The sequence below is a fragment of the Sphingobacterium haloxyli genome (assembly GCF_002980525.1).
GTDB classification, from domain to species: Bacteria; Bacteroidota; Bacteroidia; order Sphingobacteriales; family Sphingobacteriaceae; genus Sphingobacterium; species Sphingobacterium haloxyli.
On sequence record NZ_PVBQ01000014.1, the window covers coordinates 1 to 113,675 of the forward strand.

A 113,675-nucleotide genomic window follows, 5' to 3' on the forward strand; every position below is an offset into this window, starting at 1 on the left:
ACCTCTTCCCATTCCGAACAGAGCAGTCAAGCCCGCCAGAGCCGATGGTACTGCCGTAAAAGGTGGGAGAGTAGGTCGGTGCCGATTTTTATACAAAGCCCCTTCAGATTACTGAAGGGGCTTTTTTGTTTGGAACATGCCGTTGCTCATCATGTAATACTCGTTACTAATTATTATTTTTGTATAATCACTTTATCATTTCACGGATAATCTATGATAAAAAAAGAAACCATTGAGAAAGTTTTAGATGCAGCTAGGATAGAAGAGGTAGTAGGCGACTTCGTGGATTTAAAGAAGCGTGGAACGTCCCTCATTGGTAATTGCCCTTTTCATAACGAAAAAACACCATCTTTTCATGTTTCGGTACCCAAAGGTATTTATAAATGCTTTGGTTGTGGTGCAGGGGGAGATGCGCTTAAATTTGTTATGGAATTGGAGAAGTATTCCTATCCCGAGGCCATACGTTATTTAGCAGACAAATATAGTATCCCGGTAGAGGAAGTCGAACGTTCTCCCGCGCAGCTTGCGGCTCAAGATAAGCGAGAAAGTTTGTATGTACTTAGTGCGTGGGCAGGAAAGTATTTTAAAGAGCAACTCTGGAACACCCCTTCAGGACAAAGCATAGCATTAACTTATTTTAAAGAACGGGGTTATCAGGAGAGTATCATAACTAAATTTGACTTAGGTTATTCTCCCGATCAATGGACGGCTCTTTCAGAAGCCGCTGTCGAAAGTGGTTTTCATAAAGATTACCTAAAAGAAATTGGACTTGCCATTGAACGAGATGATAACAGTCTTTACGACCGTTTCAGGGGACGGGTTATCTTCCCTATTCATAATTTAACAGGGCGTGTCATCGGTTTCGGGGGGCGTACATTGAAGACAGAGAAAGCTGTCCCCAAATACGTTAACTCTCCCGAAAGTGATATATATCACAAATCTGATGTTCTGTACGGTCTTCATTTTGCGAAGAAAGCGATTAAGGATAACGACGTATGTTATTTGGTGGAGGGTTATGCTGACGTCTTATCTATGCACCAAGCTGGGGTAGAAAACGTAGTGTCTTCTTCTGGCACTTCTTTAACCTCCGGTCAAATTCGCCTTATTTCTCGCTTCACGAATAACGTCGTTATTTTGTATGATGGAGACGCGGCTGGCATCAAAGCATCTTTACGCGGAACGGATATGCTGCTAGAAGAAGGGCTTAACGTGAAAGTGTTGTTGTTTCCAGATGGAAACGACCCTGATTCTTATATTCAGCGTTATGGCTCTACGGCATTTAAAGAACATATTGTTAAGCATCAGGAAGATTTTATTTTTTACAAAACAAATATCTTATTAAAAGATACGGACGGTGATCCTATTAAACGTGCGGAGGTCATTAGAGAAGTGGTAGAGAGTATTGCTTTGATACCTGATGAGATTAAGGTTTCGGTCTTTATCCAGCAATGTTCGCATTTGCTAGATATCGAAGAGCGTGTATTACTGACCGAGTTGAATAAAATACGCATTCAGAAGGCAAGAGCACAGGATAGAAAGGTGCAGCATGCATCTAAAACTTCCAATGAGGATGCTCCCATGGATATGCCGCCTGCCGATTTCTTTTTGACTGATGAAGAACGTACTCAAGGGGTGTCTTCAGCAGGAGAAGGGGCACAGGCTATTACATCCGACATCTTGCAAGAAAGAGAAATTGTACGTATTTTATTGAATTATGGTGCCGAGCTTGCTGTATGGGAGGGGGATGGGGACATTCCCATAGCTCCTTTGCTCTTAAATGCGTTGGATGATATTGTTTTTGACGATAGAGCAAGTGCATTTATTGTTAACACGTTTAAACAGCAAGCGGAGTCTTTTGAGATTCCAGATACGAAGTATTTCTTCTCGCACGAAGATAAGGACGTACAAGATTTAGCTATTACGTGCGTAACGACGCCCTATGAGCTTAGTCCGAATTGGAACGATGAGAAGCGAAAAATTTATGTCCGCGAGGAACGGGAGCATCTTCGAGAACTTACTATGCAGGCCATTTACCGCATAAAGAAGAGAAAAGTAGAGAAAGAAATGATCAGAATTAGAGAAGAATTGAAGACAACAGTTAGCGGAGAAGATATCGAGATTTTATTAGCCAAATATCAAAAGTTGAAAGAGGCAGCGAAGGTGTTGGGAGATTTTTTGGGAAATATTGTAGTGAAATAGCTGGTGGGCAGGGGTTGTCATTTTATTTCTGTAAATTGGCTGCGCAATACGGAAGAACAATGAAAGTAAATAATATTCTAGTTTTTATAGCGATCGTTATCGTGTTTATGACAGGATGTAAGTCGCAGAAAAAGTTTGAGTTTTTGTCACCTAAATCCGGTGAGACAATTATTCTTGGACAAAAAGTTGCTGTGCGTATGCATTTTCCGGACAGTGCCATAGACTCTGTTGTATATTCGGTAGATGGACAAGTTATTGAAAGAAAGCAGGATACGACACAGGTTCTTTTAGATACAGAATCTATTGGTCTTGGAGCACGTAATTTGGTGGCCAAGCTCTACCGAGAAGGAAAAGAGGATGTGGCATTTAGTAACGTAACCATCTTACCAGAATCGCCGCGTCAATATACGTTCGAAATTGTCAATGAATATTCCCATGATACAACGGCGTTTACACAGGGCCTGGAGTTTGAAAATGGTTTTTTGTATGAATCTACCGGTGCTGGAAATGATCTGATATCGTCACTGAGGAAGGTAGAGCTTACTACTGGAAAGGTTATACGGAAGAAAGAAATCGTAGGAACCGATGCGTCTGGCGAACCCTATTTCGGCGAGGGAATGACGATTGTGGGAGACAAGATTGTAATGCTAACGTGGCGCAATAAGCTTGGGTATGTGTTTAATAAGGATACGTTTGAGCAGGTTGCAACATTTAATTATCAACAGAGTACACAAGGGTGGGGATTGTGCTACGACGGAAAAAGACTTATAAAGACCGATAGTTCCAATAAATTATATTTTCTAGATCCTAATACCTATCAGGAAATGGGCTTTATCCCTGTTTATGACCATAATGGCGCTGTTGATTACATTAATGAATTAGAGTTTATTGACGGAAAAATCTATGCCAATATATATGGAAAAGATATAGTAGTTATCATCAATCCTGAGACAGGCGCGGTTGAAGGACAGATAAACTTTGTGGGCCTGTATAAGAATGCGCAGCGAGGCGCGGTAGATGAGGAAATGAACGGGATCGCTTATGACGAGGTAGGCAGGCGATTATTTGTTACGGGTAAACAGTGGGACAAACTCTACGAGGTCAAAATCATAGAACGCTAAAAGGAATACGACTTACTTACTATATTTTTTTAAGGAATAAAAGTCCCGTTTTGAATTGAAAATTCGATGTTTTCATTTAATATCAGAACATCTTCAGATAATTGTTCCTCCAATCTATCGGGGTAAAGTATGCCATGCAAATGATCTATTTCATGTTGAAAAATGACTGCAGTAAACCCCTCAATCAATTCTTCGACCGGACTGCCGGTTTTGCTATTTATATACTGAATTTTGATAGCGTAATGGCGAATAATGTCCTCTTTTCTGTCGGGAATAGAGAGGCAACCTTCTGTCCCTTTTCTTAAAAGCTGTGAATGCCATATAATTTTCGGATTAATATAGAACTCGAACGGTTGATCGATCTTGTCAAAACGTTGGACCCAAATAAGGTTTCTATTAATACCCACTTGGGGTGCAGCAATGCCGACACCCTGATGGCTAGTATGTTGTACGGTAGCAAGCATCCGATCGCGAAGTACATCTAATAAAGGAGCATTGTATTGGATTTCGGTTGACGGTTCGTGGAGCGTTATCTTTTCTTTTGCGACGGTTGTTTGCAACACATGCATTTTCTCGCCCATTTCACCAGATAGTATTAATTTATTTTCGTGTTTTGTGAAGTATCTGTCCATATCAGCTGTTGAGCATCTTGACTTTTTTGCTTACGTTGCTAAAACCAAACCTACACAAATTCGTTTTCATATGCAATATAATATAACGGCTTATGTTTTAGACGAGAATAGATACCCAGCAAAAAGCTCGTTAAGGATTTGTATTTTTGTGTTCAAATAAATAGATATGCGCATCATGGCTTTTGATTATGGGACGAAAAGAATAGGCATCGCAGTTACTGATCCGATGCAGCTTATTGCAACTTCTTTAACGACCATTCATCCACAAGAGATCTGGACGTTTTTAGCGGATTACCTCCAACAAGAACAGGTAGAAACGTTTGTCGTGGGCAAGCCGTTACAGATGGATGGGACGGCGTCACAGTCAGCACAGCATATTATTGGATTTATGCGGAAACTAAAAAAAGTGTATCCTAGCATTCCCGTCGTTGAGGTTGACGAACGCTTCACGTCTAAAATGGCGACCAGAGTAATTGCACAAAGCGGTGCGAAACGGAATAAGAGACAAGAGAAGGGCTTGGTCGATACTGTGTCGGCAACTATCATTTTACAAACTTACATGGATTCCAAAGCGTTTTTATAACAATGGCATTAAGAAATATTTCATTTTTCAACGAGGACGTTGATTATAAAATTAAAGATAAACAGAAAATACGGGAATGGATCGGCGTTACAGTTGCGACAGAAGGGTTCGATCGTATCGGCGAATTGAATTTTATTTTGTGCTCAGATGCCTTTCTGCTGGGGATTAATAAGCAATATTTAGGTCACGATACGTATACCGACATCGTGACATTTGATTCTTCGGAAGAGGAGAACGTAATTTCGGGTGATATTTTTATATCGGTAGAAAGGACTAGGGAGAATGCGTTGAAGTTTGGCGTATCGGAACGTGATGAGCTGCATCGCGTTATCATCCATGGGATATTGCACCTATGTGGATATCTGGACAAGAAAAAAAGCGATAAAGAAATGATGACAACCAAGGAAAACGACTATTTAGGCAAACGGATGTTTTAAGGAATGAAATATGTAAACAGGAGAAGGGAAATCGTCAGATTTCCCTTCTCCTAAAGCCGATGCGACTCGAACCTTTAAAATCTCTCGAACTGCGAGAAAAAGAAATTACCTTCGATTTCCGCATTTTCATTCGAATCTGACCCGTGAACGGCATTCGCGTCGATCGATTTTGCATATTTATTGCGGATAGTTCCTTCTGCTGCCTCTGCCGGATTTGTAGCGCCTATGAGTTTACGGAAATCCGCTACAGCGTTATCTTTTTCTAAAATAGCAGCGACGATCGGTCCTGATGTCATAAAGTTAACTAGCTCACCATAAAACGGTCTTTCTTTATGCACGGCATAGAAATCGCCGGCAGTTTTTTTTGTGAGCTGGATGTATTTCATAGCGACAATGCTAAAGCCGTCAGCGATAATATCATTTAAGATAGCACCGATGTGACCGTTTGCTACTGCATCTGGCTTAATCATCGTAAAAGTTCTATTTGTTGCCATATTGATAAATTTTGTGTAAAGATAGGGAATTAGAGGAAAGATGAAAAGCAGCAAAAATATAAACCTAAAAAAATTTGTTTTATCCGAGAGACTTATTATATTTGTTATGCTTGCATAGTAATATAAATCGGATTATGTCCCAAGACAACACCATAGATTATTTTTTAAAAACCTGTTGGCAAACAGTTGCTAACAAGTACAATGTTATTGCCTCACAATTTGGATTCACGCAAGCTGCGGGTTATATTTTAATCAATATACATAAAGAAGGTGCTTCAGTTACTGAAATTGCAAACGCCACAGGTGTAAAGACAACATCGCTATCGCGTGTACTAAACAATTTAGAAACGTTGGGGTTTATCTATAGAGAGGTAAATGCATCCGATAAACGATCGGTAAAGGTATATTTGACACCGTTAGGTGTGGAAAAACGAAAGTTGGCAAAAGATGTTGTTCGGAACTTTAATGAGTTTTTAGAATCTCAAATTCCGGAAGAAGAACGTGTACAATTGATTCAGTCGTTACAGAAAGTCAATACGTTGGCAGCAAATTACCAACTGAAGCGAAAAGAAAAAGGCTAAGATGTTAGACACCAGATGTTAATTAGCTATGCAGGAATCTCCATATTGACATCTAAATACTAAATACTAATAAAATGAATAAACGTATTAAGAAGGTAGCTGTTTTAGGTTCTGGAGTGATGGGTTCGCGGATTGCTTGTCACTTCGCGAACATTGGCATAGAGGTGCTTTTGCTGGATATTGTGCCACGGGAACTTTTACCACCGGAAGAAGCTAAGGGATTAACGTTGGAAAGCCCGATAGTTCGAAATCGAATAGTGAACAGTTCTTTGGATACGGCATTAAAAACCAATCCATCGCCCATTTATAGTAAACGCTACGTAAAACGTATACAAACGGGAAATTTTGACGATAATATGCCTGCTATCGGAACGTGCGATTGGATTATTGAAGTGGTGGTTGAACGATTGGATATTAAAAAAACTGTCTTTGAACAGGTGGAGCGATACCGGAAGACAGGAACGTTGATCACGACCAACACTTCCGGCATCCCAATTCATTTGATGACCGAGGGGAGATCGGATGACTTTAAAGCACATTTTTGCGGAACGCACTTCTTCAATCCACCACGATATTTAGAACTATTAGAGATTATCCCGACCGCTGAGACCAAGCCCGAAGTAGTCGACTTCTTGTTGCATTTTGGAGATAGAATTTTAGGTAAAACTGTCGTGCTATGTAAGGATACGCCGGCTTTCATAGGAAACCGCATCGGGGTTTACTCTATGCTGGCGTTGACACATCTCGTGGAGCAAATGAGTTTGTCTGTGGAAGAGGCTGATAAATATACTGGGCCTGCGATGGGCCATCCCAAATCGGCTACGTTTCGTACAGCGGATGTGGTAGGTTTGGATACATTGGTTAATGTCGCCAAGGGGCTGACGGAAAATGTCCCTAATGACGAAGCGAAAGGAGTTTTCCAATTACCCGCCTATATTAACAAAATGGTAGAGAATAAATGGCTGGGCGAGAAATCAAAACAGGGTTTTTATAAAAAAGTAAAAGACGATAAAGGCAATTCGGTCATTCTTGTGCTGGATTTAAAGACGCTGGAATACAGAGAACAAGAGAAAGTCAAATCGGCAACCCTAGAGGCAACTAAGCCTGTAGAAGACATCCGTGAGCGGATGAAAGTGTACGAGCAAGGTACAGATAAAGCGGGGGTCTTGTTTCGAGCGGTGCATTATCCCTTATTTGAATATGTCTCCCACCGTGTTCCGGAGATTACCGATGACTTTTATCGTATCGATGATGCTATGCGTGCTGGTTTTGGTTGGGAACTGGGGCCGTTTGAGGTCTGGGACGCATTGGGAGTACGGGAAACCATTGAAAAGATTCGTAAAGAGGAGAAAAGATTGCCGGGACAGCGAGGTGAAGTAGCACAATGGGTATATGATATGTTGGAGGCCGGACACGACTCTTTTTATAAAGTGCAAGATGGTGTAAGGCATTATTACCATATAGCCTCAAAATCCTACAAACCAATTCCAGGAACCGAAGATTTAATTGTTTTAGATCATATTAGGGACAGAAAAACCATTTGGAAAAATTCGGGAGTAACCGTTACGGATTTGGGCGACGGTATTATCAATTGTGAGTTTCATACAAAGATGAACACGATTGGTGGAGATGTGATCCAGGGAATTAATAAAGCAATTGATTTAGCAGAAAAAGAATATCGGGGTCTTGTTATTACCAATGATGGTAAAAACTTCTCGGCGGGAGCCAATATTGGAATGATCTTTATGATGGCGGTGGAGCAGGACTATGATGAATTGAATATGGCGGTGCGTATGTTCCAAAATACTGCCATGCGGATCCGCTATTCGTCTATTCCTGTTGTCGTGGCACCGTTCCAGCTTACACTTGGTGGCGGGTGTGAATTTTCGATGCATGCCGATTTTGTACAATTGCACGCCGAGACCTATATGGGATTGGTGGAATTTGGAGTCGGCGTTATTCCGGGTGGAGGTGGCTCCAAAGAGTTTGCGGTTCGAGCTTCAGATGAATATAAACCTGATCAAATTGTACAGAATACCTTAAAAGATCGCTTCTTAACGATAGGGCAAGCGAAAGTATCGACTTCTGCTGTAGAAGCTGCAGAGCTCGGTTACTTACAGGAGGGCAAATATGCCATTACCATGAATCGTAAACGGCTGTTGGCGGATGCCAAGGCAAAAGCTTTGGAGCTTGCGAATGCGGGATATATACAGCCAGCGCCACGAACGGATATTAAAGTACTCGGAAATCAAGGATTAGGAATAGTGTACGTTGGGGCATCTTCCATGCGGGAAGGGAATTATATCTCTGACCATGATAAGAAGATTTCCGAAAAGTTGGGATGGGTAATGTGTGGTGGAAACCTATCAGAACCTACTGAAGTGTCCGAGCAGTACTTACTCGATATGGAACGAAAAGCGTTTCTAGAGCTATGCGCGGAGCGTAAAACGTTAGAACGAATACAGCATATGTTGACGAAAGGGAAACCTCTTAGAAATTAGTAGAAACATGGAAGCATACATTATAGCAGGATACCGCACAGCAGTAGGGAAGGCTCCGAGAGGTGGCTTTCGTTTCATGCGTGCCGACGATTTAGCGGCAACAGTTATCAAACACTTGGTGACAACTATGCCGCAATTGGACGTAGCGAAAATTGATGACGTCATTGTGGGTAATGCCATGCCAGAGGCGGAACAGGGATTAAATGTGGGACGTCTGATTTCGTTGATGGGACTTGATACGGATAAAGTACCGGGTGTAACGGTAAATCGGTACTGTGCATCAGGGTTGGAAACGATTGCTACAGCTACAGCGAAGATTAAGGCCGGTATGGCTGATTGTATCATCGCCGGTGGGGTGGAAGTCATGTCGGGTATGCCCTTTGGCGGTTGGAAAATTGTGCCAAACGCAGTAATAGCGAAAAAGCATCCCGATTGGTATTGGGGGATGGGGCTAACAGCGGAAGCCGTTGCAAAAGAATTTAATGTTTCGCGTGAAGATCAAGATGCCTTTGCATTAAGATCACACCAAAAGGCGATTGCAGCGATTAAAAATGGGCATCTGAAAGACGGAGTTGTACCGATTACAGTGACCGAAAATTACGTAAAGGATAATAAAATCGCTATGCGCGAATATGTCGTAGATACAGATGAGGGGCCGAGAGCGGATTCTTCTGCGGAAGCGTTAGCAAAGTTGAAGCCGGTCTTCGCGACAGGCGGTTGTGTTACGGCGGGGAACTCATCACAAACATCTGACGGCGCAGCTTTTGTTATGGTGGTGTCAGAAAAAATGCTAAAGGAATTGAATGTTAAACCGATAGCACGTTTAGTGAGTTATGCTGTCGCAGGCGTACCGCCACGAATTATGGGAATAGGCCCAATATCCGCTATTCCAAAAGCGTTGGAAATGGCGGGATTGCAAAAAGAAGACATAGACCTGATCGAACTGAATGAAGCATTTGCTTCTCAATCCTTAGCCGTTATCCGAGAACTGGGGTTGGATGAAAGAAAAGTAAACGTCAATGGCGGAGCAATTGCTTTAGGGCATCCCCTGGGTTGTACAGGGGCTAAATTGACGGTACAGATCTTGAACGAGCTAAAACGCCGTGAGAAAAAATATGGTATGGTGACGATGTGTGTCGGAACGGGACAAGGAGCGGCAGGAATATTTGAGATGTTAGATTAAGGGATATATAAACAAATGGAAACAAAAGCTATTAAAGGCGGCGAATTCGTGATCCGCGAAACTTCCTATACGGATGTTTTTATTCCAGAAGAATTTGATGAAGAAGCGAAAATGATTCGTCAGACTTGTTTGGATTTTCTTGACACGGAAGTGTTGGATAAGCTGGACAGAATTGACGCACAAGAAGAAGGTTTGATGCAGGGCCTTTTGGATAAAGCAGGAGAGCTGGGGCTATTGGGTGTGTCTATCCCTGAGCAATATGGAGGATTTGGTAAAAACTTCAATACTTCTATGCTGGTCGGCGAGGCAGTGGGTGGCGGCTATTCTTTTGCCGTGGCACTGTCGGCACATACCGGTATCGGCACATTACCCATCTTATATTACGGAAACGATGCACAAAAAGAAAAGTATATTCCGAAGTTAACAACAGGAGAATGGAAAGCAGCCTATTGTTTGACGGAACCTAACGCGGGGTCTGATGCGAATTCGGGCCGCTCCTCAGCAAAATTAAATGCAGAGGGAACACATTATCTGCTCAACGGGCAAAAAATGTGGATTACAAACGGTGGATTCGCCGACGTATTCATTGTATTTGCAAAAATTGATGACGACAAGAACCTCAGTGCTTTTATTGTAGAAAGAGATTTTGGGGGCATTACGATGAATCCAGAAGAACATAAAATGGGCATCAAAGGATCGTCGACAAGACAAATATTCTTTAATGATTGTCCTGTTCCGGTAGAGAATCTGTTGTCTACAAGGGAAAATGGCTTTAAGATTGCAGTTAATATTCTAAATATTGGCCGCATTAAATTAGGCGCCGCTACCATTGGTTCTGCTCGTTCCGTCGTTACACAAGCTGTAAAATATGCCAATGAACGTGTACAGTTTAATTTGCCTATATCCAAGTTCGGGGCCATTCGTCACAAATTGGCGGAGATGGCTATTCGTTTATACGCTAATGAATCGGCGGCTTATCGGGCGGGACAAAATATTGATGATGCTTATGCTGCACTTGTCGCAGACGGCATGGACGAGGCTAAAGCCAAGTTGAAATCCACAGAACAGTTTGCCATAGAATGTGCGATTATCAAAGTATGGTGCTCGGAGATGCTGGATTATGTCGTTGACGAAGGTGTACAGATATACGGAGGTATGGGCTACTCAGCTGAGGCTCCGATGGAAAGAGCTTACCGCGATTCACGGATTAATCGGATTTTTGAGGGTACTAATGAGGTGAATCGCTTATTGGTAGTGGATATGTTGTTAAAACGTGCTATGAAAGGCGAGCTCAATTTGATGGGGGCTGCAACGGCTGTTGCAAACGAGCTGATGGCTATTCCTGACTTTGGGGAAGAAGATACAGCTGTTTTTGCTGCTGAAAAGAGAATCATCGCAAACTTGAAAAAAGCCGGTTTAATGGTAGCGGGTGCTGCAGTACAAAAACTGATGATGAGCCTATCGAAAGAGGAGGAGATATTGATAAATATTGCAGATATCATTGGTTATGTTTATGTGGCAGAATCAATATTATTGCGAGCGGAGAAAATTTATCACACCCAAGGTGAGCATGTTGCTACTTTCCCGTTAGATATGGCGAGGGTGTATTTATATACCACGTTGGACAAAGTAGCCACAGCCGGAAAAGAGGCGCTTTACGCTTTTGCAGAGGGAGATGAGCTGAATATGATGATGGTCGGTCTGCGACGATTTACGAAAGCAGCGCCGTTCAATACAAAAGAAGCGCGTCAGCGTATCGCAAGGAAAATGATTGAAGAGAATAAATATTGCTTTTAATACGTGTTTTGGTTGATGGGCCTGTCACGGATATGTGGCAGGCTTTTATTTTTATTAAAATAAAATCTATCGATTTAGTAGTCTTTATTGAAATGTTTTTATATTTGTCTTGTTCGTTCCAATTGGCGTTGGCAACGATAGTAAAAAAAGGCATAAATAAAACGCAGAAAAGGGAAACAGTAATGCTTCCCTCCTGTGTTCAATAAGTAAATTACAAGTTCAATTGGCGTTGGCACTTGTCAGTATTCACTATTAAACACCCGAAAATATGAAAAAATGCGGAGTATTGCGATACTCAACGGCTTTATTGTTTGTTTTTCTAGTCAAACAGTGGCTAGTTGCGCAAGTTCAACCTCAACCGATCATCAACGCTACTTTAGAAGGCGTTGTTGTTGATTCCATTACCAAAGAACCAATTGAAGGGGCAACGATTCAATTAGAGGCCGTTACCCATAGCGTGCGGACAGACCGAAATGGAAAGTTTGTGTTTGTTACCGGTCAGAAATTACCACTCACATTGATTGTCACTGTTGTAGGGTATGAGCAAAAGAGAATTGTTGCGCATACCTCACCGGCAAGCATAGCGTTATCGCCTAAACAGGAGACGTTAGATCAGGTTGTGGTTACATCGCGAAGAAGAAGAGAACAGCTTCAGGATGTGCCTATTCCGGTTTCTACAGTGAGGGCAAGTACCATAGAAGATGCGGGCGCGTTTAATGTTGCTAGAATTAAGGAAATCGTCCCAACCGTACAACTTTATTCCTCCAATCCACGTAATACGACTTTAAATATTAGAGGCTTAGGATCAACGTATGGTCTTACTAATGATGGTATCGATCCAGGCGTGGGATTTTATTTGGATGGCGTCTATATGGCACGTCCAGCTGCAACGGCCTTAGATTTTATCGATATTGAACAAATTGAAGTACTAAGAGGGCCACAAGGAACACTATTTGGTAAAAATACGACGTCTGGAGCTTTTAATATAACCTCCCGTCAGCCCGAATTCATACCTAGCGCAAATTTTGAATTAAGTTACGGAAATTATGGTTATATACAGGCTAAAGTCTCTTTAACGGGACCTTTGGTGAAAGATAAATTAGCCGCACGGGTTTCGTTCTCAGGAACCCAACGAGATGGTACCTTATACAACGTTGCTTCCGATAGAAATATTAATGACATCAATAATTTAGGTGTTCGGGGCCAATTATTGTTTACTCCAAATGATGATTTAAAAATCTCTTTAGCTGGCGATGTAACGAAACAGCGTCCAGATGGATACGGTTGGGGTATTGCTGGGGTCGTTGGGAACCAACGATCAGCCTATAGACAGTTCAACAAAATTATTGAAGACTTGGGGTATGAAATTCCCTATAAAACTGCTTTTGAAAGAAAGGTAGATTTGGATACACGTTCTAGAGCAGATAATGAATTGGGCGGTGTATCGCTGAATGTAGACTATAAAATTGGGACTGGCACGCTGACTTCTACATCGGCTTGGCGTTACTGGGACTGGGTGCCTTTGAATGATCGGGATTACTTGGGTATTCCGGTTTATACTGTTTCTTCCGGCAATTCGGTTCATGATCAATGGTCGCAAGAATTTCGATATTCAGGCAATATTAGTGAAAAGGTAAGTGCCGTTGTTGGCGTTTTCGGCTTATGGCAAGATTTGAGGACGGATCCGGTACACACGGAAGAGGCGGGCGATGCATTGTGGCGTTTTCAACAAAACAACGAATCGGCGACACAATGGGCACCGGGTTTGATTGACAGAGTGGGGATTCGCACGAAATATGGTATCAAAAGCACAAGTGTAGCGGTGTTTTCCCAATTTGACTGGGCTATTACTCCGAAGTTACATCTGTTACCCGGTATACGGTATAACTATGATAAAAAAGTAGCCGATTACGACCGAACAAAATATATTGATAATTCAATAGACTATACGCCGGAACAATTTGCAGCGGTAAGCAGTATTTACGCTGACCAAACGTTTGACGTGAATGCAGATGCCGGAAATGTATCGGGTCAATTGTCATTACAATACAGGTTTAATACCAATCACAATGCTTATGCGACCTATTCTAAAAGCTACAAACCGATAGGCATTAATGTCGGCGGCCTGCCGGTTATTGACGGAGAAGTGGCGACCGATTTAGCAGAAGTGAAACCTGAATCTGTTAATCACGTGGAATTTGGTATAAAGACCAGTCCGAGTCGGAATTCTTTCTTGAACCTAACCGTCTATCAGGCGAATATTAAAGATTATCAAACACAAGTGCAGACGCCTGATCCTGGCGTGAACAGGGGGTATCTGGCCAATGCAGAGAAGGTGAGAGTGCAAGGTGTTGAACTGGATGGAAGCGTAAGACCTTGGGAGTTCTTGAGACTAAACGGCGCATTAGCGTATACAGATGGCAGATATGTTTCGTTCACCAATGCCCCCGTTCCCTTGGAAGAGGTTGGAGGCCCAGAGGCCTTTAAAGATGTTTCTGGAGGCGAACTTCCGGGGATTTCGAAATGGTCCTGGTCATTGGCCGCCGAATCAACGGCGAAGGGACGCTTATTAGGGTTAGCGGGGAATTACTTTTTAGGAGCAGATCTTTTTTACCGGTCGAAATTCTCCTCCAGCCCGTCACCATCGCAGTATCTGAATATAGATGCCTATGCTCTACTCAATGCGCGTGTGGGATTTCGCGCAACAATGGGATTATCGGTTATCGTGTGGAGTAGAAATCTAACGAATAAAGATTACTATGAGCAATTGCTCGCTGCTCCAGGTAATTTCGGGCAATATGCTGGGGTAATTGGCGATCCGCAGACGTATGGTGTGACGTTGCGGTATAACCTAAGATAATTGTGCATTCTTCGGAAAGTGGACTTGTGTCATGCATTCCATTCATGCTGCTGATTTTGATGTTAGCTGAAAGTAAGTAACTTAGTAGCGTATTACGTGGATGAGAAAATACGACGCCATTATAATAGGATCCGGCCCGAATGGATTTGCTGCTGCAATTACGTTACAGCGACAGGGACTTTCTACGTTGATTGTGGAAGGCGCTGATACCATAGGAGGAGGTATGCGCACAAAAGAGCTGACCCTGCCAGGGTTTAAGCATGATGTTTGTTCTGCGATACATCCCATGGCACTGGCTTCCCCTTTTATGAGCTCATTACCTCTAAAAGAATATGGGCTGGAATTTATCCAAGCATCCTATGCCGCGGCACACCCTTTGGACAATGGTGATTCGGCCCTACTGTATAATAATGTGGAAGAAACCGCACAAGATTTAGGTGTCGATGGACAGACCTATAAAAAATTGGTTATACCTATAATGAACCAATGGGAAAGTTTGGCCCTTGATATAATGGGACCATTGCGTTTCCCCCGTCACCCGATGGACTTGGCAAGCTTTGGGTTAAAAGCTTTAAAGCCAGCTACGTGGATAGCGTCGTCGTTTAAGACACAAAAAGCAAAAGCATTGTGGGGAGGAGTGACTGCACATGGTATACAACCGTTGTCCAACTGGGCTACCTCTGCCATCGGACTGGTATTGATGGCAGTAGGACATCGTTATGGCTGGCCCATTCCCAAAGGTGGTTCACAGTCCATCGCTGATGCACTGGCAGCATACTATCTTTCACTAGGAGGTGAAATACAAACAGGTTTGTGGGTCAAGAATATAGCACAATTACCGGATCATAAGGCTTTGGTATTTAATATGGGGCCGCGTCAAATTTTGCAGTTGCAAGGTACCGGTTTTTCCGAGACATACAGGCGTTCGCTAGGACGGTTTAAACAGGGGATGGGTGTTTTCAAAATCGACTGGGCTTTATCTGAACCTACGCCTTTCCGGGATGTACGGTGTCAGCAAGCCGCTACGGTGCATATCGGTAATACGTTCGAGGAAATTGCAAATTATGAAAAGAATGCGCACATGGGTAGGACAGGACAAAAACCATTTGTATTATTTGCGCAACCGAGTCGATTTGATTATTTGCGTGCACCCGAGGGGATGCATACCGGATGGGCATATTGCCATGTTCCGAATGGATCTACAGCAAACTTTACTACGCACATTGAAAATCAGATGGAACGTTTTGCACCTGGATTTAAGGACACTATCCTTGCTAAATCGACGATGAATACCGTTGATATAGAGGCATACAACCCTAACTACGTTGGCGGAGACATTAATGGTGGTTTAATGGACATCTATCAGTTGTTTACCAGACCAACGTTGTCTCTTGCACCTTATCGTACGTCGAATAAAAACATATATATCGCCTCGTCTTCTACCCCTCCCGGGGGCGGAGTACATGGAATGGCGGGCTTTCATGCTGCCAAATTACTTTTAAAGGACCATTTTAATGTTGATGTGACGTTATAGCGGATAATTATAATGACCAGTTACGGAATAATACTTATCTTGTTCTCATCATTATTCAACTGTCATAAAAAATATTAACATGTCATCTTCTAAGTTAAGTATTGCGATCAGCGAAGACTGGGTTGTCGTGATACTCGGATTAGCCATCATTTTTTTAGCGCTGTGTGGCATTGTTGTGCCCAAACCAACTTTTTCGTGGAACACGACAGATGTCCTCGTTGGACAAGTTCTTTCGGCAGACAATATATTAGCCGTCGTCATGCAATTTTTGCTGGTGTTTGTTGCTGCGCTGTTGGGAGGTCTCTTGTTAAAAACACCATTAAAGCGTCTATTCGTCGTTTTTCCCTTCATTTTTGTGTTGACAATATTCGCTTTGATAGGGGCGGGTAATAGCACCGTACGGGAATATAACTTAGAAGCGGTTATATTTAGCCTGGGAATCGGTTTGCTAATCGGCAATTTTTTTAAATTACCGATGTGGTTTAAAGAAGCACTTTCCACAGAATTGTATGTAAAAATTGGATTGGTATTATTGGGAACAACTGTCATTTTTGGCGATATATTAAAAGCGGGAGCTTTAGGGCTTATTCAGGCGTTGGTAGTCGTATTATCTGTCTGGTATTTTGCCTTTTGGCTTTGCAGAAAACTGAAGATTGATGAGGAGATGTCTATGATGCTCTCGTCAGCAGTATCCATTTGTGGTGTGTCGGCCGCTATTGCGACTTCTAGCGCCATAAAGGGGGACTCCAAGAAGTTATCTTATGTGGTTTCGCTGGTGTTGATTACTGCGGTACCGATGTTGATTTTTATGCCCTATATCGCAGAATGGATAGATTTGTCGCAGGAGGTTACGGGGGCATGGCTTGGTGGTAGTATCGATACGACCGGTGCGGTCGTTGCATCGGGATCGTTGGTGGGTGAGCGTGCCTTAGAGATCAGTACAATCGTAAAATTTTCTCAGAATGTGCTGCTCGGAATCGCTGCCTTTGCTATCAGTATCTACTGGACATATTCACGTTCCAAAAGCGCGGAACATGCGGAGAAACCGACTTTAAAGATTATTTGGGAACGCTTTCCCAAATTTGTGATCGGATTCGTCTTTGCTTCTCTCTTGTTTTCTTTTGTCATTAGTCCGGAACAAGTAGGCAATGTAAAAGCAGAACTGAAAAGTATTCAAGGCTTGTGGTTCGCGTTAGCTTTTACATCGATAGGTTTGGAAACGAATTTCAAAGAGCTATTTGTACATAATAACAAGAAGCCGCTTTACGCGTTTTTGATCGCACAGGGATTCAATATTATCGTGACCTTAGTGATCGCGTTGTTGTTGTTTGGCTAAGTTGTTGAGGCAAAGAAGCTGCCTCGGTAAATATAGTTTTCTTATGGAATTTGCTATCTTTCAGCATCCTATTATTGGGTAATAGCATATGGACGAAAAAGAACAACTCGTATATTATAAGCAGACTGGCGATTTGCATGTATTGGGACAGCTTTATGCTCCCTATATGTCTTTGCTATACGGTGTGTGTTTTAAGTACTTTCAGGAGCAGACAGCGAGTCAGGATGCGGTGATGCAGATCTTTGAACAACTGGTACATAAGCTTCGTGTACATGAGGTGGATAATTTCAAAAGTTGGTTGTATGTGTTTGCTCGAAATTATTGCTTGATGGAACTTCGAAAGCAGAAAGGCAAAATGCATGTGGATATCGAAGAGAATATGTCCGAAAGCGAACAGAAGCTCGTAACGGAAGACGAGAGGAAATGGACGGAAGATGATTTCGAAAAAATACACGAGTGTTTAGCGTCTCTTTCTATAGAGCAGGCTGCCTGTGTGCGGTTGTTTTATCTAGAGCAAAAGTGTTATAAAGACATTGCGGAGGCGACGGGGTACGATTTGAGTAAAGTGAAAAGCTATATCCAAAATGGGAAAAGAAACTTGAAAATTTGTATGGAGAAGGGGAAACATGGAAAATAACTATCAGCTGTCAAGAATACATAACTATATACATGGCTTAATGAGCCGGGAAGAGATGCATGCGCTGGAGCGAGAAGCCCTGGAAGATCCCTTCTTGCAGGATGCGATTGATGGCTACAAGATGCAACGTGGAGTTGATGTGAAATCGTTGAGCCTATTGCAACAACGGCTGGAGCGGCGCATAGCGGCGCATAGCCAACGTAAAAACAGATTCTATTTTAGTTGGCAGCGTTTGGCCATAGGAACGGTAGCGGCGGTGATGTTTATTGCAGTATGTACACTCATATTAATCCGTCACTTTCCAAATAGGCAGCACTCCAATTTGACCGAAGTAGAATTGATGGATGATGCACTCCTACAGACCGTTGTATATGCGTTGCCTGCCGGTGACGCACGGCCGATAGATGGTTGGGAGGCATTTTCCGCGTTTGTATCAACGCATTATTCAGGTGCAAATACGGAAAAACGATTAGAGGTTCGCTTCAAAGTTGGGCAAGATGGGCTCCCCTATGATGTACGACCACAGGTAGCCAAGAACCACCCAATCTATCAAGAGATCATACAAGTCTTACAAAAGGGACCCAAGTGGGAAGGGAAAGAAGGAGCTATTGAAATCGTGTTTCCGGAGTGATTTTGCATTTTCTTTTTCTCCGCGAAAAAGAAACAAAACCGAACGAAGTGAGCTCATGGACACCAGAATAAACACTTGTCCATAAAGCTCGTCGCTGCGGATATTTGAGAGGATGGAATCGTGCTAAGGATGTGTTTCTACATACCTCAAACATCCGAAGGCGACATTTATTGTTAATTTGAGGATAGTGCAATTGCGTGGATAAGAGCGATTAGTAATGCTTCGCGGTTATGCGGAGTAAAATGGCCTTGTATTGCAAGGTAACCATGATGAACATAAATATTAAATAAAAAAGCAGCCTCTAGGGGCTGCTTCTTATTTTCAACACTTTAAGTGTTATTATGTTAAAAAGGTAAATCGTCATCATCCGCTCCGGAGGACGCTATATCGACAGGAGGCATATCCATTTGACCTGGCGCTTGAGCCTGTTGTGGCGTGTTGGCAAGCTTTGTTACTCTCCACGCTACCAATGAATTGAAATAGGTAGTAACACCTTCTTTATTTGTCCATGGACGACCGCGTAGGTTAAACGACACTTCTATATCATCGCCAACGGCCAAGTTATCAAATATACTAACGCGATCTTGCGTTGCCTCAAAACGAATGTATTCTACAAATTGTGGGTTTTCTGCGTAAGCAACAATTAGATCTCTTTTTTTGAAAGATTCAGTAACTTGTTGCGTAGCGCCTATCTCATGAACTTTTCCTCTTATTTCCATATCAAAAACGTATTAAACTGTAAAATTAAGCATTTTTTGCTAAGCAGAATAAGTAACTTTGCAAAAATATGATGGAAGTTTTCAACACACCCAATAAAGTTATCATTACGTGCAATAGACGGTTATCGCCTTATTTGGCACAAGAAGTTGAAGCGCTGGGCTTTGATATTGTCCGTGCTTTTAATACAGGCGTAGAGGTTAATGCCTCTGTAAATGCATGTATGCGGTTGAACCTAAATTTGCGTACAGCGAGTCAAGTCCTTTATGAAATAAAGTCATTTCACGCCAAGAATGCCGATGAACTTTATCAAGCGTTAGTAACTATTGCATGGGAAGAGCTGCTGCCTTTTGATGGTTATTTCTCGGTTACATCGAATGTGCACAATGAGACGATTACGACGCCGCTATTTGCGAATGTCAAGGTAAAAGATGCGATTGTAGATCGCATCAAAGATAAAAAAGGTGTACGGCCCAATACCGGACCAGAATTAACCCAAGCAGTCATTCACCTGCATTGGATAGCGGATAGAGCAGAGATTTTTCTAGATACTTCCGGCGAAACGCTTGCAAAACATGGCTATCGCAAACATCCCGGTAAAGCGCCTATGTTAGAAGCACTGGCTGCTGCGACTATTATGGCTACCCAGTGGGATGGGAAATCATCTTTCGTAAATCCTATGTGCGGATCGGGAACCCTAGCCATTGAGGCTGCTCTGATGGCACAAAAGCGTATGCCTGGTTTGCTACGGATGAATTATGCGTTCATGCATCTCATTGGTTATGACGAGGAAGTGTTTTTCGAAGAACGTCGCCGATTAAAGGAATTGACCGACAAAAAGAATCTCCCACATATTATTGCTTCGGATATATCAGATATGGCGATAGACATCGCGAAATCGAATGCGAAGACGGCAGGTGTAGAACATTTGATCACATTTGAAGTAGGCGATTTTGCGAAAACGACCATTCCGGGTGAAAGCGGCGTTATTATGTTTAATCCCGAATATGGCGAGCGTTTAGGAGTACATACTAAACTGGAAGCAACCTATAAAAGGATTGGGGACTTTATGAAGCAGGAATGCAAGGGATATCGAGGTTATATCTTTACCGGGAATCTCGATTTAGCCAAAAAGATTGGCTTGCAAGCTTCCCGAAGATTTGAGTTTTTTAACGGCAAACTAGACTGCCGGCTATTGCAGTATGAGCTGTACGAGGGTTCGAAAGAGAAGTCTGCCGCATCCGAAGTACGCGAGGACTCAAAAGAGCGATCAACCGGAGGTAAAATACATAAACTCATTCGGGTACGGAATAAGGATAATAATGATAGATAACAAGGCAATTATACAGCAAACGGCAGTATTCGTTCAGGAAAGGTTGAAAAACGCCGAAGCGGGACATGATTGGTGGCATATTCAGCGTGTATGGAACAACACAAAGTTGATCTTGGAAACGGAGGACGCTGATATATTGGTTTGTGAATTGACCGCATTGCTACATGATATTGCCGATAGCAAATTTCATCATGGTGACGAACAGATTGGTCCACGGATAGCAGGGGAGTTCCTACAGCATATTGGATTGGATAAAGGCCGGATAGAACATGTGCAGCAGATTATATTCAATATGTCTTTCAAGGCGTCTTTAGGACAGGTCGATTTTCATTCCAAAGAATTGGAGATTGTACAAGATGCGGATCGTTTGGACGCTATTGGTGCTATCGGCATTGCGCGCGCTTTTCATTATGGAGGATTTAAGAATCGAGAAATATACAATCCTGATATTATTCCCCAGCAAAAACTTAGTAAGGAGGTATATAAAAATACGACGGCGCCAACCATAAATCATTTTTATGAAAAGCTGTTGCTGTTACGGGATAAAATGAACACCGCTACGGCCAAACAGATAGCAGCGGAGCGCCATCATTTTATGGAATCATTTTTGCAACAATTTTATGGCGAATGGAACGGAGAAAGGTGATTTAACACTATCTTAATCCGAATTCGGTATATTCGTAAAAAATTAAATCATAACTCCATCAGAGTATACCTTATTCATGTACGATATGAAACCGACATTAGTAATCCTTACTTTATTAACAGTCATACACGTTGGCGCCATGGCGCAAACAGAAATGATTGCACATCGCGGATCCTGGAAAAACACCAAAGTACCTCAAAATTCACTTGCTTCCTTAAGTAAAGCTATAGAGCAAGGAGCTTGGGGTGCGGAATTTGACGTGCATCTAACAAAAGACGATGTATTGGTGGTCACCCATGACCAGGACTTTTATGGAATTGATATAGCGACCTCAACCTACCAAGAATTGCTTGCCAAGAAACACCCTAATGGTGAAAGTATTCCTACCGCAGAAGAATATCTAAAAAAAGGGTTGACACAGAAAAAAACCAAGTTGATTTATGAGCTTAAAACGAACAAACTTGGTACAGAACGAACATTGAAGGCAGCGGAGCTAACGGTAGCGTTAGTGAAGAAATTGAAAGCCGGAAAACAAGTAGAATATATTGCGTTCAGTTACGATGCTTGTTTGAAATTTAAGGAACTGGATAAAAAAGCGAAAGTTCACTACCTCAATGGTGATAAGTCTCCTCAGGAAATAAAAGAAGCAGGTTTAAGTGGGCTTGATTATCACCTGTCTGTTTATAAGAAACATCCTGAATGGCTTGGAGAAGCGAAGAAACTGCAACTAAAAACCAATGTGTGGACGGTAAATCGGGAGGATGATATGCATTATTTTATCGATCAAAAGATTGATTATATTACGACGGATGAGCCAGAGTTACTTAACCGCATTCTAAAAAAGTAATTTTCAATGTATCGTCCAATAATAAATATTCTTGTTGGTATTTTTCTTTTTGTTACCGCTGGGTTCGCGCAAGAGAATCAAGACTCGCTATTAGTCGCTACAAAAGACTGGAAAATAACGAAAGTAAAAAAAGGCGTCGTATGGAAGCAAGGACATTTTCATAATCTCTTTGATAGCGAGCAAGAGATCAACTACGTGGAAATAGATCTTAAAAGGAACTTGAAAAAACTTTATTTAGCCGCGGAGCCTTCTGAGTTGAAGCCTACTTCACAGTTGGCATCCGAGCATCAGGCGTTGGTTGCAGTGAACGGTGGTTTCTTTGATATGAAAAATGGTGGTGCAACTGATTTTATACAGGTGGATAATAAAGTGGTCAACCGTACAAGAAAAAAATCAGAACGTGGTAATGCGCTGCTTTTGCTTTCGAAAAAAGAAATAAAGATTAAAGCGGCGACGGATACCTTATATGAGGCGGAGCATTATCCCAATGTCATGCTTTCTGGGCCATTGCTTATCGTGAATAGCAAGCCTTATCCATTAGCCAAAAATGCCTTCAACGATAACAGGCATCCACGTACGGCGGCCGCACTGACAGAAAACGGTAAATTGCTTCTATTTGTTGTTGACGGGAGGAATAAATCTTCGCACGGTATGAATCTCCATGAGCTCTCGCGTGTATTGCGGTGGTTGGGAGCGAAGGAGGCGATGAATCTTGACGGCGGAGGTAGTTCGACACTGTATATAAAAGGTGCAACCGGCAACGGTGTGGTAAACCACCCATCAGATAACAAATTGTTTGATCACGAGGGAGAACGCGCGGTGGCTAACATCATTTATCTCAAATAATAATATTTTTATGCTATGAAGAAGATTCCTTTATCACTCTTACTCCTTTTCATATTTTCTTATATCTTGTCAGCACAAGAGCTCACGGTAGCTTCTTTTAATATACGTTTAAAGACAACATCGGATGTGGGAAACTTATGGGACGACCGGAAGCTGGCGGTCACCAATCTTATCCAATTTCATGAATTCGATATTTTTGGTATTCAGGAAGGGTTTTACGACCAGGTGCAGGACATCAAAACGCAGTTACCCGATTTTAAATACATCGGTGTAGGACGTGATGATGGTGCACAGAAAGGAGAGCATTCGGCTATTTTTTTCAATGCAAGACGTTTTAAATTAATTAAAGATGGAACGTTTTGGCTTTCGGGTACAGATACCGAAAAGCCTAACAAAGGGTGGGATGCAGCTTTGCCAAGAATTTGCACATGGGGTGTATTTGAAGATACCGAGAATAGCAAGCAATTTATCTTCATGAATACGCATTTTGACCATCGGGGAATTGAGGCGCGTCGTGAAAGCGCAAAGCTTATTTTAGAAAAAGCAAAAGAACTAGCAGAAGATTTGCCCATCATCTTGACCGGCGATTTTAATGTTGATGAAACCAACGAAGCATATTTTACGCTGGCCAAAAGTGGGATCGTAGAAGACACCTATGACCAGGCAAAAATCGTGTACGAACCGAATTCCTCTTTTAATGCGTGGGGAAAAGGAATCAAGCCGAAGCAGCGTATCGATCATATTTTTATTACTAAGCCGTTCACTGTATATAAATATGGTATCTTAACGGATACGTATATGGGCAAATTTCCTTCGGATCATTTTCCCATAGTTAGTGTGTTGCAGTGGTAAGCTCTTGTGCTTAATTTCTTACAACCTTACAACGAAAAGTATTTGGACGGGTTGAGTTTCCTGCTATTTAAGAGAACTTCATAGTGCAGATGTGGGCCAGTGCTCCGGCCAGTACTGCCAAGTAAACCAACAATATCTCCTGCTTCCACTGCCTGTCCTTTTTTGACACGTGTTCGGGTCAAGTGTGCATAACGGGTTTCGTATCCGTTGTTGTGTTTTACCATAACCACATACCCGTAAGCTCCTTTCCAACCCGCAAAAGTAACTCTTCCTTTTGCAGTAGCTTTAACTGGATCCCCTGTTCTTCCTTTTAGGTCTACACCCTGATGCATTTCACGGCCGCGGTTTGTAAAGGGGTTCCGACGATATCCATAGGACGATGTAATTCGCCCATGGTGTGGGCGACCTAGCGGTAAGCCATCTAACTTGGATTCTAGGTCTGCTAATTGCTTTTTGTAAAACGCAGAAAGCTCTACTAGATCATCATCGTTTTTTTCCACTGGCCCTCCCATATTAGGATTCATCTTAATTTCCTTTAGTCCCCGCTTTTTCATCTTTTGGTTGATGCGGTCAATGGTACTATCAATGGAGTTGAACGATTTCTTTATTTCCTCGGTTGTGAGCTGATTGTTGAACTCATCCAATTCCAGCAGACGATTTTCAGCTTTCAGCTTATTTAATTTTTGGTCATAGACCTTTATATATTTTTCAGATGTTCTTTGCTTAACCACGTAGACGACGGATAACACCGTTATCGCGGAGAGGGAAAGAAAGGAACATAGGATTTTTTTCCAGTGAGTGACGACGAACGTGGGTACCTGCATTCTCTTGGTAGATGTACCATCCGGTTCGACGAAAAGCACGGCGGTTTTTTTCTTTAGCATGAGCTTCAACAATAAAAACTTTTATGATACGAAAGCACAAAGGTAATGTATCAAGCTCTGTGTAGTCAATATTTTACATATTTTAACATTTTTTAGGACTCTTTTTATTATAAAAAAATAGGCAACTTTGTGCATGTCATTCGCTGTAAAATTAATGAATTGGTACCGTGAGAAAGGGCGTGATCTGCCTTGGAGAACCACGCATGACGCTTATATTATCTGGCTTTCGGAGATTATCTTACAACAGACTAGAGTGGAGCAGGGAATGCCCTATTTCCACCGTTTTGTAGAGGCATTTCCAATTGTAACAAAATTTGCGCAAGCCGATGAAGAAGATATCCTACGGTTATGGCAAGGTTTAGGGTACTACTCGCGCGCCAGAAACATGCATAAAGCAGCCAAAATGGTCATGAGTGATTTTCAGGGCACGTTTCCGAATACCTATGGGGAAGCTATTCGTTTGCCCGGCGTTGGAGAATATACGGCAGCGGCCATCGCGTCTTTTTCGGCAAATGAACCACGGGCGGTAGTCGACGGAAACGTATATAGGGTATTGGCCCGCTACTTTGGGATAAACGAACCGATTAATTCCATACAAGGGAAAAGAATATTTGCCGAGATTGCCCACGACATGCTTGATAAGCGTAATCCCGGCATATACAATCAGGCCATTATGGATTTTGGAGCGTTGCAATGCAAACCTAAAAACCCGCTATGTGAGGATTGTATTTTTCGTGTGGAATGTGTCGCGTTTCAAAAAGGATTAGTCGATATGCTACCTGTGAAGTTAAAAGGGAAAGTAAGCCGCAATAGATATTTCCATTACTTTATCGTAAAGGAGGACGACAAGATTTTGATGTCAAAACGAGGACAAGGCGATGTATGGACAAACCTTTATGAATTTCCAATGATAGAGACAGCGGAGGACATTTCCTTGTCCGATTTAATGGCACATGCAGATTTTGTCCACTATTTTGATGAGAATACGGTTTTAGAGGTCGTAGGCAAGCAGATAAAACAAGTACTAAGCCATCAAAACATTTATGCACGTTTTTTTATCATTCGCGATTCCCGTGCTTTGAAAAAGAAAAAAAAGGACTGGAATTACTATTTTTGTGAAAAAATCGATAAATTAGCTAAGCATAAACTTATATTCTCTTTTCTGGAAAAAAATGTCCATCTCATCTCCGCTAATACTAGCGTGAAATAATAAATGTTCATTCTGACTATAGAGTATAATAATTTATTACAACAAGATACAGTTGATTAGCCCTAAATTATAAATTATGGCAAGTGTTAATAAAGTGATTTTAGTCGGGCATTTGGGAAAAGATCCCGAAGTGCGGTATTTAGACAACAATGTCTCCGTTTGTAGTTTTCCTTTTGCAACTTCTGAAACCTACACTAAAGACGGTGTACGGGTCCAACATACCGAATGGCACAATATTGTCATGTGGCGTAATCTAGCGGAAATGGCAGTTAAATATCTTCAAAAGGGGAAGTTGGCTTATATTGAAGGAAGGTTGCGAACCCGAAATTATGAGGATAAAGAAGGCACACGTAGGTATGTGACAGAGATCGTGGGCGAGAGTTTTAAGTTATTAGGACGTCCCTCTGATTTTGGACCAACGGGAAGATCTACATCGCAGGAAGAAGAAAAAAACGATGGTGGAAAAGACGAAGAGGTCGATTTTACAGAGAACAACGACGATGCAGATGGCTTGCCTTTTTAGTATGTCATAAATACTGGCGCTCAAGTCCTTTAGTGTGCTGGAATTTCGGCATAGCATCTTGTAATATTTTAATATTTTGCCGTATCTTTGGCACTATGTTGCAGGACAAAATTAAGCAGTTTACAGAAGAGATAAAGGGGTTTGCCCCCGTTTCGGCAGACGATGTTGAAAATTTTCGTTTAAAGTTCTTAGTTGCCAAGGGTATCGTTAAAGGGTTATTTGAAGAATTTAAAACGGTATCAGTCGAGGAAAAGCGCACGCTAGGCAAAGTTTTAAATGAGTTTAAGCTATTAGCCGAAAAAACATATAGCGACGCTCAAGCTCAGTTTGCGCAAACAGAAAAGAACCTGCAGCGTGAGGAAGGTGACTTGACGCTTCCTGGAGAGGGATTTCAATTGGGATCTCGGCATCCGCTCTCGTTAGTACGAAAAGAAATTGTAGAGATCTTCAAAAAGTTGGGCTTTATCGTGGCCGAAGGGCCAGAAATCGAAGACGATTGGCACAACTTCTCTGCACTTAATTTTCCTCCTGAACACCCTGCTCGGGATATGCAAGATACCTTTTTCGTAGAAAAGAAAGACGGGAATGACATCGCGTTACGTACACACACCTCTTCTGTTCAAGTCCGTTTAATGGAGATGGGAAAGCCGCCATTTCGAGCCATTATGCCGGGACGTGTTTACAGGAATGAAGCCATATCCGCTCGAGCGCACTGCTTTTTTCATCAAGTTGAGGGACTATACGTCGACGAAAATGTTTCTTTCGCAGACTTGAAGCAAACGTTATTTCATTTTGTGCAAGAATTATATGGCGAGGGAACAAAAGTACGTTTCCGTCCTTCATATTTTCCTTTCACTGAACCATCTGCCGAAATGGATATTTCTTGCACAATTTGTAAAGGAGAAGGATGTCAGCTCTGTAAATATTCCGGATGGGTGGAGATATTGGGGTGCGGTATGGTAGACCCTAATGTGTTAGAGAATTGCGGGATTGATAGTAAAAAATATTCGGGTTTCGCTTTCGGTATGGGTATCGAACGGATAACAAATTTGAAATACGAAATTCGGGATTTACGCTTGTTCTCTGAAAACGATGTCCGTTTCTTGTCGCAGTTTGAGACGGAACTTGTGTAATCTCCCCAATTAATATATGGAGTCTGACCAAGTCATATTATCAATAAAGAAATCTGCACGCGAACTTTTTAGACGCTACGGATATAACAAAACCAGTGTAAATGAACTGGCAAAACAGGCGCGTATTGCAAAAGCAACATTCTATAAACATTTCGCTAGTAAAGAGCTCATTCTGCATGAGGTACTGATGGATTATATCCGAGAGAACGTAGAAGACATCCTGAATAAAAACATCAGAGAAAAAGATCTTTCTACTTTTCTAGCGAATACGATTCTTCGTGTAAGCCGTGTGACTTACACCGTCTGTAATGAGTTTGTAGGGTGGGAGTTTATTCGGGAGTCGGCCAATGCGCAAGAGTACTTAAAGACACTTTCCGATGACTTGGAATTTCTACTACTTAGCTCTTTTATACAAAATGAAACTATTGCGCTAACTGTACCCGAAGAAAGATTAACCTTTCTGATCAAATCCAGTAAAAATATTGTGTTTTCGTTCGCGTTTACCGCAGTGACTGATGCCGATGTGCGTAAAAACTTTATTTCTTTTCAAAAGGAAATTCTCCCCTATCTGGTGCAAGCAACGTTATTGGAATCATAGTTCTTCTCCTTGTTTCTTGATAAAAATGAACGCGAAAAAACACAAGGTCGTTTTAATCCGCATAACCGCTATCAATTATTAATTGCTTTTATTTTACGCATCATACAATTGCACTATCCTTTATTAACATTAAATGCCGCATCCAAATATTTTACAACTGTACAAATTCATTCTTGGTACTACCCCAAATGTAAAATATTTGAAGCGGCGAGGTTTTTGCTTCTTTTTCACGGGGAAAAAGAAGATGAAAAATCCGTACTTTTGCACCCATTATGGGTAGACGAATTCCACAGGACAAGCGATTTGTATCCAATGTCCAAATTATCGATATAGCCGAAGAGGGAAAAGGGGTTGCCAAGCACGACGAATTAGTCTTGTTCATTGAGCAAGCCGTGCCTGGCGACGTCGCAGATGTTGAGCTGTTCCGGAAGAAGAAGAATTTTGCCGAGGGACGTTTGGTGGCATTAAAGGAAGCCTCGAAATATCGTATAGACCCTTTTTGCCCACATTTCGGTGTGTGTGGAGGATGTAAATGGCAACACATGGAATACCCTGCGCAGTTGTTGTTCAAGCAGCAACATGTCGAGAATGTGCTCAAGCGCTTAGGTAAAGTTGATGTTTCTTCCATGGAACCTATTCTTGCCTCGAGGGAAACAACGTATTATAGGAATAAACTGGAATTCACATTTTCTAATAAACGATGGCTGACGTCGGTGGATGAAGAAGTAAAGCCAGACGATTTAAACGCCCTAGGGTTTCACGTGCCAGGAAGGTTTGATAAGATTTTAGATATAGACCACTGCTTTCTGCAACAAGATCCATCCAATGCGATTCGAAATGCCGTGCGCTCTTTTGCCATAGCACAAGGAATCTCTTTTTATGATCTACGTGCACATGATGGTGCTTTGCGTAATCTAATTATCCGTACGTCTTCGACAGGAGAAGTGATGGTGATTGTTGTTTTCGCATATCCGGAAGAAGGACAGGTCGATTTATTGATGAACTACATCAACGAACAGCTTCCCGAACTCACCTCGCTGCTATACATCATTAATCAGAAGCGTAACGATACCATTTTTGATCAGGATATCCATACTTTTAGCGGCCGCGACTTTATCTATGAAGAAATGGAAGGATTAAAGTTCAAAGTGGGACCAAAGTCTTTTTATCAAACGAATTCTGCACAGGCGTACGAACTGTATAAGATAACACGTGAATTTGCCGGTTTAAAAGGAGACGAATTGGTTTATGATTTGTACACCGGAGCAGGAACGATTGCTAATTTTGTCGCCAGAATGGCGAGAGAGGTTGTGGGCGTCGAGTATGTGCCTTCTGCCATTGAAGATGCGAAGATCAATTCGCAAATCAATGGGATTGGCAACACGAAGTTCTACGCCGGAGACATGAAAGATGTTCTGACCGCGGATTTCATCAGCGAGCATGGTCGACCCGATGTTGTGATTACGGATCCGCCACGAGCAGGAATGCATCCAGATGTTGTGAACCGCATTTTGGAAATGGAGGCTAAAAAAGTGGTCTATGTAAGCTGCAACGCTGCAACTCAAGCTCGTGACATAGCTTTATTGCAAGAAAAATATAAGGTAGAACGTATCAAACCGGTGGACATGTTTCCACATACACAGCATGTAGAAAACGTTGTTTTATTAGTAAAAATTGAGGTGTAAGAGAAAATATGGATATAGAAGATTTAATGGGGAGGATGGCGTCGCCAGGCGATCCCACCGCAAACAGCCCTCTCAAAAGTTTGAAAGTTGATCTAGATTTTTACAGTGACTCCATAAAGGAGGTAGCTAGGGAGATGATAGCAGAGGGATACACCTTATATCCAATTTTTATTGCGCATCAACATGAGGTCAGTATAGGAGAGCTATTGTTAAATAAAGACGAATTGAATACACAGTGGACCATTAATGTGAGCTCGCTCGAGGAGTTTGTCGACCGTGGACTTGTCAAGGAAGACCGGAAAGACTACTTTATGAAGCATTTCAAAAGTTCTGATGAATATATGTGTCTCTTCGTTATCATACCGGAGGGGGCCAATTTCGTTTTCTATCCATATAACTAACTTTTAGTTAGATTTAGAACTTTTTAACATTGGTTACGCTAAAACATTTGCTAAATTTATATGAATGTATATAAATAAGAAATATATTTGGTTACTCGTGAGTTGTATAGCGTTCCTACTTACAGGAGCATCAAACACATATGCACAGCAGTCAAGCGGAGTTTCCGGTATCGTAGTAGAAAGGGGGGGGAGCGTACGTCTTTCGGAGGTAAATGTAACGAACCTGCGTACAAAAAAGCGTGTACAAACAAATACATTTGGGGTATTTATCATTGAGGCGTCTGTTGGAGACAGTCTTTCTTTGACAAAGACAGGTTATGGACCTGTGAAGACCGTTTTGCATACAAATGAGGATATCCTTGTTGAGATGCAGGCTGGCTTGACAATCGAGACGGTGGTTGTGAGTCGGATGAGCAAGGAAGCGGAGATGAGGGATATGTTGGACGATTACCGTAAGAAAGGAGTTTATAACGGTGGCAAAAATACAGTAGGCACTTACTTAGGTAGCCCAGCGACCGCATTGTATAATTTGTTTGGACGTGATGCAAAAAACGCAAAACGGTTTGCGAATTTAATGGACAGAGAACTTGAAGAAAGCCAAGTAGATCGAGTGTTTAACAAAACTACCGTGAAGTCCGTGATCAACCTAGAGGGAGATGAACTCCAGTCGTTTATGGATATGTATCGTCCTTCCTATAATATGGTTAAAAATTGGGGGCAATATGACTTCATGCATTATGTTAAGCGGTCGTTTGAAGCATGGGACAAAAACGGACGACCTCGTTCTGACCGTCTGCCGAAACTCGAAATTCCTCCACAAGAACGGTAGTCTTTGTTGACGGCATTCCCGCAAGTTTCCGTTGATTTACGCCTTAGTTGCTGCATTTTGGCATTTACTTTGTTTGTATAATGTAATTAAGTAAACATAGAAAATAATTAATTATGAAATTCAATAGAAAAATAGCTGTATATGGCTTGTCAGTAGCCACGTCAGTAATGTTGTTTGCTAGCTGTGCGGCTGTACAAAATGCTAGTAATACAACAAAAGGAGCTACCATTGGAACAGCCGCGGGAGCTGGTTTAGGGGCGTTAATTGGTGGCAAGGCCGGTAATACGGCTATCGGAGCTATCGCAGGCGCGGCTATTGGTGGTGTAGCAGGTGGCTTGATCGGTAAAAAGATGGATAGACAGGCAAAGGAGATTGAAAATACCGTCGCTGGAGCAGAAGTAATCAAAGCCGATGAAGGTATCATTGTGAAGTTTGACGAAGGTATTTTATTTGACTTTAATAGCTCCACGTTGAAATCTGCCGCAAAGACAAATATTTCTAAGTTGGTAGAAACGCTCAACAAAGAGCCCGGTACGAACATCTTGGTTGTAGGACATACCGATAACATTGGTACGCTGGCTGCAAATCAGAAGGTGTCGGAATCTCGCGCAGCATCAGTCAGAGCTTATGCCGTTTCACAGGGATTGAGTAGTTCCCGGATAAAAACGGAAGGTAAAAATTATTCGGAACCAATTGCATCCAATGATACGAACGCCGGACGAGCTGAAAATCGTCGTGTGGAGATTGTGATTGTAGCTGGTGACGACATGATTAGAGAAGCACAAGCAGAAGCTGGGAATTAAGCAGTAGAACTTTGCTTATATAAAAACGAAAAGCGCTGTCCGGATAGAACAGCGCTTTTTTCTTAGCGTGTCTTCTTTAAAGGACTGCCCAAGCCTTCATCTTTGTTAGTATCCTGATGAGCCGCGGGTTTTTTCATAAGCTCTGCCAAACTGTCACCAATCTAAGTTTTTATTTGTAACTTTGTAGTCTTTTAGTTGATGCTATGATAGAATTACAACACACGACAAAAACACACGACGAGTCTCGTCAAGGTGAGGCTTTGGATATGCTTCCTACAGGCAAATCTACAGGGAGGAAATTGTATATCGAAAGTTACGGCTGTCAAATGAATTTCTCCGATAGCGAGATCGTTGCTTCTATTCTGTTGGATAATGGTTTTGAAACAACCAAAGATTATAAGGAAGCTGATGTTGTCTTTATCAACACATGCTCCATCCGGGAGAACGCAGAACAGCGTGTGCGGAATAGACTGAAAGAATTCGAATCTGCGAAAGCGAAAAATCCAGGCCTGGTAGTAGGTGTTCTAGGTTGTATGGCTGAGCGATTGAAGTCGAAATTTCTAGAAGAGGAAAAATTAGTTGATGTCGTCGTGGGCCCGGACGCTTATCGTGATTTGCCAAACTTGATAGACAAGGTTGATGACGGAAATAAGGCGGTCAACGTATTGCTTTCAAGAGAGGAAACCTATGCAGATATTAGCCCGGTACGCTTGAACTCTAACGGAATTTCTGCGTTTATCTCTATAATGCGCGGATGTGACAATATGTGTTCATTCTGTGTTGTTCCTTTTACACGCGGGCGTGAACGAAGTCGGGACTGCCATTCTGTTGTGAAAGAAGCACAAGATCTGTTTAACGCAGGCTATCGGGAAGTCACTTTGTTGGGACAGAATGTCGATTCGTATAAATATTCAGTAGCAGAAGGCGAAACGCCGGGACAAGTGGTAAACTTTGCGCAGCTATTGGCTATGGTGGCGGAAGTAAGTCCAGAACTTCGTGTGCGTTTTTCCACTTCTCATCCGAAAGACATTACCGACGAGGTATTGCATACCATGTCTCGGTACGAAAACATTTGTAATTACATACACTTGCCAGTGCAATCGGGAAGCTCACGGGTATTAGAATTGATGAACCGTACCTATGACCGGGAATGGTATATGGATAGGGTTAATGCTATCCGTCGCATTATTCCAACCTGTGGTATATCTACGGACGTGATTACGGGGTTCTGCACAGAAACAGAAGAAGAACATCAAGAAACGCTTTCTATGATGGATTACGTAAAGTATGATTTTGCTTATATGTTTGCTTATTCCGAGCGACCAGGTACATTGGCTGCGAAACGTTATGAAGATGACGTACCAGAAGAGGTGAAGAAAAGACGTTTGACGGAGGTCGTCAATAAACAGCAGGAGCATAGTCTTTATCGTTTGCAAAATTTCGTTGGCAAAGTGCACAAAGTTCTTATTGAAGGATTTTCAAAACGATCGGACCAAGATTATTGTGGTCGGAATGATCAAAATACAATGGTTGTCTTCCCTATTGATGAGCGCTTCAAGCCGGGGCAATATGTCCATGTATTGGCTGAACGTTGCACATCGGCAACTTTAATTGGCAGGATTGTAGAGTAGAGGTTGGAAGAAAATGGATATTCAAGATATTAAAAATAGATTTGGAATCATTGGTAATTCACCGCTGCTAAATCGTGCAATTGACGTCGCCTGGCAAGTGGCCCCAACGGATATATCTGTATTGATACAAGGCGAAAGTGGATCAGGGAAAGAGGTTTTTTCACATATTATCCATCAGTTAAGTGCGAGAAAGCATGGACCGTTCATCGCGGTAAACTGTGGTGCGATTCCAGAAGGAACAATAGATTCCGAATTGTTCGGTCACGAGAAGGGTTCGTTTACGGGTGCACACGAAGCACGAAAAGGATATTTCGAAGTCGTAGATAGCGGGACTATTTTTTTGGATGAAGTGGGCGAACTCCCTTTAGGGACACAAGCCAGACTATTACGGGTATTGGAGACGGGTGAATACATTCGTGTAGGTTCATCGAAAGTACAGAAAACAAATGTACGTGTAGTTGCGGCAACGAATGTCGATGTGTATGAAGCGGTAAAAAAAGGTAGGTTTCGAGAAGATCTGTATTATCGTCTGAATACTGTCCCGTTGCGGATTCCTTCTTTACGAGAACGTAAAGAAGATATTAATTTGCTCTTTAGAAAATTCATTGTTGATTTTTCAGATAAATATAGGTCGCCCGGGGTACAATTGACACCAGACGCACAGGAAACGCTAATGAAGTACAGTTGGCCCGGAAATGTGCGACAGCTAAAAAATATTGCCGAGCAAATTGCTGTGTTGGAAAAGGAGCGTGTTGTCGATTCTCCTATACTATCTAAATACTTACCTATAGAGCAACCCGTATCATCCTTGCCTGTCTTTGTCAAAGATGCCGGAAAAGAAGATTTTTCAGAGCGAGATTTATTATATAAAGTCCTCTTTGATATGAAAAAGGATATGGTGGATTTAAAGAAACTTGTGGTAGAGCTTATTAAGGAAGGGGTAAGTCCAGGTACTTATGAGCAAAATTCACCGTATATCAATCAATTGTATAAAGAAGTTAAGCCCTCCGCCGGCTATTTAGGAGAAGAAAGCACACATCCCACTTTAACTATTCATAATCCTAATCAGGGCTCAAAAGGGAATGACTACATGTCGTATGATGACCAAGAAGCTGAGGAAATAGAGGAGTCGCTTTCTTTGGTAGAGAAAGAATCGGATTTGATAAAAAAGGCGTTGAAGAAACATAAAGGTAAACGTAAGGCAGCCGCTCGTGAACTGGGCATTTCTGAACGCACCTTGTATAGAAAAATCAAAGATTTAAATTTAGATTGATGAATACCATGAAAACGAGAAGTATATTTTTATTTCCCTTTTTAGCAGTTGTGGTATGTTTCTTATTTAACGGCTGCGGTGTTAAATATGGTTTTACAGGAGGGTCTATTCCCCAGAACATGAAGACAGTGCATGTGGCTTATTTCGAGAATATTGCGCCTATGGTCTACCAAACGCTCGGTCAAAACTTTACAGAGGGATTGAAGGAACGTATCCGAAACCAATCCAGACTAAGTCAAGTCAACGGTGAGGCGGACGCCATGTTCGAGGGTGTCATCACGGGATATGATATTGCTCCCGCAGCAGTGGAGGCCAACACCGATCGTGCGGCCTTAAACCGTTTGACGATTACGGTTAAAGTAAAATATACAAACCGTTTAGATGAGACGGGAGAGAGTAATTTTGATGAATCGTTTTCGCAATTTAGGGAGTTTTCTGGTTTGATACAATCGCAAGAAGAAAACTTAACAAGAGAAATTATTAACTTACTGACGGAAGATATTTACAATAGAGCATTCGCTAACTGGTAAAATATTATGGGAAATCAAGGGTCGTCATTTACACATTTATACCACCAGGCTTTGGTTAGCCCAAAGGATATTGCCCTGACTGATTTTGAGCAATTGCTCGCTCGATATCCCTATTCGCAGCCACTTCACTTTGCTTTTGAAAGGCACAAATTTTTGAAAGAAGGGCCGTCAGTTCGCCTCGAAAAACGGGCGATTTTGTTGGCAAGTAGCGCCAACTGGTTGGCGGAATATGTTCAGTTGCCGGTGGAAGACGTGCCTATAGTAGAAGTGGAAGATGACGATTATGTGCCCTTTGAGGATATTGCCAGATCTTTGGATGAGACGGAAGAACCTCTCGTGGAAGTACGCTTAAAGGATGAAGGGGGCGAGGAATCGGATGAGCAACAAGTTGATACGCAACCTGTCGCACCTGGGGAGGAATTACAGCGTAAAGATGCCTTAGAAACGTTGGTACAAGAAGGGATAGGAGGCGGAGATTATTTTGCTGTCCATGCTAAGGATATATCGTTTGAACAGCAAAAAAACGAAGTTTCTGAAGAAGAACTAATAGAAGACGACAGAAAAGAAGAAAATATTAGTTTATATAATGACGAGTTGATGCCTTATAGCTTCCGTTGGTGGTTACACAAGACCCGACTGGAGCACGCGGATACGTATCAACCATTTGTAAGTCCACGAATTCCAGTGGCAAATAGAACCTCATTTGATCCAGCGGAATTGGATCGCGTTACACTCGATCAACAGATTCGTGAGCATATTATCCACTTACAACATCCGGAAGACAAACTTAGCGATGAGGTGAAGCGTCGCGAATCCACCACTAATGGGCCAAGTAAAATAGCAGAAGTAATAGAGCGATTTATTCGGGAGGAACCTCAGATACAACCTCCGCAACCAGAGAATTTAAATGTCGAAAACAAAGCCAGAAAGAGCTCGGAAGAACAATTTGATTTAGTGACAGAAACACTCGCGGATATATACGCAGATCAAGCCATGTATGTCAAGGCTATAGAAGTCTATAAAAAATTAATTTTGAGATTTCCAGAAAAAAAATCGTATTTTGCGACCCGAATTAAGGAACTGGAAGAAAAACTATATTAACAAATAAAATAATGCAAACATTTTTAATTGTCCTGATCATACTGGCAAGTGTTTTATTGGGATTTATCGTGTTGATTCAAAACCCTAAAGGAGGGGGCTTGGCATCAGGGTTCGCTGGCAGCTCTAATTTAATGGGGGTGCAACGCACAGGTGATTTCTTAGAAAAGGGAACATGGGGCTTAGCCATTGCATTGATGGTATTCTGTTTGGCGATGAACATTTTGGGTCCATCATCTGGAGGGGGAACAGGAGGGCTTGGTGATCAAATCGATGCTCCGGCGCAAACTTCTCCGCTGAACCTTAATCCGAACTCAACACAACAAGAAACAGCGCCCGTCATGGAAACGGAAACGCCCACGTCGGCAACTGGCGTTGATACCGTAAATTAAGAAGTAGCTTAATCGATATTGAAGACCTCGCAAACTAGTTGTGAGGTCTTTTTTTTAACGATCTGTTTTAATAAGACTACTAAGAATCCACATCTCGCTTTCACCGCTATTGTGCTGCGTATCCGGTGATGGCGGTTTTTTGAAATACTGTCTCATTTAGTATGACAGGATGGCGTTAGTGCGTGAAAAAATGGCAATAATTTCCTCGTTTTTTCATTTGGCATAGTTGGTGATGGAGATGGAGAGAAGAATTTAAATCAAAAATCAAATTAAAAATAACTAGATTACTATGGCATTAAGTATTAAACCTATCGGAGACAGAGTTGTCGTAGAGGCAGCTCCCGCAGAAGAAAAAACAGCATCAGGAATCTACATTCCGGACACCGCAAAAGAGAAACCTTCTCAGGGTACTATCGTTGCAATAGGAGTGGGGAAACCGGAAGAGCCGCTAACTGTTCAAGTGGGCGATAAAGTTTTATATGGCAAATATGCAGGTACAGAAATCACTTACGAAGGTAAGGAGTATTTGATTATGCGTGAATCTGATATTTACGCGGTTCTATAAGTCAAGGTAAAATCAATATTAAAAAAAGAGTTAGCAATATCTAATACTTAGTACTAAATACTAATTAAAAAATGGCAAAACAAGTAAGATATAACGTAGAAGCGCGTGACGCACTGAAAAAAGGTGTCGACACCTTGGCGAACGCAGTAAAAGTAACTTTAGGGCCTAAAGGTCGTAATGTAATCATCGAGAAAAAATTTGGATCTCCTGCGATTACAAAAGATGGTGTAACCGTAGCCAAAGAAATCGAATTGAAAGATGCTTTGGAAAACATGGGCGCACAGATGGTGAAAGAAGTTGCTTCTAAAACGGCTGATCAAGCTGGCGATGGTACAACAACCGCCACTGTTCTTGCTCAGGCTATCGTTGCTCCGGGTTTGAAATCTGTAGCAGCGGGTGCTAACCCAATGGATCTGAAACGTGGTATCGATAAAGCAGTTGCTGCTGTTGTCGCTAATTTGCAATCGCAATCAAGAGAGGTTGGAGCTGATAACAACAAAATCAAACAAGTTGCTACGATCTCAGCAAACAATGATGAGGTGATCGGATCTTTGATTGCCGAGGCAATGCAGAAAGTTGGAAACGACGGGGTTATCACGGTAGAAGAAGCAAAAGGTACCGAAACTGAGGTGAAGACAGTTGAAGGTATGCAGTTCGACCGTGGTTATTTGTCGCCGTATTTCGTTACTAACTCTGACAAGATGGAAGCGGATTTGGAGAATCCTTATATCTTGATTTACGACAAGAAAATCAGCAATATGAAAGAATTGTTGCCTATCTTGGAAAAACAAGTACAAACAGGGAAGCCACTGTTGATTATTGCGGAAGACTTAGATGGAGAAGCTTTAGCGACATTAGTGGTGAACAAGATCCGTGGTTCACTGAAAGTAGCTGCGGTGAAAGCGCCGGGCTTTGGCGACCGTCGTAAAGCAATGTTAGAGGATATTGCTATTTTGACAGGTGGTACGGTCATCTCTGAAGAAAGAGGTTATAAATTAGAGAATGCGGAGCTTTCTTACTTAGGCCAAGCAGAGAAGGTAACCGTTGACAAAGACAATACAACAGTTATCAACGGCTCAGGAAATGCGGACGATATTAAAGCGCGTGTTGCACAAATTCGTTCACAAATCGAAACTACAACGTCAGACTACGACCGTGAAAAATTACAGGAACGTTTGGCGAAATTGTCTGGCGGTGTAGCTGTACTTTATGTAGGTGCTACTACAGAAGTGGAGATGAAAGAGAAAAAAGATCGTGTAGACGATGCATTGCATGCTACCCGTGCTGCAGTGGAGGAAGGTATAGTTGCTGGTGGTGGCGTTGCTTTTATCCGTGCGACTGAAGCGTTAGTAGATCTTAAAGGAGCTAATGAAGATGAAACAATCGGTATCGACATTATCAAGCGTGCTATTGAAGAACCTCTTCGTCAAATTTGTAACAACGCTGGTATCGAAGGTGCCGTAGTTGTTCAAAAAGTAAAAGAAGGTACGGCTGACTTCGGGTACAATGCACGTACAGATGTATACGAAAACTTGATTGGTGCAGGCGTTATCGATCCTACCAAAGTTTCTCGCGTAGCGTTGGAAAATGCAGCTTCTGTTGCGTCTATGCTATTAACTACAGAATGTGTGTTAGCTGATGAGCCAGAAGAGGCTGGAGCGGCTGGTGCTGGAGCTCCTCCAATGGGCGGTGGTATGCCAGGCATGATGTAAGATAAGGACATCCCTATTATATAATTGAAACAAAAGGCTTCGGATATTTTCTGAAGCCTTTTTTCTTTTTTATATTTAGTCCAACATATTCATATCAGATGCAAAAATATCATTATACGGATGGAACAAATACGTTCGGTCCTTTTTCGGTAGAGGAGTTAAAAACCAAAGGTATTACCGGCGATACATATGTATGGACTGAAGGTATGCCGAACTGGGTGCTTGCTAAAAATGTACCGGAATTGAGCGGTATGCTATCCATCGATTCGCAGCCTTATTTCACAGGATCACAAACCTCTCCTCAATTCCCGAATACACCGGCTTCACCTTATAACCAGCGTATGGGGCAACCGCCAAAGACCTATTTGCTGGAAACGATTCTTACGACCATTTTTTGTTGTTGGCCGTTAGGAATTCCCTCCATTGTGTACGCATCACGCGTGGAAAAAAAATTCTATGCTGGTGATCTACCGGGAGCGGAGGCGGATTCTGCAAATGCAAAAAAATGGTTGTGGATCAATGTCGGCGTTTGTATTGGATTGTGGGTGCTTTATTTCATCATCTTTGGTTTCGCAATGTTCGGGGCAATGATGTCCGGAAATTTCTAACAACATGTTGAGAAAGTATCGTTGGGTATTTCTAGGAGCCAGTGTGGTAATGTTGGGAGCAGCGACCTACATTTATTATACCTTCGATCCTGCCGCTCATAGCTGGTTCCCACAATGTCCGTTCAAGGCATTGACGGGATTGGATTGCCCGGGATGCGGTTCGCAACGTGCCGCTCACGCAATATTACATGGAGATTTTGTGGGAGCTTTCCATTACAATGCTTTGCTACTACCTTTTATTCCCTACCTAACCGTCGGCTTTGGGTATCGGTTGGTGAAAGATCCGGATGAACGTCTAATGAAATGGCAGAAAATCCTGTTTGGTGAATACGCCATTAAAATTTTAATAGCTATTATTTTTGTGTATTTTATTCTGCGAAATATGGTGTAGATTCTTTATTCGTAATCCTTATACTTAAACATGGAAACGTATACAAATTCTTTTCTTCTCTTTCTTTGAAGAAGGCTCGAAGAGCAGCTTTTTGGATTGGTTTTTGTCCCATCCGCATAACGCTAAGTTCGTAAAACTCATAAAAATGAATGCATGATTTTAATCGTTGACGACCAAATAGAAAATATATATTCGCTAGATAAGCTGCTAAGATCCAAAGGTTTTGAAGTTGATTCCGCCCTTTCGGGCGAAGATGCCCTTAAAAAAGTGTTGAAAAATGACTACGCACTGGTTATTCTGGACGTGCAAATGCCGGGCATAGATGGCTTTGAAGTAGCGGAAACGCTATCGGGGTACAGCAAAACCAAAGAAGTACCTATTATATTTTTATCCGCTGTGAATACAGATAAGAAATTTATAGCTAGAGGTTACGCTTCGGGTGGGATAGATTATATAACCAAGCCGGTAGATCCCGATATTTTAATGCTGAAAGTGAAGACATTCTATCGATTATATGAGCAGACATTAGCACTGAACGAGACCCAAAAAATATTGGAATCAGAGATAGAAACGAGAAAAAAGGCGCAACAGGAACTGAGAGATAAGGTGGAGCACTTACATACTACGCTCGAAAGTTTACCGCAAATTGCTTTTACAGCGGACGGTCAAGGCCGAATTACTTTTGTCAATAAAAGGTGGTATAAATTTTCTCGATGTCCCGAGACGTTCCCCGAAGTACACCCGGATGATACTTGCATCAAACAAGTTTGGAAACACTGTATTGAACGTAGCCAGCCGTTGGAGCTGGAAGTGCGTATCAAAGGACTGAAATCCGGACTTTTTTGTTACCATCTTTTACGTATTATTCCTGTCAAGGACAGAACGGGAGTACGCAGTTGGGTAGGAACTTTTACCGATATACACGAACAGAAGGAAGAAGAGCGGAAAAAAGATGAATTTTTGAGTATAGCAAGCCACGAACTCAAGACTCCACTGACGAGCATCAAGGCTTATATTCAATTATTAGAACGTATGCCGGATGTCCAGAAAGAAAGCAAATTTGCAACTTATATTAGCCGTGCGCAAAATCAGATCAATAAATTGGACAGTCTTATTGCTGATCTATTAGACATTTCCAAGATTGAAAATGGAAAACTAAAGGTGAATAAAAAGCTGTTTAATATGGAAAAGCTGATTGAAAGCGCTATCGAAACCATTTATTATACGCATAGCCATGTGCAGGTAAAAATCGAACGAAAAGGGGAAATAATTACACAAGAAGTGAACGGTGATGCTTTTCGTATCGAACAAGTGCTAATCAACTTCCTGACGAATGCTATAAAATATTCTCCCGACAGTGACAGCGTAGTTGTACATACTGCTGCCGATAGAGATCAGCTTTATATAGCCGTCCAAGATTTTGGAATTGGTATTCCGGACCACAAAAAAAATAATATCTTTACGAAATTTTACCGCGTGGAGGAATCATCTGTAAAATTTCAAGGACTAGGGATCGGTTTGTATATCTGTGCAGAAATTATTAGACAGCACAATGGCACGTACGGCATAGAAAGTTCTTCAAACCAAGGGACTACCTTTTATTTTACTATACCATTTAACTAAATCGTTATGTCCAAGAATCTTATTCGAAAATTACAGATTGGATTTGGATTTTCGTTGTTTGTATTGTTGTTAAGTTCATCTGCTTCCTACATTAGTATCAAAACGCAGATGAATAACCGCAACAAGGTTATCAAAACACACCGAACAATCGATTCGATCAATCAGATTTTGATTAATCTACAGAATGTGGAAACAGGGCAACGTGGGTATCTGTTAACAGGAGAAGTAAAGTTTTTAGGACCTTATCATGGAAGCCGAACTTCCCTGCCAGCATCTTTATCCGCAACCCGCGAGTTAACCAGTGATACACCAGAACAAGCACGACGCGTAGACAGCATAGAGGCATTAATGACGACGAGGTTGGATCTCTTAAATGAACATGTTGATTTAAAAAGAGAGGGAGGGGCAGTTACGGTCGAACAGTTGGAGCGTGGTAAATTGTATATGGACAGCTGCAGGAATATTATTGGTCGTTTTGTGCGGGAAGAAGCTAGTAAGCTCGATCTCCAAACCACGAGAATGCAGCGAAATTCAGGATTGACCTCATTCTTTATCATTTTGGCAGCTTTGGTTTCTCTTATTGTCACCATCTTGTTCTATCTACAAATTCGGAATGAGTTTCGAAGACGAGAGAACATGCAGGCACTGCTTCGTGACAAAGATGAAGATACGACACATCGGTTGAGTATTATACACAATATGGCGCAACAGATTGCGGATGGAGACTATTCCGTTAGGCTAGACGACGTTGAAAAGGATACGCTGGGTTATATCGCATCTTCTCTCAACGGTATGGCAATCGCGTTGGAAGAATCGTTTGGAAAGCTCAATGATAACGAGTGGCGACAAACCGGGCTAGCTAAAATAAACGATATTTTAGCGGGCAATAAGACGGAGGAGATTGTTGCGAATGACGCGTTGGAGTTGTTGGTGTCTTATACAGAGTGCTTAAATGGGGCGGTTTATATATGGGACAAAGGGCTGCTTTCGCTGTCCGGATCCTATGGTTTGGTAGACCATATTCAGAAGGAATATCAGCCGGGCGAAGGGATTGTGGGGCAAGTGTTTAAAGATAAACGAATTAAAGTTTTAGAAAACGTAGATGAAAAGGACTATGTTGTTAGTTTTTCTTCGGGAAAAATAAAAACCACCCATCTACTTTGGTTGCCTTTGATGGTAAAAGGACAGTGTTTTGGAGTAATTGAGCTCGGAAGTAGGTTGCCTTTTGTGCAATTGGACATGGACTTCTATCAAGAGGCTTGTCGCAATATTACGTTAGAAATTTTAGCAGCGAAAGGGAGAAAGCAGATCCAAACGTTACTGGAAGAAACGCAAGCGCAGGCAGAGGAACTACAGACGCAACATGCAGAACTAGAGAATCTTAATACGGAGCTAGAAGCTCAAACGCAGAAACTGCAGGCCTCTGAAGAAGAACTACGCGTGCAACAAGAAGAGCTAATGCAGTCAAATCAGGAATTAGAAGAACGCTCAAAACTGTTAGAGGAAAAGAATCATCTCATTGCTGAACGAAATCTTGAAATCCAAAAGAAAGCGGAGGAACTCGCGCTCAGCACAAAATATAAGTCGGAGTTTCTTGCCAATATGTCGCATGAGCTCCGGACACCGCTAAATTCTATTTTGTTATTATCTCGATTAATGGTCGAAAATGCAGATGCCAATTTAACGGAGGACCAAGTGGAATCCGCCAAGGTTATACAAAGCTCTGGTTCTAGCTTATTGAGCCTTATCGATGAAATCTTAGATCTATCGAAGATAGAAGCTGGCAAGATGGAACTCGAGTACGAACATGTGGCATTGAGCGATCTTAGAAACGACTTATTAAGTTTGTTTTTGCCAATAGTGGAGGAAAAGGGACTTGAGTTAAAGGTTGAAATAGACGAAGGCGCAGCGAACTACGTGGAAGTAGATAAACTAAGGGTTGAGCAGGTGCTCCGTAATCTACTTTCCAACGCCATTAAATTTACGCCCAAAGGTCGCGTCACATTATCGATCTCTCAACAACACGATGATCCCGATTATATACAGTTCATCGTGAAAGACACAGGAATCGGAATTAGTCCAGAAAATCAAAAGATTATATTCGAGGCGTTCCAACAAGCAGACGGTTCTACTCGGCGTAAGTTTGGGGGGACCGGATTGGGGCTTTCTATCAGTAGAGAAATTGCCCGATTACTGGGTGGCGAAATTACATTGAACAGTGCGCTAGGTGAAGGGAGCACATTCAGTCTTGTTATCCCAGTTCGGAAAATGGCCAAGCCTTTAGTAGCTGCACCTGATCTGCTAGTAGAGAGCATAACACATGATGTAAAAGAGGTGACCTCCCTAGTTACTGACCCATCCTCGTCGTTAACTATCTCGGATATTCCTGAGGAAGTTAAAGATGACCGCCATGATATAAAACCGGGGGATAGCGTTATCCTTATTGTTGAAGACGATACACCTTTTGCTAAAGCATTGCTTAAATATACACACCAGAACGGATACAAGGGCATCGTCATTGTACGGGGTGATTGGGCGACAGAGGCGGCTGAAAAATATCAACCTTTGGCAATTTTATTGGATATACAGCTTCCTGTAAAAGACGGGTGGCAAGTGATGGAAGAACTCAAGAGTAATGCAAAAACAAAGCATATCCCCGTTCACATTATGTCCTCGTTGGAAGTGAAACGGGAAAGTCTGTCAAAAGGTGCTATTGATTTCATAAATAAACCTATCGCGATAGAACAGATTGGACAAATGTTTCGTAAAATAGAAGATGCGCTTACCCGGAGCCCTAAAAAGGTGTTAATTGTCGAAGAAAATCCAAAACATGCGACAGCATTATCCTATTTTCTGAGCAATTTTAATATCGTTTCCGAGATAAAAAACAGTGTTGACGATAGTATTCGCGCATTGATATCCGACAATGTTAATTGTGTTATTTTGGATATGGGTGTGCCGGACGAAACAGGCTATAATACGTTGGAAGCGATTAAGCAAAATGAGGGGCTGGAACATCTGCCTATTATTATTTTTACAGGCAAAAATTTATCTCAGACGGAAGAGCTGAAAATAAAACAGTATGCCGATTCGATTGTTATAAAGACGGCACATTCGTTCCAACGTATTCTGGATGAGGTAGGGTTATTTCTTCACTTGGTGGAAGAAAGTAATCTAGAGCCGGAAAAAAGGAAACTAAATAAGCTAGGCTCCCTTAACGAGGTGCTTAATGAAAAAACGGTGTTGATTGCAGATGACGATGTGCGAAATATCTTTTCGTTGACGAAAACATTGGAGCACTATCAAATGAAGGTAGTTTCAGCAATAGATGGGAAAGAGGCGTTACAACAATTGGAAATGCATCCGGAGACATCGATTATCTTAATGGACATGATGATGCCTGAAATGGACGGTTATGAAACGATCAGACAAATCAGGAGTATACAGAAATACGCCAAATTACCCATCATTGCCGTGACGGCAAAGGCGATGACGGGCGATCGTGAAAAATGTATCAAAGCGGGAGCGTCGGATTATATATCCAAACCGGTCGATAAAGACCAATTGTTATCCCTTTTGAGAGTCTGGTTATATGAAAACTAACGTTGGAATTATACATGACAATGAATACGCAAAAGGTAATTTTAATTATCGATGACGATAGCCGGAATATTTTCGCGTTACAATTAACGCTGAAGGCTAGGCGATATAAGTTTTTATCTGCTCAGAACGCGCTAGAAGGCTTGCAGCTTTTGCAATCTAACTCCGAGATAGGGTTGGTGCTGTTGGACATGATGATGCCCGAAATGGATGGTTATGAAGCTATAAAACAGATTCGAGGTTCGGATGTATATGGAAGGGTTCCAATAGTTGCTGTTACAGCAAATGCAATGAGTGGCGACCGGGAGAAATGCTTGGCGGCCGGAGCAGATGATTATATTGCGAAACCCATCGACGTGGATAAGTTAATGAAAGTTATTGAGGAGCTGTTATAGATGATAGAGCTGGATATCGTGAAGGACGAGGATATGGAAATGCTGTTAAAGGATATTTCCAATTTGTATGGTTATGACTTTACACAATATAGCAAGGCGTCTTTAAAACGACGCCTCAATAGAATATGTATGCTCGATAAGTTCGCAAGCTTTGCGGAATTAAGATATAGGCTTACGCATGATCGTGCCTATCTATCGCGTTTTATTGAAGAAATAACCGTCAATGTCACGGAGATGTTTAGGGACCCTCAATTTTACGCTACGTTACGCCAGCATATATTACCCGTCCTAGGAACATATCCGTTCATTCGTATCTGGGTTGCAGGCTGTTCAACAGGCGAGGAAGCTTATTCACTGGCCATATTGCTAAAGGAAGCTAATTTGTTTGATAAAACATTGATTTATGCGACGGACATTAATCCCAACGTGCTAGAAAAGGCTTCCAAAGGTATTTTCCCATTAAATCAAATGAAACAGTATTCCAGAAACTATATTTTATCAGTTGGAAAACGGGATTTTTCTTCTTATTACGTTTCGATGTATGACGTGGCAAAATTCCATTCTGATCTAAGTAGTAGAATGGTGTTTTCCACCCACAATTTGGTGTCAGATTCCTCTTTTAATGAATTTCAGCTTATTTTATGCAGAAATGTCCTTATCTATTTTGACAAGGACCTTCAAAACAAAGTGTTTAAACTTTTTGACGATAGTCTTCAGCCACTTGGTTTTTTGGCGTTGGGAGCCAAAGAAACGCTTCGATTTTCCGATGTCGAGCACCGATACAAACAGTGGAATGAGGATCGAATTTGGAAAAAAATATCCTAGTAAAAATGACCATGAAAAAGGTGACAGAGATTCTATTAGTAGGCGGGTCTGCGGGAAGCATCAGCGTCCTTCTGGAGGTATTGCCTCATCTTAATGGTCACCTTTCTTTTCCCATAGTAGTGGTGGTTCATCGCCAATCGCATCCCGAAAGTATATTGGAAGGAGTACTGGGGTCTCGTAGCCATTTGCCAGTGGAGGAAGCGTATGATAAAATGACACTGAAAGCAAGTTACATATATCTAGTGCCGGCAGATTATCATCTTCTATTTGAAAACAAGCAGCTAGTCTCTTTGGATTATTCGGAGAAAATTAACTATTCCCGGCCATCTATCGATGTCTCTTTTCGATCTGCCGCACAAATATTTACGGAGCATACCACTGCGCTGTTGCTATCTGGAGCCAATACAGATGGTATCGACGGTTTGCGGTGTATAGCACAGCAGCGAGGTACAATCCTGGTCCAGGATCCGGACACAGCCGAAATAGCTTATATGCCTCAGCAGGCCCTTCTTAATCTACAGGTCGACACGGTTTTAAAACCAGAAGAAATGGCTTCCTTCATTAATCAGTTGAGTACGGACTATTAATTTAACAGCACCATGAAGAACAAAACAATACTTGTATTTGATGATGATACCAATATTTTAGATGTTTTTACCATTGTTCTCGAATCCTCGGGATACCAAGTAGAAATTTCCGAAACCTCGCATAATATTTTGGAACGGGTTAAAGAAGTAAGCCCGGACATGATTATTATGGACAATTGGATTCCTAATATTGGCGGTGTAAAAGCCACACAAATACTCAAAAGTGACCCTGCTTTTAAGCATATCCCCGTCATTTATTGTTCAGCGAACAACGATGTAAGTTCGCTCGCGGAACAGGCAGGAGCAGAGGCATACCTAGCCAAGCCGTTTGATTTGGATGAATTGGAGAATACGGTCGCGGGCCTGCTTCAAAATAAAGCCCGGTAAAGCCATGCGCAGGTTATGGATCAAACAAAGGACACCTTACGCCATATCAGGACAAAACGTTTGAACCGTAAATGGTGTTCTATTCCTACAACTATGGGCGGAATGAAGAAGAGTAGAAGGTTGGTACAGTGGCTTTTTGTGTTGATGCTGTACGGCACCATTTATCCTGTGGCCCACTCCCAAGATTCGCTCTTTCATTCACAAGAGGTCATTTGGAAGGAAAGGCAAGCACAGGTGCAGCATTGGAAACGGGTACAAGATACCTTTTCAACCACTGTCGATAGTGTAAAAAAGCGTCTTTTTTTCGAGCGTGGGGCACGTGATACCACCGCCCTAGATAGCACATTGATCTTTCTGATTGAGAAAAAGAAAGGGATTTCAAAATTTATTTATGATATTAAGACTGCCCGAACGACATGGCTGCTAACACCTGAGCCTACACCTGTGGAAGGGGATAGTTTAGTTTTAGAAGAATTGTTGGAAACGGATTCTGTCGAAAACAAAAATAAAGACTTGGTGGACACATTGTCACATCTGATCAATGGATATGAAAGACTGATTGGCGACGTCATTTATCTGGAAAGATGGCTTGGCAACCAACGAGCAGAAGTAGCAATAAATGACGTAGATACGAGCACCGTTAAGAAGGATGATCCTGTTCGACGGCATATCGTGCGGGCGGTACAGACCAATTTAGGGAAGGATGGTTCCACTTCAGGGTTTTTCGATTTTCCGGCATGGAGTAATCGTCTTTTTCTAATTTTGGTAAGCCTATTTTATTTTTATTGGATGTATAAGTTGGGGCGTAAGGCAGAGCAGGACGATGAGGAATTTCGATTATATCAGAACGAACCATTATGGATCCCGTTTTTAAAAGCGTCCATTTTCTTTTTGACGTTATTGCCTTTTGCCTCCTTGTCTGTGCCTGTGCTTATTCTTGAAAGCAGCTATTTCCTCGTCTTCGTGTTCCTTTATATTCTTTTATACAAAGAACTTTCGGCTTTTAAACGGAAAGTACTGGGGCTGATTTTCATTTCCTATATTATATTGATAGTTGCGAATCTCTTTTTATCCGCCCCGTGGTGGACGAAGGTTTTTGCAATACTGGCTAACGTCATCGGTATGGTCGTGGTTTGGTCTATAGGACGCCGGACAGACGTCGATAATCCGATAGGATATATTCACCTCTATGCCCGTTGGGTGATTATACTAGGACATTTTCTGGCCATCGTGCTAAATATAATGGGATATGTCAGTTTTGCGCGTATGTGGAGTTTAGCGGCGGGTATTGGATTGTTACAAGTTATTGCACTACGTGCTGTATGCGAAATGTTACTTCACGATATTGAACAGCAATATGAACGAGCGAAGCCCGAAGCTATGTTGCGCCGTTTCGATCTGAAGCGGATGTTGCTGAGTTTTGAACGCCTATTCCGTTTTTGTTCGGCTGCATTGATTGTGTTAGTATTGTTGAACAATTTCCATCTCGTCCGAGAAGCGAGTTCGCTGTTGGAACGTTTGCTCATGACAGAACATAAAATCGGCGGAATTGCGTTTGCCTATGGTAATCTTATGCTTGCAGGCGCTGTTATTTGGTTAGCAAACTGGTTTCAGAAAAACTTGAAAAATCTATTAGATGATTCTTCGCCTAAAAATGAGTTGCAAGTTCGGAAGGTGACGCTATTCCCGCTGTTTAGGCTGCTTATTATCGTTATAGGTTTTTTGATAGGCATTAGTATACTCGGTTTAGGGATCGATAAATTGACGGTTATTATTGGTGCTTTGAGTGTCGGTATAGGTTTAGGATTACAGAATGTCATCAATAATTTCGTTTCGGGTATTATTCTGGTTTTCGAAAAACCTTTCAAGATCGGTGATTATGTGGAATTGGCTGATAAAAAAGGCCAGGTGATGGAAATCGGTATTCGTTCCAGTACGTTACTGACTGATGAAGGAGCTCGAGTAATTATACCTAACGGTGACCTACTTTCTGGAAGGCTAGTCAATTGGACGTTTAGAGACGCGGATATTCGTGTGAATATGACATTAACTGTGGACAATACCATTCGGGTTGAGGAAGTCAAGCAAGAATTGGAAGTCAAACTGGCGAGCTTTGAGGAGATAGACCGATCTATTCCCATGAAAATATTCACAAAGGAAATTACGGTTGATAGCTATCAACTTAGTATTCAAGTAGGCATTAAGCACGTTCGTTATATTGAACGCTTTCGGAGTCGATTTTTAGAATCCTTTAAGGAAGATATGGATGCCCGAGGGGTCAAGGTATCCTCGGGCTAAAAAAACTGTTATGATGACTATACTGCCCTTTTTGTGATGCCTCTGTACCGTATGCTGCCGGTACTCACATCATGGTTGATTATGCGAACATCGGGTAAATCAGCTTTCCATGACGGATAGTGTTCAATATATATGCGCCGAAGACAATATTCGTCTCTCCTCGTATTAGATGAATCGCGAATCTCTTCCGGTAGGATTTGTGCCCGGTTCGATTGAAGTACCGCGGTCAATGTTAGGCTCCGGCGTCGAGAGTTCATTAATTTCGGGTTCTGCGTCCGGGTTGATCTCGTCGATATCGGGATTTGGAGCTTCTAATGGAGCGATGTCAGGTTGCTCATCGGGCTGGTTCTCATCGATTTCATCCAATTCCGGTTCTTCCCGTTCCAGAGGATCTACATCAGGTTGTTCAGGAGGAAGATTTTCAATGCGTTCCCCGCCATCGGGTAGATTTTCTTCATCCGGTGAATTTCCTTCTCCGCCGCGATTCGGAGTCGCAGGATCAGATGCTGGGTCTACCACTGCGAAAGCTAGAATAGGACCTTGTCCGTTCTCAGCAAAAAAGTTTTGTGTTTTCATCTGATTATTTTTAATTCTTAAGTTGGTGATAAAACGAAGCTATAGCCCCATTTCATTATGTTTACTGTATTTAATGTGTTAATTGAACCTTCTCAGTTAAATATAGTTGCAGTGATAAATACCCGAAAAATAAAATAAATACCCTTAACTATGATATTTGCTCGGTTTACGTTAATCTGTATACAAGGTGTTGAACAAAAAACGACCCTATTAAGGATCGTCAAGGCTTTTTACATACGTTCATGAGGCTTTCTATTCCTCAGTTTCTCTAAGAAGCAACAGCGGAATACCCGACTTTTTGATCAGCTGTTTGCTTACACTTCGGCGAAAGAGTCGCTCAAAGAATCCATATGATTTTGGAATAGTAACGATTAATCCCGCGTTATGGTATTCTGCAAAAGTTTCTATTTCTTCTGCAATATCATTACCTGTTGTATAGTGATATTCCGGTTGAACTACTTCCAATAACGCATTAATTTTATATTGCTCCGTAGTTGTGTCGGGGTTTGCTCGTTCCCCTTCTGGCATCACATTCAGAACTAGTAATTTTGCTCGAAGTCTCTCTAACCACTGGGTAATTTCGGCCACGGGCGTGTTAGACGATACCTTTCTTAAATCGCAGGCGAAAACGATCTTGTGTATGGGTTCATAGCCAACGTGGTTTGGGACGATAAGTAATGGTTGCTTTAAGGATGACGCTAAATTGGCGGTATTACTGCCAATTAGCGCTTGTTCCAAATTACTCCTTCCTGTGGCTCCTACTACGACCAAGTCAGCATCCCATTTTTCGAGAAGTCCTTCAATCCCGTGTAGCAACGGGAAGTTATTCGTTACCATATGGATGTTCACAGTGCTGTTCCCACCCAGTATCTGTATTAACTCCTGCTGTACCGCCTCTAAATTTGATATACTTTGTTTCTCTATAAGAGAAGGGGCTGCGTCTGTCATCGGAAGATCTGTGCCAATGGGCAGATTGTCATATGCATGATAAAGTACAATTTGATTTGCCTCTACAGATTTTGCTAGATTCGCGGCATATCGGGCAGCATTGAGTGCTGATTCTGAAAAGTCCGTTGTAATGATAATTGTTTTCATCTGATTATGTTTTTGTTCTGTCGTTTTCTTTTAACCGTATTTAATGAACAATCTGTTATAAGGGATTGTTTATTAAATATATACCTAAAGCGATAAATACGAGTCGGAGTGTGAGATACGTGTTGAGACGGCGTGAAATACCCTAATTTAATTTTTAGCCAACTATTTCGAGGTACAATCCTTTTACTATGAAAGAGATATGTTGTACTCTTGAAGCTATTACAGCAAGTGTATACGGTAACAATAAGAAGCAGTAATAAAAATAGATGGTTTAATTAAAAAAGAATAACATGGAAAATTTAGAAAAAAACGTCAATGCGAAGGAAGGCGAAATGACCAAGGAAATTGAAAACAAAACAGCAAAAGTGCCGTCAAAGGCATATTTATGTGTCGCCATTGCGGCGATGGCGGCATCCGCTACGTTAAAATGTATGGGACATAAGCATACCGCTTTATTTGTCGGACAGTGGGTCGCTCCTTTTTTACTTTTTGGCATTTACAATAAGATCGTAAAAACACAAGGACACGATTAATATCGAGAGATTAAAGGCCGTTCCGATTTACATGGGACGGTCGTAATTGTTCACTAAAACAACAAAGGTATGAAAAGATATCTCAAGTATTGTTTCGCCGTGCTAGGTACGGTTATTCTATTTTTACCAAATATATCCGCGCAGGAAGCCAATAGGGACCAAGAGTTTTTAACGAAAGCGGTTAGTTCGAATCAATTTGAAATAGCATTGGGAACACAGGCCTTAAATCAGTCAGAAAATGAGGAGATTAAGCAATATGGTCAGATGTTGGTCAACGATCACACCAAAGTATTGGAGGAGCTGGAGGAAGCTGCTATGTCCAAAAAGCTGGTCGTACCAGATGGGATGGAAGAAGATCAGGCCTCGATATTGAAGTCGCTGTCGGTGCTGACAGGAACAGATTTTGACAGAGCCTTCAAGGATGTCGCGGTAAAAATGCACGAGAATGCTATCGCATTATTTGAAAATGCGTCCAATAATTTAAATGATGAAGAATTTAGAAGTTGGGCGGCAGAAAAAGTGCCCTCGCTCAGAAGCCACTTGGAGAAGGCCAAGGAACTACAGGTGACATCCTCCGAATCTCATATTTCTTCTCATTCTATGGAGGGAGATTCAATAGAAACCTTATAAATAAATAACGATGGCAACAAAAGTAGAGAATGAAAAGACAGGTCTCAGAGAGAAAAAGAAAAAAAAAGAAGGCGATACTTATCAGGAACTTGGGTCGGTGATCGAAAAGACAGAACGTACTAAAGACGGCGATGGAGAAGCGGGGGTAGATTCGCAAGCAGAGCAACTGAATGATATGCCAAACGATCCTACGGATCGCCCTTTGGAGCGCGAAAAAAAGGATAGAAAAGCGCAGAATAAAAAATAAATTGGGATAGCGTAGCAATGGCACAATCGTAGTAGGAACAAAGTGAAATGTATTCCGATTATAAATCCGAAATAGTTAGCCTGTAATAATATAAATTCCATACTAAAAGAGGTGATAAATAATTGTTATTTTATTTATCACCTCTTTTTATTTTAATTATATTAATTAATGTCTTATATTCGGCGAATTTGCAATATTTTTTAGTGGCAATTGGTTTATTGTAATATCATATTTAAAAAAAATGATTCTAGGGGTACTTAAAGAAACCAAAGTTAGTGAGCGCAGAGTGGCGCTTAGTCCGGAGATAGTTAAACTGCTCGTCAAGAAGGACTTTAAGGTTCAGATAGAAAGTGGCGCTGGGCTGGGCTCCAACTTCGCGGATGAAGATTATAAGCTGGCAGGCGCAGACATTGTTCGGAAAGCCGATATTTTTAATGCAGACGTCGTTCTCAAGGTGAATGCTCCTACGTTAGAAGAGGCTTCGCAGTATAAGAAGCAAGCGGTCAGTATTTCTTTGCTATATCCTTATACGCAACCGGAACTTCTCGATATGCTAAACGCTCGTCAAATTACGTCCTTCGCTATGGATGCGGTGCCTCGTATATCACGGGCGCAGAAAATGGACGCCTTGAGTTCGCAGGCAAATTTGGCTGGCTATAAGGCGGTAGTCATAGGAGCGAATGCATTGGGGAAAATATTCCCATTGATGATGACCGCTGCGGGCACAATTACCCCCGCGAAGGTGCTTATTTTTGGAGCTGGAGTAGCTGGTTTACAAGCTGTCGCTACAGCCAAACGTCTTGGTGCTGTGGTCGAAGTGTCCGATGTGCGTCCAGAGACAAAGGAACAAGTGGAATCGTTAGGTGGCCGCTTTTTAGTTGTTGAGAGCGCCGAAGAGGTAAAAACAGAAGGCGGTTATGCGAAAGAAGTTTCGCAAGAATTTCTAGCAAAACAGCAGCAATTGATTAAAGATAAAATCAGAGACGCTGATCTTGTCATTACAACCGCGCTGGTGATGGGTAAGAAGTCACCGATTCTGGTTACAGAAGAAATGGTTAAATCGATGAGAGCCGGTTCTGTCATTGTGGATATGGCGGTTGAATCTGGTGGTAATTGTGAAATTTCAGAGTTCAACAAAACTGTCGAAAAGCATAATGTCACTATAATCGGAGAATCTAACATTCCGTCATTGTTAGCCGTCAATGCTAGTCAACTGTATGCAACCAATATTAGTGCTCTGTTACTTCACCTGGCCAGCAATGAAGGCTTTAAATGGGAAATGGACGAAGAAATAACCAGAGGTGCATTAATTACACACCAAGGGGAATTGGTGCATGAATTTACAAAATCTATTTTATCTAAATAATTTAAAAATCATAAGTTATGTCTGCTGAGAGTTTTATCATTCTATTGTACATATTAATATTAGCCAGTTACTTGGGCTTTGAACTAATAAATAAAGTGCCTCCAACGCTTCATACTCCACTGATGTCGGGATCAAATGCGATTTCAGGAATCACGATTGTGGGAGCAATTCTAGCCTGTAATGAATTGGGGTTTGTTTCTGTAAGTAAGTGGCTGGGAATGCTGGCACTTATATTAGCCACCATCAACGTGGTTGGTGGTTATACGGTTACTGACAGGATGCTCAAAATGTTCAAAAAAAAATAGAAAGTAATGAACATCGTAATACAAATCTCATATCTAGTCGCCTCTATATTGTTTATAGCTGGCATTAAAATGTTAGGACGTACAAAAACTGCTCGTAAAGGAAATATCGTCTCGTCAGTTGGTATGTTCATCGCCATATTGGCAACTGTTGTTCAGGTGGAGGCTATTTCACTGATTGATATTCTTATATGCGTTCTTATCGGGGGCACTATTGGGTTAACTATTGCATTTAAGGTGCAAATGACAAAGATCCCCGAGATGGTAGCCATGTTTAATGGCTTCGGAGGACTAGCATCGCTGGCTGTCGCTTTATCCGATTTCTGGCTAAATACACAACAACGTAATTTAGAGGTTGATGTAGTAACAGGCGTTAGCGTTGCTTTGAGTATTTTCATAGGGGGAGTCACATTCACCGGATCGATTATTGCCTTTATGAAGCTCAGCGGAAAAATGTCGGGTCGAGCGATTATTTTTACAGGTCAACACCTCATCAATTTAATTCTTTTAGTATTGTCTGTGGTTGTCGCAGTTTTTGCATTGACAGACTTTACGAATCCGATCTACATCATTTTACTGGGTGTCCTTGCGTTAGGCATAGGGATACTTGTGGTTATTCCCATCGGCGGAGCTGATATGCCGGTTGTTATCTCCTTACTAAATTCCTATTCGGGAATGGCCGCCTGTGCAACAGGCTTTGTTCTTAACAACAATGTGCTCATTGTATCCGGTGCGTTGGTAGGAGCTTCAGGGATTATTCTTACACAAATTATGTGTAAGGCAATGAACCGTTCACTTGCAAACGTTCTTTTGGGAGGGTTTGGCCAGACATCTGGTGGGGGAGGCACATCGGCTGACGGTCCACAAATAGTCGTGAAAGAAGTAGGTGTTGAAGAAGCGGCCCAAATTTTTGATTCGGTTTCTTCTCTAATTATCGTTCCCGGCTACGGAATGGCAGTTGCACAAGCTCAGCATACGATCCGAGAACTAAGTGAATTGTGTGAAAAAAAAGGTGTCGACGTACGTTTTGCTATTCACCCCGTTGCGGGTAGAATGCCGGGACATATGAATGTGCTCTTAGCAGAAGCAAATATATCTTACGATAAGCTTATCGAAATGGACGAAATTAACGATGACTTTGCAAATACAGATCTGGTATTTGTAGTCGGAGCTAATGATGTCGTTAATCCTGCGGCTAAAACAAACCCGAACAGTCCAATTTTTGGCATGCCTGTCTTGAACGTCGAGAAGGCGCAGACTGTTATTGTTACTAAAAGAAGCATGGGGAAAGGATATGCTGGTATTGAGAATGAGTTATTTGGTGCAGATAACTGTCTCATGCTCTTTGGCGATGCGAAGCAAACCATTACTAAATTGGTTGGAGAGCTAAAGGAAATATAAATTTTTCGCTATTTGTACCGATTGCCAATTTGTAAACGAAGAAAGCATCAATTATGATTGATGCTTTCTTCGTTTACTTTACTGCTTGTCGGCGTTGGAGGTCCTCGTCCTGACCTCGTCAAATTCCTGCTCTATTTCTGCCGAGACAGGCTTACCCATCAGCGAGACTGCAACAATCGTCAGAAAGCTTAATAGAAACCCCGGAATAATTTCATATACTTCCTTATAGTCGTGGGGAATGTAAATCCAAAGTAAGACTGTGGCTCCTCCTACCAACATACCCGACAAGGCTCCCGCCACTGTCATACGTTTCCAAAGTAACGAGAGAATAACCAACGGGCCGAAGGCTGCGCCAAATCCGGCCCATGCATTACCTACAAGACCAAGAATGCTTTCTTGCGGATTCAATGCGAGTAAGAAAGCAACGATAGCAACGACAAGGACAGAAATACGGCTCATGATAAGCATGTTCCTTGCATTGGCGTGTTTATTAAAAAATGTTCTGTAAATATCTTCAGTCATTGAACTGGAGGTGACCAAAAGCTGGGATGATATCGTACTCATAACGGCGGCTAAAATGGCAGAAAGCAAGAATCCGCCGATAAGCGGGTGGAAAAGTGCTTTTGAAAGGTATATGAATATCGTTTCGGATACTTCTTGCGATGCATCAAAACGTAGCATGGTTTCTGCATCGAACTGTTGAAGGTACGCAATGCCGAAAAACCCTAGGAGCAAGGAACCAAAGACTGTCCCCGCCATCCAGGTCATACCTACCCGCCTCGCTTTTTTTATGTCCCTCACACTATCGATTGCCATAAATCGGACGAGAATGTGCGGCTGGCCAAAATATCCCAAGCCCCAAGCCAAAAGAGAAATAATAGAGATAGTAGTAGTTCCCCGCAGCATATCCATATAGTTAGTGTTCTTGCGTTGGATGATGTCTATAGTTTCTTCTACCCCCCCTAATTGAAAAACAACAACCGACGGTATTAGGAGCAGCGCAATGACCATGATGGTGCCCTGTACTGCGTCTGTTAGGCTGACGGCCATGAAACCGCCTATGAACGTATAAAAAACGACGACTAGCGACGTTGCCCACAGACCGATACTGTAATCCATGTTAAAAGCAGATTCAAACAGCCTACCACCGGATACCATGCCCGCGGACGTATACAAGGTAAAGAATATCAAAATAAAAACAGACGATACTAGTTTCAACAGTTGTGACTTGTCGCGGAATCGGTTTTCAAAGAATACGGGAAGCGTTATGGCGTTTTTAGCGACCTCGGTGTATACCCGTAAGCGTGGTGCTACAATGACATAATTGAGAAATGCGCCTGTTGTCAGCCCGATAGCGAGCCAAGAGCCTGACATTCCCATCATATACATCGCGCCGGGCAGTCCCATCAATAACCACCCGCTCATATCAGATGCCCCTGCCGACAAGGCAGTCACAAATGGCCCCATCTTGCGCCCACCTATTAGAAATTCTTCTGAATTGCTTGTCGATTTCCGATATCCGTAGATACCTATCAAAATCATAATCAATACATATAAACCGATGGAAATAACCTCGTAAATATTCATGGGCAACAATTATTTGAATTTTCTAATGATACAAAAAAACCTCTTCATAAAAATGTGCTTGTATCAGCGGCAGGGAAACAGGGCGGAAGAATGTCCATAGATTGGCGGAGATAAAAAACCGAGCCACGCTCAAGTTGATTCTATATATTAAGAATGACAAAAACGCCTTCGATAAGTTCATCTTGCACCCACCACAGTCCCCAACCTTAATCACATGTAGTGCAAGCGGTTCTGGGTAAAGGTAAAAAAAAAATCATATCTGCCGCGACAAATAGCTAGATTATAAATAGAAGATATAGTCGACAGCGAAAAGATAGGTAAATTCTATAATTTGTTTTTAGTGTGTATTTTTTTCTACCTTAGGGCTCTTAAACTACAACATCATTGGATGCAGCAACTCATAAACCAAATTTATAATATTGTCTGGAGCGACGCCCTTGTTTACCTTTGTCTGTTGACGGGGATCTATTTTACCTTGCGTTTTCGGTTTCCGCAAATACGTTATCTCAAACATATGATCCAACTGCTTTTTGCAAGTAGTAACTCGAATCGAGGCATATCTTCTTTTCAGGCTTTTTCCCTTGCAATATCTGGACGTGTTGGAACAGGTAATATTGCAGGTGTCGCTACTGCCATTGGTATGGGCGGTCCGGGAGCAGTTTTTTGGATGTGGGTAATTGCCTTTCTTGGCAGCTCTTCCGCCATCATTGAAGCTTCCCTTGGTCAAATGTACAAGGAGGTGAAGGATGGACAGTATCGGGGCGGGCCAGCATTTTATATCTTGAAAGGGCTAAACTCGAAAATTTTTGCATGGACATTTGCGATTGTTACCATTATCAGTACCGGTTTTTTATTGCCAAGTGTGCAGAGCAATAGCATTTCGCTAGCTGTTCATTCCTCTTTTGGGATTTCCCACCACGTTATTGCAATAGTATTGGTGTCGCTTCTTGCCTTTATTATTATTGGGGGTGTCAAACGTATAAGCCGGGTGGCGGAGTATGTTGTACCGTTTATGGCAGGAGCCTATATCTTAATGGCGATCGTGATCATGACGCTCAATTTTCAACAGATACCGGCGGTTATTGCCGTGATATTTGATGCGGCCTTTAACACGGAATCTGCCTTTGGTGGCATCATTGGCATGGCGATATCTTGGGGGGTAAAGCGTGGTATCTATAGCAATGAAGCCGGACAGGGTACAGCGCCTCATGCGGCTTCAGCAGCGGCGGTAAGCCATCCTATAAAACAAGGGCTGGTACAAGGGTTCTCCGTATATGTAGACACCCTATTCGTATGTACAGCAACGGCGTTTATGATACTGTTTACGGGGCAGTACAACGTAACCGATCCGGAGGGAGGTTTTCTCGTTCAGAACCTTCATGAGTCCATACAGGCTGGACCGGAATATACGCAACATGCCGTCGCGAAACATTTCCCACTGTTGGGGGATAGTTTTGTAGCGATTGCTCTTTTCTTTTTTGCCTTTACCACAATCATGGCCTATTATTACATTGCCGAGACCAACGTAAGTTTTGTAATGGCGGCGAGCAAAAACAAATTACTGATATGGGTATTGCGCCTCCTCATCCTTTTATCGGTATATTTAGGTTGTATATCCACGGCAGAATCTGCATGGGTCTTGGGGGATATTGGTGTCGGCATTATGGCATGGCTCAATGTCATTGCCATTATTTTCTTGCACAACAGGGTATTGGTATTGCTGAAAGATTACAACGGGCAGATAAGAGAGGGGAAAGACCCCGTATTCAACAATTCAAAATACAATTTTCGCAATATGGATTTTTGGAATCAAAAAAGTGACTCCTTTCCTGAATAACGCCACGTGCAATATTATGTGCGGGATCTACTTGCCAAAGCCATCGAGGCTTTGTATTTTTGATGGAATAGCCCGTTGGTGTAATATACGGGACGGTAAAAAAAATCAGATATGAAGCAAACCATTTTGGTACCCACAGACTTTTCAAACAATTCGCTAACAGCTGCACGTTACGCGATAGAACTCGCTCGGCAAATGGGGACAGACGTCCATATCTTGCACGCCTACCAGTCGTTCACCTCGGCCTTCCAGACCGCTGGCGCCAATGAAACGGACGAACAGCAAGCGAAACGTCGGGCAGAAAGCGGACTTGGCGAGTTTACGGAGAAGCTGGGTCATGTTTCGGAGATACAGGTGGCCTCCAGTGCCGTCAAAAAAAGTAGTCTACTGGACGCCGTTAACGATTATATTGCGGAAAACAATGTCAAGCTGGTAATTATGGGGGCTCAAGGAGAATCGGGCAGAAGGAAGGACCTGTTGGGTAATAATACCTATGACGTAGCGAAGGATGTATCTCGTCCGTTGTTGATCGTTCCGGAGCATACAAAAAATGCTTCCAAATTGGAACACGTTGTGTTCTTTAGTGATTATCAGCAGGGGGATATTAAGAGTCTCACCAGCTTTAATTCTTTGTTTGACCATGCGCGACCTTCTTGTACACTGGTTCATATCCACGAGGCGGAAGATGCGCCGGTGGAAAGTGACCGACAGCGATTAGAAGAATGGAAAGCGGTACTGGAAAAGGAGACCCCCTTGAGCAATCTGTCTGCGGAACTCGCTCATGTACCCGAGAATGTGGAGGCAGTGAACGACATTCTCAAACAGCTAAATGCTGACATGACCCTCGTTACGCTCGTCGACGCAAGAAGTTTTTTCAAAAAACTGTTGCACAAAAGCTTAGCAAGGGCCATTGTTCTTAACCCTCAAACGCCGGTTCTGTTAACATCTGAAGATACGGAGTAATTATCGCTTGAAGCGACTTAGTGAATGAAATGGTGAATAGGCACAACGAAAAAACGCTGTAAACTTTTGTTTACAGCGTTTTTTCGTTGTGCCTTGCCTTTGTTGTCTGTAGCCCGTAGGGGAATCGAACCCCTGTTTCAAGAATGAAAATCTTGCGTCCTAACCCCTAGACGAACGGGCCGATTTTGTGTTTCGGTGTGCAAATATAGAAATGATTATTTATTGTACAAAATAAAATTAAAAAAATAGTTTTCAGCTTGAGAAAAATAAGATAATAATTACGCTTAGACGTTATAAAAACCTTTTTCCACGAGAAATAGCGGGATATTACAATGTTGAAAATCTTGACTCTTCCATTTCCGTAAATGCCGCTACGGTGGAAAATACTATACTTTTCTCATTATTCTTTAGATTTGTAAAGGTGGTAGGAAGGAATAAGCCACCACCTATATCCTTGTAGCCGTTTACAAGATACGTGTGGCCTTCTTTATCGACAAATTGCTTAATCCATCCCGTTTCGCCATTAAACAATATCTCGCCTGATGCACCTCCCCTTAGTTGAAACGGCAGCGAATTTAGTTTTTCCGCATTAAAAATCGTAGTGGACGTCTTCCCTGTTTTTGTTTCGGGCTGCTCGATCAACACTGGCAGAAAAAGAAATGTATAATCCTTTTTGAACTGCTCGGTAACTCTGGTAAAATGCTCGCTCGTTTTAGAACCCGCCTGTGTTACTTCATTGCCATTGATAAAAAGCTTCGTTAGTTTACCTGTTTTAAAATTGAACAGGGATACAACGTTATTTCCGTCGTTAGTTTTGCCTTCGAACCGTGCTTGTCCTGACTTCGTATTGATGAGAAACCTCCGCGCATCTTGAAAGTATTTAGCGTCGTTTCCATTTGCCGTGAAGAGAATATAGTTTGTACTGTCCCACTTGTCCTTTCCACCGATTCCTTTCAATAATACTCTGCTCGCTTCCTGTTCCTCCTGTGCCCGTATAGGGGCATATGAAAAGGAAAGTACGCCGATAATGATTGCTATTAGGAATGTTCTCATAGTTGACTCCTTCCTATTTAAGGATAACGTAACGAGCACTAGTATTGTTTACTGATGAGTGCCATTTGGATTGCGGTAATGGCAGCTTCTTCTCCCTTGTTACCATGTTTTCCCCCAGCTCTATCCAAAGCCTGTTCTATATTGTCTGTCGTTAGTACGCCGAAAATAACCGGTTTATTATGTTTGATAGCAACGTTAGCGATACCGTTTCCCACAGCGTCGCATATAAAGTCGAAATGCCTCGTTTCACCTTGGATGACGCAACCAAGGCATATAATTGCATCAAACGATTTATTACGAAGTGCCATATCAGCTCCAGAAATCAATTCGTAACTACCGGGAACGTGGATAATATCGATATCATTTTCTAGAGTCCCATGTTGCTGTAAGCTTTGCAGAGCACCACCTAACAAGGCTCCCGTAACTTGGGCATTCCATTGGGAAACGACGACTGCGAATTTTAGACCCTTCGCGTTGCCAACTTCTATATGTGAGAAGTCTGACAAATTCTTCATGCTACTAGACATGGGGCAAAGATAAATAAAACCTTCATGAATCCCTAATTCGCCGACGGATAGAAAAAGCGCACGATGTTGTTGATGACCATTGAAAACAAACTCGTTCACAAAAAAAGCTGCTTACAAAAAATAAGCAGCCTGTATCCCCTAGTGAGCGATTTTTTATTGTTTTGCTTGAGCACGTGCTATAAGGCCATCGATCATGTTCGCTTCAGGACTATTTGGATAGTCGGATTTGATGGATTGATAAGCCTGTTCCGCATTTTTGAAATCCTCTAATGCTTCGTATACTAGACCTAATTTTTTAAGGAATAGGGGTGTTGTATAGGTGTTTTTACTTTTTTGCGCCGCCTTTTTGTAGTGAGTGACCGCACTTTTATAATCTTTGGATTCTGAGTAAGCATCTCCGATTAATCCAGTAACCAACGGGTCTAAAATGTCGCTTCCCGTGTCCGAATATTTTTGTAGGTGTTTTATTGCCTCCTGAAAATTTCCTTGACGCAAATACAATCCACCCAGATAAGCATTTGCAATATTCGCTGATTTCGTGTTGGAATATTCTTCTGCTATTTCCTTAAAACCTAAAAATGAACCGTCTCCTTCAATAGCTTTCGCTTGTAGAGAGTCAATTGCAGCATATTCTTCTGCTTTATATAGTTGGTTTGCTGCCTTTTCCGCGCGAGGGGCTAGGTATAGCCGCTGGTAACCTAAGTACAGTAAAATCAAAAGAATGATGCCTCCAACAATGAAGGTGATACTTTTTTGATTATCCTGAAAAAATGAACCTGAAGGTTTTTTAGGTTCAGTTTGATTTACGTTTTTATTTGACATTTGTTGTTATCGTATAATAAATATGGAACGCAAAATTACACTTTTAAAATTTTATTGCAAGTTTTCTGGGGTATTTTACTCGTCTTTTATCGACAATAACGAATATTCACGTGGATCTATACTTTTCACGTGTAGATTTTAGTAAACGTTTTGTTTTCTATTCGTTGGTTTTAGAGGGAATACTATCATCTAGCTGCTCATAGATCGAGTTTTGGCTCTTGAATTCGGGAACAATAGCTTTCATCTGACGAACAACCTCCACATTATTGTCTGCTTTGGCGGTCTCAAAAAGACGATTAAGTTGTTCGCTGACCAATGAAAGACTATTTTCTCGGACCTTTGCAATCATGATTTTTTGGTGATGAGTAGGAAGCGTGTTTTCTAGGTCGTTGAGCAATTCCTCGTACAATTTTTCACCCGGACGTAGTCCTGTGAATTTAATATCGATATCTTGGTAGGGAATAAAGCCTGAAAGTTTAATCATTTTTTCTGCGAGGTCAACGATCTTGACTGATTTTCCCATATCAAATACAAAAATCTCCCCCCCATTACCCATGCATCCTGCTTCGATAACCAATTGACACGCTTCGGGAATGGTCATGAAATAGCGTGTGATCTCCGGGTGTGTAACTGTAAGTGGTCCCCCCTTTTCGATTTGTTCCCGAAAACGCGGAATAACGGAGCCATTTGACCCCAGAACATTCCCAAAGCGTGTGGTTATGAATCGAGTCTTTGCATTTGGACGACTCGTAGTCAAACTGTTGTTTAAGGACTGTACATACATTTCGGCGATACGCTTAGTCGCCCCCATCACATTCGTGGGGTTGACAGCTTTATCAGTAGAAACAAAAACAAATTTCGATACGTCAAACTCGATCGCGAAGTTTGCTAAAGTAAATGTACCCAATACGTTCGTCCGTACACCCTCAATAGGATGGTTTTCCATCATGGGTACGTGCTTGTATGCTGCCGCATGATAAACATATTGAGGTTTAAAGGTCTCAAACAGTGTTCGCATCCGTCCCTCATTTTTCACGTCCGCAATGAAAGCTTGATAAGCCTGGCCTTTAAATCGCTCTTGTAGGTCTAAATGAAGGTTATGTAAAGGGGATTCTGCCTGATCACATAGGATAATAAGTTGCGGCTCGAAGTACCCCAATTGTTTAGCAATTTCACTTCCGATAGAACCTGCGGCGCCGGTCACCAAGATACGCTTTCCTCTTAGTTGTTCTGAAAGTGTCCCGTTGTTCAATTTTATAGGAGCCCGTTCCAATAAATCCTCGATCTTGACTTTGGTGATTTGTGTGGGCGAGACGGTGCCGTTGATAATTTCGCTCACCGGGGGAAGGGTAAGCACATTTATCTTTTGCTCTAGGCAAATATCGATAACCTGATTCTTTTTTTCTGTACTGATTCTGTGCGAAGCAAAAATTAACTCATCAATAGCCAGTCGATTGATCAATCCCCCGAGATCCTTTGAACTGAAAATTTTGATACCATCAATGTATTTGTCGATCTTAGTGTCATCGTCATCTAGGTAGGCAACGATGTATTTGTTGGACTTGAGGTCGTGGTCAAACGTACGTTTTACGGCTATACCTAAATCACCGGCACCATATACAACTACATTTTTTTTATCCGAAGCTTTAGTTTTATTATACTGAAAAAATATTTTAATCAAGGTCCGATAGGTTGTTAAGCCGGTAAATGCAAACAAACTATATACAATGATTACATTAACGGGAATAAGTGTCGGAACGTTGCTGGCAATCATAATCAACTTAATACCGAACAGAATAATGACGTTGAAAAGCAACGTTGATAGTATTCGGATGGAATCAACAGCACTGGTATAGCGTACAATACCCGAATAGAGTTTGAAAACCAGGAAGGAAAAAGAGGTAATACCTAAACAGTAAATCAATTCGACAGCAAAGCGGGATTGGGCGTATGCCTGTATATTGAACGAATGGAATAAGCCGTAAGCGAATACAAAAGCTATAGCTGCGATAGCTAAGTCAAAAATAAAAATGGTCCATCTTGGAACAATGCCAATTTGATTAAAAACAGGAAACTTTTGCATTGACATATTTTTACATAGATTGTAAAAGTATAAAAAAAAAAGGATTTATGAATCTGATTCCCCAAATATCAAGAATAATCTCTAAATTCACTAGTTTAAAAACAGATATGATTGTAGCATGAACGATATGTCAAAAATTGCCCATACGGCGATATTTCAACCGAAAGAAGCATTGGCAAGTGTGGGCAAAAGTCGGCACACGTTAAAAATTGGGGTGCCGAAAGAAATATCATTTCAGGAAAAGCGGATTCCCCTAACACCGTTATCTGTCGCATTGCTCATTGAATACGGTCACGAGGTGATTATCGAGTCAGGAGCTGGCGATGCTTCAAACTTTTTAGACACCCATTATAGTGAACAAGGTGCGCGGATTAGCCGAGATAAACAAGAGGTGTTTCAATGTGATATTGTAATTAAAATCGCGAGCCCCACCTTAGAGGAAGTGAATATGATGAGAAATAAGCAGGTCTTGTTGTCCTCTCATCAGCCTTCGTTAATGAAGTTGCCCGTGTTACAGGGTTTGATGCGTAAGCAAATCACAGCGATTTCCTATGAATACTTGCAAGATGAGGGTGGACATTTGACGGTCGTACGAGCCATGAGCGAAATTGTGGGTGCAACCTCCGTGCTTATTGCAGCAGAATACCTTAGTAATATTTTTGATGGAAAGGGCTTGATGCTGGGGGGTATTACGGGCGTTCCCCCTACGGAGATGGTGATTATTGGTGCAGGTACAGTGGGTGAATATGCCGCTCGCGCTGCTATCGCTCTCGGAGCACAGGTTAAAGTATTTGACAGCTCCGTATACCGATTACGCAGACTACAAAATAATGTAGGGAGCCGCGTTTTTACCTCGGTTATACAACCTATTGTTTTAAATAAAGCAATTAGATCTTGTGATGTTGTGATTGGGGCTGTGAGAGCGAAGAACGGGCGTTCGCCTTGTATCATCTCGGAAGACACCGTTTCTAAAATGAAACCGAATTCCGTGCTCATTGATGTCAGTATTGATCAAGGTGGGTGTTTCGAAACGTCCGAAGTAACCACCCTTGACAAACCTATATTCCGGAAATACGACGTGATACACTATTGTGTTCCTAATATCGCCTCGCGTGTGGCCCGTACTGCGACCTATGCGCTCACGAACATTATGACACCCCTGCTCTTACAGATTGGAGAATGTGGAGGAATGAACAATATGATATGGTCTGATAAATGTATTCGCAGTGCAGTCTATCTCTATCAGGGGATGTTGACAAACAAGGACATTGCCGAAAAGTTTAATATGCCCTCAAAAGATCTGGATTTAATTATCGTAGCTAATCAATAAAATATGAAGTTAACTTATTCTATACTATTTGTGGTCTTATTAAATTATTATACGTTAGCGCAGGAAAAGGTTGCACTGTACGCCGTAATCCCAAACGCAACAAAATCAGCTGACGCTTTGGGAGAGGAGAATGTTCCTGTGTTGTACAAATACGAGTTACCTAGTGCAAAAGAGGCTGTATTGGTAATCCCTGGGGGTGGATATTCCCATGTGGCTATTGACCACGAGGGGCATGAGATAGCTAAAGCGTTTAATGAGCAGGGTTACAGTGCCTTCGTGTTGTATTACCGTTTACCTAAAGACGAGCATATGAAGGTACGGAAGATAGGGCCGTTACAGGATGCCCAACGCAGTATGCAATATATTAGAGAACATTATGATTTTGATAAGGTGGGCGTAATAGGATTTTCCGCCGGAGGCCACTTAGCGTCATCACTATCAAACCATTTTGATGATGTGAAAATTGAGAATAAGCATGCTATTAATTTAGCGCCTGATTTCTCCGTGTTGATTTATCCTGTTATTTCGATGGATGATGAGATTACGCATAAGGGATCGAAGAAAAATTTGATAGGAGAACATCCCGAAACAGAAGATTCTATATATTTTTCTTTGGAAAAACAGGTGTCAAAGGACACGCCGCCTACTTTTTTGGTGCATGCCGAAGATGATAAAACGGTGCTTATTGCCAATGCTCTACGTTATCAAGAAGCATTGGATAGGGAAGGTGTTGCCAATGAAATATTCGTTTATAAGACCGGTGGACACGGTTTTGGCTTGCGTAATAGAACCGATACTAGAAAATGGTCTGAAGCCTTGTTTACATGGCTAGAAGATTTAAAATAAACAAGGTATACAACGGCCTTAATAAAAGGTAATATATTTTTTAATATTAACTACTACGTTACTGCCAATGGCGATATTGGATAATGGGTGTAAAATGGCATGCAAAGCAAGCTGTCCGTTAGTCAATACTAATTCTTTGTAGAAGCCGCGAAAACGTATATCTTTTACTTGAAATGGTCCTTGTGCGTGTTCTTCAAAGATGACATCCTCCTGATGAATTCCGATAGTATGGTGTGATGAGATGCCTAGTAGAGCGGCCTGATCGGAAGATAATATGTTACTCCTTGCAAGAAGTTGCGCCGTGTAGCTGTGGGTAGGGGTGTAATAAAGTGTTGCTGGAGGTCCCTGTTCAATTATTTTCGCGTTTTTCATGACGATTAATTCATCGGCCATAGCAAGAACCTCAGTAGGGTCATGGGAAACCAAAAGTACCGTAAGGCCCGTTTCTTCTACGATCCGTCGAATATCTTGTTGTAGTGCATCTCGAAATGCCGCGTCTACTTGGTTGAATGGTTCATCCATGAGCAGTACTTCCGGCTCGTTTACCAAAGCACGCGCGATAGCGACCCGTTGTTTTTCTCCACCACTCAAGTCAGCTATTCGTTGTTGTCCAAGATGCAGAATCTTTAGTCTGTCTAGTGTTTCACGTGTCTTAGACTCTTTCAGTGCAAGATCGGTGTTGGGTAGCTGGGATGCGATATTATCCCAGATCTTTGCGTACAGATTGAGGTCGTCAAATCCTTGTGATACTAGTCTCATAGCGTCATGCCCTGGGATCAGTTTGTCTTTTCGAGTGGGAACTAACCAACCCCGATAACGTACTTCCCCTGAAGAAGGCTCCAATAGACCGTATATAAGCTTTAATAGCGTGCTTTTGCCACTTCCTGATTCTCCGATAATCGCTGTGATCTTCCCTTCAGTAATTCCAAAATCTACCTTATTCACTGCGACAACATCCTGTTTCGCATGGAAAGTATGCGAAAGATTTTCACCATAAATAAGGGGCGTCCCCGTTTTTTGTTGATCGGTAGGGATGTATTGACAAGAAGAGGTTTGTTGTACCATAGAGAATAATTAACCTTGTATGGTACAAAAGTAAGATATTTTAGGAACAAAGACAGTTCCTTTCCTCTATGCCCTTAGAACCCTAATGTAAGCCCGAATGTGAAATTGTTTAAGTTTTCTTGGTTCGGACTATTCTCGAACATATCATTCATGTAGTATTTAGCGAAAACGCCGAGTGATCCAAATCCTACCCGCGCGAACATCCCATATTGAAAACTGGCCAAATTGTAGTTATCCCTGAACTTTTGTTTACCTTGTTCTTCGCTTTTGAATCGTTGCGTTCCTTTGAGAAGCACACCCGTCATTGCACCAAAAGCAATTTTGGGTCGGTGACCGTTATGGTTTCTACGTCCTCGCCATTCGAAACTTAGCGGCGTGCGAAGATAAGTCGATGTAAATATGTTTTTTTTGTAAGTAATATCGGACGGGCTATAAGCCAATGGAGTTGCTTCTGTATCTAGAATAATGTCATTTTTTAACCTAAGGTAATTCCACTCAAAACCTGCGGATATATATACTTTGAATGCATCGTTAAAACGAACGCCAAATTGCGCAACGTCAAACCCAAAATTAGATGCCTTCTTGTATTTTAAAAACTGATTTTCGTCTCCTAATGTGAAACTCCCGTCGTCTATCAAGCGGGAAAATCCCCAATCTATCCGCGTAAAAGTAAGCCCGCCGAATACACGCGGATATTTGATTACCTTGCCACGGTCGTCATAGTCTTTTTTCCCCAAAGTTGGTTCGAGGTCGATTTTTCTGGCGAGCGTATCATTGCCTTCGTCTTCTTGTGCAAAAGAATGTTGTACGGAGAAAAGTAACGCTATACCGACTAATCCTGTAAATAATAAGTTCGTCTTCATAATCGATTATCTTCTTTTTTTATTACGGTTTTTCACAAAGCTATTGACTACGTCAAGACGAAGGAATCCTTCTTCGTCTTTACTAAATTGAACGGTTGTATTATCCGTTGGGTTTAATGCATCTGATATTTTGTTCAGAATGGTCGGCACTATACCTTCGGTTGGCTTTCGAGTAGAGGCTAACATGCTTTCTTCAGTTTCCGGACTATCAATCAGTGGAGCGACAGGCGGGACACTGATAGCATACTTCTGTGGTGCTTTGTCATCCACATCCATATCAAGACCAGCGGTAAGACCTACTGAAACACCAGCTGGTTCGAGTCCGACGAGCTCCACACGCGGTTCTTCCGTTAGAGATAAATGTTCGTTAACAGGATCTTTTTTCTCGGATATGGAAGCCATCTGCATAAACTCTTCCTTTTTTGTCACTTCTTGTTCGGACCGCTCAACCTGTTCTTTTATAACAGGGATAACCGTCCGAGCTAAGTTGGATGATTCTCGCCCGGTGTTCGTCACTGCGGTTGTCGGGATCTCCGTCTGTGCTGTAATTGATGCATCTTCTTTCAACGTCATAGTATTATATAATAACGTAATCAAGCCGAGACATCCAACGGCCATCGCGGCATAACTTATCCAACTCAGTCTTCTGACGGGGACAACTTTTTTCTGATCTAACCGGTTTTCGATTTGATGCCAGATGTTGTTTCTTGGACGAACACTATGCCGTTCCAAATGCTCCTGAAATAGTTTGTCTAAATCTTTATCGTTCATAACCGATATTTTCACTTTTCATCAATTTCTCTTTAAGCCACTGTCGTGCCCTAGACAGTTGTGACTTGGAACTGCCCTCACTAATGGACAGCATTTGTGCAATTTCTTTATGCGAGTAGCCCTCGATCACGTAAAGGTTAAAGACTGTTCGGTAACCTAACGGAAGCGTTGTCACCATAGCTAACAGATCTTTATACTGCAGGTTTTCGTCGCTTCCCGAGCGACTATCTACCACTGGATAATCAAACGTAAGCGGTTCAAAACCATGTTTGTTTTTCGTCCGGTGCAATTCGATAGCCGTGTTGACCATGATTTTACGAATCCAGCCTTCTAATGAACCCTTATTATCAAACAACTGCCCCTTTGTGAATACCTTAATGAATCCCGCTTGAAGAATTTCCTCTGCTTCCGATTCATGTTGTGCGTAACGTAGACACACCCCAAACATTCGACCGGATAACGTTTGATACAACTGAAATTGCGCCTTGCGATTTCCCGCTAGACAGGCATTCCATAAGATATCTAAGTTCCTGTTATCCAATTTCAGATTAGTCTTTAATAACAAGACGATGATAATTGCACAAAGGTTGCATGAAGAAGAAAATTACTTTATTACGATCGTTCTCCTGTTATCCGCAGGGGAAACGTCAAGCGTTATCCGACGGGATTCTTCCGGAAGGAGGTTAGGGATTTTTTCCGGCCATTCTACAAAGCAATAAGCATCTGTATAAAAGTACTCTTCGTACCCCATATCCAGGGCTTCTTCTTCATGCTTTAGCCGATAAAAGTCAAAATGGTATACAGGTCCGTGGGGTGAATTGTACTCATTGACGATAGAGAATGTGGGGCTACTTGTATTATCAGTTACGCCTAGCGCCCTGCAAAAGGAACTAACTAGCGTTGTTTTACCCGCCCCCATGTTGCCATAAAGCAAAAAAATCCTGTCATTTGGGAAATCGGATAGTATCTGTTGGGCCGCAACTTCCAGTTCTTGAAGATTATTCACGACAATTTTCATCTTGATAAATTGTTCTTTAAAGGTGATGAAGTTCTCATTTAGGTGTATAAACCGCATAGGGAATGATCATCTCTTCTAAGGAGACCCCCCCATGTTGAAACGTTTCGTTATAATAGTTGACAAAATGATTATAGTTATTTGGGTAGACAAAATAATAATCATCTTTGGTAAACACAAATGTTGAGCTTACGTTAAGTTTAGGAAGTTGTGCATCATGTGGGTTTTTGATAACAAACACTTCCTTGTTTTTATAATTCAAATTTCTTCCTTGTTTGTACCGCAGGTTCGTATTTGTGTTTCTGTCGCCAATAATCTTACTCGGCTTCTTAACCCGTATCGTGCCATGGTCGGTCGTGACGATAACGCGCACGTTTCGCTGTGCGAGCCACTTTAAAGCATCCAACAACGGGGAGTGCTCAAACCAGGATAGCGTTAGCGAGCGATAGGCTCTTTCGTCGTTTGCCAGTTCCCGAATCATAGCCATATCCGTTCGGGCGTGCGATAGCATGTCGACAAAGTTGTAAACCAAAACGTTTAAATCGTATTGCATCAGGTTATTCATTGAATCAACAATGTCTCTTCCTTGGCTTAATGTGATTATTTTGTGATAGGAATGTCTTAAATCCCGTCGATAGATTCGATTGATTTGATCCGCTAAGAATTTATCTTCATGTAAGTTTTTACCTCCCTCATCATCATCGTTTTGCCAAAAATCGGGAAACCTTTTCTCCATTTCCAGTGGTGTCAAGCCACTGAAGATCGCATTTCTTGCGTACTGGGTGGCTGTTGGCAAGATGCTATAGTAGGCATCTTCCTCCTCTAACCGATAATAATCTGTTATGACTTCGTTGATTACTTTCCATTGATCATACCGCAAGTTATCAATTAAGAAGAAAAAAGTAGGTCGCTCTTTGTCTAGATGAGGAAATACTTTGGTTTTAAAGAGATGATGTGATTGAATCGGACCTTCTTCCTTGTTTTGTATCCAATTTAAATAATTCTTTTCTATAAACTTAGAAAACAAAGTGTTGGCTTCAGATTTTTGCATCGTAAGAATCTCATGCATACCTGCATCTTCCAGCTTCTGCAAAGAAAGTTCCCAGTAAATAAGTTTACGATAAGCCTCTACCCACTGCTTATAATCTAGGTCGTCATTGATGGTCATTCCGAGATTCCGGAATTCCTGTTGATAAGCCATAGAGGTCTTTTCACTGACCAGCCGTTTATTCTCGGTGAATTTTTTTATGGTCAAGAGGATCTGCTTGGGATTGACAGGTTTAATTAGATAATCGTCTATTTTGGAACCAATCGCGTCTTCCATCAGATGTTCCTCCTCGTTCTTCGTTACCAATACTGTAGGGATGGTCGGGTTGATGGTTTTTAATATGGCAAGTGTTTCCAGTCCCGTTTTACCAGGCATATTCTCATCTAGAAAAACGAGATCAAAGGGCTCGTTCTGAAAAGCGTCCACCGCATCATTACCGTTGTTAACGGTTTTCACCCGATAGCCTCTCTCTTCCAATAATAGGATATGTGGTCTTAAAAATTCAATTTCATCATCAGCCCACAGTATATGTATTTTTTGTATCATGTATTTTTAACATTAATTAACTTCATTCTCCTTATCTTTGCGCTTAATTTAGACATCCGAAGGCGCTTAAGCACCAAAGGAAAAAGAAAGAGAGATGAACTGCTATGTAGAAGTAGAAAGCGCTTGTCCTCGTATATGAACTACCTTTGAACTCTTTTGGGACTACAATTGTAGTTATTTGTTGAAAAGCGTCCGTTCGTGTCTCAAACATAGACAAATTCATTTTTATATGCAATATAATTATAGGTATATAAAAATGAATTTGTTCTAGCTCTCATCAGCCATTGAAAAGAAAATAGATGGATGAAATTTAAAGATAATAATTAACATCATAGCGTAAAGTTGAATAAGAAAAAGATAATTAACGACCCTGTCTACGGATTTGTCTCTATTCCGTCGGCTTTTATTTTCGATCTTATTCAACATCCGTACTTGCAAAGGCTGCGGTTTATCAAACAAGTGAGCATGACGCATTTGGTATATCCAGGAGCGCTTCACACCCGTTTTCAACACGCAGTCGGCGCTATGCATCTCATGTCGTCGGCAATCGATACACTTCGTAACAAGAATGTGCCTATCAGCTATGACGAGGAAGAGGCCGTGTTGATTGCGATATTGCTGCACGATATAGGTCATGGCCCTTTTTCACATTCGTTAGAACATACGATTATTGAGGGTGTTTCGCATGAAATGCTTTCGTCGTTGTTGATGGATAAACTGAACGAAGAGTTCGAAGGGAGACTATCCTTAGCGATTACGATTTTCAACGATCGTTATCCTAGAAAGTTTTTTCATCAATTAGTGTCCAGCCAATTGGATATGGATCGTATGGATTATCTAAACCGCGATAGCTTTTTTACGGGAGTGTCGGAAGGCGTTATTTCTTTTGACCGTATTATTACGATGCTGAATGTGGAACAGGGCGAGCTGGTTGTGGAAGCGAAGGGAATTTATTCTATCGAAAAGTTCTTAATTGCTCGTCGCCTTATGTATTGGCAGGTTTATCTTCATAAAACCGTTGTCAGCGCAGAACAGATGCTTATTAAGATTCTTTATCGTGCTAAAGAACTGGCGGCGCAAGGACACGCCCTATTTGCCACAACGGCGTTAGGCCACTTCTTGAAAAATAAAATTAACCATCAAAATTTCTTAGCGGATACTCGTCATTTAGCGTGGTTTACTCGTTTAGATGATACCGATATTATGTCAGCTTTGAAAGAATGGGTATATGACGAAGACAAAATATTAAGTACGCTGTGTCGAAAATTGATGGACAGAGATCTTCCGCGTACAGAACTTAGAAATACGCCGTTTTTACAAACGGATGTGGATTTGATACGTGAAAAAGTGAAGGCTTACTTCGATTTAGAAGAAAGCGAAGTTGATTACTTCGTGTATACGCAAGTGATCCAAAACAGTGCTTATGATACACAACATAATACGATTAAAATCATAAACAACAGGGGGCATGTTCAGGATATTACGGAGGCCTCGGATGTTTCGAATATAGAAGCGTTGGCAAAGCGCGTGGTTAAATTTGCCATTTCCTATCCAAAGGAAATAGGGCACCCGCTGGATGAGGGGAATAATTTCTCAAAAAAATAGCAAGAAAAAGTATACATTTGTAAGATGCAATTTACTGCAAATCAAATAGCAACATTATTGAACGGATACGTTGAAGGAAACCCTGATGTTCTTGTAAATCAGTTGGCTAAGATTGAAGAGGGCGCAGAGGGAACATTAGCTTTTCTGTCAAATCCAAAATACGAACATTTCCTTTATGAGACAAACGCGTCCGTTGTTATCATCAATGAGGACCTGCAGTTGACTAAACCCGTTAACATTAGCTTAATTCGGGTTAAAGACGCATACTCTGCTTTTTCCGAACTTTTGCGTGTTTATGATCAGTTGCGTAACGAACGCAGTGGGATTGAAGAGCCTTCTTTCATCCACGAATCTGCAAGTATAGGACGAGATTTATATTTCGGTGCTTTTTCTTATATCGGACGAGACGTTGTCATCGGCGATCAGGTGAAGATATATCCTCAAGTATATATCGGAGATGGTGTTATCATTGGAAACAATACGATAGTCTATCCGGGCGTTAGAATTTATCACGATAGTAAAATTGGAAACAACGTAGTACTTCATAGCGGTGTAATTGTAGGTAGTGATGGATTTGGTTTTGCCCCGCAAAAAGATGGTACTTATAGTAAAGTGCCCCAAATTGGAAATGTTGTCATTGAAGATCATGTGGAGGTTGGTGCTAATACTGTAATTGATCGAGCAACGCTTGGTTCTACAATCATTCGAAAAGGGGTGAAATTAGACAACCTCATACAAATAGCCCATAACGTGGAGATTGGCGCTAATACGGTGGCAGCTGCGCAAACAGGCATCTCTGGAAGCACGAAGATTGGAGAGCACGTCGTCTTAGGGGGACAGGTAGGCGTTGTGGGGCATATTCAAGTAGCAACGGGATCACAAATTCAAGCCCAATCGGGGGTGAATCGATCTATAGACCAAGAAAATAAAAAATGGGGTGGCACTCCCGCCATGCCCTATAATAGTAACTTACGCTCGCACGTGATTTATAGCAAATTGCCTGCGCTAGAACAACGTGTTGCTGAACTGGAAGCCCGTCTTAAAGAACTCTATAACGAAACTCGATAAATTTCCTAAATAGAATGTTAGATATGAATGTAAAACAGAGGACGATACAATCTGAAATTTCCATTTCAGGAATTGGACTACATACAGGCAAAGCGGTAAACATGACCATTAAGCCTGCTCCAGAATTTCATTGGTATAAATTTAAAAGAGTCGATCTGGATGGAGCGCCCGTCGTAGCTGTAGATGCAGATAATGTATCCGATACATCACGTGGCACGACAATTTCCCAAAATGGGGCATCGATCAGCACCATCGAACACTTGATGGCAGCCCTAGTGGGGCTTCAGATCGATAACGTCCTAATTGAGATAGATGGTCCAGAAGTTCCTATTTTGGATGGTAGTTCCAGGATTTTTGTGGAGAAGTTAGTGGAAACGGGTTTGGTAGATCAAGAAGCCGATAGAGACTATTATGAAATCCAGGATAATATCGTTTATGTAGAGAAAGATAGAAAAGTTGAAATTATCGCGATGCCGTTGGATGGTTATCGTCTGACATGTATGATTGACTTTAATTCACCTGTATTGGGCAGTCAACATGCTTCTATCAGTAATATTACGGAATTTAAAAATGAAATTTCTGGTTCGAGAACATTCTGTTTTTTGCACGAACTAGAGAGCTTGGTCAACCATAACCTAATCAAAGGAGGAGATCTATCCAATGCTATCGTTATTGTAGATAAAGAGGTGAGTAGGGAAGAGCTGGATAAATTATCTGGACTATTTAATAAAACAGTGGAAGTCGCTAGTGAGGGAATTCTGAACAATATCCAATTGCGCTATCAAAACGAGCCCGCACGCCATAAATTGCTGGACATGATTGGCGATCTAGCTTTAGTTGGACGTCCGCTTAAAGGACATATCATGGCTGCCCGTCCAGGACATGCTGCAAATGCGGCTTTCGCTAAGAAAATTAAAGCAGAAATCAAGAAAGACAAGAATCGTAAGAATCTAAAAGTTTACGATCCCAATATGGCTCCGGTTTACGACACAGTACAAATTATGAAAATATTACCGCATCGTCAACCTATGTTGATGGTCGATAAAATATTGGAGCTGTCAGAAACGCACGTGGTAGGATTAAAAAATGTCACGATGAACGAAGATATTTTTATGGGACATTTTCCTGAAGCACCAGTATTCCCAGGGGTATTGCAAATCGAGGCCATGGCGCAAACTGGTGGGATTTTAGTACTAAATACGGTTCCCGATCCAGAAAATTGGCTTACACTGTTCCTAAAAATAGAAAATGCTCGTTTTAAGAATCAGGTGACTCCCGGTGATACAATTATTTTCAGTTGTGAGTTGCTAGAACCTATTCGCCGGGGAATTGCCAGAATGAAGGGCGTAGGCATGGTCGGTGACAAAGTAGTGAGTGAGGCTGAGCTTATGGCTCAAATTGTAAAAGTAAAAGGTAATTAACATGATACAACCGTTATCATACATACATCCCGAAGCTAAAATAGCGCAAAACGTAGTGGTAGAACCGTTCTCCACAATTCATCGGGATGTAGAAATTGGGGAAGGAACTTGGATAGGCTCCAATGTGACCATCATGAATGGTGCCCGTATTGGAAAGAACTGTCGTATTTTCCCCGGATCAGTCATTTCAGGTGAACCACAAGATTTGAAATTTGAAGGTGAGGTTACGACTGCAGAGATTGGAGATAATACAACAATTCGGGAATGTGTAACGATTAATCGAGGTACAAAAGATAGGTACAAAACAGTAATTGGGGAAAATTGTCTTATTCAAGCCTATAGTCATATTGCTCATGACTGTTTTGTGGGAAATAACTGTATCTTTTCCAACTCCAGTACACTGGCGGGGCACATCACCGTTGGAGACTACGTCGTTCTCGCGGGGATGGTTGCTGTACACCAATTCTGCAAAATTGGATCACATGCATTTGTGACCGGGGGAACGCTAGTGAGAAAAGATGTGCCACCATTTATCAAAGCCGCTAGGGAACCGATTGCGTATGCGGGTATTAACTCTGTCGGGCTACGTCGTAGAGGGTTTAGCACCGAAGAGATTACAGAAATTCAGGATATTTATCGGGTATTATTTGTCCAGCACCGCAATCTGACGAAAGCGTTAGACCTTGTAGAAGCAGAATTTACACCTACCGAGTTACGTGATGAAATCCTTTCTTTTGTGCGCAATTCCAATCGAGGGGTAATTAAGGGTTTTAATCAGGGAAGAACTTCCACACTTTAAAATACGCACTTATTGAATATAACTTTACAAGATTTAGGCAGACGGTATAACAGCGAGTGGATTTTTCGCCATATTGATTATACCTTCTCGTACGGAAAGAAATACGCAGTACTAGGGCCAAATGGCTCGGGGAAATCAACATTGTTGAAAGTGATTTCTGGGAGCCTTGCGCCAAGTGAAGGGAAAATTGCCTACGGGAGTATAGATGCTCAACCTATCTCAGCGGAAACTATATACCAACAGTTGACCGTAGCTGCTCCCTATATGGAGTTGATTGAAGAGTTTACATTAAGGGAGTTGATTATATTTCATTTCAAGTTCAAACGCTACCTACCGGGGTTTGATCTGGACGAAGTGGTTAGGACGCTAAATTTAGAGAAAGCCTTAGATAAGGAGATTCGTTTTTTCTCTTCCGGAATGAAGCAACGGGTTAAGCTCGCATTGGCCTGTTGTGCCGACAGCGGTATCGTACTGCTTGACGAGCCTATGAGCAATCTGGATACGGAAGGAGAAGATTGGTATTTGTCTTTGATTGAACGCACGATTGGAAACACTCGTATATTAATCATAGGTTCAAATCAAGAAAAAGAATACGCTTTTTGTGACGAACAAATAAATGTAGTTTCCTTTAAGGAGAAGAAATTATCGTTTTTATAAGAAGCGGATATTTTGTATTTTTGCTATACAAAACCAAATAGATTGTTATGTCAAAAGCATCTGAAGTAAAATCAGGAAATATACTTCGTTTTAATGGAGAGCTAGTTACTGTAGAGGAATATATTCACCGAACACCAGGAAATTTACGTGCATTTTATCAAGCGAGGATGCGTAATGTGCGTACGGGTAAGTTGGTGGAGTACCGTTTTAGAACAGACGAGGAAGTTGAGATTGCTCGTGTAGAAACAAACGATTATCAATATTTATATGATGATGCGGATTTCTTCATCGTAATGGATAACAATACATACGAACAATTCAATATCCCAAAAGCATTGTTTGGCGATGCGGCGCGATTTTTGAAAGAGGGTATGAACGTGTTGGTTGCTTTTGAAAGCGATGAGCCGATTATGGCTAGCCTACCGGCGTCTGTAGAGCTGGAGATAACGTATACGGAGCCTGCTGTAAAAGGCGACACATCCACAAATGCGTTAAAAAATGCAACAGTGGAAACAGGCGTTGAGATTCGCGTGCCTTTGTTTATCAATCAGGGAGATAAAGTGAAAGTGGATACACGTACGGGAGATTATATCGAGCGCGTAAAATAAAGCATTAGGTTTAGGTTGATTATGCGGTCTTGTTAGCCCTTTAGGCGCAAGGCCGTTTTTTGTTAGTCGAGTATGACAAAAGCAGAGTTACGTAGAGATTACAAACGCCAACGTTCCCTCTTAACGGAGGCAGAAATCGGTTCATTTAATATCTCGATATTGAATGAACTTTTGCGATTTGACTGGGGTGAGGTACATTACATTCATACTTTTTTGCCTATTACGGCGCAAAATGAACCGGACATGTGGTCATTTATTACGGATATCCGAGTGTATTATCCCCATATACATATTGTTGTTAGTCGTTCCGAACCGAGCGATTATTCCATGAAACATTACCTACTAACGGAGGACGTCGTGTTAAAAGAAAACGCGTGGGGGATTGTGGAGCCTATTGATGGACAACGAGTGAGCGAGACATTACTAGATGTGGTATTAGTGCCCTTATTAATTGTTGACACAGCTGGTAATAGGGTAGGGTATGGTAAGGGGTTCTACGATCGCTTTTTAACCAAATGTCGCCCGGATTGTCGAAAAATAGGCATTTCGCTCTTCGAACCTATCGAAAAGATTGACGACGTAAATCCATCGGATGTCCCTTTGGATATGGTGGTGACCCCAAAAGGCAAGGTACAATTTAACGGATAAGCGATGGAAGAGCGACAAAAACCTGCGTCTCTACTTATATAGTATCCTAAACTTAATGGTATTGTCGATTTGCTTTAATTGCTTTAAGACAGTTCGATCATACGCTGTATGAATGTCGGTAACCGCATAGCCAATTTCCCCTTTTGTCATCAAAAATTGTGAAATAATATTGATATCGTTCTCTGCATATACGTTATTTATCTGCGCCATGACACCGGGCACATTTTTATGAATGTGCAAAAGTCGATGTGCTTGGATAAGCCGGGGTAGTATCAGGTTGGGAAAATTTCGACTCATGTAAGTGTCTCCATTGTTAATGAAGTCTGCCATGCGTCGTGGGATAAATTCTGCGTTATGTCTTTTTTGTTTTTTATCATCAAAAATAACGATCCCTTTTTCCGTGCATATTTTTTTATTTACATATCCTTTTATATCGCCAAGATATCCAATTGTTTTTAATTTATCAGCTTGGGATAGCTGCTCGTCATCAACGCGTGTGCCTTCTGCTAATAAAAGCATACCAACATCTTTGGTGTATTTATCTTCGAAGGTATCTTTTACCCGGACAGAGAAACCATCTGTTTTTAAGATATGCACAGCAATATCCGGGATGTCGCCCACGATAAGGCATAAAATTCGGTTTTTAGGATATGAAATGGCGCGAGGAAGATCGTTTACATACAGGAACTCGTCGAAGCTAGGCGTGATGTGGTCAGCTCTATCTGTAACACTCTTGCGGGCGATATTTTCTGTAAACGCGAAAAATTTCTCGATAAGACCGGATTCCTTTAGCTGGAAATCCGAATAACCATCGCCGATACCGAATATTCTGCCGTCCAATTTAAGCTCATTAAGCAGTTTGACTTTCCCGCCTTCATCAGAAAGAGGATTACTTTCGTCATAACCGATAATATTGCCATCCTTATCAAATTTGAAAGTATTAGCATATATATTTTCTTTCTGAATGTAGTAGGGGGTTACAACCGGCGTAATAAACTCCTTAAATCCACCCGAAACAATTAATGCCGTGTCTTTATGCTTTTTGAAAAATTCTTTATTTCGATTAAACGATCGCGATACCTTTTTTTTCAGTTGAGTTACCAGCTTATCTAAATGGCTTTTATTGGCATTTAAAAGTTGGACACGTCCCGTTAAACTTTCTCTAAAGGAAATCTTTCCCTCCATGGCGAGATTGGTATAGTCCTCTATCTGTTGATAGATTTTATCTCTGTCGGGATGGTTTTCTAAGGATATTCTTGCTAATTCATCCAAAGCTTCGACTTGCGTAAACGTGCTATCGAAATCAATGATGTAATAATTTTTCATCTGATTAAATTTGCTTTTTAATGGTGATGAAGCTTGCATAAATTATTTATAATCTTACGTTTATGGCGATTTATGCAGGTTTCATTGGAGTGTGTTGTTAAAATCCCTACTCATTTCTTTCAAAGTTAAATCAACCGGCTTAAAACTGTATCCTGTAGTGTCGGTCACCTTCTTATTCGAATAAGCTAAAAGAGAAGCCGAAGCTTTCGCAGTTTCACGTGTCAACGCCGGCCGTCCTCCTTTAAATAAGGCGATAATCTTGGCCGCCCTCCAAGCAATGCTAAGCATAAAAGGTCTGGCCTTGATAGTTGGAGCCGGTTTACCTAAAACGTTAGCTACGCGTTCCAACAAATTTTTATTCGTGAGGTTCTCGCTATTGAGTACAAAGCGCTCGCTTCTGATAAGGCGGTTGTTCATCAATAGGATCATTATTTTGGCGACATCTTCCACGTCCACAATGCCCACTGTTCCTGGAGGATATACTTTAATTCCTTTTTGAATCAAATTAAAGATCGCTCCGGAACCTTTTTTGCCAGAACCTACGCCCATAATAACGGAAGGATTGACGATAACGGCGTCCATTCCCTCCATGATGCCGCGCCATACTTCCATTTCACTCTCATATTTAGAGAGCGCATATTTGGAATGGTCCGCACCATCATCCCATTTGCTCTGCTCAGAAATCAATTCACCTATTTTCGGAGAGCCTAAAGCGGCGATAGAACTTACGTGCACTAATCGAGCGCCGTGTTCTAGACAAAGATTGACGATGTGTTTGGTGCCTTCGATATTGGTGTGTAACATATCTGCCCAATCCGCTTTTTGATAGGATATTTTAGCAGCACAATGGTATACCTGAGTTACACCGTCAAAAGCATCCGCCAAAGCAAAATAGTTCGTGATATCAGCATGCAACCATTCCACTAAGGAAGAAGAACGCAATATTTCGGGGACTTCCGACTGTTCACGCTTGATCGCTAGAACGGCATTTCCTTCATCGATTAAAAACTTAATCAATGTGGATCCCAAAAAACCTGTTCCTCCTGTTACTAATATCACCTATCCTGAATTGTCGTTGAAATTGTTTCGCCCAAAGATAACCTATTGATATTGGGTTTGCAAGTATAAGAAACGGGTATTTGAATTCTTTTCATCATTTGTGTAAACTTTCACTTTTCACTTCTTACTTTATTGATGTTTTGTTTACTTTTGAGATGTCAATGAGCCCTTCGGGGTACCTTTTACTTTGTTAACATGTCTTTAGCTGATTTTTTTACACCTATCATTACACGGGACTTTTGTTCTGGCGACGATTTTTATAACTCGCAATTCGGGAAAATTATACAGGCTTATGAAACTTCTTTCCCCGATTTAGAACACGCAGAACGAAAGCCACATATAGCTCTAGTGGGAGTAGAGGAGGAACGGGCATCTGTTAACAACCGCGGCGTGAAGAAATCGCCAGATGCCGTACGAAAGCATTTCTATAATCTCTATCAAGGCGACTATGATATGCGTATCGCCGATTTAGGAAATATTCAAGCCGGTGCAACGGTACAGGATACTTACATCGCGTTGAGAACCGTCGTAGAAGAATTGGTGAAGCAGGATATTTTACCGGTCATCATGGGCGGAGGGCAGGACCTGACCTATGCACAATATACCGGTTACGAGGGGCTAGAACAACGCGTGGAAATAGCGATTATTGACGCTCGATTTGACCTGGACCAAGATCAGGTGGAAAGCCCCCCGTTAAATTCCAATACCTACCTCAATCATATTATATTGCATCAACCAGATTACCTTTTCAACTTAAGTAACTTGGCGTACCAAACGTATTTAGTAAGTAAGGAATCTATCAATATGTACGACAAACTATTTTTTAGTACCATGCGTATAGGGATGATGGCCGGTAAGCTCGATCAAGCGGAGCCATTGATTCGGGCTGCGGATATGGTCAGTTTTGATATCGGAGCAATACGTGCTTCGGAAGCACCGGGCAACGCTAACGCAAATCCGAATGGGTTATATGGAGACGAAGCTTGCCAATTGGCACGTTATGCTGGAATGTCGGATAAGTGTTCGTCAATTGGATTTTATGAATATAATCCGACCTTCGATCCCATGGGGCATACAGGTAGTTTGGTCGCCCAGATGATATGGTGTTTTGTTGACGGATTTTACAGTCGTAAAAATGATACCCCAGTTATACCGAAATCGGCTTATGTAATTTATCGTACGACGCTCGAAAATGATGACTACGAATTAGTTTTTGTTAAGAGCAAGAAATCCGACCGTTGGTGGATGCAAGTGCCTTATTTTGGATCGAGATCGGTAAACGAGCGATATTATTGGGTGCCGTGTCGTTACGAAGATTATCAGCAAGCAGTAAGTGGCGATATGCCAGACCTATGGTGGAGAACGCACCAAAAATTGCAATAAAGGAGGATCATGGATGTATTATTACTTCTTATCATTGTCGTCTTGTTCGGTATCACTATTGGGCTACTTTGGTTGCATGCAAAAAAAATACCAAGAAGTATGCTGCAGCAAGTTGAACAGGAGAAGTCATCTGCCGTGATTGAATTGACTAAAGTACAAGAGCGCGAACGCTTACTGGTTCAAGGAAAAGAGCTTGTAGAGCAAGCGCTTGAAAGAGAGCGACGTGAACGAGCAGCCGTGGAACGAACCCTCGAAAGCACCAATGCGTATCTACAGGCTCAACAGGAGAAATACCAGGCGCAACAGGAAGAGATGCAACAATTGCGCAAGCAATTTCACCTGGAATTTCAACAAATGGCAAACGCGATTCTCGAAGAAAAGACGCAAAAATTTACAACCGTCAACCAACAACAGCTAGATCAAATACTCACACCGTTAAAAGAAAAAATCAAGACGTTTGAGGAGAAAGTAGAACGTACTTACCAGCAAGAAGCTGCGGAGCGAAATGTGCTGAAAGGGGTAGTGGAGCAGCTGATGCAACAGAGTATGCTGATTAAAAATGAAGCAAATAATCTGACCAGGGCGCTGAAAGGCGATAGTAAAAAACAAGGGAATTGGGGCGAAATTATTTTGGAACGCGTATTGGAACGTTCGGGTTTGGTAAAAGACCAGGAATACAGACTGCAAGCTGTTTTTGATGAAAATAATAGCCGGAAAATTCCGGACGCTATTATCTTACTGCCGGATGATAAACACCTGGTTATTGATTCTAAAGTATCGTTGACGGCCTATGAGCGTTGGGTGAATGAAGAGGATGAGGTAGCGCAGGTTCAATACTTACGGCAACATGTACAGTCCATTGAATCGCATATTCGGCAGCTATCAGCAAAGAATTACCATGATCTTTATGGTATTCATTCTCCGGACTTTGTCTTGTTGTTCATGCCGATAGAGTCTGCTTTGAGTGTTGCTATTAGGGAAAAGCCGGATCTGTTTTCCACTGCTTGGGATAGGCGCGTCGTTATTGTGGGTCCGTCCACACTGTTGGCAACATTGCGAACGATTGCAAGTGTGTGGGTGCAGGAACGCCAAAATCGTAATGTACTGGAAATTGCAAAAGAAGCCGGCTTACTATACGATAAGTTTGTAGGCTTTCTAAGCGATATGCAACAATTAGAGACCCATCTGCAGCGTGCATCCGAAAAACATCAAGAAGCAATGCGAAAGTTGTCATCGGGTACTGGAAATGTAATAAAAAAAGTAGAAAATCTAAAACAGCTCGGTGCAAAAGCGAATAAGCAAATTGACGCAAGATATTTGGAATAGAGATAACTATCAATATCCCTCGGCAAAATCGTCACCACGTGGGTCTGCACCCGTTTGCAATTTTCCGTTAGGTAGTACCACAATGTTCTTCATACGGCCTATTGTGTTTCTTGGATGAAGAATATAACCGTCGCCTTCCAGACTTTTACGGATAGGATCGGCTATAGCTTTTTCCTCTACATCAATGCGGTCGGGTTTCCATTGGTGATGAAAACGGGGCTTACTGACAGATTCTTGTGCGCTCATGCCAAATTCTAAAACATTAAGAATACCCTGAAATACCGATGTAATGATCGTCGAACCGCCAGGCGTACCAATAACCATCTTTAAATGTCCACCTTGTTCTATGATGGTCGGTGTCATCGCACTGAGCATCCTTTTTTGTGGTGCAATCGCGTTCGCTTTACCTCCTAGTAAACCATATAAATTGGGGGTTCCCGGTTTTACAGAAAAGTCATCCATTTCGTTATTTAATAGAAAGCCTGCACCATCTACCCATACATAGGAGCCATAAGAACCATTAATCGTGGTGGTTAATGAAACAGCATTTCCTTCCGCATCAACAATACTGAAGTGTGTGGTCTCCTCCGGTTCGTAGCCGGGAAACGAAGAAGCATTTACCTCGGTGCTAGGCGTTGCTTTTGCTAAATTAACCTTTGCCATGCGATCTCGGTTAAATTTTTTGTTTGTTAGATGTTTTACCGGCACATTGTAGAAGTCGGGATCACCTAAATAGGACGCTCTATCAGCATAAACATACCGTTCAGCCTCTACCATAGCTCTTACTGTACTATCGGACTGGAACCCCCAATCCTGTAAAGGATATTGCTCTACAGATTGCAATAAGGCTAGTAACGCGATGCCGCCACTGGAAGGGGGCGGCATGGAAATGATCTTATAATCTTTGTAAGTTCCGACAATTGGTTCTCGCCAAACCGCGTGATAGTCCGCTAAATCTGCGTGCGTGATAATGCCGTTACCACGTTTCATTTCGGCGACAATGAAATCAGCTGTTGCTCCTTTGTAGAAGCCATCCCGTCCCTGATTGGCAATCCGCTTTAGTGTACCGGCAAGTTGTTTCTGTACAAATAAATTTCCGGGCTTCCAGTCTTTGTTACGAATAATTGCAGCGCCATTGGGATTAAACTTCTTAAATCGCTTTAGGTAATTGTTAAACTCTTTTGCTTGTCTGGCGGTAATGGGGAAACCTTTTTCAGCAAAATCGATAGCCGGATTAATGAGCTCTTTCCACGGCATGCTGCCAAATTTTTTATGTGCCTCGTCCATACCCGCCACTGAACCAGGGACGCCCGCAGCGAGTTGGCCATAAAGACTGAGATCCGTAATGGGATTCCCTTTTTCGTCCAAATACATGTCACGATGTGCGCTCGCCGGTGCTTTTTCACGGAAATCTAAAGATGTTACGAATCCATCTTTATCCCGATATACCATGAAGCCGCCCCCACCGATATTACCTGCATTGGGATACACCACGGCGAGGGCAAATTGCACTGCAATAGCAGCGTCAATTGCGTTACCTCCTTTTTTGAGTATATCTACGCCAACCTGTGAGGCAAGGGGGTGGGCTGTGACTATCGCTGCATGATTAAATTCTGTTCCAGTAATTCGTTTTGTATCGTCTTGTGCTTTAGTATAAGAACCTACTAAAAATAAAATGGCGAGGATGCTAGAAAATAACTTCATGGAGATGAAACTGTTTATCGTATGTAAATATAGATAATTTTTTTTGCCTAACTTAGACGCCATGAAATCATTCATTTCGACCATTATACTTTGTGTTTGTTTCGCCTTGCTTCATGCACAATCAGTTCGTATATTATCCTATAACATACATCATGGTAACCCCCCGGGACATCCGAATACGATTGATTTGCCTCACATAGCGGAGGTTATTAAGGCTGCTAACGCCGATTTGGTCGGTATACAAGAGGTAGATGTTCGCTTATCCCGCTCCCAGATGGTCGATCAAGCGAAAGAGTTGGCAGATTTGACAGGAATGCACTATTTTTTCTCTAAGGGAATCGATTTAGAAGAGGGTGAATACGGAACGCTAATCCTCACGAAGCACAAAATTATTGGTAATAGGCGTTATGATTTGCCAATGGTCGAGAAAAGTGAAAATAGATCGCTCGCTATTGTCGATGTGGAGTTACCCGATGGTAAGGTACTGTCTTTTGCCAATACTCATCTGGATTTAAAAGCAAAAAATAAAGTTGCACAAGCAAACTACATAAAAGAATTAGGTGCAAGAATAGAAACTCCTTTAATTCTCGTGGGGGATTTTAACGCGATGCCTAACGACCAAACCATTAAGATTTTGGAAGAACAATTTGTCCGTAATATATCAACCAATGGCCCGACACATCCAAATGTCGGAGCAAAGAACGAGATTGATTATATCATGGTCGGGAAACAGACGGAATTCAATTGGAAGACCTATAAAATAATTTCCGAAACCTATGCTTCTGACCATTTGCCGGTTTTTGCCGAGATAGAAATAACTCTACAATAGCTTCTCGTTATTCTTGTGCCTATCTGCGTCGCGAATGGATTTCTTTTCCAGGTTCTTCTGCAAGGCATCAGTAAGGTCTATACCCGTCTGATTAGCGAGACAGATAAGTACAAATAGTACATCTGCCATTTCATCTGCTAGATTAATGTCCTCGTCGGATTTCTTAAACGACTGCTCTCCATACTGTCGAGCCATAATCCGGGCTACCTCACCTACCTCTTCCATAAGCATCGCGGTATTTGTTAACTCATTAAAATAACGGATACCGGTGTTATTAATCCATTTATCTACAACGTCTTGTGCTTCTTTGATTGTCATTAGAAATAGTATTTAAGATGTTCGTGTTTAGTACTCATCACTCTTTCGTATCCAAGATGATCGTGACCGGACCATCGTTACGCAAATCGATCTTCATGTCCGCTCCAAAGACGCCCATCTGTACCTGCTTGCTCAGCAGCACGGATAAGCGATCGCCCATGGCCTGGTATAACGGTTGCGCTCTGTTGGGTTTTGCTGCACGGATAAAAGAGGGTCTATTGCCTTTTCTGGTCTGTGCAATTAATGTAAATTGGGATATAAGGAGAATGTTGCCGGCTATGTCTTGAACAGACTTATTCATTAAGCCAGCCTCGTCAGAAAATATACGAAGATTGACCAATTTGTGAGCCACCCATTCCGCTTCGCGATCGGTATCATCATCTTCTATTCCTAGTAATACCAACAAGCCTTGTTTAATTTCTCCTGTAGATACGCCATCTACGGTACACGATGCTTGGGTAACCCGTTGTATAACTGCTCGCATGGTGCAAAATAGAAATAAAAAAGTAGCGGCAAAAACTTTTGCGACTACTTTTTAAAATCGGATATTCAAACCGAATAGGAAATTTGTTTCTGCTTGCGGAAAATAGGCATTGCCATAAAGACGCGTTCCATCAGGCGTGATCCCCCCATATGTATAACCGTGCGACTCGTACTTTTCATTGAAGATATTGTTAATGGCTAAATTAGCATCTATATCGTTCATCCCCAACAACGAAAAATTATAGCGTATACGCAGATTATTTACAAAGAATGGATCCACGCTACGGTCTGTCGACTGTGTGTTGTCGAGGTATTGTCTTGATACATACTTGCTGGCCACACTAAATTCTAGCGGGCGCACGGGTGAATAGGAAAACTCATTGGACAAAATAGCCGATGGCGAGAACGAAATCGTCGTTGACCGGTAATGTTGTTCTACCTGCGGCTCATTCAATTCATTCCAGTCTTCGTCCATTACGGTAAGGTACTCCGTATAGTTCTTGATCTTATTTTGGCTCAACCCCGCCGTGGCCTTCCATCGGAACTGTTCCGATAGCTGCCAAGCGGCATCCAGTTCCAAGCCGAGGCGGTAACTATTGGGTACGTTTTCGCGTATTGAACCGCCGACGTCATTGATTTCACCTGTCTTGATGAGTTGATTTTTATAGAACATACCATACAAGTTTCCACCGATATTCAATGATTCCCTTCTCAATCGGTATCCCATTTCAATGTTATGCATTCTTTCAGCTTCTGGCCGCGCATTGGGAGAGGATTCCACATAGTCGTCACGAACCGGCTCTTTATTGCCGAATGCATACGAAGCGTAAACATTCGCCGTTGGCGACAATAAGTAAGTCGCCCCTATTTTTGGATTGAAGAAATGGTGCTTTATATTCACATCTGCCAGTTCCAGATTGTGGTTATATCCCTCAAAAGTGTAATCGACCAAACGGTATTGCAAATCCGTATAAAAGCGCATCGCACCAAAGGTAGCGTTCCATTTACCATATACATTGACATCATTTTTCTCTGCGTCGTTGAAATAGTACTTGTCGCCTAATCGACTGTCCGAAGCATATTGCGCCCAAATTACTTCACCATAATGATCGCCTCGATATTGGTTGGCGCCTCCGCCGAAAATCAAGTTGTGGTTTTCATTCACTTGATGATGAATAGAGAATACCGTTCCATAAAAATGATTGTCCAACCAACGGCGACGGATTAGGTCTGTACTGTTGATCGTGGAATCGCCGATATTAATAGGTGTTAAGCCGTACCCGCTAAATGGCTCTCCTGTTTTGTATTCCTCGTAATAACCAGCTCCGCGCGTATAGTGCAGCGCCATGTTTAGCGTAGTCCGTTCAGACGCGAAGTAATTGTAGTGAAGATGATGATGGGTCTGGGTGTAATTGTCGGTCTGGTTATCGTATGTAAAGCCGTTATAGCGACGGTTATCCGCCAGCATTTCTTCTGGTACACCATCCCATGCCTGATACGTTTTCTCCTTGCCGGAGAATACGGTGGCTTTCAAGTGATGCTTTTCACCATAATATCCCGCATCGATATAGAAAGATTTTAAATCAGATGAAGCGCGATCGATATAGCCATCTGAACTAATTCGTGATAATCGTGCATTGAGTGCAAATTTATCTTGAATTAATCCGGAACCCACTTTAAACGTATTTTTCCATGTGTTATAAGAACCGACGCTGTTATTAAGTTCGGCGTATGGGTTTAGCTCAAGTGCATCCGACTGGATATTAAGTGAGGCGCCAAATGCCCCTGCACCGTTGGTGGAAGTCCCTATACCACGTTGAATCTGGATACTTTCTGAGCTTGATGCGAAATCCGGTAGATTTACAAAGAAAGAACCCATACTCTCTGCATCATTCAATGGGATACCGTTTAGGGTCACATTGATACGCTGGTTGTCCGATCCGCGGATTGTCATGTTGGTGTAGCCAACTCCCGCACCGGCGTCCGAGCCGATGACAACGGACGGGGTCTGGTCAAGTAGATACGGAATGTCCTGTCCGAGATTGCCCCGCTTAATATCCTCTTTTGAAAGATTTTTATATGTCGTTGCAGCGTTGTCTCCTGCTCGTGTCGCCATGACCTGTACTTCGCCGGTCATTCTCGTTTCTGTATACAGTACCACCGTAAGCTCCGCTTGTTGATTCGGATTTACACGTTTGTGATAAGAAGCGTATCCTACGTAGCGAACACTTAAGTCGGACACCGCTGGTTCTACGTTTGTAAACGCAGCTACGCCGTCTTTGTCACTGGTTTTTGTGATTCCTTGAAATACGACAGTTGCTCCAAGCAAAGGTGTTTGGTTGACGTCGAGAACTCGGACGGCCAGGTTGCCTTGTGCAAAAGCGAAGAACACGCCGAATAGCATCGATACGGTAATAATTCCATGTTTTAACATAAAAATAAACAATTAAACTAGTCAAACATTCTATTACCAGGGGTTAGCAACAGTTTTATTATTTAACTAAACCTCCCTACGCCAGCATTATCTGGATCAGGTGCGTCTCGCAATTATGCGAAACTGGGTGTAATCTCAGCCCGTTTTTGTGTTCAAACAACAAGGCACCCCTTTCGATAACCGCAAAAGTAAAGATTAATTTGGTATTCTCAAATTATGGCGTCATTTTTGATTCAAATAGGAACAACAAAATAGTTCAATTAGTTAAATGAGGTATATTTCAGCAAGCATTGTGATTCCTGTTAAGGGAGATCTCATGCGAAAAGGGGTCGTTGCGATTGATAAAACTGGCGTGATTAAAGGAGTCTATAAAGACACAGATCCTGCCGTATCGAGTGTGAAAAAGGAATTCTATGACGGGGTCTTGATACCGGGCTTTGTCAATGCCCATTGCCACATTGAATTGTCTCACATGCTTGGTAAAACAAAAAAGGGAACTGGGCTACCGCGTTTTTTAGCGAACGTAATGAAACAACGGTCCGCAAATGAAAAAGATATCTTAGCGCAAATCGAAGCCGCTGATCAGACGATGTACAATAACGGTATCCAAGCCGTGGGCGATCATGTCAATACGGCGTTGTCGGCAAAGACAAAAACTAACAGTAGCATAACATACCACACCTTTGTAGAGGTGATGGCGATGACAAAAGAAGATATACAAGTCCGTGTGGATAAGGCGCGTGATATCGAATTCTATTTTAATGCTAATCACGCTTCTATTACGCCGCACGCCCCGTACTCGTGTTCTAAGGAGCTGTTTAAAGCATTTCGTAAACTGGTGAGCGAGGATAACATCCTAAGTGTCCATAATCAGGAAAGCGACGAAGAGAATAGACTCTATCGCTATAAACAAGGCGAGTTTCTGGATTTTTACAAAGAAATGGGATTGAATGCGGACTCGTTCAAAGCGCAAGCAAGGAATTCTATCCAATCTTATCTTGCGCACTTACCAAAGAACAACCCCCTGATGTTGATTCACAATACCTATATGTCTTTAAAGGATATTGATTTTATCGAACGATTGGGCAGAGATGTTTACTTTTGTGTTTGTCCGAAATCAAATCTCTACATCGAAGGTAAGTTACCTAAAATACTCGGTTTTGTTCCGAACCAAAACCGAATGGTAGTAGGCACGGACAGTTTAGCATCTAATGATACCCTTGATATTCTGGGGGAATTAAAAGTGCTGTCTTCGCACTTTAGCCAACTTGATTTTTTACAGATCTTGCCATGGGCAACGATTAATGGTGCGACGGTATTGGGACTTGCAGATCAGCTAGGATCCATCGAGGTTGGTAAAACACCCGGTTTAGTACTGTTAGAGGGGATGAATAACTTGCGTCTGACGGAACGGGTCACGTTGAAAAGAATAGCTTAGTTTCTTTGCGTTTTCTTGTGTACCTTTGGTTGTAATAATGAAACATCTGAATATTACGGTTACAGGCAAGGTACAAGGCGTTTATTATCGTGCAACGTGTAAGGCTGTCGCAGATCAGCTTGGCGTAAAAGGATTCGTTATGAATCAGCCCGACGGTTCGGTTTATATAGAGGCTGAAGGCGATTCTTTTGCACTCGAGGCTTTGCTAGCGTTTTGCCATGAAGGACCCGATCGTGCCGCAGTCGAAGAAGTCAGTTCTGCTGAAGGTATGGTACAAGGTTTTAAGAATTTTGAGGTCGTAAAAAAGAAAAGATAACCGCTTGTGTCTTCCATCAAAAAATTTGTGAGTGATACGGTGATATATGGTTTTACAACCATTGTTTCCCGGATGATCAGTTTTTTGATGACGCCTATATATCTGCAGAACTTCAAAGATGCGGCGGTATATGGTGTTTATTCTTACCTCTATAATTGGGTGTCGATGTGGAATGCCGTTTTGGCGTTCGGGATGGAAACAACCTATTTCCGCTTTTTGCAGAAGGTTGACGCTAAAGACAAGGAAAGAGTTTTCAATAATAGTTTTGCCGTCACATTGATTACTTCTTTGTTATTATTGGTGTCTGTGTTTATCTTTATAAACCCTATTGCAACTTGGCTTGACGGTGAAGGCAATGCTTCGGAATATGTCAAGTTTATCAAGTATTTCGTGTTCATTCTGGTGGCAGATGCACTGGCGGTCATACCCTTTGCTAAGCTGCGGGCGCAGGGAAGACCAATTCGCTACAGCTATATTAAGTTTATCAATATTTTTATTACCCTGTTTGCCAACCTGTTTTTCATCGTTTTTTTGCCTAAATGGATAGCGGTATCAGGTTTTTGGGCTGATTTCGCGTCAGGCTGGTTTCAGGAAGGTTGGCTTGGGTATGTTTTTCTTTCCAATTTGTTGGCGAGTGTGCTCACACTGTTTCTCTTAGTGCCGGAAATGCTGACGTTACGGTTGCGTATCGACAAACCGCTAATGAGGAGTATGTTAGCTTATAGCTTCCCGATATTAATTGCCAATATTTCATTCATTATTAACGAAAATCTCGATAAGATGTTCTTTCCTAAATTATTGCCAGGCGAATACGGAAAAACAGAATTAGGGATCTATGCGGCTGTAACCAAACTTGCCGTTTTTCTGAGTTTATTCGTCACTGCCTTCCGGCTAGGTGCAGAACCATTCTTTTTTTCTCATGCAAAAAATGAAAATGCTCCGCGGACCTATGCTAAGATTATGGAGTACTTTGTGATACTGATGGTCTTGGTCATGTTGGGTATCACCGTAAACTTAGATTGGCTCAAATATTTTATTAAAGGAAATGAACTGCAACCGGACGTTTATTGGCAGGGACTGAAGGTGGTGCCGTTTATACTTTTTAATTTCGTACTGTTGGGAGCCTATATGAATTTGTCTGTATGGTACAAGCTGACTGACCAAACGCGGTTTGCGGTCTATATATCAGTAATAGGGGCGTTAGTAACGATTGTGTTGAATGTTGTTTTAATTCCCCTATATTCCTATCCGGGAGCAGTTGTAACCACGACTATAGCCTATTTGTTGATGATCGGACTGTCGCTCTACTGGGGGCAGAAATACTATCCGGTACCCTATCATTTCCTCAAAATAGTTCTTTATCTTGTAAGCGGTTTAGGCGTCTCGCTTGCTAGTTTCTTTATTTTTGATAGCAACTTCTGGATTGGCAATGGTTTGCTGTTGCTGTTCTGTGCAATCATCATCTTTTCGGAAAGGAAAAATATACAACAGCTGCTGGCACAACGGAAAAGTAACTTGAAATAAGGTAGGATAATATTTCAGAAATCGTTAACTGGAAAATGGACGATATCTTCCCCAAACTTTTCCTTTATCTCTTCCAATACCTCCAGAATTTCGCTAGGGTCACCTAGTCCTACCAGCTTTGTTCGATATTCCTTAAAATTCGGTATTCCCTTAAAATAGTTGGCGTAATGGCGGCGCATTTCGAAAACACCGGTTTTATCGCCTTTCCACTCGATAGATTTGATCAAATGGGTTTTGCATACCTCAACACGCTCATCGATCGTCGGACCTTCCAATCGTTCTCCTGTTTCAAAGAAATGTTTGATTTCCCGAAATATCCAAGGATATCCGATGGATGCACGACCGATCATAATCCCATCGACCTCATATTCCATACGCCAAGCGGCCGCCTTTTCTACCGAGTCGACGTCGCCATTCCCAAAAATAGGAATCTGAATACGCGGATTACGTTTTATATCCCTTATCATGCTCCAGTCAGCTTGTCCTTTGTACATTTGCGCTCTTGTGCGCCCGTGAATAGACAATGCCTTGATACCCACATCCTGCAGGCGTTCTGCCACCTCATATACGTTCTTAGTGTTATCATCCCAGCCAAGGCGGGTTTTCACCGTTACCGGAAGAGGAGTGGCGTCAACGACAGCCTTAGTCATGGCAACCATTTTATCGATATCCTGTAATAAACTAGCACCTGCTCCACGACACGCGACGTTCTTTACGGGACAACCATAATTGATGTCAATTAGATCGGGGTGTGCTAAGGTGCATATTTCGGCAGATTGACGCATACTTTCGATGTCAGAACCGAATATTTGTATGCCGATAGGCCGTTCGTATTCGAAGATATCAAGCTTCTGTTTCGATTTGGCAGCGTCGCGAATTAATCCCTCCGAAGAAATAAACTCTGTATACATCATATCCACCCCGTTTTGCTTACACACATAACGGAACGGTGGGTCACTGACATCCTCCATCGGGGCCAGCAGTAACGGGAATTTGCCTAAATCAATATGCTCACCAATCTTAACAGCCATTTAATAAATTTTTGCAAAGTTACAGAATTTCTTCTTCTTCATTTTTTCCTTGATGAAAAAACGAAGCAAAAAAATCAAGGCTGAATATGGTTTTGCTATTTTCCCTTGTTTATTCCTAAACAAAATAAAACTCGCTTCGCTCAAACATTATTTTGTTTTTAACGGAATAATCTTCAGAAAAATAACCGCAAAACAATATAAGGCCATTTTATCCGTATAACCGCCAAGCGTTATTGATTGTTTTTATTTACGCATTGCACAATCTCCTCCTTAACCTCTAATGCCACATCAAAAATTTTGAAATATGTAGAAATATGGTATATGCACTATCCAACCCATCAAAATTTTTAAGTGGCGAGCTTTTTGGTTCTTTTTTGCGGGAAAAAAGAACAGAAAAAAGTTAATTCTTAAAAGAACAACTGTCCAGATGATCATCAACCATCCCCACGGCCTGCATAAAAGCATAACATATCGTAGTACCGAAAAATTTCATTCCGCGTTTTTTAAGATCCTTGGATATGGCATCCGATTCCTTGCTGTGTGTTGGAGCGGATTTTAAGTCTTTCAGCGAGTTGACGATGCGTTTTCCCTGTGGCATAAAACTGTAGAGATAATTGTAGAATGAGCCGAATTCCTGCTGTATTTGTATAAATATTTGTGCATTTCTCACGGTTGATGCAATTTTACCACGATGGCGGATGATGCGCTCGTCCTGCACGAGTTCTTCAATTTTGTGCTCATTAAATTGTGCGACTTGTTTATAGTCGAACGCTGCAAAAGCTTTACGGTACCCTTCTCGCCGTCGTAAGATCGTAATCCAGCTTAAGCCGGCTTGTGCTGATTCAAGCACGAGAAATTCAAAAAGAACAGTGTCAGAAGATACTTCTTTGCCCCATTCTTCATCATGGTATTTTACGTATAAATCATCGTCACCGCACCAAGGGCAGCGTTCAACAGCTGATGGCATCATGTTTTTCTTTTTTTTAGCTTAGTGATATTATGCTAACTTTACGCCAAAGTAATAAAATTTTCGGATGTATCTATTGAAGCGTATCTTTTTGAGTAGCCTACTGTGTTTGATAATCAGCACAGCGGGGGGGAACAGCGTGGAAAGAACGGAAATAGATACGTTCAATTATATACTGCCGGCGGAGGATCGTCCTAACAAACTCCTCGAACAACTTTCGATTGAAATAAGGCAGCGCAGTATAGATCCAGTCACCTCTCTGGATTATATGAAATCGATGGCGGAACCAACAGAAAGCATACCGTACGGACAAGGAGAGAGAAAAAGCGAACGGCCCGTGTGGGTGTTGCTGGTCGTTTTCATGTTGTTCTTAGCGATTGCACTCGTACGCTTAGCTTTTCCGGGCGACTTTACAATGATCGTGCAAGCCTATTACGACGAGCGGTCCTTGTTGCAGATGAGTAAAGAAGATAATATGCTCACATCCTGGCCGTATATATTTCTGTATTTCATTTTTAGTCTCGCGTTAGGCCTCTTCATCGTGCTCATGGAATCGTCTTTTGTGCGTTTTAACGTTCTCAACTTCGAAAACTATGTGCAAACGGCTTTTCTTGTTGCAATATTGTTCATTATTAAGATATTGTTAATTAGGTTTATTTCGTTTGTGTTTGAAATAGGTCGCTTGGTGCGGGAATATGTGACCGTACTTTACCTGGTTTACTTCAATAGCATGCTTTTTTTGATGCCTTTCCTTCTTGCGGTGGCGCTTGTTCCCACGACATATTTTAAGATACTGTTAATTTTGTTCAGTATATTAGTATCTATCTTGTTTATATATAGGTTTTTACGGGCGGCGTTCCGCTTGTTCGGAAATCTAAAGTTTTCAATTTTTTATTTAATTCTGTATCTTTGCGCACTTGAAGTAGCGCCGATTTTGATATTGGTTAGAACATTGAGCAATTAAAAAAATTGAATATGCAAGTAGATGAAGCAAGAGCCAAGAAGGTAAAAAGTATCCTAGTTACCTTACCCAAACCTGAAAATGATAAATCCCCTTATTTTGCCTTAGCAGAAAAATATAATTTAAAATTGGATTTTAGAGGGTTTATCCATGTCGAAGGTGTTCCGGCTAAAGACGTGCGTAAGGAAAAAATTAATTTTGCGGATTTTACCGCTGTTATCTTTACCAGCAAGAACGCGGTCGACCACTTCTTTCGCGTATGTGAGGAAATGAGATATGAGGTGCCAGCAGACATGAAATATTTCTGTATCTCAGAAGCTATCGCTCTTTATTTGCAAAAGTATATCCAATACCGTAAACGTAAAATTTTCTTTGGTAAGCAAACCGCCAAAGACCTAGAAGAGGTTTTAAAAAAGCATAGTAAAGAAAGATTTCTTTTTCCATGTTCGGACGTGGCTAACGAAGAAACACAAAAATGGCTACAAGATAACGGATACGATTTTACGCCAGCAGTTTTGTTCCGCACCGTTATCAGCGACATCAAAGACTTGGAAAACGTATTTTATGATATTATCGTTTTCTTCAGTCCTTCAAGCGTGCAGTCGCTGTTCGAAAATTTCCCGGACTATAAGCAGAATAACACGCGGATTGCCGCATTTGGTGCTACGACCCAACAAGAGTTGCTCAACCATAGTTTAACCTTAGATATACCAGCTCCTACGCCAGAAGCACCAAGCATGACCATGGCAGTTGAACAATACATTAAACAAGTAAATAAATAGAGGGGACTGTTGCCGAATATTTTCGTAAGTTTGTAAATAGTTGTTAAGCGTTAGAACTTGTGAAACTAAAACCAGTAAATAGTATTTCAGGGATTTCTCCAAATGACTTTGTTCGGGATTACCTCAACAAAGGGCAGCCGGTTATCATCAAAGATTTTATCAGCAAAGAGAGTCCTTGCTGGCAAAAATGGAGCTATGACTATTTCAAGGAAATAGCAGGGAGCGAACAGATCGATATATACGGACGTGAGGAAGAATCGCAAAACCATGCCGCTAGCCCCCCGGTGGGAAGGATGAGTTTTGCAGAATATCTTGATAAAATAAGTACGGAACCTACAGAACTTCGTCTGTTCCTTTTCAATTTGATAAAGATTAGACCCGAGTTAAAAAACGATGTCATCTACAATGACGTGACTGATGGCAAGGTCTTGCAATGGCTTCCTTATATGTTTTTCGGTGGCGAAGGTTCAGCGACCCGTAATCACTTTGATATCGACATGTCGCACGTATTCATTTCGCAGTTTCAAGGCACTAAACGGATATGGCTTTTTCCAAACAACCAGTCCGACCTGATGTATAAGCTGCCCTATAACTTTCATAGTATTGCCAACTTAAAAACAAGCAGCTATGATGAGTATCCTGCCTTAAAGTTATTAGATGGTTATGAAGCGGTTATTAATCCTGGGGATACATTGTATATGCCAGCAGGATGGTGGCATTATATACAATATGACACCGAAGGCTACTCCATTTCGGTGCGGGCACTGGCAAATTCAATTAGCGAAAAGATAAAAGGGGCTCGAAATCTATTTGTCACGCGTTATTTTGATGATACTATGCGTAAAGTGTTCAAGGGTAAATGGCTCGATTACAAAATTAAAACTGCCCGGAAACGTGCAGATAGAGCGATACGTAAACGCGAGCGAAAATGAGGCTATAGAGAGGCGCAATGTACTGCGCCTCTATAATTCCTTCACAAATTCCTTTATTGCTTTCGTAGGATCTCCCGTTTTCATGAAGTTTTCTCCAATCAAAAAACCTTGAAAACCAGCTTGTTTTAATTCATTTATCGTCTTGGGATCTGAGATGCCACTCTCCGAAACCTTGATTAAGCGGTTGGGAATAGTGTTTACCAAGTCATAGGAGTGATTCAGGTCTACAACAAAATCTTTAAGGTTACGGTTGTTGACGCCTATAGCATCTATACTGTCAAAGATGCTACGTTGGAGTTCTTCCTCATTATGGACTTCTAGGAGCACATTTAATCCTAACGATTTAGCATAATCTGCGTACGCTTTTATTTCGTTGCTATCTAAGCATGCTGCGATTAGGAGAATGATATCAGCGCCGTACGCTTTTGCTTCAGCTATCTGATAGGTGTCTACGATAAACTCTTTACGCAGCAAAGGGATGGTTAAGACCTCCCGCGCAGCACTTAGATCCGCAAGAGCTCCCTTAAAAAAATCCGAGTCCGTCAGTACCGACACCGCCGAAGCACCCGCATCTTGGTATCCTTTCACAACCTCTGCAACGCTTGACGTACCATTGATGAGCCCCCGTGATGGAGACGCCCGTTTGAATTCTGCAATAATGCCAGTGCGTTCCGGATCTAGCACCGATTCTTTTAACGAATAACAAGCTCTGCTAAAAAACGGGTATTTCTCCAGTTCTTCTAGGGGAACCTGTTGTTTAGCTTCCGCTACCTCTACTTTTTTTCGTTCGATTATTTTATCTAGTATTGTCATAAGTCATTTCTTTACCCATTATACATATTTGCCCTATCCCCTCCTTAACACTAAGTGTCGCATCAAAAGCTTTGGCAACAGTAGAAGTACAGTTATAGCACTATCCCTAATGCCAAAGGTTTTAAGCGACGAGTTTTGCTACACTTTTGCGGTCAAAAGTGTAAATTAAAGTAACCAATTTTCAATCAATTTTTTGCCATTCGTTGTTAACACCGACTCAGGGTGAAATTGTACACTACGTACATCGTATTCCGCATGGCGCAAAGCCATGATTACTCCTTCAGAATCTACCGCTGTTACATGAAGGGATGCCGGCAAACTATCTTTGGATACCGCCCACGAGTGGTAACGTCCAATCCTGGAATCCTTAGGGAAGTCATGAAAGAGTTTTTCCGTTTCATCAGTGATAACAATGTCGGTCGCAACGCCATGTAAAGGCTTGGGCATATTGTAGAGTGTACCACCGAATACTTCCGCAATCGCCTGTTGCCCCAAGCAGATGCCTAGAATGCTTTTGGACGGAGCGTATCGACGGATAACATCCATTAAAAGCCCCGCTTCCTCTGGTATTCCTGGGCCGGGCGACAGCAAAATCCTATCAAACGGCTCGACATCTTCCAGCTTGAATTTGTCATTTCGCCATACGGTGTATGCTTGCCCTAGTTCCTGCAATAAATGTACGAGGTTATACGTGAATGAATCGTAATTGTCGATTACTAATATGTTGTTATGTGTCATTCTATTTCTTCTTCCTGTTCAAACTCTATTTCTTTGTCTTTGTATAATTTTCGGAGCGCCTCCAGCTCCAAAATCCGATTATCGATAGTATCAATCGATGCTTTGACATGCGAAAGTGTCGTGCAGTATGGTAGTGGTCGTATCATAACGTTTCTGCAATTTCTAATGCGCGGCGTAAAGCTGCAATTTTATTATTAACCTCCTGTAACTCCTTTTCAGCATCGGAGTCCAGAACAATCCCCGCCCCAGCTTGATAGTGCAGCACATTATACTTGCTTAGAAAAGAGCGAATCATGATGGCGTGATTAAAATCACCATTAAAGCCCATGTAGCCTATCGCTCCAGAGTAGAAAGAACGCGGCAAGCCCTCATAACGGTCGATCAGCGTAAGTGCTTTATGCTTGGGGGCGCCTGATAGTGTTCCGGCAGGGAATGTGTCGCCTACTACATCAAAAGGATTTGAGGTAGGATTGAGATCACCGGAAACTTTTGATACCAAATGGATAATATGAGAGTAATATTGTGCCTCTTTATATGATTTTACGTTGACGTTTGTACAATGCCGGCTCAGATCGTTGCGCGCTAAGTCTACCAACATGACATGTTCTGCGGATTCTTTTGGGTCATTTTTCAATTCTTCGGCAATCTTTTCGTCTTTTTCCATGTCGCCTGTGCGCTTAAACGTTCCTGCGATGGGGTAGATGGTGGCTTCCCCTTTTTTGATCGTTAATTGTGCCTCGGGCGATGAACCAAATAGTTTGAAATCGCCGTAATCAAAATAGAAAAGGTAAGGCGAAGGGTTGACCGATCGGAGCGCGCGGTATACATTAAACTCATCTCCCGCGAATGGCGTGGAGAAAGCACGTGACGGTACAATCTGAAAGACGTCTCCACGTTGTATGTGTTGTTTCATCTTGTTGACCAGATTTTTGAAATCTTCATCTCTCATACTAGAAGCCTCCCCGCCTTGGCGTTTAAAATGGTATTCTGGGAAATTTTTGTTTTGTATTAGATATTCCAATCTTTCTAGATCGGAGGATTCGTCGGCGAGCAGGTTTTCGAAGATATAGAGTTGGTTTCTGAAATGATCGATAGCGATAACGTTACGATATACATGATATTGCATGGCTGGGATCTCACGTGCTAGATGTGTACCTGCGGTTAGCTCGATGTCTTCAAAGTGCTCAATAGCATCAAAAGTAAAGTAACCGAACAGTCCAGAAGAAATAACATTCACCCCTTCAATTTCCACCTGGGAAAAGTGCTTACGGAAAGCAGATACCTCTTCTCGGAGGTTGATTTCGCTAGCCGCTTTGTAAACGGGCTGCTTGCCCGGCTCAACGATGCGCAGCTGTTCTTTGTTGAGTGTGATGCCAGCAATCGGATCACAGCAAATATAGCTGATATTGTTGTCACGACTATGGTATTCTGAGCTTTCCAAAAGCAAACTGTTGGGAAAGGTGTCCCGCAAACGGAGATAGATGCTTACCGGCGTCGTCGTATCCGCCAGTATCTTTCTGTAGTTCGTTTTTAATGTGTATTTCATACTGTTGTCTTTTCGTGTTGTAGCGGACATAGTCTTGTCTCGTAGCCGCTGTGCCAAAAATAAAAAAAAGCCCGACGTTTAATCGCCGGGCTTACTTTCAAATGGTTTTGGTTGATTATGAATATTTTCTAATACATACCAAGCACATTCCCGACGTTGCTTACTTCGGGCCACCACCAGCTTGTATGTAATTGTTTTGTTATCATGTACAGCGCAAATTTATGAATATTTTTTATTTGACAAATTTTTTTTGATAAAAAAATAAAAAATGTCGGTTAGTTTTAATCATTTAGCAAATCAGGTCGACGTTCTTCCGTACGTTTCAGTTGTTGCTCATAACGCCAAGCAGCTATTTTTGCTTCATGACCACTGAGTAGCACTTCCGGGATACGGTGGCCCCGCCACTCTGCGGGCCGAGTATAGATGGGGGCATCCAGCAATCCGTCTTGAAAAGAATCCGATAGTGCCGAGGTCTCATCTGACAGCACGCCCGGTATCAACCGGACAATAGCGTCAACCAATATTGCGGCGGGCAGCTCTCCACCAGATAGTACATAGTCGCCTATCGAAATTTCTTTGGTCACAAACACATCCCGGATACGCTGATCGATCCCCTTATAGTGTCCGCAGAGGATAATGACATTCTCTATGGAAGATAAGACGTTTGCAATTTCCTGGTTGAGGGTTTTGCCATCCGGTGTCATGTAAATTACTTCGTCATATTGCCGTTCCGCTTGCAACTTTTCGATGCAGGCCGCAAAAGGCTCGATTTGCATTACCATTCCGGAACCTCCGCCATAGGGATAGTCGTCAACAGACTTATGCTTGTTCGTGGCATAATCCCGTAAGTTGTGTACGTGGATGTCTACCAAACCCTTTTGCTGAGCGCGCTGCAGAATAGAATGTGCAAATGGACTGTCCAATAAACCCGGTAAAACAGTAATGATGTCAAAACGCATGGTACAAAGATAGATTTTTATGTGTACTTATCGACGCATTATAATGTGGCTTTTTTCTGACAAAATATAATATTTATCGTTCTATTCCAAAAGATTGAATTCGTTTTCGGTTCACTGTTTACTGTGTTAATGTTTCTTGGTTTTATGTTTTTATAGAATAATGTTTTGTTGTATTGGTGGCATTCTGTGTTGTTGTTTTGTTTGTTGGTTTTTCTTGTTTTGTACTTTTCCGCCCGAATTATTAGTACGGTATCAGTGATTGTGTTAGTTTTTTTGAAAAGTTGCAAGAACAAAGTTAATTTTTTATGTTTGCACAGTTTAACAGTTTTTAACAAATGTAGGGCGCTGTTGAGGCATTTTCCCCAAAAGGAGCGAGATAGAAAAATTGATTAACTAAACAAACAACACAGATGAAACAGAATTTATTAACTAATCCTTTGCCTTTTCTTTGTTAGGGCAGTAACTTTTACGCATACGTACAAACTGCGTACGACATAGGTTCAAATTACTTGACTTTACGTTAGCTTTTAGCGTTACGACACATGGTAGCGCTGTGCTGAGTAGTGACGTTACAACAAATTTGTCTATATGTCAGTAGTTTCCGGAATAGCATAAGCGATAATCAAATAACAAATTAATAACTAAACAACACAAACATGAAACAAAAATTACTCAGTTTAATTTTTGTGCTGACGTGCCTAATAGGGGTGTCGTTTGCACAAAGTCGACAGGTGAGTGGGAGGGTAACTTCAGCCAAGGAAGGAAGCCCTGTCGGAGGAGTGTCCGTAGCGGTAGTGGGTACATCAACGGCTACCCAAACGAACGAAAACGGAGACTATACTATAGAAGTGCCAAATGCTGGCGCAAGCCTTATTTTTTCCTATGTCGGATTTTTGTCTCAACGTATCAATGTGAACGGACAAACGGTTATTGATATACAATTGGAGAGTGATGAAACCGAGTTGGACGAGGTTGTTGTGGTTGCCTACGGAACTGCCAGAAAGTCGGAGGTCACGGGGTCTATAGCGACCATTGGATCTGATGACTTAGAAAAGAGAACCGTGACGAACATTTCCAATGCCTTAGCGGGTATGGCGCCCGGTATTTCGGTTAGCTCTGGAAATGGACAACCAGGTTCAGGAGCTAATGTTCGATTGAGAGGGATTGGATCTATGAACGCCTCAAGTGAACCCTTGTACGTCGTTGACGGAGCTCCATTTGACGGCAATATTGGTGATATTATGGGAGCTGATATTGAAAGTATTTCCATATTAAAAGATGCGACGTCTGCAGCGTTATATGGTTCCCGAGCTGGCAATGGTGTGATTATGATTACTACCAAAAAAGGTCGTGGGACACCAAAGCTAAACGTGAGTCTGCAACAGGGAATTTCGCAAAGAGGTATTCAGGAGTATGAAACTATTGGTACGTTTGATTATTATCCGACTGTATTTCAGGCTCTTAAGCATAGTGAGATGTTCTCCGGAGATAGACTAAGCGGAGAGGAGGCTAGTCAAGCCGCACTGGCAGCTATTAAAAACGAGCTAGCTTATAATCCGTTTGATGTTCCAGACGATCAAATTTTAGATATAAAAGGTCGCATGAATCCAAACGCTGGATTGAAATATGATGATTTTGATTGGTTCGATGCTATTCAGAGAACGGGAAAACGTACAGACGCGAATTTGAACGTTGCTGGTAGCGCTGATAATTCGGATTATTACGTATCACTCGGTTACTTGAACGATCAGGGGTATGTTTTGAACTCCGATTTCCAACGATTCAATGGACGAGTAAATGTAAACTCACAGATAAAAGACTGGTTGAGAACAGGGGTTAATATTTCGGGGTCTACTTCAACTGGTACCTTAGCTGTCGACGCTTCTACAGGAAACGGCAATTCTTACGTCAACCCGTTTAATTTCATTCGCGGGCTAGGCTCTATTTATCCTGTACATGCCTACGACCATACGACTGGCGCGCCAATTGTAGATGAAGTAACGGGTACCCACTATTATGACTACGGAATGCATCCGGGTGCGATTAATAGACCCGGAGGAGCTTCTGCTGGCAGACACGTTGTGTACGAAACGATGTTAAATGACAGAATTAATAAGAGAACAATGCTTGGCGGAAGGGCCTTTGCGGAGGTTAAGTTCTTAAAAGACTTTACTTTTACACCCTCTATTAGTTTGGATATAACCAACCGTAATTGGGATTATACTTATAATCCGATAGTAGGTGATGGCGTATCTTATAACGGTCTGGTTTATGGATTGAATGATGTGACAAGGTCATACACATTTAATCAAGTGTTGTCATATAGAAAATCTCTGGACGGGGTACATAATATATCGGCATTAGCAGGCCATGAGAATTATGATTATCAATTTAACAGGAAAACAGCAACAAAAACAGGACAAGTCACTGGTGGCATCACAGAATTTGATAATTACGTTACACCGTTCTCTACGACAGGCTATAAAAATGTCAATCGTATAGAATCTTGGTTCGCAAAGGGGTCATATAATTATGACGAAAAATATTTCTTTGACGGGTCGGTAAGAAGGGACGGTTCTTCGATTTTTTCTAGATCAAAACGTTGGGGAACATTTTTCTCTATTGGTGGAGCTTGGGCTATTTCGAAAGAAGACTTCATGCAGGACGTGTCGTGGGTTAACGACTTACGTTTGAAATCTTCTTATGGTCAAGTAGGCAATAATCATCTCCTAGACGCCAATAACAATAGAATCTATTTCGGCTATCAAGCATTGTATGAGCTAGGCTATAACAACGGTACCTTGCCTGGCACTATTCTTTATAGTTTAGCAAACCCCAACTTGACCTGGGAGACGTCTAGTACCTTCAATCTTGGACTGGATTTTAGCTTATTTTCGAATCGGCTGAGAGGAGAGCTAGAGTTTTATCGTAGAGGGTCCGATCAGCTATTAATGACTGTACCTCTTCCGTTGTCTGCTGCTGTTAGTTCTCAATTCCGGAACGTAGGAGCTATGTATAACAGAGGATTTGAAATTTCGCTTACAGGCGACTTGATTCGGAAGCAAAACTTTACTTGGACACTGACGAAAAACTTGACGACCTTCAAGAATGAGATTACAAAGATGCCTGCAGAGACACCCGTCATTACTTCGGGCACCAAAAGGAGAGAAGTGGGGAGAGACTACTATTCATTTTGGTTGAGACAATATGCGGGTGTGGACCCATCTGATGGATCTTCGTTATATATCCCGGCGGAAGGAACAGCATCGGAACATATTAGAAGTGTTGATGGAGTTGATTATGTAGTAAATCAAAACTATGCTCGTTTTGGTTACGCTGGGACATCTATTCCTGATTTAGTAGGATCCATAATGAATACATTTAATTATAAAGGTATAGGAATGTCCTTTCTGTTGAATTATCAAATTGGAGGTAAGATGTATGACAGCCAGTATGCTGGGCTCATGTCGACAAATTCGTTTGGAAAGTCATATCACATCGACGCGTTGAAGGCTTGGACGACAGACAATACGACAAGTGGTATTCCAAGACTTGATCAATCGAATAGTGCAAACATTAATGCCGCGTCGGATCGATGGCTGATCGATGCATCGTACTTTAGTATCCGAAATGTCAATGTTTCTTATAATTTACCATCTAACTGGTTAAATGCTATAGATATGTCTTCAGCTAGAGTCTTCCTAACCGGAGAAAACCTGGCGTTATTTACAAAACGAAGAGGTATGAATCCAACGGAAGGATTTGATGGCACAAATAATACTACGTACTTGCCAACCCGAATTTTTAGCGTAGGAATTAATGCTTCATTCTAATTTAAGGAATAAACATCATGAAAAAAATATTATTATCAATATCCGTAGTTTCTATACTCGTGTTTGCAACGGGGTGTAAGAAAGATTACTTAGAAACCTCACCTACAGATAAAGTCAGCGAAGAGGAAATATTTTCCTCTATCGAGAATGCTAACACCGCTCTAAATGGTATATATCGGTTTATGTTTGAGCGGACAACGGTTATAGACTGGAATGTTCAAAACAAACCAGGCATGGGAGGAATTTTATTAGCCATGGATTTTATGGGAGAAGACCTTCATATTAGTTCTGGAAACTGGTATACCGTTACCGGGGAAGGAAATTGGCAAGGGCATCGAAACGATAACCACAGACTCACTGAATATTACTATAGGACGCTTTACAAGATTATAGGTGACGCCAATTCTATTTTGGATAATATCGATGATATTATCGCTACAGACGAACAAAAAAATACAGTAAAGGCACAAGCCCTGGTATTGCGCGCATATGCATACTCTTACTTGGTTCAATTTTATGGGGAACGGTATGACGCGACAAAGGGAATTAATAACCAGCTTGGGGTTCCATTGGTGCTAACTGCGGCGGATCAAGTTATGCCGAGGGTCACTGTTGAGGAAGTCTATTCGTCGATTGTGAAGGATTTGGACGAAGCAATAGCCTTCGATATAAGCGCAAGAACTAATAAATCAATGGCGAATAGAGATGTGGCGTTAGGAATTCGTGCTCGGGTAGCCCTTACAATGCAAGATTACGAAAGTGCGATCCGTTATGCGAATCAACTAATTGATCAAAATGAATATACTTTGATGAATCAGGAAGACTATATGCGAGGTTTTAATGACGCTAACGTTTTATCTGAGTTTATTTGGGCTTCGATGCCAACACAAGACCAAGGAGATGCTTTTGGATCTTATTTCGCTCAGATTGCTTATAATGCTAATACTTCTTTCATGCGCGCTAATCCGAAACGTATCAATTCGGCGTTGTATGATAAAATATCAGAAACTGATATCCGAAAGCAAATTTGGGAACCGGAGCCTGACGAAGTTAACTTCCCCTTGCCCCTGCCTTCTTTTGCGAGACAGCCTTATATGTCGAGGAAGTTTGCCATTAAAGCGCCTGGTGGATCTTTAGGAGATGTTCCGCTATTAAGACTCTCCGAAATGTACTTGATTTTAGCGGAAGCTTATGCTAGCTCCAATCAAGATGGTTTGGCTCAGGATGCGTTATTTGAGTTTGTAAAAGTGAGAGATCTAGAAGCCACTAAGTCAACTAATACAGGAAATGTCCTCCTGGAAGAAATATGGACACACCGTCGTACAGAACTATGGGGTGAAGGCTTTAGATTCTTAGATTTGAAGCGGCTAAATCACCCCTTAGATCGAGCAAAGACGCCGAATTTTGTTAGTTCCACCGTGGGCGGATTGATGGCGGTTCCGATAGATGACGATCGATGGCAATTTTTGTTCCCACGACCAGAATTAGATGCGAATCCCGAAATTGTACAGAACGATTAGTTTGTGTTTGTTCTTCACGAAAGAATGCCTGCTCTAATATATTAGATGGGCATTCTTTATTTGAAACTTACCTGTAAACATTATAAGGAAACGGATATTGACCGCCCCCATTTCTTATTGAAGCGGCTTGATTGCTTTACGCCATTTGTCAGCTGTGCGAAACAAATTGTTAATCTGAATTTCTTTGCTAAAAAAATCAGACAATTTTATTTTTTATAAATTGTTCTATATTTGTAATGTTTAACAAATTTTAACAAAACGATTTTGTTATCCTATACTAACAGAGAGAAGATTAATGCTGATCAGTTCTAAAATAGAAAAAAGAGCGGTCAGAATTGTCTGCATTTCTATTTTGACTCTTTGTGAATCTTTATTTATTTGGATTGGATAGCAGTAAAAACTAGTAACGAAACAATCTTTTAACTAAACAAATACTAAACAAAAACAAACATGAAACAAAAATTACTCAGTTTAATTTTTGTGCTAACGTGCCTGGTAGGGGTATCGTTTGCGCAAAATCGACAGGTGAGTGGTCGCGTGACATCGGCAGCTGATGGATCTCCATTGTCGGGAGTTTCCGTGGCTGTGGTGGGTACGTCAAACGCCACGCAGACCGATGGAGATGGTAACTATTCCATCTCGGTTACAGGAAATGACGCCGTATTTGCATTTTCGTATGTCGGGTACATCAGCCAACGAGTTAATGCGGGTGGCCGATCCGTTGTAAATGTAGTATTGGCTGCAGACGAAGGGACTTTAGAAGAGGTCGTGGTAACCGCAATGGGGATCCAACGACAGGCTAAAAGTTTAACTTATGCGCAAGCGAATGTTGACCCCGAAGATTTAGTGCAAAACTCGGAGCCGGATATCTTGAAATCCATGCAGGGAAAAGTCGCCGGTGTGGACATTCGTACATCACAAGGTACACCGGGAGCTGCAACACGTTTCCAGATTAGGGGTAACGCGTCGTTTACGGGAGACAACCAACCGCTTATTATTGTTGATGGTGTTCCTTTCGATAATTCTAGTGTTGTGACAAGTAATCAAACATCCGGAGGTACAGCATATTCATCAGGTATCGCCATGTTGGATCCGAATGATATCGAAACCATGAACATTCTAAAAGGTTCTGCTGCATCCGCGTTGTATGGTTCGAGGGCTTCTAACGGGGTGGTATTAATCACGACTAAGTCTGGAAGCGCGAAATTGAACAGACCGACATCGATAACGTTCAGAAGTTCCGTTTCGCTAGAAAATATAGCAAACCTACCTAAATATCAAAATCTTTATGGAGCAGGGGCCAACTTTGCCTATTCAAACTCTAATGGTTCATGGGGGCCAGCGTTCAGGAACTTAGATAGTATCGCGGCTTGGGGTCCCTATATAGACGCAGGTATTTTTGCACCTGGAAGTAAAGTTCCATACCAAGCATACCCGAACAACGTGAAAGACTTGTTTAATACGGGCGTTGTTTATGAAAATTCCGTTGGTATAAGTGGTGGTACCGAAACTGTAGGCTTCAACATGACTGCCTCTATGATGGATCATCAAGGTTATGTGCCTAACTCTAGTTTCAAACGCTATAATCTTTCTGCGGGTGGAACTGCTAAATTATATGATAAACTAACGGCGAGAGCCAATCTGACATTCGCGAACTCCGGTCAAATCGGAGGATATTTTGGTGAAAACCAAGTGTCGGGAGCAGCTTCACAGTTTGCGCGTTCATTGTTCTTAGCAAGAAACTGGGATGTATCATTACCTTGGGAAGACGCGAACGGACATAACCTCAACTGGTTAGGGGCCGGTCAATTTGATCATCCAACATGGTCGGCACACAATAACTTTGCGACAACGAGAGAAAACCGCATACTGGGTTCGGCGGGATTGGATTTTGAAGCAACCGATTGGTTAAGCTTTAGCTATATGTTAGGAACAAATATTAGTTTCCTAGATCGTTCGGAACGTTATGAAATCAGTTCACGTGCTTTTGAGGGAAATGGAGCATTGATATTAGACGGAAGGGATCATAAGGAACTCGAATCTACTTTTCTTGCTACTTTTACTCCAAAGATTAATGAAGATATTTCTTTAATTGGTAGAATAGGACACAACTATAATCAACGTGTTACGGACCGTGTAATCAATGAAGGTAGACGGTTCATTACCCCTGGGATCTATTCTTTAAAAAACACGGCTCAACAAATTTTTGACACGGATCAGGTATTCAAACGTCGTATAATGGGCGTGTTCGCTGAAGCCAATTTTGGTTTTAGAGATTATTGGTTTGTACAGTTGGTTGGACGTAACGATTGGTCTTCTACTTTACCTTCGAATTCCAGATCTTATTTCTATCCAGGAGTATCTACCTCTTTCGTTTTGACCGATGCTTTGAATATGGATAGCGATATCTTAAATTATGCTAAAGTCAGAGCTGCGTGGGCAAAGGTAGGTCGTGATACAGACCCCTACATGTTACAAGATGTGTTCTTGTTCGGGCCGAATTTTCAAGGCCAACCGACAGGCCGTTACGATTATACGGCGTATGATCCGAACTTGACACCTGAATTTACCAATGAGGTCGAGTTAGGAACAGAACTTCGTTTGTTAAAAAATAGATTGACTGTGGATTTCACATGGTATAACAAAATTTCTACGGGTCTATTGGCTCGCGCAGGAATGCCTAACTCTTCCGGTTATGATTTCCTTTTTACCAATTTCGGCAAAATCCGAAATAGAGGTGTTGAGATTTCTTTGGGAGTAAAACCATTGTCTCCAGAGTCTCCTGTTCAGTGGAGCATAGACGCCGCATTTACGAAGAATAAAAATATGGTATTAGACTTAATGGAGGGAACGGACAGAATTCAATTGAGAGGTGTCTTGACAGGTGTTTCTCCATATTTGGAGCCGGGGATGCCTTTCGGGTATATCAGAGGAACGAAATCTATGCGTGACGATGAAGGAAACCTGTTGATCAATCCGGCAACGGGAGCGATGATCGAGGATCCCGAGGAGGGTATGGTTGGTGACCCTAACCCGGACTTTAAGCTGGGTATCAATAACCGAGTTAGTTACAAAAACTTTACGTTGATGGCGCTTTTCGATTGGACCAAAGGCGGAGATATGTATTCCGTGACTAATTCTTCTTATTTGGGTAGGGGTGTAACCAGAGATACGGAAGGTCGTGAATATAATGCTATTATCCCTGGTGTGTATGGCGATCCGATAACAGGTCAGCCGATAATAGACGGAGATGGCAATAAAATCCGCAACCAAACGAGAATAGCAGTCAATGACTTGTACTTCTCTCCAGATCCAGGCGTGGGGCAGACATTTGCGATCAATACCGCTACGGAATGGAATATTTATGACGCAACTGTATACAGATTGCGTGAGGTGTCTCTGGGTTATGAACTTCCACAGAAATTATTCGCCAACACGTTTGTTAAAGGATTGCACTTTAGCGTTACTGGCAGAAACCTGTGGTTCTTTGCGCCGAACTTCCCTAAATATGCTAACTTCGATCCAGAGGTCAACAGTTTTGGTTCATCCACGACGCAAGGTTTTGACTTGTCCGCTGCACCAACTACACGCCGTTATGGATTCAATCTAGTTGCTAGATTCTAAAAATGAAATGTATCATGAAAAAAACTAAATATTTTATCATAGCTGCCGTTGCTGTTTTTGTTACTTCGTGTTCAAAACACTTCGATATTAACGATAACCCCAATGATCCGCTCGCGTTATCAGAGGACGTGTTATTACCAAGGATTCAAAAATACCTAGCTTACGGGCTTTCGATGGGAAGTGACACTGATGAAAACGGTGTTTCTAAAGGTGGGTTTGGTACAAATCTATCTGCCTATACACATCAGATGACACATTACGGCAATGCCGATCAATACGGTGCACTGCCGAATGACTATTTTTGGGATGCTGGCTGGTCTCTTTTGTATAGAGACGTCTTGACAAATACCGAATTTATTATTAATCAAGGTACCGAAAACGGAAATCCTCGGTATGTCGGTATTGCTAAAATAATCAAAGCTTACGCATATTCGGTATTGGTTGACTTATTTGGCGAGGTTCCGTTTTCTGAAGCAAACCAATTGACTACAAATCAAATCAGATACCCTAAATACGATAAAGGCGAGGATATTTATCCACAATTATTTACTCTGCTCGATGAAGCGATAGTGAATTTGCAGAGCACAAGTGCGGAAAATGAAATTGTACCGGGGGCGGATGATGTGATCTACGGGGGAAATATGGCCCGTTGGATTAAAGCGGCAAATTCCATTAAGTTGAAACTGTTGGTGCAGCAACGTAAAGTGAAGGATGTAAGTAGTGAGGTCAATGCACTGATTTCAAGCGGAGATTTGATCTCTTCTACAGCAGAATCTTTTATGGTACCGTTTGGGATAAATAGCGCTACGGATGACCGTAATCCTGCTTTCTCTCAGTATTATGCAACACAGCGTACCATGTCACCTTCGCCATGGCTTTATGAGATCATGAAGGGGTATAATAATAATATATTGACTGGTATCGAAGATCCTCGAATCCCGTATTATTTTTATAACCAGATGACGGAAGATGATGCCCCTTCAGATATCGTAGAATATCGGGATGGAGGATTTGTTTCTATCTATTTCGGATCACAAGGACCAAACAGATCAAAAAATTCGCAGAATGTGATCAGTTTATTTGGAATATATCCGGTCGGTGGAAGATATGATACGGGTGCGGGTGGTACCGCTAGCGCAAGTAGTGGAACTGGAGCTGCACCTTATAGGATGATCACGTATGCTGATATCTTGTTTTTGCAGGCGGAGTTAGCACAAGAAGGTCTAATATCCGGCAATGCGGGAGAGCTTTTAGAGAAAGCGATATCGGAAACTTCTAAAATGATAGACTATGTTGTTGCCAATAATCAGTCTTCACAGTCTGTTCCTGTATTGTCAGGATCTGATGAAGAAGATGATTATATTTCTGCTGTTATGGCACAGTTCACTTCTGCCTCGAATGATAAAAAGCTGGAGCATATCATGACGCAAAAATGGCTGTCCTCTATCGGATCATGGGTTGACCAATATAATGACTATAGAAGAACAGGTTATCCAGTTCTGTTTAATCCTGCGGACTTCGGTGGGATTGTAACACCGCCAGCGGGCGGAAATGGTGGTGACGACATTGCTCCTGTACGTGTTGTTTTGAATAGACCGTTCCCACTTTCTTTACCATTTATAGCTGATGAGATAAATAAAAACACAAATGCACCGGCTCAAAAGGGTAATTTGGGTACAGCTAAAGTATTTTGGATGCCTTAATTAATTTTGTATTGAAATGAAGAAAATATTTAGCATATTGATGCTGTTGTCACTGGTGGTGGTTTCAGCATGTAGAAAAAGTGATAACGCGACTATGCCTGACGGTATGGTATATCTTAATCAGCCGCATATTACGAAAATTTCGGGTAGTCCGGCAATACTAGATGATGATCCAATGTCTTTTGAAGCAAAAATTGGTATCGATTTATATTTTAAAGATTCGGATAAAAAGCCAGATTATCTAGATTTTGTGGTGATGAAAAATGGAGACGCCAAAAATGTAAAAACACTGAAAGGCAACATTACATCCTATCCCGATGAGTTCGACGTATCCGGCCAGTTGTTGACTGATTTGTTCGGAACTATTGTTGCTGGGGATAGCTATGATTTTGGCGTAAACTATATTACCGGAGGAGCGACCTATCTTGCTTTTCCTGAGGTCGGAGATGGTTATGGTGCTAATGTTGGAAGCCAACCAGACGCGTCCCCGACGGCTCGCTATTCCGCTATCTGTAGTTATATTGCGGATGATTTTATCGGTGACGGTAAGTTTAAAGTTGTTACAGATGGTTGGGCTGATTTTGGTGTAGGATCTATCGCAGACGTGGTTAAGGTAGACGAATCCACCATTGCGATCACTTATCCTATAGATGGTTTTAATCCGATTACCATCGATATTAATTTAGGAGATAATACCGCTTCTGTTGCGCGTCAGCCCTTGGGAACCTATGGTGGTTCTTGGCAGTATGGTACGTTATATGTAGCATCTACTGGCGGAGGAAATGCGAACTATGTAGATCCATGTAGCGGCAGAATCAGAATTAACGGTTCGTATACCGTTTCAGCGGGTGGATTTGGTGCCTTTGTACTAGAATTAGAAAAAGCACAATAAAACCGAATTTCATAATATAATCAGAATGAGGCCGTCTCAAAAATAATTGAGGCGGCTTTTTCATTTTTGGAGGTTTCCCAATATTTTTATCGAAGGTTTTCTGTTTTTCTGATTCTGTAATGTTTTTGGGAAGACCGGAAGGCATGTTCTGTTTTCAGGGTAAGCTGCCGGTGT

General features: G+C 41.8%; 103 protein-coding genes, 1 tRNA gene and 1 rRNA gene. 74 read left to right on the forward strand and 31 right to left on the reverse strand.

Going from position 1 to position 113,675, the window contains the following annotated elements; genetic code table 11:
• The 3 genes from rrf to C5745_RS15355 all read left to right on the forward strand — a co-directional run.
• Positions 1–87: ribosomal RNA gene (rrf, locus tag C5745_RS15345) — 5S ribosomal RNA — on the forward strand; the annotation flags it as partial.
• 126 nt (positions 88–213) lie between these two features.
• Complete coding sequence (dnaG, locus tag C5745_RS15350; RefSeq protein ID WP_105717894.1) at positions 214–2,199, forward strand: DNA primase; 1,986 nt, start codon at positions 214–216, stop codon at positions 2,197–2,199.
• 59 nt (positions 2,200–2,258) lie between these two features.
• Positions 2,259–3,320, forward strand: coding sequence for a glutaminyl-peptide cyclotransferase (locus C5745_RS15355; protein ID WP_105717895.1), 1,062 nt, complete (start codon positions 2,259–2,261; stop codon positions 3,318–3,320).
• 29 nt (positions 3,321–3,349) lie between these two features.
• Here C5745_RS15355 and def read toward each other — a convergent pair whose 3' ends face one another.
• On the reverse strand, positions 3,350–3,952 hold the full coding sequence (gene def, locus C5745_RS15360; RefSeq protein WP_105717896.1) for a peptide deformylase: 603 nt from the start codon (positions 3,950–3,952) through the stop codon (positions 3,350–3,352).
• Between the two features lie 166 nt (positions 3,953–4,118).
• Between def and ruvX the strand changes: the two genes are divergently transcribed.
• Together ruvX and ybeY are read left to right on the forward strand one after the other, a co-directional pair.
• Entirely contained in the window at positions 4,119–4,535 is a 417-nt protein-coding gene (ruvX, locus tag C5745_RS15365) for a Holliday junction resolvase RuvX (protein ID WP_105717897.1), read from the forward strand.
• A gap of 2 nt (positions 4,536–4,537) precedes the next feature.
• The gene (gene ybeY / locus C5745_RS15370) at positions 4,538–4,972 is read left to right on the forward strand and encodes an rRNA maturation RNase YbeY (protein ID WP_105717898.1); all 435 of its coding nucleotides are present in this window, start codon (positions 4,538–4,540) and stop codon (positions 4,970–4,972) included.
• Positions 4,973–5,046: 74 nt separating this feature from the next.
• Here the strand turns inward: ybeY and C5745_RS15375 are convergent, their stop codons facing one another.
• On the reverse strand, positions 5,047–5,466 hold the full coding sequence (locus tag C5745_RS15375) for a nucleoside-diphosphate kinase (protein WP_105717899.1): 420 nt from the start codon (positions 5,464–5,466) through the stop codon (positions 5,047–5,049).
• A gap of 134 nt (positions 5,467–5,600) precedes the next feature.
• Between C5745_RS15375 and C5745_RS15380 the strand changes: the two genes are divergently transcribed.
• From C5745_RS15380 to C5745_RS15420, 9 genes are all read left to right on the forward strand, one after another.
• Complete coding sequence (locus C5745_RS15380; protein ID WP_105717900.1) at positions 5,601–6,047, forward strand: MarR family winged helix-turn-helix transcriptional regulator; 447 nt, start codon at positions 5,601–5,603, stop codon at positions 6,045–6,047.
• A gap of 74 nt (positions 6,048–6,121) precedes the next feature.
• Complete coding sequence (locus C5745_RS15385) at positions 6,122–8,548, forward strand: 3-hydroxyacyl-CoA dehydrogenase/enoyl-CoA hydratase family protein (RefSeq protein WP_105717901.1); 2,427 nt, start codon at positions 6,122–6,124, stop codon at positions 8,546–8,548.
• A gap of 7 nt (positions 8,549–8,555) precedes the next feature.
• Positions 8,556–9,731, forward strand: a complete 1,176-nt coding sequence (locus C5745_RS15390) for an acetyl-CoA C-acyltransferase (RefSeq protein ID WP_105717902.1) — start codon at positions 8,556–8,558, stop codon at positions 9,729–9,731.
• Positions 9,732–9,746: 15 nt separating this feature from the next.
• Positions 9,747–11,528, forward strand: a complete 1,782-nt coding sequence (locus C5745_RS15395; RefSeq protein ID WP_105717903.1) for an acyl-CoA dehydrogenase family protein — start codon at positions 9,747–9,749, stop codon at positions 11,526–11,528.
• Positions 11,529–11,796: 268 nt separating this feature from the next.
• A complete protein-coding gene (locus tag C5745_RS15400; RefSeq protein WP_105717904.1) occupies positions 11,797–14,388 on the forward strand; it encodes a TonB-dependent receptor in 2,592 nt (863 codons plus the stop codon).
• Between the two features lie 100 nt (positions 14,389–14,488).
• On the forward strand, positions 14,489–15,922 hold the full coding sequence (locus C5745_RS15405; RefSeq protein WP_105717905.1) for a phytoene desaturase family protein: 1,434 nt from the start codon (positions 14,489–14,491) through the stop codon (positions 15,920–15,922).
• A 79-nt stretch (positions 15,923–16,001) separates the two neighbouring features.
• Entirely contained in the window at positions 16,002–17,258 is a 1,257-nt protein-coding gene (locus C5745_RS15410) for a YeiH family protein (protein ID WP_105717906.1), read from the forward strand.
• 88 nt (positions 17,259–17,346) lie between these two features.
• Entirely contained in the window at positions 17,347–17,895 is a 549-nt protein-coding gene (locus tag C5745_RS15415; protein ID WP_105717907.1) for an RNA polymerase sigma factor, read from the forward strand.
• Positions 17,885–18,526 (forward strand): anti-sigma factor, encoded by a 642-nt coding sequence (locus C5745_RS15420; protein WP_105717908.1) that lies wholly within the window; start codon positions 17,885–17,887, stop codon positions 18,524–18,526. Before C5745_RS15415 ends, C5745_RS15420 begins: the two co-directional genes overlap by 11 nt.
• Positions 18,527–18,870: 344 nt before the next feature.
• Here C5745_RS15420 and C5745_RS15425 read toward each other — a convergent pair whose 3' ends face one another.
• The gene (locus C5745_RS15425) at positions 18,871–19,245 is read right to left on the reverse strand and encodes a DUF3127 domain-containing protein (protein ID WP_105717909.1); all 375 of its coding nucleotides are present in this window, start codon (positions 19,243–19,245) and stop codon (positions 18,871–18,873) included.
• Between the two features lie 71 nt (positions 19,246–19,316).
• On the opposite strand from C5745_RS15425, the gene C5745_RS15430 reads away from it, so the two are divergent.
• The 5 genes from C5745_RS15430 (at position 19,317) to C5745_RS15450 (ending at position 23,767) form a co-directional block, all read left to right on the forward strand.
• A complete protein-coding gene (locus C5745_RS15430; protein WP_105717983.1) occupies positions 19,317–20,576 on the forward strand; it encodes a THUMP domain-containing class I SAM-dependent RNA methyltransferase in 1,260 nt (419 codons plus the stop codon).
• Positions 20,566–21,222 (forward strand): HD domain-containing protein, encoded by a 657-nt coding sequence (locus C5745_RS15435; RefSeq protein WP_105717910.1) that lies wholly within the window; start codon positions 20,566–20,568, stop codon positions 21,220–21,222. Before C5745_RS15430 ends, C5745_RS15435 begins: the two co-directional genes overlap by 11 nt.
• Before the next feature lie 85 nt (positions 21,223–21,307).
• Positions 21,308–22,069: a glycerophosphodiester phosphodiesterase family protein gene (locus tag C5745_RS15440; RefSeq protein ID WP_105717984.1), complete on the forward strand. Its 762-nt coding sequence runs from the start codon at positions 21,308–21,310 to the stop codon at positions 22,067–22,069.
• Between the two features lie 6 nt (positions 22,070–22,075).
• On the forward strand, positions 22,076–22,915 hold the full coding sequence (locus C5745_RS15445; RefSeq protein WP_105717911.1) for a phosphodiester glycosidase family protein: 840 nt from the start codon (positions 22,076–22,078) through the stop codon (positions 22,913–22,915).
• A gap of 15 nt (positions 22,916–22,930) precedes the next feature.
• On the forward strand, positions 22,931–23,767 hold the full coding sequence (locus C5745_RS15450; protein WP_105717912.1) for an endonuclease/exonuclease/phosphatase family protein: 837 nt from the start codon (positions 22,931–22,933) through the stop codon (positions 23,765–23,767).
• 26 nt (positions 23,768–23,793) lie between these two features.
• Here the strand turns inward: C5745_RS15450 and C5745_RS15455 are convergent, their stop codons facing one another.
• The gene (locus C5745_RS15455) at positions 23,794–24,651 is read right to left on the reverse strand and encodes a M23 family metallopeptidase (RefSeq protein ID WP_105717913.1); all 858 of its coding nucleotides are present in this window, start codon (positions 24,649–24,651) and stop codon (positions 23,794–23,796) included.
• A 133-nt stretch (positions 24,652–24,784) separates the two neighbouring features.
• Between C5745_RS15455 and mutY the strand changes: the two genes are divergently transcribed.
• From mutY to C5745_RS15575, 24 genes are all read left to right on the forward strand, one after another.
• Positions 24,785–25,861, forward strand: coding sequence for an A/G-specific adenine glycosylase (mutY, locus tag C5745_RS15460; protein WP_105717914.1), 1,077 nt, complete (start codon positions 24,785–24,787; stop codon positions 25,859–25,861).
• A gap of 76 nt (positions 25,862–25,937) precedes the next feature.
• On the forward strand, positions 25,938–26,384 hold the full coding sequence (locus C5745_RS15465; RefSeq protein WP_105717915.1) for a single-stranded DNA-binding protein: 447 nt from the start codon (positions 25,938–25,940) through the stop codon (positions 26,382–26,384).
• Between the two features lie 95 nt (positions 26,385–26,479).
• Positions 26,480–27,517 carry a phenylalanine--tRNA ligase subunit alpha gene (pheS, locus tag C5745_RS15470; RefSeq protein WP_105717916.1) on the forward strand — a complete coding sequence of 346 codons (1,038 nt, stop codon included), beginning with the start codon at positions 26,480–26,482 and terminating at the stop codon, positions 27,515–27,517.
• 16 nt (positions 27,518–27,533) lie between these two features.
• Positions 27,534–28,115 carry a TetR/AcrR family transcriptional regulator gene (locus C5745_RS15475; protein WP_105717917.1) on the forward strand — a complete coding sequence of 194 codons (582 nt, stop codon included), beginning with the start codon at positions 27,534–27,536 and terminating at the stop codon, positions 28,113–28,115.
• A gap of 272 nt (positions 28,116–28,387) precedes the next feature.
• Complete coding sequence (rlmD, locus tag C5745_RS15480; protein WP_105717918.1) at positions 28,388–29,800, forward strand: 23S rRNA (uracil(1939)-C(5))-methyltransferase RlmD; 1,413 nt, start codon at positions 28,388–28,390, stop codon at positions 29,798–29,800.
• A gap of 8 nt (positions 29,801–29,808) precedes the next feature.
• Positions 29,809–30,201, forward strand: a complete 393-nt coding sequence (locus C5745_RS15485; protein ID WP_105717919.1) for a hypothetical protein — start codon at positions 29,809–29,811, stop codon at positions 30,199–30,201.
• Positions 30,202–30,265: 64 nt separating this feature from the next.
• Positions 30,266–31,030 (forward strand): hypothetical protein, encoded by a 765-nt coding sequence (locus C5745_RS15490; protein ID WP_105717920.1) that lies wholly within the window; start codon positions 30,266–30,268, stop codon positions 31,028–31,030.
• A 113-nt stretch (positions 31,031–31,143) separates the two neighbouring features.
• Entirely contained in the window at positions 31,144–31,833 is a 690-nt protein-coding gene (locus tag C5745_RS15495; protein ID WP_105717921.1) for an OmpA family protein, read from the forward strand.
• A 203-nt stretch (positions 31,834–32,036) separates the two neighbouring features.
• Positions 32,037–33,464, forward strand: coding sequence for a tRNA (N6-isopentenyl adenosine(37)-C2)-methylthiotransferase MiaB (gene miaB, locus C5745_RS15500; RefSeq protein WP_105717922.1), 1,428 nt, complete (start codon positions 32,037–32,039; stop codon positions 33,462–33,464).
• Between the two features lie 13 nt (positions 33,465–33,477).
• Positions 33,478–34,737: a sigma-54 interaction domain-containing protein gene (locus C5745_RS15505; protein WP_105717923.1), complete on the forward strand. Its 1,260-nt coding sequence runs from the start codon at positions 33,478–33,480 to the stop codon at positions 34,735–34,737.
• A gap of 8 nt (positions 34,738–34,745) precedes the next feature.
• Complete coding sequence (locus C5745_RS15510) at positions 34,746–35,267, forward strand: LptE family protein (RefSeq protein WP_105717985.1); 522 nt, start codon at positions 34,746–34,748, stop codon at positions 35,265–35,267.
• A 6-nt stretch (positions 35,268–35,273) separates the two neighbouring features.
• Positions 35,274–36,368 carry a hypothetical protein gene (locus C5745_RS15515; protein WP_105717924.1) on the forward strand — a complete coding sequence of 365 codons (1,095 nt, stop codon included), beginning with the start codon at positions 35,274–35,276 and terminating at the stop codon, positions 36,366–36,368.
• Positions 36,369–36,379: 11 nt separating this feature from the next.
• Positions 36,380–36,757: a preprotein translocase subunit SecG gene (gene secG / locus C5745_RS15520; protein ID WP_105717925.1), complete on the forward strand. Its 378-nt coding sequence runs from the start codon at positions 36,380–36,382 to the stop codon at positions 36,755–36,757.
• Positions 36,758–37,046: 289 nt separating this feature from the next.
• A complete protein-coding gene (locus C5745_RS15525) occupies positions 37,047–37,322 on the forward strand; it encodes a co-chaperone GroES (protein ID WP_105717926.1) in 276 nt (91 codons plus the stop codon).
• Positions 37,323–37,393: 71 nt separating this feature from the next.
• Complete coding sequence (gene groL, locus C5745_RS15530; protein ID WP_105717927.1) at positions 37,394–39,034, forward strand: chaperonin GroEL; 1,641 nt, start codon at positions 37,394–37,396, stop codon at positions 39,032–39,034.
• A 98-nt stretch (positions 39,035–39,132) separates the two neighbouring features.
• Entirely contained in the window at positions 39,133–39,642 is a 510-nt protein-coding gene (locus C5745_RS15535; protein WP_105717928.1) for a CD225/dispanin family protein, read from the forward strand.
• A gap of 4 nt (positions 39,643–39,646) precedes the next feature.
• Positions 39,647–40,033: a DUF2752 domain-containing protein gene (locus C5745_RS15540; RefSeq protein ID WP_105717929.1), complete on the forward strand. Its 387-nt coding sequence runs from the start codon at positions 39,647–39,649 to the stop codon at positions 40,031–40,033.
• Positions 40,034–40,186: 153 nt separating this feature from the next.
• Positions 40,187–41,656, forward strand: coding sequence for a sensor histidine kinase (locus C5745_RS15545; RefSeq protein WP_105717930.1), 1,470 nt, complete (start codon positions 40,187–40,189; stop codon positions 41,654–41,656).
• A gap of 6 nt (positions 41,657–41,662) precedes the next feature.
• On the forward strand, positions 41,663–45,259 hold the full coding sequence (locus C5745_RS15550; RefSeq protein WP_105717931.1) for a response regulator: 3,597 nt from the start codon (positions 41,663–41,665) through the stop codon (positions 45,257–45,259).
• Between the two features lie 20 nt (positions 45,260–45,279).
• Positions 45,280–45,651, forward strand: coding sequence for a response regulator (locus C5745_RS15555; protein WP_105717932.1), 372 nt, complete (start codon positions 45,280–45,282; stop codon positions 45,649–45,651).
• Entirely contained in the window at positions 45,652–46,476 is an 825-nt protein-coding gene (locus tag C5745_RS15560; protein WP_105717933.1) for a CheR family methyltransferase, read from the forward strand.
• 11 nt (positions 46,477–46,487) lie between these two features.
• Positions 46,488–47,063, forward strand: coding sequence for a chemotaxis protein CheB (locus C5745_RS15565; RefSeq protein WP_105717986.1), 576 nt, complete (start codon positions 46,488–46,490; stop codon positions 47,061–47,063).
• 12 nt (positions 47,064–47,075) lie between these two features.
• The gene (locus tag C5745_RS15570) at positions 47,076–47,450 is read left to right on the forward strand and encodes a response regulator (protein ID WP_105717934.1); all 375 of its coding nucleotides are present in this window, start codon (positions 47,076–47,078) and stop codon (positions 47,448–47,450) included.
• 15 nt (positions 47,451–47,465) lie between these two features.
• Positions 47,466–49,748, forward strand: coding sequence for a mechanosensitive ion channel family protein (locus C5745_RS15575; RefSeq protein WP_105717935.1), 2,283 nt, complete (start codon positions 47,466–47,468; stop codon positions 49,746–49,748).
• A gap of 165 nt (positions 49,749–49,913) precedes the next feature.
• Here the strand turns inward: C5745_RS15575 and C5745_RS15580 are convergent, their stop codons facing one another.
• Both C5745_RS15580 and C5745_RS15585 read right to left on the reverse strand, forming a co-directional pair.
• The gene (locus C5745_RS15580) at positions 49,914–50,324 is read right to left on the reverse strand and encodes a hypothetical protein (protein ID WP_105717936.1); all 411 of its coding nucleotides are present in this window, start codon (positions 50,322–50,324) and stop codon (positions 49,914–49,916) included.
• A gap of 252 nt (positions 50,325–50,576) precedes the next feature.
• A complete protein-coding gene (locus C5745_RS15585; protein WP_105717937.1) occupies positions 50,577–51,419 on the reverse strand; it encodes a universal stress protein in 843 nt (280 codons plus the stop codon).
• 290 nt (positions 51,420–51,709) lie between these two features.
• On the opposite strand from C5745_RS15585, the gene C5745_RS15590 reads away from it, so the two are divergent.
• The 6 genes from C5745_RS15590 (at position 51,710) to C5745_RS15615 (ending at position 55,898) form a co-directional block, all read left to right on the forward strand.
• The gene (locus C5745_RS15590) at positions 51,710–51,952 is read left to right on the forward strand and encodes a hypothetical protein (protein ID WP_105717938.1); all 243 of its coding nucleotides are present in this window, start codon (positions 51,710–51,712) and stop codon (positions 51,950–51,952) included.
• 69 nt (positions 51,953–52,021) lie between these two features.
• Positions 52,022–52,582: a DUF4142 domain-containing protein gene (locus tag C5745_RS15595; protein ID WP_105717939.1), complete on the forward strand. Its 561-nt coding sequence runs from the start codon at positions 52,022–52,024 to the stop codon at positions 52,580–52,582.
• 10 nt (positions 52,583–52,592) lie between these two features.
• Positions 52,593–52,829 (forward strand): hypothetical protein, encoded by a 237-nt coding sequence (locus C5745_RS15600; protein WP_105717940.1) that lies wholly within the window; start codon positions 52,593–52,595, stop codon positions 52,827–52,829.
• A 241-nt stretch (positions 52,830–53,070) separates the two neighbouring features.
• Entirely contained in the window at positions 53,071–54,195 is a 1,125-nt protein-coding gene (locus tag C5745_RS15605; RefSeq protein ID WP_105717941.1) for a Re/Si-specific NAD(P)(+) transhydrogenase subunit alpha, read from the forward strand.
• Between the two features lie 17 nt (positions 54,196–54,212).
• Entirely contained in the window at positions 54,213–54,500 is a 288-nt protein-coding gene (locus C5745_RS15610) for an NAD(P) transhydrogenase subunit alpha (protein ID WP_105717942.1), read from the forward strand.
• Between the two features lie 6 nt (positions 54,501–54,506).
• Positions 54,507–55,898 carry an NAD(P)(+) transhydrogenase (Re/Si-specific) subunit beta gene (locus tag C5745_RS15615; RefSeq protein ID WP_105717943.1) on the forward strand — a complete coding sequence of 464 codons (1,392 nt, stop codon included), beginning with the start codon at positions 54,507–54,509 and terminating at the stop codon, positions 55,896–55,898.
• Positions 55,899–55,976: 78 nt separating this feature from the next.
• Here the strand turns inward: C5745_RS15615 and putP are convergent, their stop codons facing one another.
• The gene (gene putP, locus C5745_RS15620) at positions 55,977–57,485 is read right to left on the reverse strand and encodes a sodium/proline symporter PutP (protein ID WP_105717944.1); all 1,509 of its coding nucleotides are present in this window, start codon (positions 57,483–57,485) and stop codon (positions 55,977–55,979) included.
• Between the two features lie 388 nt (positions 57,486–57,873).
• Between putP and C5745_RS15625 the strand changes: the two genes are divergently transcribed.
• Together C5745_RS15625 and C5745_RS15630 are read left to right on the forward strand one after the other, a co-directional pair.
• On the forward strand, positions 57,874–59,322 hold the full coding sequence (locus C5745_RS15625) for an alanine/glycine:cation symporter family protein (RefSeq protein ID WP_105717945.1): 1,449 nt from the start codon (positions 57,874–57,876) through the stop codon (positions 59,320–59,322).
• A 111-nt stretch (positions 59,323–59,433) separates the two neighbouring features.
• The gene (locus tag C5745_RS15630; protein WP_105717946.1) at positions 59,434–60,285 is read left to right on the forward strand and encodes a universal stress protein; all 852 of its coding nucleotides are present in this window, start codon (positions 59,434–59,436) and stop codon (positions 60,283–60,285) included.
• 109 nt (positions 60,286–60,394) lie between these two features.
• On the opposite strand, the gene C5745_RS15635 is transcribed toward C5745_RS15630, so the two are convergent.
• From C5745_RS15635 to C5745_RS15655, 5 genes are all read right to left on the reverse strand, one after another.
• Positions 60,395–60,466, reverse strand: a tRNA-Glu gene (locus tag C5745_RS15635).
• Positions 60,467–60,612: 146 nt separating this feature from the next.
• A complete protein-coding gene (locus C5745_RS15640) occupies positions 60,613–61,338 on the reverse strand; it encodes a hypothetical protein (protein ID WP_105717947.1) in 726 nt (241 codons plus the stop codon).
• Positions 61,339–61,376: 38 nt separating this feature from the next.
• Entirely contained in the window at positions 61,377–61,865 is a 489-nt protein-coding gene (gene ribH, locus C5745_RS15645) for a 6,7-dimethyl-8-ribityllumazine synthase (protein WP_105717987.1), read from the reverse strand.
• Between the two features lie 153 nt (positions 61,866–62,018).
• Entirely contained in the window at positions 62,019–62,687 is a 669-nt protein-coding gene (locus C5745_RS15650; protein ID WP_105717948.1) for a tetratricopeptide repeat protein, read from the reverse strand.
• A 157-nt stretch (positions 62,688–62,844) separates the two neighbouring features.
• A complete protein-coding gene (locus C5745_RS15655) occupies positions 62,845–64,776 on the reverse strand; it encodes a polysaccharide biosynthesis protein (RefSeq protein WP_243403372.1) in 1,932 nt (643 codons plus the stop codon).
• A 112-nt stretch (positions 64,777–64,888) separates the two neighbouring features.
• Here C5745_RS15655 and C5745_RS15660 point away from each other — a divergent pair, with 112 nt between their 5' ends.
• Entirely contained in the window at positions 64,889–66,100 is a 1,212-nt protein-coding gene (locus C5745_RS15660; RefSeq protein WP_105717950.1) for an alanine dehydrogenase, read from the forward strand.
• Between the two features lie 3 nt (positions 66,101–66,103).
• Positions 66,104–66,946, forward strand: coding sequence for an alpha/beta hydrolase (locus C5745_RS15665; RefSeq protein WP_105717951.1), 843 nt, complete (start codon positions 66,104–66,106; stop codon positions 66,944–66,946).
• A gap of 18 nt (positions 66,947–66,964) precedes the next feature.
• On the opposite strand, the gene C5745_RS15670 is transcribed toward C5745_RS15665, so the two are convergent.
• The 6 genes from C5745_RS15670 to porX form a co-directional block, all read right to left on the reverse strand.
• Complete coding sequence (locus C5745_RS15670) at positions 66,965–68,011, reverse strand: ABC transporter ATP-binding protein (protein WP_105717952.1); 1,047 nt, start codon at positions 68,009–68,011, stop codon at positions 66,965–66,967.
• 74 nt (positions 68,012–68,085) lie between these two features.
• Complete coding sequence (locus C5745_RS15675) at positions 68,086–68,874, reverse strand: outer membrane beta-barrel protein (RefSeq protein WP_105717953.1); 789 nt, start codon at positions 68,872–68,874, stop codon at positions 68,086–68,088.
• 6 nt (positions 68,875–68,880) lie between these two features.
• A complete protein-coding gene (locus C5745_RS15680; protein ID WP_105717954.1) occupies positions 68,881–69,645 on the reverse strand; it encodes a hypothetical protein in 765 nt (254 codons plus the stop codon).
• On the reverse strand, positions 69,635–70,186 hold the full coding sequence (locus tag C5745_RS15685; RefSeq protein WP_105717988.1) for an RNA polymerase sigma factor: 552 nt from the start codon (positions 70,184–70,186) through the stop codon (positions 69,635–69,637). The genes C5745_RS15680 and C5745_RS15685 overlap by 11 nt, the downstream gene beginning before the upstream one ends.
• Before the next feature lie 63 nt (positions 70,187–70,249).
• The gene (gene tsaE / locus C5745_RS15690) at positions 70,250–70,720 is read right to left on the reverse strand and encodes a tRNA (adenosine(37)-N6)-threonylcarbamoyltransferase complex ATPase subunit type 1 TsaE (RefSeq protein ID WP_317046848.1); all 471 of its coding nucleotides are present in this window, start codon (positions 70,718–70,720) and stop codon (positions 70,250–70,252) included.
• Entirely contained in the window at positions 70,698–72,251 is a 1,554-nt protein-coding gene (porX, locus tag C5745_RS15695; RefSeq protein WP_105717990.1) for a T9SS response regulator signal transducer PorX, read from the reverse strand. Before porX ends, tsaE begins: the two co-directional genes overlap by 23 nt.
• Before the next feature lie 345 nt (positions 72,252–72,596).
• Here porX and C5745_RS15700 point away from each other — a divergent pair, with 345 nt between their 5' ends.
• The 7 genes from C5745_RS15700 (at position 72,597) to C5745_RS15730 (ending at position 79,060) form a co-directional block, all read left to right on the forward strand.
• The gene (locus tag C5745_RS15700) at positions 72,597–73,859 is read left to right on the forward strand and encodes an HD domain-containing protein (protein WP_105717955.1); all 1,263 of its coding nucleotides are present in this window, start codon (positions 72,597–72,599) and stop codon (positions 73,857–73,859) included.
• A gap of 24 nt (positions 73,860–73,883) precedes the next feature.
• Complete coding sequence (gene lpxD, locus C5745_RS15705) at positions 73,884–74,927, forward strand: UDP-3-O-(3-hydroxymyristoyl)glucosamine N-acyltransferase (RefSeq protein WP_105717956.1); 1,044 nt, start codon at positions 73,884–73,886, stop codon at positions 74,925–74,927.
• Between the two features lie 23 nt (positions 74,928–74,950).
• Positions 74,951–76,348: a bifunctional UDP-3-O-[3-hydroxymyristoyl] N-acetylglucosamine deacetylase/3-hydroxyacyl-ACP dehydratase gene (locus C5745_RS15710; RefSeq protein WP_207795822.1), complete on the forward strand. Its 1,398-nt coding sequence runs from the start codon at positions 74,951–74,953 to the stop codon at positions 76,346–76,348.
• A gap of 1 nt (position 76,349) precedes the next feature.
• Complete coding sequence (gene lpxA / locus C5745_RS15715; protein ID WP_105717958.1) at positions 76,350–77,147, forward strand: acyl-ACP--UDP-N-acetylglucosamine O-acyltransferase; 798 nt, start codon at positions 76,350–76,352, stop codon at positions 77,145–77,147.
• Between the two features lie 12 nt (positions 77,148–77,159).
• A complete protein-coding gene (locus tag C5745_RS15720; protein WP_105717959.1) occupies positions 77,160–77,804 on the forward strand; it encodes an ABC transporter ATP-binding protein in 645 nt (214 codons plus the stop codon).
• A gap of 47 nt (positions 77,805–77,851) precedes the next feature.
• Positions 77,852–78,412, forward strand: a complete 561-nt coding sequence (efp, locus tag C5745_RS15725; protein ID WP_105717960.1) for an elongation factor P — start codon at positions 77,852–77,854, stop codon at positions 78,410–78,412.
• A 72-nt stretch (positions 78,413–78,484) separates the two neighbouring features.
• On the forward strand, positions 78,485–79,060 hold the full coding sequence (locus C5745_RS15730) for a 5-formyltetrahydrofolate cyclo-ligase (protein ID WP_105717961.1): 576 nt from the start codon (positions 78,485–78,487) through the stop codon (positions 79,058–79,060).
• A gap of 30 nt (positions 79,061–79,090) precedes the next feature.
• Here C5745_RS15730 and C5745_RS15735 read toward each other — a convergent pair whose 3' ends face one another.
• Both C5745_RS15735 and C5745_RS15740 read right to left on the reverse strand, forming a co-directional pair.
• Positions 79,091–80,386 carry an HAD-IB family phosphatase gene (locus C5745_RS15735; RefSeq protein ID WP_105717991.1) on the reverse strand — a complete coding sequence of 432 codons (1,296 nt, stop codon included), beginning with the start codon at positions 80,384–80,386 and terminating at the stop codon, positions 79,091–79,093.
• An 81-nt stretch (positions 80,387–80,467) separates the two neighbouring features.
• On the reverse strand, positions 80,468–81,445 hold the full coding sequence (locus C5745_RS15740) for an NAD-dependent epimerase/dehydratase family protein (RefSeq protein ID WP_105717962.1): 978 nt from the start codon (positions 81,443–81,445) through the stop codon (positions 80,468–80,470).
• Between the two features lie 195 nt (positions 81,446–81,640).
• Here C5745_RS15740 and C5745_RS15745 point away from each other — a divergent pair, with 195 nt between their 5' ends.
• Together C5745_RS15745 and C5745_RS15750 are read left to right on the forward strand one after the other, a co-directional pair.
• Complete coding sequence (locus C5745_RS15745; protein ID WP_105717963.1) at positions 81,641–82,828, forward strand: formimidoylglutamase; 1,188 nt, start codon at positions 81,641–81,643, stop codon at positions 82,826–82,828.
• Positions 82,829–82,837: 9 nt separating this feature from the next.
• Positions 82,838–84,154, forward strand: coding sequence for a DNA recombination protein RmuC (locus C5745_RS15750; RefSeq protein ID WP_105717964.1), 1,317 nt, complete (start codon positions 82,838–82,840; stop codon positions 84,152–84,154).
• Positions 84,155–84,163: 9 nt separating this feature from the next.
• On the opposite strand, the gene ggt is transcribed toward C5745_RS15750, so the two are convergent.
• Positions 84,164–85,858, reverse strand: a complete 1,695-nt coding sequence (gene ggt, locus C5745_RS15755; protein ID WP_105717992.1) for a gamma-glutamyltransferase — start codon at positions 85,856–85,858, stop codon at positions 84,164–84,166.
• Between the two features lie 61 nt (positions 85,859–85,919).
• On the opposite strand from ggt, the gene C5745_RS15760 reads away from it, so the two are divergent.
• Positions 85,920–86,687, forward strand: coding sequence for an endonuclease/exonuclease/phosphatase family protein (locus C5745_RS15760; RefSeq protein ID WP_105717965.1), 768 nt, complete (start codon positions 85,920–85,922; stop codon positions 86,685–86,687).
• Here the strand turns inward: C5745_RS15760 and C5745_RS15765 are convergent.
• The 3 genes from C5745_RS15765 to C5745_RS15775 are packed head-to-tail and all read right to left on the reverse strand — an operon-like array spanning position 86,679 to position 89,922.
• Positions 86,679–87,005, reverse strand: coding sequence for a nucleotide pyrophosphohydrolase (locus C5745_RS15765; protein WP_105717966.1), 327 nt, complete (start codon positions 87,003–87,005; stop codon positions 86,679–86,681). The two genes, C5745_RS15760 and C5745_RS15765, sit on opposite strands and share 9 nt — an antisense overlap.
• Before the next feature lie 37 nt (positions 87,006–87,042).
• A complete protein-coding gene (gene dtd, locus C5745_RS15770; protein WP_105717967.1) occupies positions 87,043–87,489 on the reverse strand; it encodes a D-aminoacyl-tRNA deacylase in 447 nt (148 codons plus the stop codon).
• A 51-nt stretch (positions 87,490–87,540) separates the two neighbouring features.
• Positions 87,541–89,922, reverse strand: a complete 2,382-nt coding sequence (locus tag C5745_RS15775) for a TonB-dependent receptor (protein WP_105717968.1) — start codon at positions 89,920–89,922, stop codon at positions 87,541–87,543.
• A 268-nt stretch (positions 89,923–90,190) separates the two neighbouring features.
• On the opposite strand from C5745_RS15775, the gene C5745_RS15780 reads away from it, so the two are divergent.
• Genes C5745_RS15780 through C5745_RS15790 form a run of 3 tightly spaced genes read left to right on the forward strand, consistent with a single transcriptional unit; the run spans position 90,191 to position 93,200 of the window.
• Positions 90,191–91,360 (forward strand): amidohydrolase family protein, encoded by a 1,170-nt coding sequence (locus tag C5745_RS15780; RefSeq protein ID WP_105717969.1) that lies wholly within the window; start codon positions 90,191–90,193, stop codon positions 91,358–91,360.
• A gap of 37 nt (positions 91,361–91,397) precedes the next feature.
• Positions 91,398–91,676 (forward strand): acylphosphatase, encoded by a 279-nt coding sequence (locus C5745_RS15785; protein ID WP_105717970.1) that lies wholly within the window; start codon positions 91,398–91,400, stop codon positions 91,674–91,676.
• Positions 91,677–91,682: 6 nt separating this feature from the next.
• Entirely contained in the window at positions 91,683–93,200 is a 1,518-nt protein-coding gene (locus C5745_RS15790) for an MATE family efflux transporter (protein WP_243403373.1), read from the forward strand.
• A gap of 14 nt (positions 93,201–93,214) precedes the next feature.
• Here the strand turns inward: C5745_RS15790 and dusB are convergent, their stop codons facing one another.
• Entirely contained in the window at positions 93,215–94,231 is a 1,017-nt protein-coding gene (gene dusB / locus C5745_RS15795) for a tRNA dihydrouridine synthase DusB (RefSeq protein ID WP_105717971.1), read from the reverse strand.
• A 400-nt stretch (positions 94,232–94,631) separates the two neighbouring features.
• A complete protein-coding gene (locus tag C5745_RS15800; RefSeq protein WP_105717994.1) occupies positions 94,632–95,198 on the reverse strand; it encodes a DNA-3-methyladenine glycosylase I in 567 nt (188 codons plus the stop codon).
• Positions 95,199–95,265: 67 nt separating this feature from the next.
• Between C5745_RS15800 and C5745_RS15805 the strand changes: the two genes are divergently transcribed.
• Genes C5745_RS15805 through C5745_RS15815 form a run of 3 tightly spaced genes read left to right on the forward strand, consistent with a single transcriptional unit; the run spans position 95,266 to position 97,873 of the window.
• Positions 95,266–96,162: a DUF4271 domain-containing protein gene (locus C5745_RS15805; RefSeq protein WP_105717972.1), complete on the forward strand. Its 897-nt coding sequence runs from the start codon at positions 95,266–95,268 to the stop codon at positions 96,160–96,162.
• Positions 96,163–96,173: 11 nt separating this feature from the next.
• Positions 96,174–96,941: a uroporphyrinogen-III synthase gene (locus C5745_RS15810; RefSeq protein ID WP_105717973.1), complete on the forward strand. Its 768-nt coding sequence runs from the start codon at positions 96,174–96,176 to the stop codon at positions 96,939–96,941.
• A 59-nt stretch (positions 96,942–97,000) separates the two neighbouring features.
• A complete protein-coding gene (locus C5745_RS15815) occupies positions 97,001–97,873 on the forward strand; it encodes a cupin-like domain-containing protein (protein ID WP_105717974.1) in 873 nt (290 codons plus the stop codon).
• A 30-nt stretch (positions 97,874–97,903) separates the two neighbouring features.
• Here C5745_RS15815 and trpC read toward each other — a convergent pair whose 3' ends face one another.
• The 5 genes from trpC to trmD form a co-directional block, all read right to left on the reverse strand.
• Positions 97,904–98,686, reverse strand: a complete 783-nt coding sequence (gene trpC, locus C5745_RS15820; RefSeq protein ID WP_105717975.1) for an indole-3-glycerol phosphate synthase TrpC — start codon at positions 98,684–98,686, stop codon at positions 97,904–97,906.
• 165 nt (positions 98,687–98,851) lie between these two features.
• Positions 98,852–99,424, reverse strand: coding sequence for an anthranilate synthase component II (locus C5745_RS15825; protein ID WP_105717976.1), 573 nt, complete (start codon positions 99,422–99,424; stop codon positions 98,852–98,854).
• Positions 99,421–99,570 (reverse strand): hypothetical protein, encoded by a 150-nt coding sequence (locus tag C5745_RS20270; RefSeq protein ID WP_165793107.1) that lies wholly within the window; start codon positions 99,568–99,570, stop codon positions 99,421–99,423. The genes C5745_RS15825 and C5745_RS20270 overlap by 4 nt, the downstream gene beginning before the upstream one ends.
• A complete protein-coding gene (locus tag C5745_RS15830; RefSeq protein WP_105717995.1) occupies positions 99,567–100,970 on the reverse strand; it encodes an anthranilate synthase component I family protein in 1,404 nt (467 codons plus the stop codon). Before C5745_RS15830 ends, C5745_RS20270 begins: the two co-directional genes overlap by 4 nt.
• A gap of 281 nt (positions 100,971–101,251) precedes the next feature.
• Positions 101,252–101,929, reverse strand: a complete 678-nt coding sequence (trmD, locus tag C5745_RS15835; protein WP_105717977.1) for a tRNA (guanosine(37)-N1)-methyltransferase TrmD — start codon at positions 101,927–101,929, stop codon at positions 101,252–101,254.
• 656 nt (positions 101,930–102,585) lie between these two features.
• Between trmD and C5745_RS15840 the strand changes: the two genes are divergently transcribed.
• The 5 genes from C5745_RS15840 to C5745_RS15860 all read left to right on the forward strand — a co-directional run bounded on the left by C5745_RS15840 (position 102,586) and on the right by C5745_RS15860 (position 113,501).
• Positions 102,586–105,762 carry a SusC/RagA family TonB-linked outer membrane protein gene (locus C5745_RS15840; protein ID WP_105717978.1) on the forward strand — a complete coding sequence of 1,059 codons (3,177 nt, stop codon included), beginning with the start codon at positions 102,586–102,588 and terminating at the stop codon, positions 105,760–105,762.
• 17 nt (positions 105,763–105,779) lie between these two features.
• Complete coding sequence (locus tag C5745_RS15845; protein ID WP_105717979.1) at positions 105,780–107,282, forward strand: RagB/SusD family nutrient uptake outer membrane protein; 1,503 nt, start codon at positions 105,780–105,782, stop codon at positions 107,280–107,282.
• A gap of 450 nt (positions 107,283–107,732) precedes the next feature.
• Positions 107,733–110,906 (forward strand): SusC/RagA family TonB-linked outer membrane protein, encoded by a 3,174-nt coding sequence (locus C5745_RS15850; RefSeq protein ID WP_105717980.1) that lies wholly within the window; start codon positions 107,733–107,735, stop codon positions 110,904–110,906.
• Positions 110,907–110,920: 14 nt separating this feature from the next.
• Positions 110,921–112,609 carry a SusD/RagB family nutrient-binding outer membrane lipoprotein gene (locus tag C5745_RS15855; protein WP_165793108.1) on the forward strand — a complete coding sequence of 563 codons (1,689 nt, stop codon included), beginning with the start codon at positions 110,921–110,923 and terminating at the stop codon, positions 112,607–112,609.
• A 16-nt stretch (positions 112,610–112,625) separates the two neighbouring features.
• Positions 112,626–113,501: a hypothetical protein gene (locus C5745_RS15860; RefSeq protein WP_105717982.1), complete on the forward strand. Its 876-nt coding sequence runs from the start codon at positions 112,626–112,628 to the stop codon at positions 113,499–113,501.
• Positions 113,502–113,675: the final 174 nt, after the last annotated feature.

Coding starts and splice junctions, on each gene's coding strand:
- C5745_RS15565 (WP_105717986.1), top strand. CDS start 46,488: ATGAAAAAGGTGACAGAGATTCTATTAGTAGGCGGGTCTGCGGGAAGC.
- C5745_RS15435 (WP_105717910.1), top strand. CDS start 20,566: ATGATAGATAACAAGGCAATTATACAGCAAACGGCAGTATTCGTTCAG.
- C5745_RS15640 (WP_105717947.1), bottom strand. CDS start 61,338: ATGAGAACATTCCTAATAGCAATCATTATCGGCGTACTTTCCTTTTCA.
- tsaE (WP_317046848.1), bottom strand. CDS start 70,720: ATGCGGTTTATACACCTAAATGAGAACTTCATCACCTTTAAAGAACAA.
- C5745_RS15545 (WP_105717930.1), top strand. CDS start 40,187: ATGATTTTAATCGTTGACGACCAAATAGAAAATATATATTCGCTAGAT.
- C5745_RS15560 (WP_105717933.1), top strand. CDS start 45,652: ATGATAGAGCTGGATATCGTGAAGGACGAGGATATGGAAATGCTGTTA.
- C5745_RS15390 (WP_105717902.1), top strand. CDS start 8,556: ATGGAAGCATACATTATAGCAGGATACCGCACAGCAGTAGGGAAGGCT.
- ggt (WP_105717992.1), bottom strand. CDS start 85,858: ATGAAGTTATTTTCTAGCATCCTCGCCATTTTATTTTTAGTAGGTTCT.
- C5745_RS15800 (WP_105717994.1), bottom strand. CDS start 95,198: ATGCCATCAGCTGTTGAACGCTGCCCTTGGTGCGGTGACGATGATTTA.
- C5745_RS15415 (WP_105717907.1), top strand. CDS start 17,347: ATGGACGAAAAAGAACAACTCGTATATTATAAGCAGACTGGCGATTTG.
- C5745_RS15730 (WP_105717961.1), top strand. CDS start 78,485: ATGACAAAAGCAGAGTTACGTAGAGATTACAAACGCCAACGTTCCCTC.
- C5745_RS15505 (WP_105717923.1), top strand. CDS start 33,478: ATGGATATTCAAGATATTAAAAATAGATTTGGAATCATTGGTAATTCA.
- C5745_RS15455 (WP_105717913.1), bottom strand. CDS start 24,651: ATGCTAAAGAAAAAAACCGCCGTGCTTTTCGTCGAACCGGATGGTACA.
- C5745_RS15830 (WP_105717995.1), bottom strand. CDS start 100,970: ATGAAATACACATTAAAAACGAACTACAGAAAGATACTGGCGGATACG.
- C5745_RS15780 (WP_105717969.1), top strand. CDS start 90,191: ATGAGGTATATTTCAGCAAGCATTGTGATTCCTGTTAAGGGAGATCTC.
- C5745_RS15420 (WP_105717908.1), top strand. CDS start 17,885: ATGGAAAATAACTATCAGCTGTCAAGAATACATAACTATATACATGGC.
- C5745_RS15850 (WP_105717980.1), top strand. CDS start 107,733: ATGAAACAAAAATTACTCAGTTTAATTTTTGTGCTAACGTGCCTGGTA.
- C5745_RS15525 (WP_105717926.1), top strand. CDS start 37,047: ATGGCATTAAGTATTAAACCTATCGGAGACAGAGTTGTCGTAGAGGCA.
- C5745_RS15760 (WP_105717965.1), top strand. CDS start 85,920: ATGAAATCATTCATTTCGACCATTATACTTTGTGTTTGTTTCGCCTTG.
- C5745_RS15550 (WP_105717931.1), top strand. CDS start 41,663: ATGTCCAAGAATCTTATTCGAAAATTACAGATTGGATTTGGATTTTCG.
- C5745_RS15395 (WP_105717903.1), top strand. CDS start 9,747: ATGGAAACAAAAGCTATTAAAGGCGGCGAATTCGTGATCCGCGAAACT.
- dtd (WP_105717967.1), bottom strand. CDS start 87,489: ATGCGAGCAGTTATACAACGGGTTACCCAAGCATCGTGTACCGTAGAT.
- C5745_RS15575 (WP_105717935.1), top strand. CDS start 47,466: ATGGATCAAACAAAGGACACCTTACGCCATATCAGGACAAAACGTTTG.
- C5745_RS15515 (WP_105717924.1), top strand. CDS start 35,274: ATGGGAAATCAAGGGTCGTCATTTACACATTTATACCACCAGGCTTTG.
- C5745_RS15485 (WP_105717919.1), top strand. CDS start 29,809: ATGGATATAGAAGATTTAATGGGGAGGATGGCGTCGCCAGGCGATCCC.
- C5745_RS15610 (WP_105717942.1), top strand. CDS start 54,213: ATGTCTGCTGAGAGTTTTATCATTCTATTGTACATATTAATATTAGCC.
- putP (WP_105717944.1), bottom strand. CDS start 57,485: ATGAATATTTACGAGGTTATTTCCATCGGTTTATATGTATTGATTATG.
- C5745_RS15845 (WP_105717979.1), top strand. CDS start 105,780: ATGAAAAAAATATTATTATCAATATCCGTAGTTTCTATACTCGTGTTT.
- C5745_RS15445 (WP_105717911.1), top strand. CDS start 22,076: ATGTATCGTCCAATAATAAATATTCTTGTTGGTATTTTTCTTTTTGTT.
- C5745_RS15375 (WP_105717899.1), bottom strand. CDS start 5,466: ATGGCAACAAATAGAACTTTTACGATGATTAAGCCAGATGCAGTAGCA.
- C5745_RS15590 (WP_105717938.1), top strand. CDS start 51,710: ATGGAAAATTTAGAAAAAAACGTCAATGCGAAGGAAGGCGAAATGACC.
- C5745_RS15670 (WP_105717952.1), bottom strand. CDS start 68,011: ATGGTACAACAAACCTCTTCTTGTCAATACATCCCTACCGATCAACAA.
- C5745_RS15510 (WP_105717985.1), top strand. CDS start 34,746: ATGAAAACGAGAAGTATATTTTTATTTCCCTTTTTAGCAGTTGTGGTA.
- C5745_RS15655 (WP_243403372.1), bottom strand. CDS start 64,776: ATGTCAATGCAAAAGTTTCCTGTTTTTAATCAAATTGGCATTGTTCCA.
- groL (WP_105717927.1), top strand. CDS start 37,394: ATGGCAAAACAAGTAAGATATAACGTAGAAGCGCGTGACGCACTGAAA.
- dusB (WP_105717971.1), bottom strand. CDS start 94,231: ATGGCTGTTAAGATTGGTGAGCATATTGATTTAGGCAAATTCCCGTTA.
- C5745_RS15425 (WP_105717909.1), bottom strand. CDS start 19,245: ATGGAAATAAGAGGAAAAGTTCATGAGATAGGCGCTACGCAACAAGTT.
- C5745_RS15710 (WP_207795822.1), top strand. CDS start 74,951: ATGAATGTAAAACAGAGGACGATACAATCTGAAATTTCCATTTCAGGA.
- C5745_RS15860 (WP_105717982.1), top strand. CDS start 112,626: ATGAAGAAAATATTTAGCATATTGATGCTGTTGTCACTGGTGGTGGTT.
- C5745_RS15465 (WP_105717915.1), top strand. CDS start 25,938: ATGGCAAGTGTTAATAAAGTGATTTTAGTCGGGCATTTGGGAAAAGAT.
- C5745_RS15600 (WP_105717940.1), top strand. CDS start 52,593: ATGGCAACAAAAGTAGAGAATGAAAAGACAGGTCTCAGAGAGAAAAAG.
- C5745_RS15855 (WP_165793108.1), top strand. CDS start 110,921: ATGAAAAAAACTAAATATTTTATCATAGCTGCCGTTGCTGTTTTTGTT.
- C5745_RS15615 (WP_105717943.1), top strand. CDS start 54,507: ATGAACATCGTAATACAAATCTCATATCTAGTCGCCTCTATATTGTTT.
- ribH (WP_105717987.1), bottom strand. CDS start 61,865: ATGTCTAGTAGCATGAAGAATTTGTCAGACTTCTCACATATAGAAGTT.
- C5745_RS15555 (WP_105717932.1), top strand. CDS start 45,280: ATGAATACGCAAAAGGTAATTTTAATTATCGATGACGATAGCCGGAAT.
- C5745_RS15665 (WP_105717951.1), top strand. CDS start 66,104: ATGAAGTTAACTTATTCTATACTATTTGTGGTCTTATTAAATTATTAT.
- C5745_RS15765 (WP_105717966.1), bottom strand. CDS start 87,005: ATGACAATCAAAGAAGCACAAGACGTTGTAGATAAATGGATTAATAAC.
- efp (WP_105717960.1), top strand. CDS start 77,852: ATGTCAAAAGCATCTGAAGTAAAATCAGGAAATATACTTCGTTTTAAT.
- C5745_RS15675 (WP_105717953.1), bottom strand. CDS start 68,874: ATGAAGACGAACTTATTATTTACAGGATTAGTCGGTATAGCGTTACTT.
- C5745_RS15570 (WP_105717934.1), top strand. CDS start 47,076: ATGAAGAACAAAACAATACTTGTATTTGATGATGATACCAATATTTTA.
- trmD (WP_105717977.1), bottom strand. CDS start 101,929: ATGCGTTTTGACATCATTACTGTTTTACCGGGTTTATTGGACAGTCCA.
- C5745_RS15440 (WP_105717984.1), top strand. CDS start 21,308: ATGAAACCGACATTAGTAATCCTTACTTTATTAACAGTCATACACGTT.
- rlmD (WP_105717918.1), top strand. CDS start 28,388: ATGGGTAGACGAATTCCACAGGACAAGCGATTTGTATCCAATGTCCAA.
- C5745_RS15380 (WP_105717900.1), top strand. CDS start 5,601: ATGTCCCAAGACAACACCATAGATTATTTTTTAAAAACCTGTTGGCAA.
- dnaG (WP_105717894.1), top strand. CDS start 214: ATGATAAAAAAAGAAACCATTGAGAAAGTTTTAGATGCAGCTAGGATA.
- C5745_RS15840 (WP_105717978.1), top strand. CDS start 102,586: ATGAAACAAAAATTACTCAGTTTAATTTTTGTGCTGACGTGCCTAATA.
- secG (WP_105717925.1), top strand. CDS start 36,380: ATGCAAACATTTTTAATTGTCCTGATCATACTGGCAAGTGTTTTATTG.
- C5745_RS15775 (WP_105717968.1), bottom strand. CDS start 89,922: ATGTTAAAACATGGAATTATTACCGTATCGATGCTATTCGGCGTGTTC.
- C5745_RS15750 (WP_105717964.1), top strand. CDS start 82,838: ATGGATGTATTATTACTTCTTATCATTGTCGTCTTGTTCGGTATCACT.
- C5745_RS15585 (WP_105717937.1), bottom strand. CDS start 51,419: ATGAAAACAATTATCATTACAACGGACTTTTCAGAATCAGCACTCAAT.
- miaB (WP_105717922.1), top strand. CDS start 32,037: ATGATAGAATTACAACACACGACAAAAACACACGACGAGTCTCGTCAA.
- lpxD (WP_105717956.1), top strand. CDS start 73,884: ATGCAATTTACTGCAAATCAAATAGCAACATTATTGAACGGATACGTT.
- C5745_RS15595 (WP_105717939.1), top strand. CDS start 52,022: ATGAAAAGATATCTCAAGTATTGTTTCGCCGTGCTAGGTACGGTTATT.
- C5745_RS15450 (WP_105717912.1), top strand. CDS start 22,931: ATGAAGAAGATTCCTTTATCACTCTTACTCCTTTTCATATTTTCTTAT.
- C5745_RS15805 (WP_105717972.1), top strand. CDS start 95,266: ATGTATCTATTGAAGCGTATCTTTTTGAGTAGCCTACTGTGTTTGATA.
- trpC (WP_105717975.1), bottom strand. CDS start 98,686: ATGACAATACTAGATAAAATAATCGAACGAAAAAAAGTAGAGGTAGCG.
- C5745_RS15625 (WP_105717945.1), top strand. CDS start 57,874: ATGCAGCAACTCATAAACCAAATTTATAATATTGTCTGGAGCGACGCC.
- C5745_RS15580 (WP_105717936.1), bottom strand. CDS start 50,324: ATGAAAACACAAAACTTTTTTGCTGAGAACGGACAAGGTCCTATTCTA.
- C5745_RS15785 (WP_105717970.1), top strand. CDS start 91,398: ATGAAACATCTGAATATTACGGTTACAGGCAAGGTACAAGGCGTTTAT.
- C5745_RS15810 (WP_105717973.1), top strand. CDS start 96,174: ATGCAAGTAGATGAAGCAAGAGCCAAGAAGGTAAAAAGTATCCTAGTT.
- C5745_RS15400 (WP_105717904.1), top strand. CDS start 11,797: ATGAAAAAATGCGGAGTATTGCGATACTCAACGGCTTTATTGTTTGTT.
- C5745_RS15355 (WP_105717895.1), top strand. CDS start 2,259: ATGAAAGTAAATAATATTCTAGTTTTTATAGCGATCGTTATCGTGTTT.
- C5745_RS15495 (WP_105717921.1), top strand. CDS start 31,144: ATGAAATTCAATAGAAAAATAGCTGTATATGGCTTGTCAGTAGCCACG.
- C5745_RS15410 (WP_105717906.1), top strand. CDS start 16,002: ATGTCATCTTCTAAGTTAAGTATTGCGATCAGCGAAGACTGGGTTGTC.
- lpxA (WP_105717958.1), top strand. CDS start 76,350: ATGATACAACCGTTATCATACATACATCCCGAAGCTAAAATAGCGCAA.
- ybeY (WP_105717898.1), top strand. CDS start 4,538: ATGGCATTAAGAAATATTTCATTTTTCAACGAGGACGTTGATTATAAA.
- C5745_RS15680 (WP_105717954.1), bottom strand. CDS start 69,645: ATGAACGATAAAGATTTAGACAAACTATTTCAGGAGCATTTGGAACGG.
- C5745_RS15430 (WP_105717983.1), top strand. CDS start 19,317: ATGGAAGTTTTCAACACACCCAATAAAGTTATCATTACGTGCAATAGA.
- C5745_RS15735 (WP_105717991.1), bottom strand. CDS start 80,386: ATGAAAAATTATTACATCATTGATTTCGATAGCACGTTTACGCAAGTC.
- C5745_RS15490 (WP_105717920.1), top strand. CDS start 30,266: ATGTATATAAATAAGAAATATATTTGGTTACTCGTGAGTTGTATAGCG.
- pheS (WP_105717916.1), top strand. CDS start 26,480: ATGTTGCAGGACAAAATTAAGCAGTTTACAGAAGAGATAAAGGGGTTT.
- C5745_RS15540 (WP_105717929.1), top strand. CDS start 39,647: ATGTTGAGAAAGTATCGTTGGGTATTTCTAGGAGCCAGTGTGGTAATG.
- C5745_RS15630 (WP_105717946.1), top strand. CDS start 59,434: ATGAAGCAAACCATTTTGGTACCCACAGACTTTTCAAACAATTCGCTA.
- def (WP_105717896.1), bottom strand. CDS start 3,952: ATGGACAGATACTTCACAAAACACGAAAATAAATTAATACTATCTGGT.
- C5745_RS15405 (WP_105717905.1), top strand. CDS start 14,489: ATGAGAAAATACGACGCCATTATAATAGGATCCGGCCCGAATGGATTT.
- C5745_RS15535 (WP_105717928.1), top strand. CDS start 39,133: ATGCAAAAATATCATTATACGGATGGAACAAATACGTTCGGTCCTTTT.
- mutY (WP_105717914.1), top strand. CDS start 24,785: ATGTCATTCGCTGTAAAATTAATGAATTGGTACCGTGAGAAAGGGCGT.
- C5745_RS15475 (WP_105717917.1), top strand. CDS start 27,534: ATGGAGTCTGACCAAGTCATATTATCAATAAAGAAATCTGCACGCGAA.
- C5745_RS15650 (WP_105717948.1), bottom strand. CDS start 62,687: ATGTCAAATAAAAACGTAAATCAAACTGAACCTAAAAAACCTTCAGGT.
- C5745_RS15385 (WP_105717901.1), top strand. CDS start 6,122: ATGAATAAACGTATTAAGAAGGTAGCTGTTTTAGGTTCTGGAGTGATG.
- ruvX (WP_105717897.1), top strand. CDS start 4,119: ATGCGCATCATGGCTTTTGATTATGGGACGAAAAGAATAGGCATCGCA.
- C5745_RS20270 (WP_165793107.1), bottom strand. CDS start 99,570: ATGATACGACCACTACCATACTGCACGACACTTTCGCATGTCAAAGCA.
- C5745_RS15605 (WP_105717941.1), top strand. CDS start 53,071: ATGATTCTAGGGGTACTTAAAGAAACCAAAGTTAGTGAGCGCAGAGTG.
- C5745_RS15745 (WP_105717963.1), top strand. CDS start 81,641: ATGTCTTTAGCTGATTTTTTTACACCTATCATTACACGGGACTTTTGT.
- C5745_RS15825 (WP_105717976.1), bottom strand. CDS start 99,424: ATGACACATAACAACATATTAGTAATCGACAATTACGATTCATTCACG.
- C5745_RS15660 (WP_105717950.1), top strand. CDS start 64,889: ATGAACGATATGTCAAAAATTGCCCATACGGCGATATTTCAACCGAAA.